Annotated in this window: 106 protein-coding genes, 1 tRNA gene and 1 pseudogene (2 of these 108 cut by a window edge); 48 read left to right on the top strand and 60 right to left on the bottom strand. The window is 64.1% G+C overall.

From position 1 onward, the window contains the following. On the bottom strand, positions 1-358 hold the 5' portion of the coding sequence (locus tag ABIB91_RS06980) for a bifunctional 2-C-methyl-D-erythritol 4-phosphate cytidylyltransferase/2-C-methyl-D-erythritol 2,4-cyclodiphosphate synthase (protein WP_354160688.1). The gene continues 824 nt to the left of window position 1, outside the view; the window shows 358 of its 1,182 coding nt (coding positions 1-358); it begins with the start codon at positions 356-358; its stop codon lies beyond the left edge, outside the window. 281 nt (positions 359-639) lie between these two features. Here ABIB91_RS06980 and dusB point away from each other — a divergent pair, with 281 nt between their 5' ends. The 3 genes from dusB to ntrC are packed head-to-tail and all read left to right on the top strand — an operon-like array spanning position 640 to position 4,265. Further along, positions 640-1,641 (top strand): tRNA dihydrouridine synthase DusB, encoded by a 1,002-nt coding sequence (dusB, locus tag ABIB91_RS06975; protein WP_354160690.1) that lies wholly within the window; start codon positions 640-642, stop codon positions 1,639-1,641. Then, positions 1,638-2,813 (top strand): two-component system sensor histidine kinase NtrB, encoded by a 1,176-nt coding sequence (locus tag ABIB91_RS06970; RefSeq protein WP_275172578.1) that lies wholly within the window; start codon positions 1,638-1,640, stop codon positions 2,811-2,813. Before dusB ends, ABIB91_RS06970 begins: the two co-directional genes overlap by 4 nt. A 9-nt stretch (positions 2,814-2,822) precedes the next feature. Further along, positions 2,823-4,265, top strand: a complete 1,443-nt coding sequence (gene ntrC, locus ABIB91_RS06965; protein WP_027566921.1) for a nitrogen regulation protein NR(I) — start codon at positions 2,823-2,825, stop codon at positions 4,263-4,265. A 167-nt stretch (positions 4,266-4,432) separates the two neighbouring features. Here the strand turns inward: ntrC and ABIB91_RS06960 are convergent, their stop codons facing one another. Next, entirely contained in the window at positions 4,433-4,579 is a 147-nt protein-coding gene (locus ABIB91_RS06960; RefSeq protein WP_219684372.1) for a hypothetical protein, read from the bottom strand. Between the two features lie 173 nt (positions 4,580-4,752). Here ABIB91_RS06960 and ABIB91_RS06955 point away from each other — a divergent pair, with 173 nt between their 5' ends. From ABIB91_RS06955 to hflX, 4 genes are all read left to right on the top strand, one after another. After that, positions 4,753-7,146: a sensor histidine kinase gene (locus ABIB91_RS06955; RefSeq protein ID WP_354160693.1), complete on the top strand. Its 2,394-nt coding sequence runs from the start codon at positions 4,753-4,755 to the stop codon at positions 7,144-7,146. Positions 7,147-7,161: 15 nt separating this feature from the next. Further along, positions 7,162-8,532: a nitrogen assimilation response regulator NtrX gene (ntrX, locus tag ABIB91_RS06950; RefSeq protein WP_007591127.1), complete on the top strand. Its 1,371-nt coding sequence runs from the start codon at positions 7,162-7,164 to the stop codon at positions 8,530-8,532. Positions 8,533-8,770: 238 nt separating this feature from the next. Next, positions 8,771-9,019 carry an RNA chaperone Hfq gene (gene hfq / locus ABIB91_RS06945; RefSeq protein WP_007591126.1) on the top strand — a complete coding sequence of 83 codons (249 nt, stop codon included), beginning with the start codon at positions 8,771-8,773 and terminating at the stop codon, positions 9,017-9,019. Between the two features lie 11 nt (positions 9,020-9,030). Then, entirely contained in the window at positions 9,031-10,413 is a 1,383-nt protein-coding gene (gene hflX, locus ABIB91_RS06940; protein ID WP_354160697.1) for a GTPase HflX, read from the top strand. Positions 10,414-10,603: 190 nt separating this feature from the next. Here hflX and mazG read toward each other — a convergent pair whose 3' ends face one another. Continuing rightward, entirely contained in the window at positions 10,604-11,464 is an 861-nt protein-coding gene (gene mazG / locus ABIB91_RS06935) for a nucleoside triphosphate pyrophosphohydrolase (protein WP_354160698.1), read from the bottom strand. Positions 11,465-11,603: 139 nt separating this feature from the next. Between mazG and queC the strand changes: the two genes are divergently transcribed. Then, complete coding sequence (gene queC / locus ABIB91_RS06930) at positions 11,604-12,317, top strand: 7-cyano-7-deazaguanine synthase QueC (RefSeq protein WP_354160699.1); 714 nt, start codon at positions 11,604-11,606, stop codon at positions 12,315-12,317. A gap of 158 nt (positions 12,318-12,475) precedes the next feature. Here the strand turns inward: queC and ABIB91_RS06925 are convergent, their stop codons facing one another. Genes ABIB91_RS06925 through nthA form a run of 3 tightly spaced genes read right to left on the bottom strand, consistent with a single transcriptional unit; the run spans position 12,476 to position 14,138 of the window. Continuing rightward, entirely contained in the window at positions 12,476-12,856 is a 381-nt protein-coding gene (locus tag ABIB91_RS06925; protein ID WP_354160701.1) for a nitrile hydratase accessory protein, read from the bottom strand. Continuing rightward, positions 12,856-13,515: a nitrile hydratase subunit beta gene (gene nthB / locus ABIB91_RS06920; RefSeq protein WP_007591120.1), complete on the bottom strand. Its 660-nt coding sequence runs from the start codon at positions 13,513-13,515 to the stop codon at positions 12,856-12,858. Before nthB ends, ABIB91_RS06925 begins: the two co-directional genes overlap by 1 nt. Then, positions 13,512-14,138 (bottom strand): nitrile hydratase subunit alpha, encoded by a 627-nt coding sequence (nthA, locus tag ABIB91_RS06915; protein WP_007591118.1) that lies wholly within the window; start codon positions 14,136-14,138, stop codon positions 13,512-13,514. Before nthA ends, nthB begins: the two co-directional genes overlap by 4 nt. A 62-nt stretch (positions 14,139-14,200) precedes the next feature. Between nthA and ABIB91_RS06910 the strand changes: the two genes are divergently transcribed. The 8 genes from ABIB91_RS06910 to ABIB91_RS06875 all read left to right on the top strand — a co-directional run bounded on the left by ABIB91_RS06910 (position 14,201) and on the right by ABIB91_RS06875 (position 24,172). Beyond that, positions 14,201-14,959 (top strand): PA4824 family protein, encoded by a 759-nt coding sequence (locus ABIB91_RS06910; RefSeq protein ID WP_354160704.1) that lies wholly within the window; start codon positions 14,201-14,203, stop codon positions 14,957-14,959. Positions 14,960-14,992: 33 nt separating this feature from the next. Further along, positions 14,993-15,799: an enoyl-CoA hydratase/isomerase family protein gene (locus ABIB91_RS06905; protein ID WP_354160706.1), complete on the top strand. Its 807-nt coding sequence runs from the start codon at positions 14,993-14,995 to the stop codon at positions 15,797-15,799. Between the two features lie 112 nt (positions 15,800-15,911). Continuing rightward, positions 15,912-17,384, top strand: a complete 1,473-nt coding sequence (locus ABIB91_RS06900) for a DASS family sodium-coupled anion symporter (protein WP_354160708.1) — start codon at positions 15,912-15,914, stop codon at positions 17,382-17,384. 230 nt (positions 17,385-17,614) lie between these two features. Next, complete coding sequence (locus ABIB91_RS06895; protein WP_354160710.1) at positions 17,615-18,796, top strand: methionine ABC transporter ATP-binding protein; 1,182 nt, start codon at positions 17,615-17,617, stop codon at positions 18,794-18,796. Continuing rightward, on the top strand, positions 18,786-19,451 hold the full coding sequence (locus tag ABIB91_RS06890; protein WP_219684292.1) for a methionine ABC transporter permease: 666 nt from the start codon (positions 18,786-18,788) through the stop codon (positions 19,449-19,451). Before ABIB91_RS06895 ends, ABIB91_RS06890 begins: the two co-directional genes overlap by 11 nt. Before the next feature lie 208 nt (positions 19,452-19,659). After that, positions 19,660-21,954 carry a TonB-dependent siderophore receptor gene (locus ABIB91_RS06885; protein ID WP_502916951.1) on the top strand — a complete coding sequence of 765 codons (2,295 nt, stop codon included), beginning with the start codon at positions 19,660-19,662 and terminating at the stop codon, positions 21,952-21,954. Positions 21,955-21,973: 19 nt separating this feature from the next. Further along, a complete protein-coding gene (fsrB, locus tag ABIB91_RS06880) occupies positions 21,974-23,263 on the top strand; it encodes a siderophore utilization protein FsrB (RefSeq protein WP_354160712.1) in 1,290 nt (429 codons plus the stop codon). 81 nt (positions 23,264-23,344) lie between these two features. Continuing rightward, on the top strand, positions 23,345-24,172 hold the full coding sequence (locus tag ABIB91_RS06875) for a hypothetical protein (RefSeq protein ID WP_354160714.1): 828 nt from the start codon (positions 23,345-23,347) through the stop codon (positions 24,170-24,172). A gap of 139 nt (positions 24,173-24,311) precedes the next feature. Here ABIB91_RS06875 and ABIB91_RS06870 read toward each other — a convergent pair whose 3' ends face one another. Then, positions 24,312-25,508, bottom strand: coding sequence for a M24 family metallopeptidase (locus ABIB91_RS06870; protein ID WP_354160716.1), 1,197 nt, complete (start codon positions 25,506-25,508; stop codon positions 24,312-24,314). 227 nt (positions 25,509-25,735) lie between these two features. Further along, positions 25,736-26,443, bottom strand: a complete 708-nt coding sequence (locus ABIB91_RS06865) for a CerR family C-terminal domain-containing protein (RefSeq protein WP_354160718.1) — start codon at positions 26,441-26,443, stop codon at positions 25,736-25,738. 112 nt (positions 26,444-26,555) lie between these two features. Here ABIB91_RS06865 and ABIB91_RS06860 point away from each other — a divergent pair, with 112 nt between their 5' ends. From ABIB91_RS06860 to ABIB91_RS06830, 7 genes and pseudogenes are all read left to right on the top strand, one after another. Beyond that, on the top strand, positions 26,556-27,692 hold the full coding sequence (locus ABIB91_RS06860; RefSeq protein ID WP_354160720.1) for an HlyD family secretion protein: 1,137 nt from the start codon (positions 26,556-26,558) through the stop codon (positions 27,690-27,692). Beyond that, positions 27,689-29,275, top strand: coding sequence for a DHA2 family efflux MFS transporter permease subunit (locus ABIB91_RS06855; protein ID WP_354160722.1), 1,587 nt, complete (start codon positions 27,689-27,691; stop codon positions 29,273-29,275). The genes ABIB91_RS06860 and ABIB91_RS06855 overlap by 4 nt, the downstream gene beginning before the upstream one ends. Before the next feature lie 551 nt (positions 29,276-29,826). Then, on the top strand, positions 29,827-30,846 hold the full coding sequence (locus tag ABIB91_RS06850; protein WP_354160724.1) for a TRAP transporter substrate-binding protein: 1,020 nt from the start codon (positions 29,827-29,829) through the stop codon (positions 30,844-30,846). Positions 30,847-30,861: 15 nt separating this feature from the next. Next, the gene (locus ABIB91_RS06845) at positions 30,862-32,751 is read left to right on the top strand and encodes a TRAP transporter large permease (protein ID WP_354160726.1); all 1,890 of its coding nucleotides are present in this window, start codon (positions 30,862-30,864) and stop codon (positions 32,749-32,751) included. 23 nt (positions 32,752-32,774) lie between these two features. Further along, positions 32,775-34,424, top strand: a complete 1,650-nt coding sequence (locus ABIB91_RS06840) for an acyl-CoA synthetase (RefSeq protein WP_354160727.1) — start codon at positions 32,775-32,777, stop codon at positions 34,422-34,424. A gap of 165 nt (positions 34,425-34,589) precedes the next feature. Beyond that, positions 34,590-35,282: a TetR/AcrR family transcriptional regulator gene (locus ABIB91_RS06835; protein WP_007591097.1), complete on the top strand. Its 693-nt coding sequence runs from the start codon at positions 34,590-34,592 to the stop codon at positions 35,280-35,282. 316 nt (positions 35,283-35,598) lie between these two features. Further along, positions 35,599-37,079: pseudogene (locus ABIB91_RS06830) on the top strand (NCS1 family nucleobase:cation symporter-1). A gap of 121 nt (positions 37,080-37,200) precedes the next feature. On the opposite strand, the gene ABIB91_RS06825 reads toward ABIB91_RS06830, so the two are convergent. Beyond that, entirely contained in the window at positions 37,201-37,737 is a 537-nt protein-coding gene (locus tag ABIB91_RS06825) for a hypothetical protein (protein ID WP_354160730.1), read from the bottom strand. Between the two features lie 169 nt (positions 37,738-37,906). Here ABIB91_RS06825 and ABIB91_RS06820 point away from each other — a divergent pair, with 169 nt between their 5' ends. Continuing rightward, complete coding sequence (locus ABIB91_RS06820) at positions 37,907-38,812, top strand: AraC family transcriptional regulator (RefSeq protein ID WP_354128237.1); 906 nt, start codon at positions 37,907-37,909, stop codon at positions 38,810-38,812. 194 nt (positions 38,813-39,006) lie between these two features. Here ABIB91_RS06820 and ABIB91_RS06815 read toward each other — a convergent pair whose 3' ends face one another. The 9 genes from ABIB91_RS06815 to ABIB91_RS06775 all read right to left on the bottom strand — a co-directional run bounded on the left by ABIB91_RS06815 (position 39,007) and on the right by ABIB91_RS06775 (position 48,785). After that, entirely contained in the window at positions 39,007-39,984 is a 978-nt protein-coding gene (locus ABIB91_RS06815) for a TRAP transporter substrate-binding protein (protein WP_354160732.1), read from the bottom strand. 35 nt (positions 39,985-40,019) lie between these two features. Beyond that, on the bottom strand, positions 40,020-41,333 hold the full coding sequence (locus ABIB91_RS06810; RefSeq protein WP_354160733.1) for a TRAP transporter large permease: 1,314 nt from the start codon (positions 41,331-41,333) through the stop codon (positions 40,020-40,022). A gap of 2 nt (positions 41,334-41,335) precedes the next feature. After that, positions 41,336-41,929, bottom strand: coding sequence for a TRAP transporter small permease (locus tag ABIB91_RS06805; protein WP_007591089.1), 594 nt, complete (start codon positions 41,927-41,929; stop codon positions 41,336-41,338). A gap of 166 nt (positions 41,930-42,095) precedes the next feature. Continuing rightward, the gene (locus ABIB91_RS06800; protein WP_354160735.1) at positions 42,096-42,893 is read right to left on the bottom strand and encodes an MBL fold metallo-hydrolase; all 798 of its coding nucleotides are present in this window, start codon (positions 42,891-42,893) and stop codon (positions 42,096-42,098) included. A gap of 13 nt (positions 42,894-42,906) precedes the next feature. After that, entirely contained in the window at positions 42,907-43,683 is a 777-nt protein-coding gene (locus tag ABIB91_RS06795) for a TatD family hydrolase (RefSeq protein ID WP_354160737.1), read from the bottom strand. A 12-nt stretch (positions 43,684-43,695) separates the two neighbouring features. After that, positions 43,696-45,681: a methionine--tRNA ligase gene (gene metG / locus ABIB91_RS06790; RefSeq protein ID WP_354160739.1), complete on the bottom strand. Its 1,986-nt coding sequence runs from the start codon at positions 45,679-45,681 to the stop codon at positions 43,696-43,698. Between the two features lie 109 nt (positions 45,682-45,790). Next, positions 45,791-46,837 (bottom strand): DNA polymerase III subunit delta', encoded by a 1,047-nt coding sequence (locus ABIB91_RS06785; protein ID WP_354160741.1) that lies wholly within the window; start codon positions 46,835-46,837, stop codon positions 45,791-45,793. Then, positions 46,834-47,520 carry a dTMP kinase gene (tmk, locus tag ABIB91_RS06780; protein WP_354160743.1) on the bottom strand — a complete coding sequence of 229 codons (687 nt, stop codon included), beginning with the start codon at positions 47,518-47,520 and terminating at the stop codon, positions 46,834-46,836. The genes ABIB91_RS06785 and tmk overlap by 4 nt, the downstream gene beginning before the upstream one ends. Before the next feature lie 2 nt (positions 47,521-47,522). Continuing rightward, positions 47,523-48,785 carry a D-alanyl-D-alanine carboxypeptidase family protein gene (locus ABIB91_RS06775; RefSeq protein WP_354160745.1) on the bottom strand — a complete coding sequence of 421 codons (1,263 nt, stop codon included), beginning with the start codon at positions 48,783-48,785 and terminating at the stop codon, positions 47,523-47,525. A 151-nt stretch (positions 48,786-48,936) separates the two neighbouring features. On the opposite strand from ABIB91_RS06775, the gene ABIB91_RS06770 reads away from it, so the two are divergent. After that, a complete protein-coding gene (locus ABIB91_RS06770; protein WP_354160747.1) occupies positions 48,937-49,890 on the top strand; it encodes an alpha/beta fold hydrolase in 954 nt (317 codons plus the stop codon). Here the strand turns inward: ABIB91_RS06770 and ABIB91_RS06765 are convergent. The 3 genes from ABIB91_RS06765 to ABIB91_RS06755 all read right to left on the bottom strand — a co-directional run bounded on the left by ABIB91_RS06765 (position 49,887) and on the right by ABIB91_RS06755 (position 52,163). Then, positions 49,887-50,822: a septal ring lytic transglycosylase RlpA family protein gene (locus tag ABIB91_RS06765; RefSeq protein WP_354160749.1), complete on the bottom strand. Its 936-nt coding sequence runs from the start codon at positions 50,820-50,822 to the stop codon at positions 49,887-49,889. The two genes, ABIB91_RS06770 and ABIB91_RS06765, sit on opposite strands and share 4 nt — an antisense overlap. A gap of 667 nt (positions 50,823-51,489) precedes the next feature. After that, positions 51,490-51,804 carry a hypothetical protein gene (locus ABIB91_RS06760; RefSeq protein WP_219684317.1) on the bottom strand — a complete coding sequence of 105 codons (315 nt, stop codon included), beginning with the start codon at positions 51,802-51,804 and terminating at the stop codon, positions 51,490-51,492. A 41-nt stretch (positions 51,805-51,845) separates the two neighbouring features. Next, positions 51,846-52,163 carry a DUF1476 domain-containing protein gene (locus ABIB91_RS06755; protein WP_354160751.1) on the bottom strand — a complete coding sequence of 106 codons (318 nt, stop codon included), beginning with the start codon at positions 52,161-52,163 and terminating at the stop codon, positions 51,846-51,848. Between the two features lie 251 nt (positions 52,164-52,414). On the opposite strand from ABIB91_RS06755, the gene ABIB91_RS06750 reads away from it, so the two are divergent. After that, positions 52,415-52,639 carry a hypothetical protein gene (locus ABIB91_RS06750; protein ID WP_007591061.1) on the top strand — a complete coding sequence of 75 codons (225 nt, stop codon included), beginning with the start codon at positions 52,415-52,417 and terminating at the stop codon, positions 52,637-52,639. Between the two features lie 49 nt (positions 52,640-52,688). Here ABIB91_RS06750 and ABIB91_RS06745 read toward each other — a convergent pair whose 3' ends face one another. The 4 genes from ABIB91_RS06745 to ABIB91_RS06730 all read right to left on the bottom strand — a co-directional run bounded on the left by ABIB91_RS06745 (position 52,689) and on the right by ABIB91_RS06730 (position 56,220). Continuing rightward, positions 52,689-52,880: a hypothetical protein gene (locus tag ABIB91_RS06745; RefSeq protein ID WP_007591059.1), complete on the bottom strand. Its 192-nt coding sequence runs from the start codon at positions 52,878-52,880 to the stop codon at positions 52,689-52,691. A gap of 138 nt (positions 52,881-53,018) precedes the next feature. Continuing rightward, positions 53,019-53,705 (bottom strand): endonuclease/exonuclease/phosphatase family protein, encoded by a 687-nt coding sequence (locus ABIB91_RS06740; RefSeq protein ID WP_354160754.1) that lies wholly within the window; start codon positions 53,703-53,705, stop codon positions 53,019-53,021. Continuing rightward, positions 53,705-55,738, bottom strand: coding sequence for a VTT domain-containing protein (locus ABIB91_RS06735; protein ID WP_354160756.1), 2,034 nt, complete (start codon positions 55,736-55,738; stop codon positions 53,705-53,707). Before ABIB91_RS06735 ends, ABIB91_RS06740 begins: the two co-directional genes overlap by 1 nt. Before the next feature lie 185 nt (positions 55,739-55,923). After that, positions 55,924-56,220: a hypothetical protein gene (locus ABIB91_RS06730; protein WP_354160758.1), complete on the bottom strand. Its 297-nt coding sequence runs from the start codon at positions 56,218-56,220 to the stop codon at positions 55,924-55,926. Between the two features lie 172 nt (positions 56,221-56,392). Here ABIB91_RS06730 and ABIB91_RS06725 point away from each other — a divergent pair, with 172 nt between their 5' ends. Further along, positions 56,393-56,599, top strand: a complete 207-nt coding sequence (locus ABIB91_RS06725) for a hypothetical protein (RefSeq protein WP_007591053.1) — start codon at positions 56,393-56,395, stop codon at positions 56,597-56,599. Positions 56,600-56,640: 41 nt separating this feature from the next. On the opposite strand, the gene ABIB91_RS06720 is transcribed toward ABIB91_RS06725, so the two are convergent. The 17 genes from ABIB91_RS06720 to pncA all read right to left on the bottom strand — a co-directional run bounded on the left by ABIB91_RS06720 (position 56,641) and on the right by pncA (position 75,137). Beyond that, positions 56,641-57,396, bottom strand: a complete 756-nt coding sequence (locus ABIB91_RS06720; RefSeq protein WP_354160760.1) for a DUF7168 domain-containing protein — start codon at positions 57,394-57,396, stop codon at positions 56,641-56,643. A 142-nt stretch (positions 57,397-57,538) separates the two neighbouring features. After that, entirely contained in the window at positions 57,539-58,303 is a 765-nt protein-coding gene (locus ABIB91_RS06715; protein WP_354160762.1) for a DUF5131 family protein, read from the bottom strand. Between the two features lie 10 nt (positions 58,304-58,313). Continuing rightward, positions 58,314-59,471: a three-Cys-motif partner protein TcmP gene (locus ABIB91_RS06710; protein WP_354160764.1), complete on the bottom strand. Its 1,158-nt coding sequence runs from the start codon at positions 59,469-59,471 to the stop codon at positions 58,314-58,316. A 162-nt stretch (positions 59,472-59,633) separates the two neighbouring features. Beyond that, a tRNA-Ser gene (locus ABIB91_RS06705) sits at positions 59,634-59,723 on the bottom strand. A 271-nt stretch (positions 59,724-59,994) separates the two neighbouring features. After that, a complete protein-coding gene (locus ABIB91_RS06700; protein WP_354160959.1) occupies positions 59,995-60,318 on the bottom strand; it encodes a hypothetical protein in 324 nt (107 codons plus the stop codon). Positions 60,319-60,548: 230 nt separating this feature from the next. Next, a complete protein-coding gene (ilvD, locus tag ABIB91_RS06695; RefSeq protein WP_354160766.1) occupies positions 60,549-62,399 on the bottom strand; it encodes a dihydroxy-acid dehydratase in 1,851 nt (616 codons plus the stop codon). A gap of 281 nt (positions 62,400-62,680) precedes the next feature. Beyond that, the gene (locus ABIB91_RS06690) at positions 62,681-63,541 is read right to left on the bottom strand and encodes an ABC transporter permease (RefSeq protein WP_354160768.1); all 861 of its coding nucleotides are present in this window, start codon (positions 63,539-63,541) and stop codon (positions 62,681-62,683) included. Positions 63,542-63,554: 13 nt separating this feature from the next. Continuing rightward, entirely contained in the window at positions 63,555-64,484 is a 930-nt protein-coding gene (locus ABIB91_RS06685) for an ABC transporter permease (protein ID WP_354160770.1), read from the bottom strand. Beyond that, the gene (locus tag ABIB91_RS06680; protein WP_354160772.1) at positions 64,484-65,476 is read right to left on the bottom strand and encodes an ABC transporter ATP-binding protein; all 993 of its coding nucleotides are present in this window, start codon (positions 65,474-65,476) and stop codon (positions 64,484-64,486) included. Before ABIB91_RS06680 ends, ABIB91_RS06685 begins: the two co-directional genes overlap by 1 nt. Next, positions 65,473-66,456, bottom strand: coding sequence for an ABC transporter ATP-binding protein (locus ABIB91_RS06675; protein ID WP_354160774.1), 984 nt, complete (start codon positions 66,454-66,456; stop codon positions 65,473-65,475). Before ABIB91_RS06675 ends, ABIB91_RS06680 begins: the two co-directional genes overlap by 4 nt. A 3-nt stretch (positions 66,457-66,459) precedes the next feature. Next, entirely contained in the window at positions 66,460-68,097 is a 1,638-nt protein-coding gene (locus ABIB91_RS06670) for an ABC transporter substrate-binding protein (protein WP_007590955.1), read from the bottom strand. A 30-nt stretch (positions 68,098-68,127) separates the two neighbouring features. Next, positions 68,128-68,943, bottom strand: coding sequence for a sugar phosphate isomerase/epimerase family protein (locus tag ABIB91_RS06665; RefSeq protein WP_007590953.1), 816 nt, complete (start codon positions 68,941-68,943; stop codon positions 68,128-68,130). Between the two features lie 456 nt (positions 68,944-69,399). Continuing rightward, entirely contained in the window at positions 69,400-70,668 is a 1,269-nt protein-coding gene (locus ABIB91_RS06660; RefSeq protein WP_354160777.1) for a DUF1236 domain-containing protein, read from the bottom strand. Between the two features lie 109 nt (positions 70,669-70,777). Further along, entirely contained in the window at positions 70,778-71,164 is a 387-nt protein-coding gene (locus tag ABIB91_RS06655; RefSeq protein ID WP_007590950.1) for a GrlR family regulatory protein, read from the bottom strand. Between the two features lie 14 nt (positions 71,165-71,178). Continuing rightward, the gene (locus tag ABIB91_RS06650) at positions 71,179-73,212 is read right to left on the bottom strand and encodes an NAD(+) synthase (protein WP_354160779.1); all 2,034 of its coding nucleotides are present in this window, start codon (positions 73,210-73,212) and stop codon (positions 71,179-71,181) included. Between the two features lie 154 nt (positions 73,213-73,366). Then, positions 73,367-74,482 (bottom strand): alpha/beta fold hydrolase, encoded by a 1,116-nt coding sequence (locus ABIB91_RS06645; RefSeq protein WP_354160781.1) that lies wholly within the window; start codon positions 74,480-74,482, stop codon positions 73,367-73,369. 16 nt (positions 74,483-74,498) lie between these two features. After that, positions 74,499-75,137, bottom strand: a complete 639-nt coding sequence (gene pncA / locus ABIB91_RS06640) for a bifunctional nicotinamidase/pyrazinamidase (RefSeq protein WP_219684337.1) — start codon at positions 75,135-75,137, stop codon at positions 74,499-74,501. A 257-nt stretch (positions 75,138-75,394) separates the two neighbouring features. Between pncA and glk the strand changes: the two genes are divergently transcribed. The 3 genes from glk to ABIB91_RS06625 all read left to right on the top strand — a co-directional run bounded on the left by glk (position 75,395) and on the right by ABIB91_RS06625 (position 77,012). Next, on the top strand, positions 75,395-76,366 hold the full coding sequence (gene glk, locus ABIB91_RS06635; protein WP_354160783.1) for a glucokinase: 972 nt from the start codon (positions 75,395-75,397) through the stop codon (positions 76,364-76,366). A 143-nt stretch (positions 76,367-76,509) separates the two neighbouring features. Continuing rightward, on the top strand, positions 76,510-76,713 hold the full coding sequence (locus ABIB91_RS06630; protein WP_063996317.1) for a hypothetical protein: 204 nt from the start codon (positions 76,510-76,512) through the stop codon (positions 76,711-76,713). A 143-nt stretch (positions 76,714-76,856) separates the two neighbouring features. Continuing rightward, positions 76,857-77,012, top strand: a complete 156-nt coding sequence (locus ABIB91_RS06625; RefSeq protein ID WP_007590942.1) for a hypothetical protein — start codon at positions 76,857-76,859, stop codon at positions 77,010-77,012. Positions 77,013-77,074: 62 nt separating this feature from the next. Here the strand turns inward: ABIB91_RS06625 and ABIB91_RS06620 are convergent, their stop codons facing one another. Then, positions 77,075-77,452 carry a response regulator gene (locus ABIB91_RS06620; protein WP_007590941.1) on the bottom strand — a complete coding sequence of 126 codons (378 nt, stop codon included), beginning with the start codon at positions 77,450-77,452 and terminating at the stop codon, positions 77,075-77,077. Positions 77,453-77,563: 111 nt separating this feature from the next. Next, on the bottom strand, positions 77,564-78,349 hold the full coding sequence (locus ABIB91_RS06615; protein ID WP_354160786.1) for a Spy/CpxP family protein refolding chaperone: 786 nt from the start codon (positions 78,347-78,349) through the stop codon (positions 77,564-77,566). Between the two features lie 477 nt (positions 78,350-78,826). Here ABIB91_RS06615 and ABIB91_RS06610 point away from each other — a divergent pair, with 477 nt between their 5' ends. The 6 genes from ABIB91_RS06610 to ABIB91_RS06585 all read left to right on the top strand — a co-directional run bounded on the left by ABIB91_RS06610 (position 78,827) and on the right by ABIB91_RS06585 (position 84,978). Then, positions 78,827-80,167: an ABC transporter substrate-binding protein gene (locus ABIB91_RS06610; RefSeq protein WP_007590930.1), complete on the top strand. Its 1,341-nt coding sequence runs from the start codon at positions 78,827-78,829 to the stop codon at positions 80,165-80,167. Between the two features lie 147 nt (positions 80,168-80,314). Next, positions 80,315-81,253: a carbohydrate ABC transporter permease gene (locus tag ABIB91_RS06605; protein ID WP_007590928.1), complete on the top strand. Its 939-nt coding sequence runs from the start codon at positions 80,315-80,317 to the stop codon at positions 81,251-81,253. Further along, positions 81,253-82,164, top strand: coding sequence for a carbohydrate ABC transporter permease (locus ABIB91_RS06600; RefSeq protein ID WP_219684342.1), 912 nt, complete (start codon positions 81,253-81,255; stop codon positions 82,162-82,164). Before ABIB91_RS06605 ends, ABIB91_RS06600 begins: the two co-directional genes overlap by 1 nt. A 6-nt stretch (positions 82,165-82,170) precedes the next feature. Then, the gene (locus ABIB91_RS06595) at positions 82,171-83,271 is read left to right on the top strand and encodes an ABC transporter ATP-binding protein (RefSeq protein WP_354160789.1); all 1,101 of its coding nucleotides are present in this window, start codon (positions 82,171-82,173) and stop codon (positions 83,269-83,271) included. A 33-nt stretch (positions 83,272-83,304) separates the two neighbouring features. Then, on the top strand, positions 83,305-84,294 hold the full coding sequence (locus tag ABIB91_RS06590) for a hydroxyacid dehydrogenase (protein ID WP_354160791.1): 990 nt from the start codon (positions 83,305-83,307) through the stop codon (positions 84,292-84,294). A gap of 186 nt (positions 84,295-84,480) precedes the next feature. Continuing rightward, positions 84,481-84,978, top strand: coding sequence for a hypothetical protein (locus ABIB91_RS06585; protein ID WP_027566977.1), 498 nt, complete (start codon positions 84,481-84,483; stop codon positions 84,976-84,978). A gap of 33 nt (positions 84,979-85,011) precedes the next feature. Here ABIB91_RS06585 and ABIB91_RS06580 read toward each other — a convergent pair whose 3' ends face one another. Beyond that, on the bottom strand, positions 85,012-85,509 hold the full coding sequence (locus ABIB91_RS06580) for a DUF1993 domain-containing protein (protein WP_354160961.1): 498 nt from the start codon (positions 85,507-85,509) through the stop codon (positions 85,012-85,014). Positions 85,510-85,647: 138 nt separating this feature from the next. Here ABIB91_RS06580 and ABIB91_RS06575 point away from each other — a divergent pair, with 138 nt between their 5' ends. The 3 genes from ABIB91_RS06575 (at position 85,648) to ABIB91_RS06565 (ending at position 88,034) form a co-directional block, all read left to right on the top strand. Beyond that, positions 85,648-86,430 (top strand): transporter substrate-binding domain-containing protein, encoded by a 783-nt coding sequence (locus ABIB91_RS06575; RefSeq protein WP_354160793.1) that lies wholly within the window; start codon positions 85,648-85,650, stop codon positions 86,428-86,430. 172 nt (positions 86,431-86,602) lie between these two features. Continuing rightward, positions 86,603-87,505, top strand: a complete 903-nt coding sequence (locus ABIB91_RS06570; protein WP_354160795.1) for a DUF2147 domain-containing protein — start codon at positions 86,603-86,605, stop codon at positions 87,503-87,505. 178 nt (positions 87,506-87,683) lie between these two features. Next, complete coding sequence (locus ABIB91_RS06565) at positions 87,684-88,034, top strand: hypothetical protein (RefSeq protein WP_007590916.1); 351 nt, start codon at positions 87,684-87,686, stop codon at positions 88,032-88,034. A 137-nt stretch (positions 88,035-88,171) separates the two neighbouring features. On the opposite strand, the gene ABIB91_RS06560 is transcribed toward ABIB91_RS06565, so the two are convergent. Both ABIB91_RS06560 and ABIB91_RS06555 read right to left on the bottom strand, forming a co-directional pair. After that, a complete protein-coding gene (locus ABIB91_RS06560) occupies positions 88,172-88,576 on the bottom strand; it encodes a (R)-mandelonitrile lyase (RefSeq protein WP_007590914.1) in 405 nt (134 codons plus the stop codon). Between the two features lie 25 nt (positions 88,577-88,601). Next, the gene (locus tag ABIB91_RS06555; protein ID WP_007590912.1) at positions 88,602-89,300 is read right to left on the bottom strand and encodes a ribonuclease activity regulator RraA; all 699 of its coding nucleotides are present in this window, start codon (positions 89,298-89,300) and stop codon (positions 88,602-88,604) included. Positions 89,301-89,547: 247 nt separating this feature from the next. On the opposite strand from ABIB91_RS06555, the gene pxpB reads away from it, so the two are divergent. The 3 genes from pxpB to ABIB91_RS06540 are packed head-to-tail and all read left to right on the top strand — an operon-like array spanning position 89,548 to position 92,116. Beyond that, positions 89,548-90,279, top strand: a complete 732-nt coding sequence (pxpB, locus tag ABIB91_RS06550) for a 5-oxoprolinase subunit PxpB (protein ID WP_354160798.1) — start codon at positions 89,548-89,550, stop codon at positions 90,277-90,279. Continuing rightward, positions 90,276-91,313: a 5-oxoprolinase subunit C family protein gene (locus ABIB91_RS06545; RefSeq protein WP_354160800.1), complete on the top strand. Its 1,038-nt coding sequence runs from the start codon at positions 90,276-90,278 to the stop codon at positions 91,311-91,313. The genes pxpB and ABIB91_RS06545 overlap by 4 nt, the downstream gene beginning before the upstream one ends. A 32-nt stretch (positions 91,314-91,345) precedes the next feature. After that, positions 91,346-92,116 carry a LamB/YcsF family protein gene (locus ABIB91_RS06540; protein ID WP_354160802.1) on the top strand — a complete coding sequence of 257 codons (771 nt, stop codon included), beginning with the start codon at positions 91,346-91,348 and terminating at the stop codon, positions 92,114-92,116. A 106-nt stretch (positions 92,117-92,222) separates the two neighbouring features. Here ABIB91_RS06540 and ABIB91_RS06535 read toward each other — a convergent pair whose 3' ends face one another. The 5 genes from ABIB91_RS06535 to ABIB91_RS06515 all read right to left on the bottom strand — a co-directional run bounded on the left by ABIB91_RS06535 (position 92,223) and on the right by ABIB91_RS06515 (position 98,043). Continuing rightward, on the bottom strand, positions 92,223-92,375 hold the full coding sequence (locus ABIB91_RS06535; RefSeq protein WP_007590908.1) for a hypothetical protein: 153 nt from the start codon (positions 92,373-92,375) through the stop codon (positions 92,223-92,225). A 200-nt stretch (positions 92,376-92,575) separates the two neighbouring features. After that, positions 92,576-94,183, bottom strand: a complete 1,608-nt coding sequence (locus ABIB91_RS06530; RefSeq protein ID WP_354160804.1) for a sulfite reductase subunit alpha — start codon at positions 94,181-94,183, stop codon at positions 92,576-92,578. Beyond that, positions 94,180-95,961: a NirA family protein gene (locus ABIB91_RS06525; RefSeq protein WP_354160806.1), complete on the bottom strand. Its 1,782-nt coding sequence runs from the start codon at positions 95,959-95,961 to the stop codon at positions 94,180-94,182. The genes ABIB91_RS06530 and ABIB91_RS06525 overlap by 4 nt, the downstream gene beginning before the upstream one ends. Positions 95,962-96,292: 331 nt before the next feature. Then, positions 96,293-97,456, bottom strand: a complete 1,164-nt coding sequence (locus tag ABIB91_RS06520; protein WP_354160808.1) for a CmpA/NrtA family ABC transporter substrate-binding protein — start codon at positions 97,454-97,456, stop codon at positions 96,293-96,295. Continuing rightward, on the bottom strand, positions 97,453-98,043 hold the full coding sequence (locus tag ABIB91_RS06515) for an ANTAR domain-containing response regulator (protein WP_007590901.1): 591 nt from the start codon (positions 98,041-98,043) through the stop codon (positions 97,453-97,455). Before ABIB91_RS06515 ends, ABIB91_RS06520 begins: the two co-directional genes overlap by 4 nt. Before the next feature lie 111 nt (positions 98,044-98,154). Here ABIB91_RS06515 and rimO point away from each other — a divergent pair, with 111 nt between their 5' ends. Further along, a complete protein-coding gene (gene rimO / locus ABIB91_RS06510; protein ID WP_354160810.1) occupies positions 98,155-99,480 on the top strand; it encodes a 30S ribosomal protein S12 methylthiotransferase RimO in 1,326 nt (441 codons plus the stop codon). A 77-nt stretch (positions 99,481-99,557) separates the two neighbouring features. Here rimO and ABIB91_RS06505 read toward each other — a convergent pair whose 3' ends face one another. The 3 genes from ABIB91_RS06505 to ABIB91_RS06495 form a co-directional block, all read right to left on the bottom strand. After that, a complete protein-coding gene (locus ABIB91_RS06505; RefSeq protein WP_354160812.1) occupies positions 99,558-100,001 on the bottom strand; it encodes a carboxymuconolactone decarboxylase family protein in 444 nt (147 codons plus the stop codon). Further along, complete coding sequence (locus ABIB91_RS06500; RefSeq protein WP_354160814.1) at positions 99,934-100,365, bottom strand: MerR family transcriptional regulator; 432 nt, start codon at positions 100,363-100,365, stop codon at positions 99,934-99,936. The genes ABIB91_RS06505 and ABIB91_RS06500 overlap by 68 nt, the downstream gene beginning before the upstream one ends. A gap of 125 nt (positions 100,366-100,490) precedes the next feature. Next, a complete protein-coding gene (locus ABIB91_RS06495; RefSeq protein ID WP_354160815.1) occupies positions 100,491-101,438 on the bottom strand; it encodes a hypothetical protein in 948 nt (315 codons plus the stop codon). A 403-nt stretch (positions 101,439-101,841) separates the two neighbouring features. On the opposite strand from ABIB91_RS06495, the gene ABIB91_RS06490 reads away from it, so the two are divergent. Then, positions 101,842-103,038 (top strand): acetylornithine transaminase, encoded by a 1,197-nt coding sequence (locus ABIB91_RS06490; protein WP_354160817.1) that lies wholly within the window; start codon positions 101,842-101,844, stop codon positions 103,036-103,038. Between the two features lie 97 nt (positions 103,039-103,135). Here the strand turns inward: ABIB91_RS06490 and ABIB91_RS06485 are convergent, their stop codons facing one another. From ABIB91_RS06485 to pcsA, 3 genes are all read right to left on the bottom strand, one after another. Further along, positions 103,136-104,110, bottom strand: coding sequence for a quinone oxidoreductase family protein (locus tag ABIB91_RS06485; protein ID WP_007590887.1), 975 nt, complete (start codon positions 104,108-104,110; stop codon positions 103,136-103,138). 75 nt (positions 104,111-104,185) lie between these two features. Then, the gene (locus ABIB91_RS06480) at positions 104,186-104,920 is read right to left on the bottom strand and encodes a TerC family protein (RefSeq protein ID WP_219684363.1); all 735 of its coding nucleotides are present in this window, start codon (positions 104,918-104,920) and stop codon (positions 104,186-104,188) included. After that, the gene (gene pcsA / locus ABIB91_RS06475) at positions 104,917-105,684 is read right to left on the bottom strand and encodes a phosphatidylcholine synthase (protein ID WP_007590883.1); all 768 of its coding nucleotides are present in this window, start codon (positions 105,682-105,684) and stop codon (positions 104,917-104,919) included. Before pcsA ends, ABIB91_RS06480 begins: the two co-directional genes overlap by 4 nt. An 87-nt stretch (positions 105,685-105,771) precedes the next feature. Between pcsA and ABIB91_RS06470 the strand changes: the two genes are divergently transcribed. Further along, positions 105,772-106,956, top strand: coding sequence for a UbiH/UbiF family hydroxylase (locus ABIB91_RS06470; RefSeq protein ID WP_354160820.1), 1,185 nt, complete (start codon positions 105,772-105,774; stop codon positions 106,954-106,956). A gap of 7 nt (positions 106,957-106,963) precedes the next feature. On the opposite strand, the gene ABIB91_RS06465 is transcribed toward ABIB91_RS06470, so the two are convergent. Beyond that, positions 106,964-107,917: an AEC family transporter gene (locus tag ABIB91_RS06465; protein WP_354160822.1), complete on the bottom strand. Its 954-nt coding sequence runs from the start codon at positions 107,915-107,917 to the stop codon at positions 106,964-106,966. 106 nt (positions 107,918-108,023) lie between these two features. Between ABIB91_RS06465 and hspQ the strand changes: the two genes are divergently transcribed. Further along, positions 108,024-108,356, top strand: coding sequence for a heat shock protein HspQ (gene hspQ, locus ABIB91_RS06460; protein WP_007590865.1), 333 nt, complete (start codon positions 108,024-108,026; stop codon positions 108,354-108,356). A gap of 77 nt (positions 108,357-108,433) precedes the next feature. Here the strand turns inward: hspQ and ABIB91_RS06455 are convergent, their stop codons facing one another. Beyond that, a complete protein-coding gene (locus ABIB91_RS06455) occupies positions 108,434-109,237 on the bottom strand; it encodes an invasion associated locus B family protein (RefSeq protein ID WP_354160824.1) in 804 nt (267 codons plus the stop codon). Between the two features lie 259 nt (positions 109,238-109,496). Between ABIB91_RS06455 and ABIB91_RS06450 the strand changes: the two genes are divergently transcribed. Both ABIB91_RS06450 and ABIB91_RS06445 read left to right on the top strand, forming a co-directional pair. After that, positions 109,497-111,365 (top strand): extracellular solute-binding protein, encoded by a 1,869-nt coding sequence (locus ABIB91_RS06450; RefSeq protein ID WP_354160963.1) that lies wholly within the window; start codon positions 109,497-109,499, stop codon positions 111,363-111,365. Between the two features lie 4 nt (positions 111,366-111,369). Beyond that, on the top strand, positions 111,370-112,511 hold the 5' portion of the coding sequence (locus ABIB91_RS06445) for an AMP-binding protein (protein WP_354160826.1). The gene runs 361 nt beyond the window's last position; 1,142 of the gene's 1,503 nt are visible here — the first part of the coding sequence; its start codon is at positions 111,370-111,372; its stop codon lies off the right edge, out of view.

The following is a 112,511-nucleotide window of genomic DNA, read 5'->3' as shown; positions in this document are numbered from 1 at the left end:
GGGTGATCACGCCTTCCGAAACGAAGGGGCGGGCGGCGTCGTGGATCAGGACGATGTCGGGCTTGTGCCTGGCGAGCGCTTCGAGCCCGGCGAGCACCGAGGCTTGCCGGGTCGCGCCGCCATTGACCGGCGCCTCGTGGCTGAGCCCTGCGACCGCTGCCGTGAACATGGCGCTGTCGTCGGGGTTCACGACCGGCTGAACCGCAAACACGTCCGCATGACGGCTGAAGGCCTCCATGGCGCGATAGATCACCGGTACGCCGCCGATCTCGCGATATTGCTTGGGGCCACCGGCGCCTGCGCGCAGGCCGCGTCCGGCCGCGACGAGAACGACCGCGGTGCGCTGTGATTTCGCCATAGGACTCAAATACTCATTTGATGATGAAGAGAGTCGGGGGTGGGGTGATTGCCGCATGCCTCTAGCACGGCAGGCCCGCAAAAAAAGGGGGTTTCCCCGGATTGTGGGAAACAGCATTTTGCTGCACTGCACTTGAAAGATCGGCAGAACTGTCTAAACTGTAGGCATGACGCTTGACTGCACAAGAATTGTGCGCAAGATAGGTCATGGCAGGCGCGATGAGGCGCTGCCAACGCAACGAGACCCCTGTGACCGGCTCGGCAGTATCTGGCTTTAAGCCATTGAAGATAGGCGATATTGATGTCGCCACCCCGGTCTTCCTGGCGCCGATGTCGGGGGTGACTGACTCGCCCGTCCGCCGGCTAGCCGCGGAGCTCGGCGCCGGTCTCGTCGTCTCCGAAATGACGGCCAGCGACGAACTCGCCAATGGCCATCATATGTCCCGGTTGCGCTGCGAAGCCACCGGGATCGGTCCGCACGTGGTCCAGCTTGCCGGTTGCGAGACGCATTGGATGGCGGAGGGCGCCCGCATCGCTGAAGCCGAAGGCGCCGACATCATCGACATCAACATGGGCTGTCCGGCCCGTCACGTCACCGGCGGCCAGTCCGGTTCCGCCTTGATGCGCGACCTCGACCACGCCGTGAGCCTGATCGAAGCGACGATCACGGCGGTGAAGGTGCCGGTGACGTTGAAGATGCGGCTCGGCTGGGACGACCGCACCCGCAACGCACCGGAACTGGCGCGGCGCGCACAGGCATCAGGCGTCAAGCTCGTCACCGTGCACGGCCGCACCCGCTGCCAGTTCTACAAGGGCGAGGCCGATTGGGATGCGATCCGTGCCGTGCGCGACGCCATCTCCATTCCGCTCGTCGTCAATGGCGATATCACGACTTACGAGAAGGCGCTCGCGGCGTTAGAGGCCTCCGGCGCCGATGCCGTGATGATCGGCCGCGGTGCGCAGGGACAGCCCTGGCTGCCCGGTGAGATCGGCCGGCGCCTGAAGGGCGGGGCGGCGGAAGCCACGCCGTCGCTCGAGACGCAGCTGCATTATGTCCGCACGCTCTATGAAGGCGTCTGCGCGCTCTACGGCCTGCGCGTCGGTCTGCGGCACGCACGAAAACATCTCGGCTGGGCCCTCGACGTCGCGGCCGATGTGAGCCGTGCGCCGGCCGAGAAGCTGAAATCCTGGCGCCAGAAAATCCTCACCTCGGAGGATCCGCGCCTTGTCCATCGGTCACTGCAAGATGCCTTCGACGACTTCGCATGGAGCGCCGCTGCATGAGCTCAGCCGCTGAACATCGTCGGCCGTTTCCGTCCGACAGCGATGCCATCCTGGACGCACTGCCCAATCCGATGCTGATGATCGGGCCGGACGGCAAGATCGTCGCCGCCAACATCGCAACCGAAGCCTTCTTCGATATCTCGACGCAGTTCTTGAAGCGGCAATCGCTGAAAGAGCTGGTGCCGTTCGGCAGCCCCTTGCTGGCGCTGATCGACCAGGTGCGTTCGTCGAACGCACCGGTCAACGAATACAAGGTCGATCTGGGTACGCCGCGCATGGGCGGAGACCGCCAGGTCGATCTGCACGTCGCCCCGGTCACGGAACGACCCGGCCATATCGTGGTGATGCTCCAGGAGCGCTCCATCGCCGACAAGATGGACCGCCAGCTCACGCATCGCAGCGCCGCGCGCTCGGTGATCGCGCTCGCCGCGATGCTGGCGCATGAAATCAAGAACCCGCTCTCCGGCATCCGCGGCGCCGCGCAGCTCCTGGAGCAGCAGGCCTCCTCGGAAGACCGCATGCTGACGCGGCTGATCTGCGACGAGGCCGACCGCATCGTGACTCTGGTCGACCGCATGGAGGTGTTCGGCGACGAGCGCCCCGTGGTGCGCGGCCCCGTCAACATTCATTCGGTGCTCGATCACGTCAAACGGCTGGCGCAGTCCGGCTTTGCCCGCAACATCCGCTTCGTCGAGGACTACGATCCCTCGCTGCCGCCGGTGCTGGCGAACCAGGACCAGCTCATCCAGGTGTTCCTCAACCTCGTGAAGAACGCCGCCGAAGCGCTGATCGACGTTCCCGACGGCGAAATCCAGCTCACCACCGCGTTTCGTCCCGGCGTGCGCCTGTCAGTCCCCGGTCAAAAATCCCGTGTATCCCTGCCGCTCGAATTCTGCGTGAAGGACAACGGACCAGGCGTGCCGGACGATCTCCTGCCAAATCTGTTCGATCCCTTCGTCACCACCAAGCAGACCGGCTCGGGTCTGGGCCTCGCGCTGGTCGCAAAGATCATCGGGGACCACGGGGGCATCATCGAATGCGAATCTCAGCCGCGGAAGACCACCTTCCGCGTGCTGATGCCGATGTATTCCACATCGGTGAAACATGCCGATCAAAGCAGTCGCGACGGCTCTGCCGGGAAGTCGTCGTCTGCGTCACAGGGGGCAAAATGAGGATTAACGATGCCCGCAGGTAGTATTCTCGTTGCTGATGACGACACCGCCATCCGCACCGTTCTCAATCAGGCACTATCCCGCGCCGGCTACGAAGTGCGGCTGACCGGCAATGCCGCGACGCTGTGGCGCTGGGTCAGCCAGGGGGAGGGCGATCTCGTCATCACCGACGTGGTGATGCCCGACGAGAACGCGTTCGACCTGCTGCCGCGGATCAAGAAGATGCGGCCGAATTTGCCGGTCATCGTCATGAGCGCGCAAAATACCTTCATGACGGCGATCCGGGCCTCCGAGCGCGGCGCCTATGAATATCTGCCGAAGCCCTTCGACCTGAAGGAGCTGATCGCCATCGTCGGCCGCGCGCTGGCCGAGCCGAAGGAACGGGTCTCGACGCCGAACGAAGACGCCGAGATGGAGGCGATCCCGCTGGTCGGCCGCTCGCCGGCGATGCAGGAAATCTATCGCGTGCTGGCGCGGTTGATGCAGACCGACCTCACGGTGATGATCACGGGCGAGTCCGGTACCGGCAAGGAACTGGTGGCGCGCGCGCTGCACGACTACGGCAAACGCCGCAACGGCCCGTTCGTCGCGGTCAACATGGCGGCAATCCCGCGCGACCTGATCGAGTCCGAACTGTTCGGCCACGAGCGCGGCGCCTTCACCGGCGCCAACACCCGCGCCTCCGGCCGCTTCGAGCAGGCCGAGGGCGGCACGCTGTTCCTGGACGAGATCGGCGACATGCCGATGGAGGCGCAGACCCGCCTGCTGCGCGTGCTTCAGCAGGGCGAATACACCACGGTCGGCGGCCGCACCCCGATCAAGACCGACGTGCGCATCGTCGCGGCCTCCAACAAGGATCTGCGCGTCCTGATCCAGCAGGGCCTGTTCCGCGAAGATCTGTTCTTCCGCCTCAACGTCGTGCCGCTGCGGCTGCCGCCGTTGCGCGAACGCATCGAGGATCTGCCCGATCTCATCCGTCATTTCTTCGCGCTGGCCGAGAAGGACGGACTGCCGCCGAAGAAGCTCGACGCGCTGGCGCTGGAGCGGATGAAGCAGCACCGCTGGCCGGGCAACGTACGCGAGCTCGAGAACCTCGCCCGTCGCCTTGCGGCGCTCTATCCGCAGGACGTGATCACGGGCTCCGTCATCGACGGCGAGCTGGCGCCACCTACGGTCAGCCCGGGTGCCGCAGTCCAGCATGGCGTCGACAATCTCGGCGGCGCCGTGGAAGCGTATCTCTCCTCGCACTTCCAGGGCTTCCCGAACGGCGTGCCGCCGCCGGGCCTGTATCACCGCATCTTGAAAGAGATCGAGGTGCCGCTGCTCACGGCCGCGCTCGCGGCGACCCGCGGCAACCAGATCCGCGCCGCCGATCTGCTCGGCCTCAACCGCAACACGCTGCGGAAGAAGATTCGGGATCTCGATATCCAGGTGTATCGGAGCGGGGGCTAGCCTTTCCGCAACGGACGGTGGCTCAGCTCCCCCTACCAAGCGGAGCTGAGCCTGTCCGGATCGCGCTGGCCGTTGTGGCTGACGCGGTGAGCAGAAGTCCTGATCGGACTGAAATGTTCCGCCGGAACATTCAAATGGTCATTCAGCCGCGGGACGCGGCCTCACACCTATCTGACAAATCGGCCTGATACCTGTATCGCGCTGGCCACGTTCGCATTGGGCTCCTGCACCCCGACACCATTGACCAGCAGGTCGGCTGCCACGATCAGCAGCAGCACGGCCGACACCATCATTGCGAGAAAGAACCTGTGCATCCCCGTCAAGCCGCTGGGGCCGGGATGCGTTCCCGCCCTCCGGCATGTCGCTGTGGATGCGCGGGTCAGTCGCGGCGTGGGCGCCGCGGAATTGTCGCAATTCGGCAACAATGTGGTACGAATACATCAGTATCCGCCCGCCGCGGACCCCGTTTTCAGCACCCATTGCCGGAATGACCAGCGCAGACACCTCGGCCGCATCCTTTGACACGGCCCCAGCGGAAGAGCCCCGGCGTTGGTCGGCGCGACGCTGGCTGGCGCCGTTCGCCGTGGCGTTGGCCCTGCTGTCGGCCTGCCTGACGTTCCTGGTCCTGACCGGCCTCACGTCGATCGAACCGACCCCTGCGGTTGTCCGCTCGTTCTATCTGATCAATGCGGCCACGATCCTGCTGCTGGTCGGCATCATCATCCGCGAACTCTGGCAGCTGATCCTGGCGCGACGGCGGGGTAGGGCGGCGGCGCGCCTCCATGTCCAGATCGTCAGCCTGTTCTCGATCGTGGCGGTGCTGCCGGCGGTGCTGGTCGCCGTCGTCGCCAACGTCACCATCGAGCGCGGCCTCGACCGCCTGTTCTCCGGCCCGACCAAGGAGGTGATCCAGAATTCGCTGACGATCGCGCGCGCCTACATGCAGGACCACGCGCAGCTGATCCGGGGCGACATTCTCGGCATGGCCAACGACATCGCCCACGCCCGGCCGCTCTACGACCAGGATCGCCGCTCGTTTCGCGAATTGCTGACGTCCAGCGCCGCCTCGCGCAACCTGCCGGGCGCGATGATCATCGACAAGAACACCAACATTCTCGAATCCGCCGACACCGGCATGCGGCTGGCCTATTCGCCGCCGGCACCGGACTTCCTCAGCAACGTCAACGAATCCGAGCCCGAAATCGCGGTGCTGCCCGATGCGAGCTTCGTCGCCGCGGTGGTCCGCTTGCGCGCCTTCAGCGACACCTTCCTCTACGTCGCGCGGCCGCTCGATCCGAATGTCGTCAACCAGCTCAAGCAGACCGAGGTCAGCGTCGCCGAATACGCCCAGATCGAGTCGCGCCGGCTCGGCATCCAGGTCGCGTTCGCGCTGATGTTCGCGGTGATCGCGCTGACCATCCTGATGGCCTCGGTGCTGATCGGCCTCAACTTCGCCAACTCGCTGGTCTCGCCGATCCGGCGGCTGATGAACGCGGCCCAGACGGTGTCGACGGGCGATCTCCACGTGAAAGTGCCGGTGCACCAGTCGGAAGGCGACCTCGCCCAGCTGGGTGAGACCTTCAACAAGATGACGGAGGAGTTGCGCAGCCAGCGCGACGAGCTCGTCAACGCCAGCGACCTCATCGACAGCCGCCGCCGCTTCATCGAGGCGGTGCTGTCGTCCGCGAGCGCCGGCATCATCGGCGTAGATAATTCAGGCAGCGTCGGCATTCTCAACCGTTCCGCCGAAAAGCTGATCGGGCACTCCGAAGCCGAGACGCTCGGCCATCCGCTCTCCGACGTGCTGCCCGAGCTCGAAGAGATGATGAAGAGCGCGCGGGAAGGGACCCAGCGCCTGGTGCAGGGGCAGATCACGATCACGCGGGACGGGCAGGAACGCAATCTGTCGGTTCGCGTCAGCGCCGAGAAGACCAGCCAGCCGCACGACAGCTACATCATCACGCTCGACGACATCACCGAGCTGGTCTCGGCGCAACGCACCTCGGCCTGGGGCGACGTCGCGCGCCGCATCGCGCACGAGATCAAGAACCCGCTGACCCCGATCCAGCTCTCCGCCGAGCGCATTCGCCGCAAATTCGGCAAGGACATCACCGAGGGCAAGGACAAGCAGATCTTCGAACAGTGCACCGACACCATCGTGCGTCAGGTCGACGATATCCGCCGCATGGTCGACGAGTTCTCGCGCTTTGCGCGGATGCCGAAGCCGGTGATGGAGGGTGAGGATGTCGCCGACGCAGTGCGGCAGGCGGTGTTCCTGATGAAGGTCGCCCACCCCGAGATCGATATCGAGGCCGAGTTCAAGGAAGATCCGCTGCGCGCCCAGTTCGACCGGCGGCTGATCTCGCAGGCGGTCACCAACATTGTCAAGAACGCCACCGAGGCGATCGAGCAGGTCCCCCTGGAGGAGCTCGGCAAAGGCCGGATCGACGTCGTAGTCTCGCGCGAGGGCGAGGACGTTCTGATCGACGTCGTCGACAACGGTATTGGCCTGCCCAAGGTGGCGCGCTCGCGCCTGCTCGAGCCCTATGTGACGACACGCGCCAAGGGCACCGGCCTTGGGCTCGCGATCGTCGGGCGCGTGCTGGAAGACCATGGCGGGCGCATCGAACTGAAGGATGCCTCGGATTTCCGCGAGGGCCAGCGTGGCGCCTGGATGCGGATGCGTTTTGCGATCTCCGGCGCTCCCGCGAAAAGCGAGGGGGCCGAGCCGGCGGCCGCGGCAACGGCCAAGCCGGACATTGGCGAAACGGCCCCGCAATCCGTCAAGGATCCGGAAACAAAACAGGCGGCCGCCGAAACCAAAGAGCCGGCTGAAAAGACCAATGATTCAACGAAGATCGAAGCCTCAACAGGCAGCTGAGAAAACAGGCGACACATGGCAAGTGAAATTCTGATTGTCGATGATGAGGCCGATATTCGGGATCTCGTTGCGGGCATCCTCGAAGACGAGGGCTTCGTGACCCGGACCGCGCGCGACAGCGATACGGCGCTCGCCGAGATCGCCAACCGCAGGCCGCATCTGGTGTTCCTCGACATCTGGCTGCAGGGCTCTAAGCTCGACGGCTTGCAGCTCTTGGAGCAGGTCAAGAAGGACAACCCCGATCTGCCGGTCGTGATGATTTCCGGCCACGGCAACATCGAGACCGCGGTCGCCGCGATCAAGCGTGGCGCCTACGACTTCATCGAGAAGCCGTTCAAGACCGACCGGCTGATCCTGGTCGCCAACCGTGCACTTGAGAACTCGCGGCTCAAGCGCGAGGTCAAGGAGCTGAAGCAGCTCGCGCCGAGCGCAAGCTCGCTGGTCGGCCGCTCGCCCAGCATGAACCAGCTGCGCCAGACCATCGAGCGTGCGGCCAAGGCCAACAGCCGCATCCTGATCGTTGGCCCGGCCGGCGCCGGCAAGGAACTGACCGCCCGCACGTTGCACACGGCCTCGGGCCGCGCCGACGGCCCCTTCGTCGTCATCAACGCCGCTGCGATCACGCCCGAGCGGATGGAGCACGAGCTGTTCGGCATCGAGCAGTCCAACGGCGAGCACGCGCGCAAGCCCGGCGCGCTCGAAGAGGCCCACGGCGGCACGCTGTTCATCGACGAGATCGCGGACATGCCGCGCGAGACCCAGAACAAGATCTTGCGCGTGCTGGTCGAGCAGTCGTTCCAGCGCGTCGGCGGCAACGGCAAGGTGCAGGTCGACGTCCGCATCATTTCCTCCACCGCGCGCAACCTCGAAGAGGAGATCGCGGCCGGCCATTTCCGCGAGGACCTCTATCATCGGCTCTCGGTGGTGCCGATCCGCGTGCCCGCGCTGTCGGAGCGGCGTGAGGACATTCCGGAATTGATCGACTATTTCATGGAGCAGATCTCCGCGGGCAGCGGCCTTCCCAAGCGGCAGATCGGGCAGGACGCGATGGCGGTGCTGCAGTCGCATGTCTGGCCGGGCAATGTGCGCCAGCTCCGCAACAACGTTGAGAGAGTCATGATTCTGGCCGCGGGCGGGCCGGAGGTCATCATCACGGCCGACATGCTGCCGCAGGACGTCGGCTCCATGGTGCCGGCGATGCCGACCAGCAACAATGGCGAGCACATCATGGGCCTGCCGCTGCGCGAAGCGCGCGAAGTGTTCGAGCGCGACTATTTGATTGCACAGATCAGCCGTTTTTCAGGAAATATTTCTCGCACGGCCGAGTTTGTTGGCATGGAACGCTCGGCACTGCACCGGAAGTTGAAGGCGCTCGGCGTCGGCTAACGCTGCGACGTCGTTCGAATAGGCGAGGAAAATCATCGATTTCCGTAGTTTTTCGGGGCAATACTGCATGGGTTGCCGCGTGAAGCGGCTTGCCTAATAAGCCTACCTGTCCTCTAATTGAACCGCTGTCCCTCCGAGGGGGATCTCATGAGGGACGGCAACCGGACGAGGACCCCGAATCTTCAAAAGAGGGCCGCAACCGGCGCAATAAAAAGAAACTCAAAGCGAGAAAAAAACAATGGCGGCAGACCGCGCACAAAACCTGCAGGACACCTTCCTTAATCACGTTCGCAAAACCAAAACGCCACTGACGATCTTTCTGGTCAACGGAGTGAAGCTCCAGGGCATCGTGACCTGGTTCGACAATTTCTGTTTGCTGCTTCGGCGCGACGGTCACTCGCAGCTCGTCTACAAGCATGCGATCTCGACCATCATGCCGGGCGCTCCGATCCAGTTGTTCGAAGGCGGCGAGGACCAGCCGGCTTGAGAGTGATCTGATTGGAACCCCGGAATTTCGACGGGGATGTCGACCGTCCGCGGTCGGCAGGGGATAAGCAGACGGGGCGGGTGCTTGTCATCGGTCCCTATTTGCGGGTGCGCGCAGGCAATGCCGACGCGCAATCGGAAGCTCATGTCCTGCGTGACGCGGAAGCCCGGCTCGACGAAGCCGCCGGCCTCGCACGCGCGATTGATCTCGTCGTTGCCGACGCAATCATCGCGCCGATCAGCCAGATCCGCCCCGCGACCTATATCGGCAAGGGCAAGGTCGAGGAGATCGCCGCGCTCGCCAAGGGCCTCGATGTCGAGCTCGTGGTGATGGATTGCGCGCTTGCGCCGATCCAGCAGCGCAATCTCGAGAAGGAGCTGCAGGCAAAGGTGCTCGACCGCACCGGCCTCATCCTGGAAATCTTCGGCCGCCGCGCCAAGACCAAGGAAGGCTCGCTCCAGGTCGAGCTCGCGCACCTCAACTACCAACGTTCGCGCCTGGTGCGCTCATGGACCCATCTCGAACGCCAGCGCGGCGGCTTTGGATTCATGGGCGGTCCCGGCGAGACCCAGATCGAAGCCGACCGCCGCCTGATCCAGGAGCGCATCTCCAAGCTCGAGGGCGAACTGAAGAAGGTGCAGGCCACACGCCGCCTGCATCGCGCAGGCCGCCAGCGCGTCCCGTATCGCGTGGCCGCACTGGTCGGCTACACCAACGCCGGCAAGTCGACGCTGTTCAACCGCCTGACCCGCGCCGACGTGCAGGCCGCCGACATGCTGTTCGCCACGCTCGATCCGACCCTGCGCGCGCTCACCCTGCCGCATGGCGGCAAGGCGATGCTGTCGGACACCGTCGGTTTCATCTCCAATTTGCCGACGCAGCTCGTCGCCGCCTTCCGCGCCACGCTGGAGGAGGTGCTGGAAGCCGACGTCATCCTGCACGTGCGCGACATCTCGCACGACGACGCCGAGGCGCAGCAGAGCGACGTCGACGCCGTGCTGCGCCAGCTCGGCATCAATCCCGATGATTCAGGCCGCATCATCGAGGTCTGGAACAAGATCGACCGTTATGGTCCCGAACAGCGCGAAGAACTTTTGAACATCGCCGCGCGCAGGCCGGAGGATCATCCGGCGATGCTGGTGTCCGCTGTGTCGGGCGAGGGGGTCGACGCACTGCTCGCCGCAATCGAGGAGCGCTTGGCGGCCAAGCGCATCACGCTCGATCTCTCGATCGATGCCTCCGACGGCGCCGGCATCAGCTGGCTGCATCGGAATTCCGAGGTGCTGGCGAAAGAGCTGCACGACGGCCGCTTCGACATGACGGTACGGGTGGACGAGACCAAGCGGGATATCGTGGTGAACAGGTTCGACGCCGTGCCGCGACTGTCCGCGTAGACGCCGTCGCCCGCCAGTGAGTTGAGCTAACTGCTGCCTCAAGCAACGCTGTCGTCCCGGACAAGCGTAAGCGCAGATCCGGGACCCATAACCACAAGCGGCTGGAATTGGCACGCTGGTAGCTCCAGCGTGGTTCAACAATGTGCATTCGGGGTAATGGGTCCTGGCTTTCGCCAGGACGACGCTCGAGCTAGGAGCGGGCTTGGTTGCTTTTCTCCGCCGGCGCAGCGCTTTTCGCCTCACCTTTCGCCTCATTCCACAGCGCGTCCATCTCCGCGAGCGATGCCTGCTCCAGCGTCCGCCCCTGCGCCTCCAGCGCCCGCTCGATATAGGCAAAACGCCGCTCGAACTTCGCGTTGGTCGCGCGGAGCGCGGCTTCCGGATCTGCATCGACATGGCGGGCGAGATTGACCAGCGCGAACATCAGGTCGCCGGTCTCTTCCGCCAGGCCCTCGCTGTCGTTGCGGTCGAGTGCTGCCTCGATCTCATCGGTTTCCTCGCGGATTTTTGCCAGCACCGCGCGCGGATCGTTCCAGTCGAAGCCGACGGTGGAGGCCTTGCGCTGCAGCTCCATGGCGCGCGTCAGGGCGGGCTGGCCGGCCTTGACGCCCGAGAGCAATGATTTGTGCGGCGGCATTTGTTCCGGCGGCCGGCGCGCGGCGCGCTCGGCTTTCTCCTCGGCCTTGATGCGATCCCAGACTTCCTTGACGTGGGAGGAGGCGAGGTTGCCGTCCTTGTCGGCGAAAACGTGAGGATGGCGCCGGATCATTTTTCGCGTGATGGCCTCGACGACATCGCCAAAAGCAAAGGCGTTCTGCTCCGACGCCATCTGGGCGTGGAAGACGACCTGGAGCAGCAGGTCGCCGAGCTCCTCGCAGAGATCGTCGAGATCGCCGCGGCTGATGGCCTCGACTACCTCATAGGCTTCCTCAATCGTATAGGGCGCGATGGTCGCAAAATTCTGCTCGAGGTCCCAGGGGCAGCCGGTCACCGGCGTGCGCAGCGCCGCCATGATCTCGATCAGGCGGGAAATGTCGCGGGAAGGGGTCATTGCGGGGCAGTCTCCTGGCTCTCAAGCCTTATGCCAAAAGCGAGCCCCCGTTCCCAGCGTAGCGCGGGGGAACAGGGTGATTTCCACCGGTTGGCGGGCCGGATTGGCGAGCCGCGTGGGCAATGCTAAAGCGCGGGCCATGAGTGACGCATCTTCATCCGAAACCGCGCTGGTGCTGTTCTCCGGCGGCCAGGATTCCACCACCTGCCTCGCCTGGGCGCTGAATCGTTTTGCGCGCGTGGAGACGCTGGGGTTCGATTACGGCCAGCGCCACGCCATCGAGCTGGCCTGCCGCGACCGGCTGTTCGACGGCATCAAGGGCCTGCGCGCGGATTGGGCTTCCAGGCTCGGCGAGAGCCACACGCTGTCGATCCCGACGCTGGCGGCCGTGTCCGAGACGGCGCTGACGCGCGACGTCGCGATTGCGATGGGCGCCGACGGCCTGCCGAACACGTTCGTGCCCGGGCGCAACCTGGTGTTCTTGACATTCGCCGCGGCGCTGGCTTACCGGCGCGGCATCAGTCACATCGTCGGCGGCATGTGCGAGACCGACTATTCCGGCTATCCCGATTGCCGCGACGACACCATCCGCGCCACGCAGGCCGCGCTGTCGCTCGGCATGGCGCGCAAGTTCGAGCTGCATACGCCGCTGATGTGGATCGACAAGGCCGCGACGTGGAGGCTCGCCCATGACCTCGGCGGCGACGGGCTGGTGGACCTCATCCGCGAGCAGTCGCACACCTGCTATCTCGGCGAACGCGGCGCGCAGCATGATTGGGGCTACGGTTGCGGCGAGTGCCCGGCCTGCAGCCTGCGGGCGAAGGGGTGGCGGGAGTATGTGGCGGGACGGTGACGCCATAGACTCGGTGTCATCACCCGCGAAAGCGGGTGATCCAGTACTCCGAGACGGTCGTGATAATCGACAGGCCGCGGCGTACTGGATTCCCCGCCTTCGCGGGGAATGACAGTGTTGGTTTGGGCGAGAGCCTACCCCGGCAACGCGCAAAGCGACTACGGCGCAAAATCCTCCGCCTTCAGCTCGATCGGCTTGCCGTGCGGCGTACGATCCGCCGCGTGATCCCACGCGTCGCGGTAGCGATGCAACGTCTCCGCAGACGCAACGCCCTTGCGCGCGACGAGGCCTTCCAGCGTGGCAAGCCAATGGAGATAGTAGGTCTCGCCCGTATCGGGATCGCCTGCCGCCTGTGCGCGCTTGATTTCGGAGGCCAGGGCTGCCGCCCATTCGGGCCAGGTGAACACGCCGCGCTCGTGCAGCGTCAGCGCCATCGCAAACGCGTGCGCCTCCCAGGGTGCGCGGAACACCGGGCCGTCATCATCGCGCGGAATGCTCGGGATCGCTGCCGCCGCGGCAGCAGCAGCCGTGCTGCTCATCACGCCGGGTCCAGATACGGCTCGAACGCGTCGATCGAGACTTTCGAGGTCGGATCGCCGTCCGCGCCCCAGAGATCGCGGCCCTCGAACACCACCGTGTAAAGCCATTGCGGATTCTCGCCAAGCTCCATCGCCGCCGAGTCCGGAAACACGTGGCAGCCATGGTTCAGCTCGACGATTCCGACATGGCCACGCACATAGCGCGGCAGGCGGGTGTGGGTTGCGGGATGAATGTTCTTCGTACGAACCTTGTCGCCGATCTTGAATTTCGCCGGCGCCGGAGCAGGGCGGGCGAACTTGCCGCGCACCATGATGCGCTCGACCTGGCCGAGATCGAACTTGCCGTGCTTGAGCGCCTTGGCCGGCTGCATCGCATGGCCGGCGGCGACTTCCTCCCGGGTGAGATAGCCTTTCTCGATCAGCATCTCCTCGAGCCCGAGAAACCATTTCTTGTAATAGGAGCTCGAGAGATAGACATGCGGCGGGATCGTCTCGCGATAGAAGCGCGAGGTGTCGATGTTGAAGGCGCCGGCCGCGCCCATCGCACGCACCATGGCGAGAACACGCGACTCCCATTCCTCGTGGAACACCGGCTCGTTCGGCTCGGGCTCGACCTTGCCGAACCCGTCCATGCCGCCCATGTCGTGCACGCCGTTCATGACGGCGCCCCGGGCGCCTTGGGAAAACCGGTGCCGATCATGGAATCGCGCGTGACCAGCTCGGCGAGCTGCTCCTCGCTCCAGCCGTCTGTGCCCGCGGGGCGCATCGGCAACACAAGAAAGCGCGTTTCGGCGGTCGAATCCCACACCCGGATTTCAACGTCCTTGGCGACCTGCACGCCGAAATCGGCGAGCACGCCGCGCGGGTCCTTCACCGCGCGCGAGCGATAGGGCGCGGCCTTGTACCAGACCGGCGGCAGCCCCAGCATTTCCCAGGGGTAGCAGGAGCACAGCGTGCACACGACCATGTTGTGACGCTGCGGCGTGTTCTCGACCACGACGAGGTGGTCGCCGACGCGGCTGACATGGCCGAGCGTGCCGATCGCCTTCGAGCCGTCCTCCAGCAGTGCCGTCTTGAACGCCGGATCGCTCCAGGCCTTGGCGACGACGCGCGCGCCGTTATGGGGGCCGATCCGGGTCTCATAGGCCTGGATGATGGCATCGAGCGCGGCCGGCTCGACATAGCCTTTTTCGGTCAGGATCGTCTCGAGCGCGCGCACGCGCAGCTCGGTCTCCGACAGCTCGGAATGGTCGTGATCGTGGTGATGATGATGGTCGCTCATAGGCCGAAGATAGTCCCAGAATCCGGGCGTTGTCGAGGCGAAGACTCTGCTAACATCGCGGCATGGGCTGGGCTGCAAGAACTGGGATAACCGCCGCAATCGCGGCTCTTGGTGCATTCGCGGCGCAGGATGCGCGCGCCGCGAATGGCGCCTATGCGGTCGATGCCGCCGACATTTCCGAGGTCGGCTCCTGCAAGGTGGAGAGCTGGATGTCGACGGCTTCCAACACGGATTTCTCGGCGGTCGCCAATCCCTCCTGTGTCGTCGATCCCTTCAGGCCGGTCGAGCTGAGCCTGCAGACCATCCGGGCCCGCAGCGATGGCGACTGGAGCACGACAATTGCTCCGAAAGCCAAGACGAATTTCGTCCCGACCGGAATTGGCCGGTGGGGATTGTCGGCCTATGGCGGCGGATCGTTCGACGCGGCGACCGGCGATGCGCTATCCGCCTTTGCCGTCGTCCCCGCGACCTTCCGCCTGTCGGAGACCATGCGCATCAACGTCAATGGCGGCTGGCTCTGGGATCGCACGGTGGATCGCCACTACCTGACCTACGGCATCGGCTTCGACTGGAAATTCACCGACACCTTGCAATGGACGATCGAGGCTTACGGGCAAGCCGGCGCCTCCGAGGTCGCAAGCGCCGTGCAGCCGCGTTTCCAGACCGGTGTCCGCTACCGACCGAACGAGATATTCTCCGTCGATGTGATCTACGGCCGCAACATCACCGGCGAAAATGCCAACTGGATCACCATCGGCACCACGATCCGGTTTCCGGTCCATGGAAGCGAACCCGAACATCGGCGTACCGGGCATCTGTGAGCGCCAGGAAGACCAAGACCAGGGGAGTTTGCGTTGCCTGACTATGTCAAGATCGAGAAGGGCCTCGGGCCGGAGGGGCGGATTGCGGTGGTGCGGTTCGACCGCGGCGACGGCATCAACGCGCTGTCGCCGGAGGCGCTGCGCCAGCTCACCGCGGCCGCGCGCAGTTTTGAGGATGACGCCGCGACCTCCGTCGTGGTGCTGACAGGCAGCGCGGACGCATTCAGCGCCGGCTTCGACGTCAAGGATGCTGAAGGCCGCTCGCGCAAGGACATGGATCTCGGCACGCTGCGGCGGCATCTCAAGCTCGGACCGCGCCTGACCCACGCCTGGCAGGAGATGGAGCAGATCACGATCGCCGCCATCGAGGGCTTTTGCGTCGGCGGTGGCGTGGCGCTGGCCGTCGCGCTCGACTTTCGCGTCATGGGCCGCGATGCCCATCTGCGCGTGCCCGAGATCGGGCTCGGCATGAACATGAGCTGGCAAAGCATTCCGCGCATGCTGCATCTGATCGGCCCGGCTCGCACCAAGCAGGCGGTGATCCTGGCCGATCAGCGCATCAGCGCGGATGAGGCCTATGCGTGGGGCCTGGTCGAGCAGGTGGTCGATCCCGGCCATGCGTTCGATGCCGCGATGGAGCTTGCGCGCAAGGTGGCAGCGCAGCCGCCGCTCTCCGTTGCCATGACGAAACTCACGGTCAACCGGCTGGCGCACGCGCTGGATAATCTCGCCAGCCACATGGACGTCGACCAGTTCGCCCTGGCAAGCCTCAGCGAGGACCACAAGGAGGGCGTCCAGGCGTTCCTGACGCGCCGCAAACCGAAGTTCAGAGGGCGGTAGAAGCCGGCCAGGCATTGATTGCGCCGCGGACTATCCGTATACGCGGCGCTGGGACAAAATAGGCCCGATCAACGGGCCGGCAAACGACAATGACGATCGAGGGGGAAGGCCAATGACCACTAGCTCGCAGGCGCCTGAGGCGAAAGGGTTTCGCTGGAAGCTGGTCGCGCCGCTCGCGGTGTGGCTGGTGATCTATCTGTTTCCGGTGCCGGCAGGGCTCAACGTCAATCAGTGGCACTATTTTGCCGTCTTCGCGGCCGTCATCACCGGGCTCATCCTGGAATCGATGCCGGTGGGCGCGGTCGGCCTGATCGGGCTGACGGTTGCCGGCGTCGGCGGTTATATCGATCCCGATCCGACCAAGTCGCTGCGCTGGATGCTGGCGGGCTTTGCCGAGAGCACGGTGTGGCTGATCGTCGGCGCCTTCGTGTTCTCGATCGGCTATCGCAAAAGCCAGCTGGGCCGGCGTATTGCACTCGTGCTGGTGCAAAAGCTCGGCAGCAACACGCTCGGCCTCGGCTATGCGGTGGCGATATCGGACTTCTTGCTGGCGCCGGCGACACCGTCCAACACCGCGCGCAGCGGCGGCATCGTCTATCCCATCATCAGCAACATCCCGCGCATCTACGGCTCCGAGCCTGGACCGACCGCCGGCAAGATCGGCACCTACGTGATGTGGACCGCGTTCGCGTCGACTGCCGTCACCAGCTCATTGTTTTTCACCGCGCTCGCACCCAATGCGGCGGCGCTGGCCATCGCCAAGAAGACCGTCGGAATCGACGTCAGCTGGGCGCAATGGTTCTTGGGCTTTGCGCCGCTCGGCCTCCTCCTGATGGTGCTGGTCCCACTGCTCAGCTACGCGGTCTGCCGCCCCGAGGTGAAGAGCAGCCCGGAAATTTCCGAATGGGCATCGAAGGAGCTCGCGGAGATGGGCCCGATGTCGCGCAACGAATGGATCATGCTGACGCTGATCTTGCTCGCGATGTTCCTGTGGATCGCGGGCTCGAGCCCGGACATCCGCGTGCCGCTTCTGGGCTCGAATTTCGTCAACGCCACCACCGTCGTGTTCATCGTGATCTCGCTGATGCTGGTGACGGGCGTGATCGAGTTTGCCGACATCGTCGCGGAGAAGAGCGCCTGGGAGGTGTTCTTCTACTTCACCTCGCTGCTGACGCTGGCCTCGGGTCTCAACGAGATCGGCTTCATCAAATGGTTCGCCACCGAATATGCAAAGCCGCTCGCCGGGCTGTCGCCGTCGACCGCGATGCTCCTGCTGGTCGCGCTGTTCTTCTGGATCCACTACTTCTTCTCGAGCATCACCTCGCATGCCGCCGCCGTGCTGCCCGTGGTGCTCGCGGTCGGATCCGGCATCCCCGACCTGCCGGTCACGACGCTCGCCATGCTCTGCATGTATTCGCTCGGCCTGATGGGCGTGATCTCGCCTTACGCCACGGGGCCGGCGCCGATGTATTTCGGTAGCGGTTATATCGGCAAGGGTCAGTTCTGGGGCTTTGGGCTGATCTTCGGGATGCTCTATTTCGCAGGGCTCCTGCTGATCGTATGGCCCTGGCTGCGGGTCCACTGAGCCGGGCGCGAGGCCAATACGGCGGCAGATGAATTTTCTTCAGCGGGGAGACATTTGGAAAACTTCGTCCAACTCCCCACAAATACCTGACATTGCCAGAGAGATCCGAAAGGGCGATGGTGCCTGCTGCGGTGCAGCGCGCTCCAGCCGAGTCCTCATCGCAGTTTCACTCTCCGTCGCTTGATGCGACCGGTTCCCGGATGCCCTAGGGGCAAGCGGAACTATTGTGCATGAAGGCCGCCTCCATGAACGTCCACCTGTCGCTCGCGATCGGACAGCCGATCGAACAGCTTGATGCGATCTCAGGTCGCGCGATCTCACGTCCCGCGATTTCACTTGCCGCGACTGCGCCCGACGCGATGGTCCGCTTCGAAGGCATCTCGAAAACCTATCCGGCCTATCGCGGCAAGCCCGGCGTCAATGCCCTGCAAAACATCGACTTCGCAATCCCGCGCGGTTCGATCACCGGCGTCATCGGTCGCTCCGGCGCCGGCAAATCGAGCCTGGTCCGGCTCATCAACGGCTTGGAGAGGCCGACCACCGGCCGCGTCGTCGTCGATAACAGAGACATCTCGGCGCTCACGGGCCGCGACTTGCGACTGGCGCAGCGCTCGATCGGCATGATCTTCCAGCACTTCAACCTGCTGTCCTCACGTACCGCAGCCGCCAACATCGCGCTGCCGCTGGAGATCGCCGGCTGGGCCAAGGCCGATATCCGCGCGCGCGTGGCCGAGCTGCTCGCGCTGGTCGGCATCGCCGACAAGCACGACCGCTACCCGTCCGAACTCTCCGGCGGCCAGAAGCAGCGCGTCGGCATCGCGCGGGCCTTGGCGACGCGGCCGAGCGTGCTGCTGTCGGACGAGGCGACCTCGGCGCTCGATCCGCAGACCACGCGGGCGATCCTCGATCTGCTCGCGAACATCAACCGCGAACTGGGCGTGACCATCGTGCTGATCACCCACGAGATGTCCGTGGTGCGCCAGCTCGCGGGGGATGTCGTGGTGCTCGATTCCGGCCACGTCGTCGAGAGCGGCCAGGTCGCCGACATCTTCACTCACCCAAAGCATCCGATCACGCAATCCTTCCTGGCCGAAGTGATCGGCGACAGCCTGCCGGTGTCGCTGGCGAGCCGGATCGTTTCGGAGCCGCCTGCGGGCGGACAGGCCGTGATCCGCGTCCAGGTGCGCGGGGCAGGGGCCGGCGACACGCTGGTGGCGCGGCTGGCGCGCGAACTCGGCCTCGACGTATCGCTGCTGTCGGCCCGTATCGACGAGATCGGCGGCCAGCATGTGGGCTCGCTGACGCTTGGTATTCCTCTCGGCATGTCTGGCGGCGAGGACGCGACCACGCGCACGCTGGCCTGGCTTTCACAATATCAATTCCCCGCGGAGCGTCTCGGCTATGTCGCCTGAACTCATCAACCTGATCGTCCAGGCGACCGGCGAGAGCCTGTACATGGTCGGGCTCGCGGCGCTGATCGGCACCGCCTTCGGCCTGCCGCTCGGCGTCTTTCTCGCGACCAGCCGGAAAGGCGAGCTGTTCGCGGCGCCCGTCGTCAATCGCGTACTCGGCATCGTCGTCAACGCGACGCGGTCCACGCCTTTCATCATCCTGGTCGTCGCCATCATCCCGTTCACGCGGCTGGTGGCCGGCACCTCGATCGGATCGACGGCCGCGATCGTGCCGTTGACGATCGCATCGGCGCCGTTCATCGCTCGCCTGGTCGAGGCCGCGATCCGCGAGGTCGATGGTGGCCTGATCGAGACCGCATCCTCGTTCGGGGCCTCGCCGATGCAGATCGTGTTCAAGGTGCTGATCCCCGAAGCGCTGCCAGGTCTTCTGCTGGCGCTGACGCTCGCGGTGGTCAGCCTGCTCGGCTATTCCGCCATGGTCGGCGCCGTCGGAGGCGGGGGCCTGGGCGATCTCGGCATCCGCTACGGCTATCAGCGCTTCATGCCGGAGATGATGCTGGCCGTCGTCGTGGTGCTGATCGCGCTGGTGCAGCTCGTGCAGAGCGCCGGCGATTATCTCGCGCGCCGGGTCAATCGCCGTCTGCGACATCACTGACGCCGTTTTAGACATTTCGAACAAGCAGGTTCTTGTCGGTCTGGAAGCATTCCAAACTTCGAGACACGACTGAGCGCATTCGTCGCACGCGTTGCGCACGCGTCTGGAGAAATTCTAACGCAGTTCCTATCGCACTCCGAAATCGCCTGCGTTAGGGCGAGGCATCAAAAACGGTACCGGCGAAGCCGGCAGTGCGTGGGGCCTCGACGTGACCGACTTCCAACTTGCTTCGCGTTCTGACACGCGTCGTCGACAGATACAGATTCTCTTCCTCGGAGCGGCCAGCACATTTGCTCTCGTCATTCCCTTCGGTGCCGTGGAGGCGCAGACGCAGATCCCCGCCGTCACCGTCGAAGCTCCGGCTCAGCGCGCCCGGCCTGCGGCGGTCGCTTCATCGCGAAGGTCAGGCGCGACACGCACCGCGCGCGCCGATCGTCGCTCTCCCGCGCAGCAAGCCGCGCCAACCCAATCGGCATCCTCGAACGGCGTCACGGGCGAACGCGCCAACGGTCCGGTGCGCGGTTTCGTTGCGACGCGCAGCGGTACCGCGACCAAGACGGATACGCCGCTGATCGAAACCCCGCAGTCCGTCTCCGTCGTCACGACCGACCAGGTCAGGAATCAGGGTGCGGTCTCGATCGGCGAGGCGTTGCGCTATACCGCCGGCGTCAGCGGCGACGTCAACGGCGGCTCCGACACCCGTTTCGGCGCCCTCCAGATCCGCGGCTTCGACACCACCATGTCGGGCCTCTACGTCGACGGCTTGCGGATTCCCTCCAGCAATTACGTGCACTTCAACGGACTCGATCCCTACGGCGCAGAGCGTCTCGAAGTCCTCAAAGGCCCGTCCTCGGCGATGTATGGCGGCAGCGGCACCGGCGGCATCCTCAACTACGTGACCAAGCTGCCGACGGCGCAGCAGTTCGGCGAAGTCTCGATCTCCGGCGGCAGCTTCAACCGCTACCAGGGCCAGTTCGACGTGGGCGGCCCCGCCAACAAGGACGGCACCGTGCTGTGGCGCCTGACCGGCGTGGTGCGCGACGGCGAGACCCAGGTCGACTTCACCAAGGACAACCGCGTCTTCATCGCGCCCGCTGTCACGTTCAAGCCGAACGAGGACACCACCATCACGATCCTCGCCAACTACCAGCGCGACCGGGCAGGGTGGGGCCTTCAGTTCCTGCCGGCCTCGGGCACGGTGTGGCCGAACAACGGCCGCACCATCCCTGTCTCGTTCTTCGCGGGCGTACCGAGCTTCAACGCCTTCAACACCGAAATCGCGACCGCCGGCTACCAGCTCTCGCACAATTTCACCGACAACATCACGTTCCGGCAGAATTTGCGTTACGCCTATCAGCACAATGAGGAGAAGGTGTTTTTTGGCGGAGGCTATACCGACGAGGCCGCTGGGCGGCTCGCGCGTTTCGGCAGCTACAGCAATTCGTACATCAACTCATTCGCGGTGGACAATCAGCTGCAGGGCAAGTTCACCACGGGCTTCCTCAGTCACACCACGCTGGTCGGCATCGACTATCGCAATACTGCGTTCCGCGACACCGCCTTTGCCGTCTCGACGTCGTTGCCGGAGATCAACGTCTTCAACCCGGTGTACAGCTACGACTGGACCATGGGCGCCATGAGCGACGACACCGGCGTCAAGCAGTCGCAGGTCAGTCTCTATGCGCAGGACCAGATCAAGCTCGGCCGGCTCTCGTTCCAGCTCGGTGGCCGCCAGGATTTCGTGACGACGCAGGTCGCCAGCGGAATCTTCAATACGTCGGTCTCGAAGGATGCGTCGGCCTTCACCGGCCGTGCCGCATTGATGTACAATTTCGACAACGGCATCGCGCCCTATTTCAGCTATTCGGAATCGTTCCTGCCGGTCCTTGCGACCGGCCCGAGCGGACAGCTGCTCAATCCCGAGACCGGCGTGCAGTACGAAGTGGGCGTCAAATACCAGCCGCCCGGCTGGAACGCGCTGTTCACCTTCGCCGCCTTCGACCTGACGCGCGACAACGTCGTCACCTTTGCGCCTCCGCTCAACATTGCCGAACAGACCGGCCAGGTAAAATCGCGCGGCCTCGAGCTCGAAGGCTCGATGTCGCTCGCCGACGGCTGGAACCTGCGCGCGGCCTACGCCTATATCGATGCCACGGTCACGCAGGATCCCGTCAATGTCGGCAAGGCGCCGGTCACCGTGCCGCTCAACCGCGCCTCGCTGTGGAACGACTACACGCTTCAGACCGGGCCGCTCGCGGGCCTGCAGTTCGGTGGCGGCCTCCGCTATGTCGGCGCGACCTGGGGCGATGACGCCAACACGTTCAAGGTCGGATCCTCGACCGTGCTGGACGCGCTGCTCGCCTACACAAGGGACAATTGGCGCCTCTCGCTGAACGTCACGAACCTCGCGGACACGCGCTATGTCGCCGCCTGCTACAGCCTGTCCGGCTGCTTCTACGCGGAGGGTCGCAAGGCCATCGGCAAGCTGACGTATCGGTGGTGAGTTGGAATGAGGGGGAACGATGAGAGCGATATTCGGCAGGCTGCATCGCTGGGCGGGACTGCTGACGGCCGGATTCCTGTTCTTCTCCGGCATCACCGGCGCGATCATCTCCTGGGATCATGAGATCGACGAGGTCCTGAACAGTCATCTGTTCGACGTCAGCAGCAAGGGCCCAGCCATTCCCTCGATCGATCTCGCGAAGATGATCGAGCAGCGCGATCCCCGTGCGCGCGTCGTCTACCTGTTCATGACACCGGAGGAGGGCCGCTCGCTGTGGTTCTTTGTCATGCCGCGGATCGATCCCGCGACCGGCAAGCGCTACGCGCTCGACTACAATCAGATCTTCCTCGATCCCAACACCGGCGTCGAGCTCGGCCGCCGCTACTGGGGCGCAGTGTGGCCGGTGACGCGCGAAAACTTCGTCTCGTTCCTCTACAAGCTGCACTACACCATGCACATCCCGGAATTCTGGGGCAGCGACCGCTGGGGTATGCGCCTGCTCGGGATCATCGCGATCATCTGGACCATCGACTGCTTCGTCGGCTTCTACCTGACGCTGCCCTCGCGGCGGCGCGCCAGGGCTGCACGGGCGCCCCAGGTCACGCGCCAGCTCGAACGCGGCTTCTGGGCGCGCTGGGCGCCGGCGTGGACCATCAAGACGTCAGGCAGCGCCTACCGGATCAATTTCGACATCCATCGCGCTTTCAGCCTGTGGACCTGGGGCGTGCTGTTCGTCATCGCCTTCACGGCGTTCTCGCTGAACCTCTATTTCGAGGTGTTCTCGCCGCTGATGAAGATGGTGTCGAACTACACGCCGACGCCCTATGAGCAGCGGCCGTATCGCGATCTCGACGATCCCATCGAGCCCAAGGTGACTTTCGCCGAGATCGCGGCGCGCGCTGCGGCCGACGGCAATGGGCGAGGGTGGACCGTCCCGGTCGGCTCTATCAATTACGGGCCGGCTCATGGCGTCTATGCCGCCGCCTTTTTCCATTCCGGCGACGATCACGGCGCCGGCGGGGTCGGCCCGGCGCAGCTCTATTACGACAGCGAGGACGGCCGTCCGATCGGCGAACGGCTGCCCTGGGTCGGCACCGCCGCCGACATCTTCGTGCAGGCGCAGTTTCCGCTGCATTCGGGCCGCATCGTCGGGCTGTTCGGCCGCATCCTGATCTCGGTCATGGGCCTGGTGGTGGCGGCACTCTCGGTCACCGGAATCGTAATCTGGTGGCGCAAGCGCCGCGCCCGTGTCCGCGTGCGCGAGACGGCTGCGATGCGGCTGAACCGGCAGCTCACGCCGGCGGAGTAGGGCACCCGGCTTGCCGGATGAACCTTCCCGTCCGGCATCGGGACAAAGACAGGAGATCGCCCCCAGCCTTTCGGACATCGAATGAGATCGCTTGCCTTGCTCTGCCTGCTCGTCCTGGCGACGCCCGCTCATGCGGCGACGCCCGAGCAGCACTATCTCGACCTGCGCGATCGCTACATCGCGAAATTCTCGAAGGCTGCGGAAAACGACGAGACCACCAAGCAGCATGATGCGGCGCTCAAGGAGCCGACAGGCGTGCTGCGCGGCCTGGTGAGACCGGTCGTCATCAAAGGGCTGCCGGCGGACGGCACGTCGAACGCCGACACGCTCTTCAAGGGTGACTCAGGATTCGGCCATCTCGACGGGCTCGGCTTCGCCTCCGAAGGCGACAAGATGCAAGCGGTGGCGACCACGTCCGGCTTACTCAAGCACTGGCTTCGCGAGCACCGCGAGGACGGCATGCCGCAGGAGATTGGCGCCGCGTTCAAGTCGGACCGCTTCTACTATCAGGCGATCCAGGACTCCGCCTTCGCCAAATATGCCGAGCTGCCGATCACGAAGCCCGCGGGCGCAAGCGCGGCGGTTGCTGTACTGGGCGTGCGCGGCAATGGCGATTTGAAGGGACCGCCACATGAAATCGACGTCGTCGCGATCCAGGGCGACAAGGTCTTCTTTCTCGCCGTCAGCGACGCCGTGAAGACGGCTGAGATGCCGGCCTGCGAGAAGGTCTGGAAGCAGATGATGGCGAGGCCCATCGACAAGAAGGACCCCCGCGGCGACATCACGCACGAAGACAATGCGATGACCGCGTACACGGCGTGCTTCTCCAAGGAGGCACCAAGCCAGAGCTGGTATGCAGCGGCCGTGAAGAAGGCGCAGAGCCAGTTGGAGCTGCTGCTGGCGCGGTAGCTGCGCAGCTTCAGGACACTCCGCACCTCATCCTGAGGAGCCCGCAACGCGGGCGTCTCGAAGGATGGCCACTGGCGAGAGCAGGGCCATTCATGGTTCGAGACGCGCGTTCCGCGCTCCTCACCATGAGGGTCTCAGATCAACGTGTGCTTCCCCCCAAATTCCAACCCCGGCCGCCCTCGCCGAAAATCTCATAGCCGCTTGACGTCACCGCGACCGTATCCTCGAGCTTGATGAACCCGCGCTTCGGATGCTTCATCGTGGTCTCGATCGACACCACCATGCCTGTTTCGAGCGGCAGCCGGGCGTCGGTGTCGTCGTAGGGAACCGGACCCTTGGCGGTCAGGCGAGGGGCCTCGTGGCTGACGAGGCCCATGCCGTGGGCCAGAAACTCCGTGCAGTCGCGCTGGGTGATTTTCGCCAGCTGCCGCTCGGCCGCGACGTAGATGTCGCCGCCCATGGCGCCGGGCCGCACCGCGGCGAAGGCCGCGCGCTGGACCGCTTCGATCTCGGCCAGACAGTCCTTCAGCTCGGTATCGGGATCACCGAGCACGGCCATGCGCGCGAGGTCGCCGATATAGCCGTGATAATTACCGCCGGAATCGAGCGACAGCACGTCACCTTGCTCCCAGCGCTGCGCCGACGGCGCCCGGTTGTGGCTGTTGCCGCAGGCGAGCAGGCAGTATTCGAAGGTCAGCCCTCGATTGGCTTCGGCGATCCGCAGGGCGTCCGACAATTGCTGCTTGGTCGTGCCCGGCCCGTGCCCGGCGATCACCGCCAGCATCGAGGCGGTCACCAGTTCGGACGCCGTCTTGAGTTTTGCCAGTTCCTCCGCCGACTTGACCGCACGCAGCCGCTCCAGCACCAGCAGCGCGTCCTTGAGCTCGGCGCCGGGTAGGGCGTCGGCCAGCGCCCGGCCCGCATCCATCGGCAGGAACGCCATCTCGACGCCAATCCGCTTCAACGGCACGCCGGCGTCCTTCAAGGCGCTCACGGCCCGCGTCACCGCGTCCACCGAGCCATTGGACTCGGTCCGGACCTGCGGCACCCATGGCGGCGCCACGGCGCGCTGATGGGTCTCCAGCCGATGGCCGATATAGACGGCCTTCTCCGGCGCGCCCTTGGGATAGGCTAGGACCGGCAGATATCGGCTCACGCCCAGGGCATCCATGTAGTCGAAGAAAATCGCGCGCTCGGCCCCTAGCAAGTACTGCACATTGTGCTTGGAGGTCGCGATCAGGATGTCGAGGCCGGCCGCCTCCATCAGGCGGTCGAGCTTGGCGGCGTCGAATGGAATGGCACGCGCGGCGCTCGCGCGAGTGGCGTTCTCCTGCATGACGAAACCTCCCAATGGCGGCGCGGCTCAAGCGGCCGCGTCCGTTGTCTGCCGTTGATTGTGCGCCCGGAGCAGGGTTCCGGCTAGCCCTGGATTGGGCTGGCTGTGCCCTCAAATGAATTTTGAGTCTGCTCGCCCGTTCTAGCCGGCTTGGTGCGGATGCTGGGGCGATTGTTGACCGCAGTCTCTTCCATCCCACCGCCGGACGAGCGTTTGTCTGCCTGGGCCTACCGTTGAGGCTTGGAGGGCCGCTTGAGCCCCTTGAATACCAGCGTGGTCTGTCGGCGAACGATCCGTTTGAGCATGGCGAGCCGGTCACCCGTGATCTCGTTGTAGCCCAGGATATAGTCCAGGTGGTCGCGTGAGAAATGGAAAGTCAGCAATTGGCCGTTGATGGCCACTGCCGTCATCCGGCTTTCTTCGTCCGACGTCGACCCGCCGGACAGGCGGGCGATGACGCCGATGCAGCAATTGTGCAGGCGGGCTCCCGGGCCCTTCGCCCATTGCTCCTTGGGCATCAGCGCGGATTTCATCGGCATGATTCGGCGCTTGATGAAAAGTGCGCGCCGGGCCGCGTCGGGGGAGGCGAATAGGAAGTCGGCAAAACTCTCCAGCACCGCGCAATAGCCGTCGATTAGTTGACTGTCGCTCGCCTTGGACGCGAGCAGCCATTCGAGGTTGTCCAGCGCGGGGCCCACGGCGTTCATGGCCGAGGCCTGGATGTCGGCGATGCAAGCCGCGTAGAGGCCTTCCTTGTTAACGAAATAATACTGCAACGACGGCGCGGGCACGCCGGCCTGGGCTGCAATGTCGCGGGTCGAGACACCGTCGAAGCCGTGCTCCCCGAACAGCGCCAATGCGACCTGGATGATCCGCGTCCGCGTTTCCTCGCCGCGTGCGTAGCCGCTTTCCGTCTTCCGTCTGGCGCCTGTCATTGCCCCTCTCTCCAAGCTTCTCCCTCATAGCACGGCAGCAAAAATATTCCAGTTGACATATTTTTACCAAATGGAATAAATATTACAAGTGGAATAAATTGGAGATGAACGCATGAGCGTGGCGGTCCTGAAGAACGCCGACAGCGGGCAGCGGGGTGGCGTCGAAACCCCGGCAGCGCCGCGCAAGCGCAGCCGCTCGCGCATCCTGTTGAGCGTGCTCGCGGCCGTGGCAGTGGCCAGTGGCGGCGCTTACGGGCGTTATTGGTACATGGTCGGGCGCTATATCGAGAGCACCAACAACGCCTATCTGCGAGCCGACCAGGTCGCGATGGCGCCCCGCGTGTCCGGCCAGGTCGCCGAGATTTATGTGAAGGACAATGAGGACGTCGCGGTCGGGCAGCCGCTCCTGAAGATCGATGCGCGCCGCTACGAGATGATGGTGCGGCAGGCCGAGGCGACGGTCGATGCGCGCGAGGCCGATGTCGCCAAGAGCGAGGCCGATCTGCGCCAGCAGGACGCCGTGATCGCACAGGCGCAGGCCGACGTGACGGCGGCGCAGGCGAACTCCAATCTCGCCGACAAGGAGTTCGAGCGCGCGGCCGCGCTGGCGGTTCGGGGGTTCGCCACCCAGCAGAAGAGCGAGCAGACCGAGAGCGCGCTGACGCAGGCGCGGTCGACCGTGAGCCTCAAGCAGGCCGTTCTCGATGCCGCTCGCCAGAAGGTCGCGACGTTGAAGGCGCAACTGGCGCAGGCCAGGGCGCAACTCGACGCGGCAAAGGAGAGTCTCAGCCAGGCCGAAATCGAGCTCAAGGATACCCTGCTGCGCAGCCCGATTGCCGGCCGGGTCGGCGACCGCACCGTCCAGCTCGGCCAGTTTACGCAGCCGGGCACGCGGCTGCTCACCGTCGTTCCGACGCAGCAGATGTACCTGGTGGCCAATTTCAAGGAGACCCAAGTGCAGCGCATGCGTCCTGGCCAGCCGGCGCACATCAGCATCGATGCCTATCCGGACCTCGCGCTGACCGGGACGGTCGAGAGCTTTGCGCCCGGCACCGGCGCCCAGTTCGCGCTGCTGCCGCCCGAGAATGCCACCGGCAACTTCACCAAGATCGTGCAACGCGTGCCGGTCCGCATCCTCGTGAACGCGCCGGAACATGCCGCGCCGGCGTTCGTGCCGGGCCTGTCGATCGAGGTTTCCGTCGACACAAAGGCCGCGCCGGTGCTGCGTTCCGCCGAGGTCGCCCGATGAGCGCAGCCGGGGACAGCTGGGATCCGGGTGGCAGCGTCGCCGGAGCGAAGCCGGTCGACGACAGCGCAGCCCTGGTCGACTGGGTCGCAGTGGTCGCCGGCGCCCTCGGCGCCCTAATGGCGACCCTCGACATTTCCATCACCAACACGGCGCTGCCGCAGATACAGGGTGAGGTCGGCGCCAGCGGCACCGAAGGCACATGGATTGGCACCGGCTATCTGGTGGCCGAGGTCGTCATGATCCCGCTGACGGCGTGGCTGACACGCGTGCTCGGCCTGCGGCGCCTGCTGCTCACCACTACGATCGCCTTCGTGCTCTTCTCGATGCTGTGCGGGCTCAGCCACGGGCTGCTCGCGATGATCCTTGGCCGCGCCGGCCAGGGCTTCTTCGGCGGCGCGCTGATACCGACGGCGCAGGTCATCGTTCGCACCCGGCTGCCGCCGCGGCAGACGCCGATCGGCATGAGCATCTTCGGCGTCATTGTGCTGCTCGGCCCGGTGATCGGTCCCGTGATCGGCGGCTATCTCGCCGAAGAGATATCCTGGCGCTGGTGCTTCTTCCTCAACCTGCCCGTCGGCATCGCGCTGGTCACGCTGCTGACCCTCGGGCTTCCGGCGCAAAAGGCAGATCTTAGCCTTGTGGCGAAGGCCGATTGGCTCGGCATCATCGGCATGGCGATCGCCTTCGGCTGCCTGACTGTTGTGCTGGAGGAGGGGCAGCGCGAGCGCTGGTTCGAATCGTCCATGATCATCGATCTCAGCCTCGTGGCGCTGGCCGGCTTCATCGCTATGGCGGCTGCGCAAAAGACCAGCCCCGATCCGGTCATCAAGCTGGCCCTGCTGCGGAGCAGCGCCTTCGCCAGCGCCACCTTCATCACGCTGGTGGTTGGCGCGGCTGTGTACGGCACGACGTTCGTCGTGCCGCAGTTCCTCGCCAGCATCGCCGGCTACAATCCGCGCCAGGCCGGGGGCATCATGGCGCTGGCGGCGATCCCGGTCTTCGTGCTGATACCGGTTCTGCCACGCATCCTGGGCCGGCAGAATACCCGTCTGATGGTGGCGCTTGGCCTGGCATGCTTCGCCGCAAGCTGCTTCACCGATATCCATCTCGGCCCGGACAGCGATGGCAGCGATTTCACGCTGTCGCAGCTGATGCGCGGTGTCGGCCAGATACTGACCATGATGCCGCTCAACCAAGCTTCGATGGCGGCGATCGGGCGCGAGAACGCGGCTGACGGCGCCGGTATCTACAACATGGCCCGCAATCTCGGCGGCTCGATCGGGCTGGCGCTATGCGGCGTTTTCATCGACCAGCGCAGCGCGTTGCATTCCGTCACCATCCGTGAGGCCATCACCGCCAATTCGCTGCTGGGGCAGGCACGGCTTGCGTCGGACGGCCTCGCCCAAGGCATCGATGCAGTGACTGCGCGGCTGCGCGCCATCGCGCAGCTCTCGGGCTTGATCGAGAAGCAGGCGCAGGTGATGACCTACGATGATTGTTTCTGGCTGCTCGGCATCTGCCTGATTGCGATCATCCCGGTCGTGCTGCTGCTGCGCGCGCCGAAGGCCGGCACAGCCCTGTGAGGAGGGCATTGAGAGTCCTTGTTGCTGGCTTGCGCGGCGTCTCTGCCGCTCTGCGCAGGATTTTGGCGGCGCTGACCTCGGTAGGTTCCGGCATGAAAGGCTGCGCTGGCGAACCCGGCGCCGCACTAGCAAATGGACTGCCGGGGAAGTGCGCGGCCTGACTCGAAGCTCGCTTAAATCGACTCGATTCTGCTTGAGGGCACAACTGGCCTGACCTGCACAGCTATATGCATGATTCGCATAAGGTATATTATGGAATATCTTTATAGATAATCAGATCAGTTGTTTAGCTAGAATTCCTCGCATCGGACCTTCGTTCCTCGTCTCTTCCAGGTCGGCCGTCGCACCTCGCCCCGACTTTCGACCGCTACTGTGCATGGGGTTGTTTTCGCGTTTTTGAATCCGGCCCATGCCTCCGAAAGCCGATATTGCCGTGAGGATGTCCGGCTGCAATAAGCGAAGCTTCGTGAGATCGCAGATGACCTTCTGACCGTCCGTCCGTATAGGTTTGCATCTCAGAACAACAACAAACTTTCCGAGGAAGCAGACCCATGAGCTTTTCCCGCCGCACGCTTCTCAAGGCCTCCGCCGCGACCGCGGTCCTGGGCGGCCTCAGTGCGCCCCATGTGGCCCGCGCCCAGAGCGCCGAGTTCACCTACAAATACGCCAACAACCTGCCGGACACCCATCCGCTGAACGTGCGCGCCAAGGAGATGGCGGCGGCGATCAAGGCCGAGACCAGTGGCAAGTTCGACCTCCAGATCTTTCCGAACAACCAGCTCGGGTCCGACACCGACATGCTGAGCCAGATCCGGTCCGGCGGCGTCGAGTTCTTCACGCTGTCGGGGCTGATCTTGTCGACCCTGGTGCCGGCGGCGTCCGTCAACGGCATCGGCTTCGCGTTCCCGGACTACGGCACGGTCTGGAAGGCCATGGACGGCGATCTCGGCGCCTTTGTCCGCGGCGAGATCAAGAAGGCCGGGCTCGAGGTCATGGACAAGATCTGGGACAACGGCTTCCGCCAGACCACGTCGTCGAGCAAGCCGATCACCGGTCCGGACGATCTCAAGGGCTTCAAGATCCGCGTGCCGGTGTCGCCGTTGTGGACCTCGATGTTCAAGGCGTTCGATGCGGCGCCCGCCTCGATCAATTTCGCCGAGGTCTATTCCGCGCTGCAGACCAGGATCGTCGAGGGCCAGGAGAACCCGCTGGCGATCATCTCGACCGCCAAGCTCTACGAAGTCCAGAAATACTGCTCGCTGACCAACCACATGTGGGACGGATTCTGGTTCCTGGCCAATCGCAAGGCCTGGAGCGCGCTGCCGGAGGATATTCGCACGGTCGTCGCCAAGAACATCAATGCGGCCGCGGTCAAGGAGCGTGAGGACACCGCCAAGCTCAATGCCAATCTGCAGCAGGAGCTCGCGGGCAAGGGCCTGACCTTCAACCAGCCCGCCGTTGCGCCGTTCCGCGACAAGCTGCGGTCCGCCGGCTTCTATGCCGAGTGGAAAGGCAAATATGGCGACCAGGCCTGGGACCTGCTGGAAAAGGCCGTCGGCAAGCTGTCGTAACGCGTTGGAGCCGTCATGGCTCATGTTGAGGTCGAAGTGAGCGGAGTGGCGGGCGAGGCGACTGTTCGGTCCCCTCGCCGATCTCCCTTGCTGGCCTCGACGGAGCGCGCACTCGGCCTCCTCGTCGAAATCCCTGCGGCCATTTTGGTGGTCGCCGAGATCGCGATCCTGTTTGCCGGCGTGGTCGCGCGCTACGGCCTGCACCGGCCGCTGATCTGGTCGGACGAGCTCGCCTCGATCCTGTTCCTGTGGCTCGCCATGCTGGGCGCGGCGGTCGCGTTCCGCCGTTCCGAGCACATGCGCATGACCGCGGTCGTCGGCAGCGCCACGCCGGCCACGCGGGCCTGGCTCGATCTCGTCGCGACCTGCGCGGCGCTGGCCTTTCTGGCGCTGATCGTCTGGCCGTCCTGGGACTACGCCTACGAGGAAAGCTTCATCACCACGCCGGCGCTGCAGATCTCCAATATGTGGCGCGCCGCGGCGCTTCCGGCCGGTATCTGCCTGATGGCGGCGTTCGCGCTGTTGCGGCTGCTGCGCGCAGCCGACTACCGCATGGTGCTGACGGCCGCGGTCGCCGTTGCCATCGTCGTCAGCTTGTTCTGGCTGGCGCAGCCTTATCTGCGACCGCTCGGCAATCTCAACCTCGTCATCTTCTTCGTGGGCGTCGCCGGCTTCTGCGTCTTTGCCGGCGTTCCCATCGCGTTCGGCTTCGGGCTCGCCATCTTCGGCTATCTGGCACTGACCACGCGCACGCCGGTCATGGTGCTGGTCGGACGGATGGACGAGGGCATGAGCCACCTCATTTTGCTCTCGGTGCCGCTGTTCGTATTCCTGGGGCTCCTGATTGAAATGACCGGCATGGCACGGGCCATGGTGGCGTTCCTAGCCAGCCTGCTCGGCCATGTCCGCGGCGGACTGCATTACGTCCTGGTCGGCGCGATGTACCTGGTCTCCGGCATCTCCGGCGCCAAGGCGGCCGACATGGCCGCGGTCGCGCCCGTGCTGTTCCCGGAGATGAAACAGCGCGGCGCCAAGCCCGGCGATCTCGTCGCGCTTCTGGCGGCGACCGGCGCGCAGACCGAGACCATTCCGCCGAGCCTCGTGCTGATCACGATCGGTTCGGTCACCGGCGTCTCGATCGCCGCTTTGTTCACCGGCGGCCTCTTGCCCGGCGTGGTGCTCGCGATCACGCTGTGCATGCTGGTGTGGTGGCGCTACCGCCACGAGGACATGAGCCATGTCCGCCGCGCCACAGGCGGCGAGATCGGCAAGACCTTCGTCATCGCCCTGCCCGCGCTCGCGCTGCCCTTCGTGATCCGCTACGCCGTGGTCGAAGGCATCGCGACCGCCACCGAAGTCTCCACCATCGGCATCGTCTATGGCGCCCTGGTCGGCCTGCTCGTCTACCGCCGCTTCGACTGGCGGCGGCTGTTTCCGATGCTGGTCGAGACCGCTGCGCTGTCGGGCGCGATCCTGCTGATCATCGGCACGGCCACCGGCATGGCCTGGGGCCTGACGCAATCAGGCTTCTCGCGCTCGCTGGCGTCCGCCATGACCGGATTGCCGGGCGGCGCGGCGACCTTCATCGCCGTCTCGATCCTGGCCTTCACCATCCTCGGCAGTGTGCTGGAGGGCATCCCCGCGATCGTGCTGTTCGGGCCGCTGTTGTTTCCGATTGCGCGTGCGGTCGGCGTGCACGAGGTGCACTATGCCATGGTGATCATTCTCGCCATGGGTATCGGGCTATTCGCCCCGCCCTTCGGTGTCGGCTATTATGCCGCCTGCGCCATTGGACGCGTCGATCCGGCCGAAGGCATCAGGCCGATCTGGGGCTATCTGCTGGCGCTGCTGGTAGGATTGATCGTCGTCGCCGTCTTTCCGTGGATCTCCATCGGATTCCTGTAGGCCGGCGCATGAGGGAGGTGTCGATGAGCGAGCGGCAGAACCAGTACAATATCGGCCTCGACAAGACGCCCGCCAACTACGTGCCGCTGAGCCCGTTGAGCTTCCTCGCACGCAGCGCCGCGGTCTATCCCGATCATGTCAGCACGGTCTACGAGGGGCGCAGCTTCACCTGGCGCGAGACGCATGAGCGCTGCAAGCGCTTTGCTTCGTACCTTGCCGGCCAGGGCATCGGCGTCGGCGACACCGTCGCGGCGATGCTGCCGAACATTCCGGCGATGAACGAGGTGCATTTCGCCGTCCCCATGACGGGTGCCGTGCTCAACGCGCTGAACATTCGGCTCGATGCGCCTTCGATTGCATTTCAGCTCGACCATGGCGGCGCAAAGATCATTCTGGTCGACCCCGAGTTTTCCGGCGTCATCACCGATGCGCTGTCACAGATGAGTGGCCCAAAACCGTTCGTGATCGACGTCGACGATGCTGCCTTCAAGGGCGGCGGGCGCATCGGCGAGATCGAGTATGAGGCCGCGCTCGTGCAGGGCGATCCTGACTTCGCAGCGATCCTGCCGGGCGATGAATGGGACGCGATCGCACTGAGCTACACCTCGGGCACCACGGGAAATCCCAAGGGCGTCGTCACCCATCATCGCGGCGCCTATCTGAATGCCGTCAGCAACATCCTCGCAGGCCAACTTGGCCAGCATCCGGTCTATCTCTGGACACTGCCGATGTTCCACTGCAACGGCTGGTGTTTCCCCTGGACCATTGCGGCGGCTGCCGGCATCAATGTCTGCCTGCGCAAGGTCGAGCCGACGAAGATCTTCGAGCTGATCAAGCAGCACGGCGTCACCCACATGTGCGGCGCGCCGATCGTCTACAACACCCTGATCAACGCGCCCGATGCCCCGAAGGGCGGCGCCGCCCGCCACGTCGTCGGCCTGATCGCCGGTGCGGCGCCGCCGGTCGCGGTGCTCGAGGGCGCCGAGAGCATCGGCATCAAGCTGACGCACGTCTATGGCCTGACCGAGGTCTACGGCCCCGCCTCCGTCTGCGCCGAGCAGCCTGGCTGGGATGATCTGCCCGCCGCCGAGCGCGCCAGCCTGAAGCGACGGCAGGGCGTGCCCTACCCGCTCGAGGAAGCCGTCACCGTCATCGATCCCCAGACCATGAGGCAAGTGCCGCGCGACGGCGAGACCATCGGCGAGGTCATGTTCCGCGGCAACATCGTGATGAAAGGCTATCTCAAGAACGACAAGGCGACCAAGGAAGCCTTCGAGGGCGGCTGGTTTCACACCGGCGATCTCGGCGTGCTCGATGCGCATGGTTACGTCATCATCAAGGATCGCTCCAAGGACATCATCATCTCCGGCGGCGAGAACATTTCCTCCGTCGAGGTCGAGGACATCCTCTACAAGCATCCCGCCGTGCTGTTCGCCGCCGTGGTCGCAAAGCCCGATCCGAAATGGGGCGAAGTGCCTTGCGCCTTCGTCGAGTTGAAGGACGGCGCGAGCGCGAGCGAAGCCGACATCATCGCCTTCTGCCGCTCGCATATGAGCGGCTTCAAGACGCCGAAGGCCGTGGTGTTCGGGCCGATCCCGAAAACGTCGACGGGAAAGATCCAGAAATTCCTGCTGCGCAACGAAGCGGGATCGGCGAAGGCGATCTCGGCCTGAGCCGATTCCATGAGTCTGCCAACGCATTGAGAGGTCCCTGCCGTCCTAATTGCTTGATAAAGCTGGACAGGCAAGGCAACGTCCAGCCGGAATCGCCGACATCAATTCGGCGACCGATCCCGCTCAGCCTTCGCCGGTGAAGGCAAAGCTCCCTATCGAGGCTTTATGGCAGCCATCCCCGCCGACAAGTTGAAGCTCTTTCGCATCCGCCGCGCGCCAAAAGGTGGCCGCAAGGCAGCGCCGGGCCCGGACATCGAGGGAAAAATCCTCGATGCGGCAGAGTTCGTCTTTGGGCATTTCGGCTTTCGCGGAGCGACGACGGCACTGATCGCTAAAAAAGCATCGATCGCGAAACCCCACATTTACTATTATTTCGAAGACAAGGAGGATCTGTATCGCGCGGTGCTGGAACGTGCGATGAACATGTGGGCACGAGACATGGACAGTCTCGACATGACGTCCGATGTCGAGACCATCCTCGTGCGCTACATCAGCAGGAAGATCGATTTCTCGCGAGATCACCCGCATCTGTCGCGCATCTATGCCAACGAAATCATCAGCGGCGCTCAATTCATCGGCAGCTTCATTGAAAAAGTCTCGACCCCGTTGCTGCTCGACAAGGTCAAGACGCTCGACCAATGGACCGCCAGCGGGGCGATTCGGCCGATCAGCGCCGTCGACCTTTTCTTCTGCATCTGGGCGATGACCCAGGCCTATGCCGATTATTCCAGCCAGATGATCATCATGAAAGGTAAGCGACAGCTCGAAGAGGCCGACTACACCGCGGCCAAGGCGACGATCGTCCAGCTCGTTCTCGGCGGACTTGGTCTTTCGGGCCCTGCCGAGGCTGGCGCCTAGCCCTTTGTTCGGCCGTTCGTTTTTCGCCAGCGGCCCTGTTTCCCCCTCTCCGCCATTACGCTCACGTGCGGGACATCCTAGCCAGAACCGCACTGGATTTCCGGTTGCAGCGAGGCGTTTTGCGCCGGTAGCCGGCGCCAGATCCGAAATTCGTGTTTGTAAAAATATTTTATCGATCGTAAAATGATTTTATCGATCGTTATAAAATGGCATGTCGCTTGCTTCGACCCGATCTTCCGCAAAGTGCGAGCACCCATAGCAGGGACTGCGGCTTCCAACGCCGTTGCCCTGCGCCAGCAAATCCGAGGTAGAGGACATGTCATCCAACAGCGGCGACGTTCCCACGCTGATCATCACCGGCGCCCATCCAAAGCTTTACAATCACGACCTTGCTCCAACCGCACCTGAGGGCCGAACCTGGGGTGTCTTCAGCCTGTTTGCGATGTGGATGTCGGACGTCCATTCCGTGGGCGGCTACACATTCGCGGCGAGCCTGTTCTTTCTCGGCCTGACAGGCTGGCAGGTGCTGATCTCGATGCTGGTGGGTATCACGGCGGTCTACTTCCTGATGAACCTGATCGGACGGCCCTCGCTGCGCTACGGCATTCCGTTCCCGGTCGTGGCCCGCACTCGTTCGGGGTGATGGGCGCCAATCTCGCCGCCATGGTGCGGGGCGTCGTCGGCATTGTCTGGTACGGCGTGCAGACCTACTTCGCCTCGAAGGCGGTGCAAGTCCTGATCGTCACTCTGATGCCGTCGGCCGCCGATCTCACGCACAACAGCATCGCCGGCCTGTCGACGCTCGCATGGTTCAGCTTCCTTTTCATGTGGCTGTTCCAACTTCTCATCTTCCTCAGCGGGATGGAGCGCATCCGCCGCTTCATCGATTTCTGCGGACCCGTGGTCTACGTCGTCATGTTCGCGTTGGCGATCTGGATGTTATGGCAGGCCGGTTTCTCAAGCCTGTCTCTTCAACTCAGCCCGCCGGCCGCCACAACCGCGGCGACGATTGGCGTGATGGCGAATGCCGCGATGCTGATCGTGGCCTACTTCTCGGCGCTCCTGCTCAATTTCGGCGACTTCGCCCGGTTCGGCAAGGATGAGCGAGCCATGAAAACCGGCAATCTGCTCGGGCTTCCCGTCAATTTCCTGGTCTTCTCGATCATCACAGTGATCGTGACGGCCGGTACGCTGAAGGTGTTTGGCGAGGCGATCATGGATCCAGTGCTGATCGTGGAGAAGATCGGCAATCCGTTCGTCGTCGTTATCGGATCGATCACGTTCATCGTCGCGACGATGGGCATCAACATCGTCGCGAACTTCGTTTCGCCGGCTTACGACATCTCCAACCTGAATCCCCAGCGCATCAATTTCAGGCTGGGAGGCCTCATCACGTCGATCCTGTCGGTACTCGTCTGCCCCTGGCTGTTCGTGGCCAGCCCGTCGGCCATCACGCTGTTCGTCAGCATCTTCGGCTCTGCGCTCGGGCCCATGTTCGGCATCATGATCGCCGACTACTATCTCGTGAAAAAGGAAATCGTCGTGCTGGAGGACCTCTATACAATGTCACCAGCCGGTGAATTCCATTACGACGGCGGCTGGAACTACAAGGCGCTGATTGCACTTGCGGTGTCCGGCACTCTGTCGATCGGACTCTCGCTGGCAGGCGCCTATGGACTGATTTTCAACGTCGGCGACTGGGGTTGGCTCATCGGAGCCACTGCCGGCGGACTGATCTACCGAGCCCTCTCGAAGGAGCAAAGGCCGGTTTCCGTCATTGTCGGGGCGGGCGAATGACGTTCGAAGTTGCGGATCCATCGCCATGTGGGCGGCGGCCCCGCAATACTCTTGGCATGCGCGTTCGGTCGAACGCGCATGCTACCCAGATACGACGTCGCGATGATCGGTGGCGATATCGCTACCTGCTGCGAGCCCCTTCGCCAGTCTGGACTGGATGCAGGTCTGCAACCGCTTCCTCCAGGATGGTAGCAACCTCCAGCAGCGAGATCACCAAGCGCGGCGTGCGCCTCAGCCTGTCGTCGATCGCGGCGGCGAACAGATCGTTCCGCTTCCGGCTACCGAGCAATCGCCATCGTCCAAAGGCGATCTTGTGGACGTTCCCGGAAACATATCCGACCGAGGCCCATAATTGCTCGGATTCCAGCAGGAGCTCGCCTGCCATCCGATCCATCACTGTGACGATCGCGAGCAGATCATCGGTCACGGTCGCCAGACCGAGCGCGCGGCTGCCCGGATTGTCGTCATGTGAACTCCGCTCGATCGAGGCCCTCGATAATGGCCTGGCCTGCAATCCGGCGAGTTTGTCCACAAGCGCGGCGAACCGAGAACGGGCCGCGCGGACGATATCTTCCAGGAAAGACAGATTGGTCTGCGCCGACCCCGACACGACGTGCGGTTTGATCGTTTTAAAATACATCAATGCTCCCGGAGGCAACCAACGTGAAAGTTGAAGTGTTGCCTAGATCTAAGGTCATCCGACCCGAGGTGCTTGAACGTCCTGAGCCACGATTGATCGAAACCGGCCTGGAAGGAAATCAGGCAAGGGCCTCAAAACCGAACGCAGAGTGGGTCGGTCGTGTTCGGCCGCGCAGTGGAGACACATCATGACCGATGATGGCCTCTACGGCGACCGGCTTGCGAAGCTATTTCCAATGATCAGCGAGCCGAGCTCGGGCCTCGTCAAGTCGCTACAAAAAGGAACGTTCGCCGCGGTGCGGATGGCGTATTCCGGACCGGTCGGCGATCCGACGCTGCCCTCGCCTCCGGACGAGGCCTTCGCACTTTGCCTTCGGCTGCAGCATCAGAGAGCGGAGTCGTGGCTGGATGGCCGATATGCGCTCAAGGGCGCCTTGAAAGACGAGACGAGCATCTACGATCTGCGATGTGAAACGGTCGTTCACTTCCGCGATCCCTTTGACTTTCTCTACCTGTATCTACCGCACGGCACGCTAAATGAATTGGCGAGCCAGCTTGATCTTGGTCGCGTCGAATATGACGTTGTCGCGGGCGCGAACTTTCTGGATCCAGTCATGGCTCATCTGGGTGCTTGCCTTCTGCCGGCGCTCGAAAGACCGCATGAGGCCAACGAGCTTTTCGTGGGCCACGTCGCGATGGCGCTCAACACGCATTTTCTCAAGACCTATGCCGTCGGCCAACCTCGCAATCGCTCTCACCGCAGCGGATTGGCGCCATGGCAACTTCGGACGGCGAAGGCACTCCTTCGCGCAAATCTCGATGGCGAGATCGCGTTGGCCCGAATTGCCGCTGAGTGTGGCGTGTCAGCCGCCCACTTCGCCCGAGCATTCAGAGTCAGCACGGGAACACCGCCGCATCGATGGTTGATGAATCAGCGTATCGAGCAAAGCAAGAGCCTGCTGGCAAGCTCGCCGCTATCGCTCACGGAAATCGCCATCAAATGCGGCTTCGCGGATCAGAGCCATTTTACCAGAGCGTTCTCAGCAGCAACGGGTGCCACGCCAGGACGCTGGCGACTGGTCCGCAAAGCTTAATCCCGGATGACCATATCCAGGAACGCAGCGGCCGTGTCGCCGGTGCGAGGTTTTCGGCTCGGCTCCCCGGTGCGCTCCCACCAGCAAGGCCGTGCTGCGTTACGGCTGGTGATCTTGCCTGGTGGTCAATGGCCGCTGATACGGGAGAGGCCTTCCGCTCGCGTCACGAAAGCGAACGGAAGATATTCCTGCCCTCACATCTTCTTGTAGGCGTCAACCAAGGCCTGGCCGTCGGCTCCCGCCTTCTTGAGCCAGTCGGCGGTGAGCTGTTCGCCGATCTTCTGGAAGCCGGCCTTCAGGGCCGGGCTCGGCGGCTCGACCGTCATGCCCTTGGCCTTGAGCTGATCGATGTACCAGGTGCTCTTGTCCTGCCAAGCCTTCCAGCCGCGGGTTTCCGCGGTCGCGGCGGCCTTGAGGATGGCCTCCTGGGTGGGTTTGTCGAGCGCCTCGAACGCAGCCTTGTTGACGAAGGTGTAGTCCTTCGGGATCCAGGCTTGCACGTCATAGAAGTACTTCAGCGACTCCCATGCCTTCGCATCGTAGCCCGTGCCGCCTGACGACATGAAGGAGTTCACGACGCCGGTCGCAAGTGCCTGCGGCAGCTCGGCGGCCTGGATGGTGACGGACTGCGCGCCGACCAGCTCGCCGATGCGCGCAGTTCCAACGTTATAAGCCCGCCATTTCAGGCCCTTCATGTCTTCGATGGTCGCAAGCGGCTTGTTGACATAGACGCCCTGCGGCGCCCACGGCACGACAAACAGGAGCTTGAGCCCCTGCGCCTCCAGCTTCTTGGTAATCAGGGGCTTCGACGCCTGGTACAGCTTCATGGCATCCGGGAAGCTGGTCGCCAGAAACGGCACGACGTCGACCCCGAATACCGGATCCTCGTTCTCGTGGATCGACAGCAAGACTTCGCCCATCTGCGCCTGCCCGGTCATCACCGCGCGCTTGATGTCGGGCGCCTTGAACAGTGAGGCGCCCGGATGAACCGTGATCTGGAGCTTGCCGGACGTGGCGGCTTCGACGTCCTTGGCGAAAGCAACGAGATTCTCGGAGTGCGGATTGTCGGCCGGATATGCCGCCGGCAGATTCCATTTGGTCTGAGCCAAAGCGGGTGTCGCGGCCAGCACGGCGCCGGCGATCAGGGATGCGCGGAATAAACGAGACATCATCGGGCTTCTCCTCACAGTCAATTCAAACGGTACGCTCAGTCTGGGAAAGCGAGCTTGGGCAAGAACATCACGATCTGCGGATATTCCGTGATGATGAACACGGCCGCGAGCAGCAGCACGAAGAACGGGAACGCCGCCCGCGCGACGGTCAAGGTATCACGCCCGCTCATGTTCTGGAGCACGAACAGATTGAAACCGACCGGCGGCGTGATCTGCGCCATCTCGACGTGGATGATGAGATAGACGCCGAACCAGACCAGGTCGAGACCGGCCTGCTTGACCATCGGCAACACGATCACGGCGGTCAGAACGATCATCGAGATGCCGTCGATCAGGCATCCCAGGATGATGTACATGATGCTCAGATACAGCGCGAGCATGCCCGGCGTGAGCTGCTGGCCCTGGACCCAGGTGGCGAGCGCTGCGGGAATGCCCGTATAGGCCATCGCTGCGGTCGTGTAGGCAGCGCCCGCAAGGATCAGCATGATCATGCAGGTCAGGCGCGTCGCGCTCATGATGCTCTCGAGGAAGTTCTTGCGCGTGAGCGTGCGGCTCCACCACGCCAGCAGCAGCGCGCCCGAAACGCCCCAGGCGGCGCATTCGGTCGCCGTCGCAAAGCCGAGCACGAGCGAGAGGAAGACCGCCAGGATCAGAAGCAGACATGGGGCGAGCTTGGCGGATTCTTGCAGCTTCTGGCGGAACGGCATCGGGGGATCGCGCGGCGGAATCTTCTTCGGATTCAGCAGCGACCAGATGATGATGTAGCCGGAATAGAGCACCATCACGAGCACGCCGGGCAGAAAGCCGCCGAGGAAGACCTGAAGCACGGAGACATTCGCCGTGACCGCATAGACCACCATCGGGATCGACGGCGGGATCAGCAGGCCGAGCGTGCCGGAGCCAGCGAGCGAGCCGAGACTGAGGCCCTTGTCGTAACCGCGCTTGTCCAGTTCGGGCAGCGCGATCTTGCCGATGGTTGCACAGGTCGCCGCCGATGAGCCCGACACCGCCGCGAAGATGCCGCAGCCGATCACGTTGACATGGGTCAGACGCCCCGGCAGCCACTGCACCCAGGGCGACAGGCCTCGAAACATCTCCTCGGATAATTTAGTGCGGAAGAGGATCTCGCCCATCCAGATGAACAGCGGCAGCGCGGCGAGCGTCCATGACGAGCTTGCGCTCCATGTCGTGGTCGCAAGCACCGAGCCGAGCGGCAGGCTCGTGGTCAGCGCCATCGCTACGAAGCCTACGAGCCCGAGCGAGACCGCGATCCAGATCCCGCTTCCCAGCAGCACGATCATGACGCCGAGCAGAATAAACGACAGTTCGATCATGCCGAGATTGGCCATCGTCAACCTCCGCCGCCCTGCGAGATCCGTTCGATGAATTCGTCCGGGGTCTCGTCCGGCGAGCCCTTCTCGTAGCTCGGCCGGTTGCCGCTGACGACACTGACCATTTCATCAATGAGCGCGATCGACAGGATCACGAGTCCGCCGGAAAACCCGAGCTGCGGAATCCAGAGCGGAAGCGCGACGACGCCCTGCGCCACGTCGTTGAAGCGCCAGGAATCGTAGGTCATCTGCACGGCATGCCGGGTGAAATAGAGGATGAAAGCAGCGGCAATGCCGAGGGCCACGACCTCCGCAACCTGTTTGGAGCGCCCATGCAAACGCTCCAGCAGCAGGCCGACCCGGATCATCTCGCCGCGCTTGAAGGTGTGAGCGAGGCCGAGGAATGCCATCGCGGCCATGCACCAGGAGGCGAAATCATCGCCGGCGGGAATGTTGACCGCAAACTGGCGCCCGATCGACATGATCATCATGATTGCAAAGATCGCAACCATGAAGGCGCCGGCGGCGTAGCCCGCACCGAGATAAAGGAGATCCAGCGCGCGTCGCACCGGTCCCCGGCTCGTGACATCGTCCCCTGCCAACGCGATCCCCATCCTCACACGAGGCGATTCAGACGGTCCCGGCGATCGCACGTCGCGCGCCGGTCCTGCATGAATATCGCCCCTGCCCAGCGCCCTGTCTTTCAGACGTTAGATCAACATGATGGGGCCAGCGCAAGCAAGGAGTATGCCGGCTCTCGCCGGAATTTCCACCGCAGGTTCAGCGGGTCTCGAGCCGCAGCCCGTCATACGCGGGCACCACTCCCGCCGGCAGCGACTGCCGGATCACCTCATAATCGACGTCGGCCGTCATGTTGGTGATGACGGCGCGCTTCGGCTTGAAGCGCTCGATCCAGGACAACGCGTCGTTGATGCTGAAATGGCTGACATGGCTGGTGTAGCGCAGGCCATCGACGATCCAGAGATCCAGATTTTCCAGGGCGCCCCAGCTCTCGCGCGGGATGTCGTTGAGGTCGGGTGTGTAGGCGGCATCGCCGATGCGATAGCCCAGCGCAGGAATGTTGCCATGCTGCACCAGGAAGGCGGTCATCGTCACCGGGCCGCCCTTCCCCTGGATGGTCTGGCTTTCACCAGCCTCGATCGACTGCGCCGTCAGGATCGGCGGGTAATCGCTGCCCGCCGGCGAGACGAAGCAATAGGAGAACCGCGACATGATGTCGTTCGCAGTCGTCTGGTTGAGATACGTCGGAATCCGCCGGCGCATGTGCATCACCACCGAACGCAGATCGTCCATGCCATGGGTCTGATCGGCGTGCTCGTGGGTCAGGAACACTGCATCGATGTGGTCGACATTGGTCGAGAGCAATTGCTCGCGCAGGTCCGGCGAGGTGTCGATCACGATACGCGTGGTGCCCTCGCCCGACGTCTGCTCGACCAGCAGCGAACAGCGGCGGCGGCGGTTCTTGGTGTTGTTGGGATCGCAGGCACCCCAGCCGAGTGCCGGGCGCGGTACACCGGCGGAAGAGCCGCAGCCCAGGATCGTCAGCGTCAGCGTCATGCGGCCCCCAGTTCTAAACTTTCACCCTGGAGAACAGGCGAAAGAAGTTATCGCTTGTCTGGCGCGAGATCTCGTCAAACGACACGCCACGTGTTTCGGCCAGCACTTTTGCGACTTCGACCACATAGGCCGGTTCGTTGCGCTTGCCCCGGAACTTGCCCGGCGCAAGGTAGGGCGAGTCCGTTTCAACCAGAATACGGTCGGACGGCAGTTCGGCCGCAAGCGCGCGCAAGGCTTCGGACTTCTTGAAGGTCAGGATGCCCGTGAAGCCGATATAGAGCCCGAGCGAGACCGCCTTCAGCGCCAGTTCGCGCCCGCCGGTGTAACAATGCAACACGGCGCGAAACGATCCCTTTGCCGTCTCCTCTTCCAGGATCCGGCCGCAATCCTGGTCCGCCTCGCGGGTGTGGATCACCAACGGCAGGCCGGTGGCGCGGGCGGCGGCGATGTGGGCACGAAAGCCCCTCGCCTGCGCCTCCGGCGAGCCGTTGTCGTAGAAATAATCGAGCCCGGCTTCGCCGAGCGCGACGACCTTGGGGTGCTGCGTCAGTGCGATCAGCTCGTCCGGCGCGATGCCGTCTTCCTCATCCGCGTTATGCGGATGGGTGCCGACCGAGCAATAGACGTCGTCATAGCGCTCGGCGATGGCCAAAAGCTGGTTCAATTTTTTCACCCGCGTCGAGATCGTAACCATGCGGCCGATGCCGGCCGCTCGCGCGCGCGACACGATCCCGTCGAGATCTTCCGCAAAGTCCGGAAAATCCAGGTGGCAGTGGCTGTCGACCAGCATGGTGTGAGCGCCTTACGCCGCGGGCTCGATGTAGCGCGGGAAGGCCGGCGTCGGCGCGGGCAGCGTCGTACCGGGCGCGATGCGCGTTGCACCGCCGAGCGCGGCGAAGTTGCGCTCCCCTTCGGGGATACCAAGGCTGTTCAGCAGCAATCCCGAGGCCGTCGGCATCGCCGGCTGGGCCAGGATTGCGATCTGGCGCACGACTTCGGCGGTGACATAGAGCACCGTCCTCTGCCTGACAGGATCGGTCTTGGCGAGCGCCCACGGCGCTTCGCCCGCGAAATAGCGGTTGGCTTCGGCGACCACGGCCCACACAGCATTGAGCCAGTGATGGATTTGCTGCGTCGCCATCGCTTCGCGAGACGCCGCGAGCATGCCGTCAGCTTGTGACAGGATCGCCTTGTCGTTGTCGCTGAGTTCGCCGGGCTCCGGCAGCACGCCGCCGAGCTGCTTGGCGATCATCGACAGCGAGCGCTGCGCGAGGTTGCCGAGATCGTTGGCGAGATCCGCATTGATGCGCGCGACGATGGCCTCGTGATTGTAGTTGCCGTCCTGGCCGAACGGCACCTCACGCAGAAAGAAATAGCGCATCTGGTCGACGCCGTACTGGTCGGCGAGGTTGAAGGGATCGACCACGTTGCCGACGGACTTCGACATCTTCTCGCCCCTGCTGAACAGGAAGCCGTGGGCATAGACCCGCTTCGGAAGCGGGATCCCGGCCGACAGCAGGAAAGCCGGCCAGTACACCGCATGGAAGCGGATGATGTCCTTGCCGATGATGTGCACGTCGGCAGGCCAATAACGCCAGTTCTTGTCGCTCTCGTCGGGGAAACCGACGCCAGTGATGTAGTTGGTGAGCGCGTCGACCCAGACATACATCACGTGCTCTTCGTCGCCGGGCACCTTGACGCCCCAGTCGAACGTCGTGCGCGAGATCGACAGATCGCGCAGGCCGCCCTTGACGAAGCTCACCACCTCGTTCTTGCGGGAGTCGGGGCCGATGAAATTGGGCTGCGTCTCGTACAGCTTGAGCAGCCTGTCCTGATAGGCCGACAGGCGGAAGAAGTAGCTCTTCTCCTCGACCCATTCGACCGGCGTGCCCTGCGGCCCGAGCCGCACGCCGTCGTCGTTCAGGCGCGTCTCGTCCTCCGCGTAATAGGCTTCATCGCGCACGGAATACCAGCCGGCATAGATGTCGGCATAGATATCCCCGTTCGCTTCCATGCGCCGCCATATCTCCTGACTGGAGCGGTGATGCTGCTCCTCGGTGGTGCGGATGAAGCGGTCGAACGAGACGTTCAGGCGCTCGTCCATTTGCTTGAAACGGCCGGCATTGCGGGCCGCGAGCTCCGAGACGGACATTTTTTCGCTGGCCGCGGTCTGAACCATCTTCTGGCCGTGCTCGTCGGTGCCGGTGAGGAAGAACACATCCTTGCCGTCGAGTCGCGCGAACCGCGCCAACGTATCGGTCGCGATCGCCTCGTAGGCGTGGCCGATATGCGGGCTGCCATTGGGATAGGCGATCGCGGTCGTGATGTAGAAGACGTTGTCGCGCGCGGGGACGGCCACGGGCGTGGTGGCCTGCGGGGCTGCGACGGACTTCGGTGCGCGCGGGGCTTTGGCCTTCGATACATCGGCCTTCACAGCCTTCGCCGGCATGGCGACAGGAGCTGGTGTGGATGTCACGGCGGGCGCAGCCACCCTTGCGTTCTTGACCGCTTTCTTCGCCGAAGCCTTGGCTGGCTTTTTGGTCGCTGTCTTCACCGTCTTCTTGGCAACGACCTGCTTCTTCGCTGCCTTCTTTGCCGTCTTCGCGGCGCTCTTCTTCCCGGTTTTCTTGGCGGCCGTCTTTTTGGTTTTCGTAGCTTTCTTGACCTTCTTGGCAGCTTTGCGCGCGCGCGCCTTCACAGCCTTCTTCGCGGCTCTCTTGTCGGCCTTCTTCGCAGCCTTCCTCTTGCTGCTCTTGCCCTTAGCGGTTTTCTTAGCTCGCGCTGCCACGACGAATTCCTTTACCGGCTTCTCGAAATCTGGAAACCAACCTGCGTTAGTTTATTGTCTTGAGCATGATCCCATCGGAAAACCGCTGCACACTTTCCCGGATCATGCTCTAGCGCGTTGCGTCCGCCAGCCAGCCGAACACCGAGAAAACCAAGGGCTTTCGCTCCAGATTGTAGGTTTCGGTGTCACGCGCGGCGCGGACGATCTTTTCCCATACCTCAGCTAGGCGCGCAAGGCGCGGCAGATTCTGGTTGGCATTGGCCTCGTCGGCGTGCAGGCGTTCCGCGATCCAGCGATCGATGCCATCGATGAAGGCGGCAAGCGCAACGCGGTCACTGGTGCCGAGCGATTCGCCGAGCGTGTGCAATTCGCGCGGATCGACCTGCGGCAGTCGCGCCAGCAGCGCGGCCGTGCGCTGCTGGAGCTTCAGGGCGTCACCGCCGAGCAGCGTCAGCGCCCGCGCGACGCTGCCCTCGGACGCCTCCGCCGCCTCGCGCAACGCCGGATCATTCGGGTCGAGATCGGCAGCTGTTGCGGCTGCAGCAATCACGTCGTCGGTTGCGAGCGCGCGCAGGCGCAGCTTGCGGCAGCGCGACTGGATTGTGGCGAGCACACGCGCCGGCGCGTGGCTCACCAGCAGGAACAGCGATTGCTGCGGCGGCTCCTCGAGAATTTTCAGCAGCGCGTTGGCGGCATTCGGATTGAGCTCGTCGACGGTGTCGACGATGCAGACACGCCAGCCTTCGGCCGCTGCGGTCGAGCCGAAGAATCCGATCGTCTCGCGCGTCTCGTCCACGGTGATCACGGTGCGCATCACGCCGCGATCATTGGCGGTGCGCTCCAGCGTCAGCAGGCCACCATGCGAGCTTGCCGCAACCTGCCGCGCCACGGCGTCGTCAGGATTGATGGCGATGTCTTCGGCGCGTTGCACGGAGGGCGCCAGCGGCTGGCCGTGAGCGAGCACGAAGCGCGCCATCCGATATGCCAGCGTCGCCTTGCCGATGCCTTGCGGCCCGCCAATCAGCCAGGCATGCGGGATGCGCCCGCTGCGATAGGCGGCGAGCAGCGCGGCCTCGGCCTCGCGATGGCCGAACAGAACGCTCGTCTCGCGCGGATGAGACATGGCAGTTTCGCGCTCGGTCTGACGCGGGCTCATATGGACACCACCGATGCCGGCGTCGGAAGCAGGCGATCGCGCAGCGCGGTCCAGACGCGCCCGGCAACCGTGTCGGGGTCAGAATTGGCGTCGATCAGCACGCAGCGCGCAGGATCGTCCGCTGCGATCTTGCGATAGGCCTCGCGCAGGCCCTGATGGAAACCGAGCTTCTCGGCCTCGAACCTGTCTGGCGTGCCGCTGCCGCGGCGAGCGGCCGCGCGCTGCAAGCCGATCTCGACCGGCAGGTCCAGAATGATGGTGAGGTCCGGTTTGAGATCGCCGATCGTGACCCGCTGCATCGCGTTGATCAGCGCCGCCGGCACCTGGCCGAGGCTGCCCTGATAGGCCCGCGTCGAATCGGCGAAGCGGTCGCAGAGCACCCAGGTGCCCTGGTTGAGCGCAGGCTGGATCACGGTGCGGACATGGTCGTCGCGGGCCGCCGCGAACAGCAGCGTCTCGGCCTCGGGTCCGAGCAGCTTGCCCATGCCTGACAGCACCAGATGCCGCATGATCTCGGCGCCCGGCGAGCCGCCCGGCTCGCGCGTGACAAGGATGCGCATCCTGGCCGCCTTGAGACGGTCGGCGAGCTTCTTGATCTGGGTCGACTTGCCCGTGCCCTCGCCGCCTTCAAAGGTGACGAAACGCCCGCGTCCGGACGGCCACTTGACCGCGCTTTCAGTCATGATCAGAGCTTCTCGGCGCCCGCACGGAACATGCCGATCACGAGCTCGCTGGCGCCGTCGATTGCACGCCGTACGGTCGAGCCGGTGCCGATCGCGTCAGCGGCATAGACCGGCGTCTCCACCGCGATGTTGCCGCTGCGCCAGACCCTGACCAGCCCGACCTTCTGCCCCGCCTCGACCGGCGCGCGCACGGGACCGCTATAGACGACGCGCGCAATCAGCTTGTCGGTGCCGTTCTTGTGCACCATCACCTTCACGGGCGTCTTGGCGACCAGTTTCACCGAGCGGCTCTCGCCGCCGAACACCTTGGCGTAGCCGACGGGCTGATCGGCCGCGATCAGGGTGCGGGTCTCGAAATTGCGAAAACCCCATTCCAGCATCTTCTTGGCTTCGGTGGCGCGATCTTCGGGGTCTTCCAGCCCGTTGACGACGACGATCAGCCGCGTGCCGTTCTGCACCGCCGAGCCGACCATGCCGTAGCCACCTTCCTTGGTGTAACCGGTCTTCAGACCGTCGGCGCCTTCCATGGAATTGAGCAGCGGATTGCGGTTGGGCTGGCGGATCTTGTTCCAGGTGTATTCCTTCTCGCCGAACAGTTTGTAGAATTCGGGGAAGTCGAGAATGATGTGCCGGGCGAGGACGCCGAGCTCGCGCACCGTCATCTTGTTGGCGGGGTCCGGCAGGCCGTTGGAATTGCCGAAGGTCGATTTCGTCAGGCCAAGCTCACGGGCGCGCTTGGTCATGAAGTCGGCGGCGAAAATCCGTTCGTTGCCCGCCATGGCTTCGGCCAGCGCAATGCAGGCGTCGTTGCCGCTCTGGATGATCGCCCCGTGCAGGAGATCGTCGACCGTGACCTTGCTATTGATCGCGGCGAACATGGTCGAGCCGCCGGAGGGTGCGCCGCCCCTGCGCCAGGCGTTCTCGCTAATCCGGTATTCGTCGGTCAGCTTGATGTCGCCCTTCTTGATGGCGTTGAAGACGACCTCCGCGGTCATCAGCTTCATCATGCTGGAGGGCGCGCGCAGTTCGTCGGCGTTCTTCTCGAACAGCACGCTGCCGCTGGAGGCCTCGATCAGGATCGCAGTCGGGGCGTCGCCGTCGAAGCCGGAATCATCTGTTTTCTTGGCGCCCTGGACGCTCTGGTTGGCCGCGTAGAGCGCCCCGCCCCAGCCGATGGTCGCGACCACCGCCGTCGCGATCAACCCACGCGCCAGCGCTCCGGCGGTGAACCGGGTGCGCCCAAACGAGGAAAGACGAAATTCCATGGCCAAGCCCTGAGAGCGGCGTTCTAACAGTTGGGACCGGTGCGAACAACACGGGGTGGCCGCTTGTCCCGAGATTGCACGATTCTCGTCCCGCCCCTATCGTGGCACCTCAGATTTTCTGACCAAACCCCTGAAACAAGGCGGAAAAGCGATGTCCTCCACCCGCGTGATCAAGGCCAACGGCATCGATCTGTTCATCCGTGAAGCCGGTCAGGGTCCGCTGGTGGTGCTGTGCCACGGCTGGCCGGAACTCTCCTATTCCTGGCGCCACCAGATCCCGGCGCTGGCGCAGGCCGGATTTCGCGTCGTCGCTCCCGACATGCGCGGCTATGGCCAGAGCTCAGCGCCGCCGGACGCGACGGCCTATTCGATCTTCGACACGGTCGGCGATATCGTCGGCCTCGTGCAGGCGCTTGGCGAGACCAAGGCCATGGTGGTCGGCCACGACTGGGGGGCACCGGTGGCCTGGCACGCGGCGCTGTTCCGGCCCGACATCTTCACGGCGGTCGCCGGCCTGAGCGTGCCGCCGCCGTTCCGCGGCCGCGGCAAGCCGCTTGACCTCCTGCGCCAGGGCGGCATCACCAATTTCTATTGGCAGTATTTCGAGGCGCCCGGCGTTGCCGAAGCCGAGTTCGAGCGTGACGTCGCGCGCACCATGCGCATCGTGCTCGGCGGGCGCGGCCTTGCCGATCCCTCCGCAGCCATGTTCGTGCAGGAGGGCAAGGGATTCCTCGGCCACGGCAACCCGGAGGAGCCTCTGCCGGCGTGGCTCAGCGAGACTGACCTTGCCTATTTCACCGAAACCTTCCGCAAGTCCGGTTTTCGTGGCGGGTTGAACTGGTATCGCAACCTCGACCGCAATTGGGAGCTGACGGCGCCCTGGCAGGATGCGCAGATCCACCAGCCCTCGCTCTTCATCGCCGGTTCGAAAGACGCCGTCATCACCGGCCTGATCGGAGCCAAGCGCGTCAACGAGCTCGAGCGCGTGCTGCCCAATCTGAAGCGAAAGCTGATCATCGAGGGCGCCGGCCATTGGGTCCAGCAGGAGCGGCCCGACGAGGTGAATGCGGCGCTGGTGGGGTTCTTGAAGGAAAGCGCGGCCTAGTAGAGGCCGCGGCCGCTCAGGATGCCGCGGGCCTCGGCAGCGCCGTCGGAGGCGTAGGCGCCGGACGGAGCGCTCTCGGTCGCGTAGCGGCCGTCCCCGTCATAGGACACGGCGCGCGCGTTCTGGAGCGCCCGGCCCCGGTTGCGGCTCGAGGCCGACATTTCCGAGGTCGCATTGAGTGAAGCCATGTCGGCGGAGGTGTTGCCGAGATTGTAGGGCCGTCCCTCCGGCGTCGGAACTTCGCCGCGCATGGCACCGCGGTTCGACGATGGCAGCTCCGGCACGAACGGCCTCGCCGAGGCGACACGGATCATCGAGGGCGACGGCGCCGGGGTTCCGGTGCGCAAGGTCGCCATCAGCTGGCGGTCGTCGGAGCCTTCCAGCGGCGCCCGGCCGACATATTCGACGCGGACCTTGGCGATGCCATTGCCTTTGAATTCAAGCAGTTCGGCGGCCTTGTTCGAGACGTCGATGAGCCGGTTGCCGTGATAGGGCCCGCGGTCATTGACGCGGACGATCAGCGACTTGCCGTTCGAGACGTTGGTCACCCGCGCATAGGACGGCATCGGCAGGGTCGGATGCGCCGCGGTCAGCGACCCCATGTCGAACACTTCGCCATTGGCGGTCAGGCGGCCGTGGAAATCGTCGCCGTACCAGGACGCCATTCCCTCGGCGCGGTAGTTGACGTCCTCTTCGGGCACATAGGTCCGGCCACCCACCACATAGGGCTTGCCGACGCGGTAGGCGCCGCCGCCCTTCGGGACAGGATCACCCAAAGCCACGACCCGGGGGCTCGAGGACACGCCGTATTTCGGATCGACCCGGCTGGCGAATTTGTTGGAGGATGCGCAATTGGCGAGCGCAAGGCAGGTCGCGACCGCCGCAACAGCGCGCGCGGCCCGCAAAACCGAATCTGACCGTCGGATCCCCATTCGCCCCAAATACCACTTTGCCGGAGGCGTACCTAACCCGCTTTGACTACGGGCAGCGCTGTCCGGTCCTTTGCTCCGAGGCGGCCCACCACCGCGTCGGAAGTGGTAACGATAACGCAACCCGAACACGGCGGAAATGGGGAGCCCACAGCGATCCCGCCGGGATGGTAAACGGGGCGTTTGCTTTCGCCCCGTTGAACTACGGGGCGCGGGCGCCCTGCTCTGTGCCCGGCATGGACATTCTGTTGCGCCAAATCCTCACTCCACCCCCATTGTCGCGCCGCTCACTGGAATTCTTTTGACTGTGCAAGGCCGCCCGCGTTTTCTCGCGTGCAGGGCGGAATGGAATGAGACGATGATCGAGACGGTTTCGGCACTGATGGGTTTGGTAAGCGCGGGGATCTTCCTGGCCCATGCGTTTGAAGGTTACCGCACGAGGGCCTGAGGCACTCGCGCGGACGGCAAGCATCACCCTTTCAAGACGGCGCGTTCGGACATTTTTAGTCGATCCGATCGAGCATCGCAGACGAGAGCGGCAGGTGTCCCATGCGCAACCATGACCTCGTATCCGATGGCTTCCTGGCATTGACCGCCGGCGGTTTGGTCTTGCTGTGCTCCAGCCTCGTGGCATTGGCCTTCGCCTGAGCACCCAGCACGAAAAATACGCTTACCGCAGTCCAAGCAGCGAACGCCGATAGAGGCTGTCGCGGGCTTCGCTCAAGCAGACGAAGCTGCCGGTAAAACCCTGGCCGTACCGCTTCTGGCTTTTGCCGTAGTAGACACCTTTGCTGAAATCGAGCCAGACGACCCGGTCGTGCGGGCAATGACGCTGCGCCTGCGCCTCGTAGCGAAATGGCGTCAGCGGTGTGGCCGATACCTCAGCGCCGCCGCAGCCGACCAGGATTGCAGCAGCGAGCGCGATCGCGCCGGGCCATTTGCCGAAGCTGCTGCTAGATACTCCGCAAGATAGTCCGCAAGCCACCACCCGCCTCCCGATCCTGGCCGTCGACGGCCGCCTTGCTTTTACTTGTCCGCTTCGAGTTGCTGCAACGCCTGGTGCAAGCATTCCTGAAGCTTGGCTGCGACCTGTTCGCGCGATACGCCCCTGGCGGCAAGATCGGCCGAGACTTTGCCCACGACGTCGTCCATCGACTGGTTCTCCAGATGGTCCGTCACCAACGCCGTCGCGTAGCTGGCCGCGGCATCGCCGCTGAGGCCGAGCTGAGTGGCGGCCCAGAGCCCGAGCAGCTTGTTGGACCGGGCCGTGGCCTTGAACATGAGTTCCTCGTCGTGGACGAATTGGGCCTCGAAGCCCTGCTCGCGCTTGTCGAACGTGGTCATGGTCAGCTCCATTTCGGTTTTCGCTGATCGGGGTCGGACTGGCTGGAAGCGAACGTCTCCGTGGTTCAAATCTGGATCGTTGGAAGCTTCCGGCGGAAGCCAAACGCCGTCAAGCCCGCTGGGCGTGCCCAGACCGGGGGTGTGCAGGTCACCCACCAGCTCTACGCCAGCCAACCCGGCTAGGCAGAGATGTTTACCATTGATTAAGCAGACTCAGCGCCCCATGGCCCGGAGACATCGAGAGCTGACGCATGAACAAAGAACTGCGGGAGTTTCGACGGCTTGAACGGGTCTGCCTTGAGCAGGCAGCCCTCTCCACCATGGACCTGGCGCGAAGCGGGTTGCTCAAGGTCGCCGACGATTGTCGCGTCGCAGCCGAAGCGATCGAGGCGCAATCGCCTCGCAGATCTTTCGCAACCGCCGTTCAGGCGCTCAAGCAGGCGTTGAGCGTGACGCGCGTCCCTCACCGGCACTGAGGCCGGCGCTCGCGGGCAAAGACATTTTCGACGGGGCGACCGCGTGCGCTCAGCCCTTGGCTTCCGTCTGTTCACGTGCCAACCGTTCGGCCCTCAGCCGCTCCTTGTTGGCATAAAACGCCTTCTGCGCCGCTTCATGATCGCGCATGGCTTTTTCGGCTTCGATACGGCGTGTCGCATCGCGCGCCTGCCGCTGTTCGGGGGTCAAGGGCTTGCGCCGGTAGGAAATGTCTTCCGTCATGGCCAGATAACGCAGGGGTCGGGAAAGGGTTCCCCTTGGTCCCGCCGGGCGGCAGCGTGGGCCGACTGCATAAATGTGCGAAAACAACCCCATGCACAGTAGCCAAGTCCTTCTGCAGAAAGAACTTTTTTATCGCGCTTAAGACGCGTTTGACCCGCCGGCGATCTCGATGTCTGCAATAACGGGCAAATGGTCTGAGTAAGCCCGCGCCCCTTGGTCGGTCCAAACCTTCCCGATCGGGCTGTCGGAGGTCGCATAGATCCGGTCAAGCCGCAGCAGGGGCAAATGCGACGGGAAAGTTCGCAGCCGCGTACGGTTCGGGCAGGCCTGCGCGAGCACGCGCCGCACCGATTTGATCCAGAACCAATCGTTGAAATCCCCGAGGACGACGGTCCTTCCGGGCTTCATCAGGCTCACCAGCGCGTGAGCCTGCGCATGGCGCTCGTGGATGCTCAAGCCGAGATGCGTGGCCACCACGCGGACATCGCCGACCGGCGTCAGCAGTCCCGCCGCGATCGCCCGGCGCGGCTCGCGCTCACGATACGACACGTCGACGATCTCGGGCGGGCCGGAGAATGGGAAGCGGCTCAGGAGCGTCTGGCCGTATTCGCCATCCGCCGTGACGATCGACTTGGCGTGAACACGGTGATCGCCGACGACACTCGCCAGCTTCGCAAACGGATCGTCAGATCGCGATCGCGAATCCACCTCCTGAAGCGCGACGACATCGGGAGCCCATTTGCGAATGATGGAACAGATCCCCTCGAGATCGAATTTCGGATTGAGATTGAAGGTGCCATGCACATTCCACGTCATGAAGCGCATCAGCGCCTCCCGGCGAGCCACGTCGCGACGAATTGCGCGCCTGCGCAGATCGCGAGCCAGCCCAGGAACGCCAGTGCGAGCAGCAATATGTTGGTCCAGGACGCATTCCTGGCGAGATCAGCGATCTGAGCCCCCAAAACTGCCATGGCGAGAATGCCGGGCGTCATTCCGAGCAGCGTTCCGACCAGGAAGTCACGCAGAGGCAGCGTGCTGGCGCCAGCCACGACATTCACCACCGAGAACGGTGCGATCGGAATCATCCGGATGACGACGACGGCCAGAATGCCCTTGCCGACAACACGCTCCTGGATGCGCGCGGTACGTCGTCCGAGCAAACGCTGGAGGCGCTCGCGGCCGAGTGCCCGCCCGATCGCAAACAGGACAAAGGCGCTGAGCACGACGCCCGTCATGGCGGTGACGAAGCCGAGCCATGGTCCGAGTGCGGCTGCAGTTGCCGCGATGAGCACGAGAACCGGAAACACGACCAACCCGCCGACGACGAAAGCCGCTATCGCGAATGGCGGCCCCCAGACGGACTGCGAATAGGCAGACAGAAGCGTCGACATCCGACCCGCGTCGGCGAAATCGCTCAACGACGTGTACGACCAGGCCATCGCCAGTCCAAAAAGCGCCACGGCTATCGAGACGATCCCGATGATTGTCTTCGTGCTCCACATGCGCGATGCCGCGCGCTCCAGATGTAGAGGCCGCTCGGGGTCCGCCACGGGCTGAACCATCGTCGCCAGAGCGCTGGTCAGCACCGAAGATTCCACGTCCCGCAGCGCCTTCGTCGCACTTTCTCTTGAGACGTCGTCCAGGAGCGCAAAAAGACGATCGTCGTTTTGCGCGACGGTCTGTTCATCGAGACCGCAGAAATGGGCGATCAGGCGACGGCGGACCGAGCCGATGAAATTCCGATGCTCGTCTGAGGCGGCTTCAAAGATCAGGTCACATTCGCTGTCGGCGCCCATCGATCGATTGTTTAGATTGGCCGAACCGATCCTCAAGATCCGATCGTCGACGATCATGAGCTTGCTGTGCACCATCACGGCCGCTTCCGTATCCCCGTTCCCCGACACCGGGTAGACGAAGCGGATGCGATCGGCGACGCCGGCCGAACTGAAGCAGTCGATGAAGGCGCCGCGGCCGTTCTGCATGGCCTGGGATTCCAGCCACGAGGAATGCAGTTTCGGAGTGACGACCAGAATCCGAAGCGAAGGCACGCGCTGCATCTGCTCCACCAATTCGCGCGCGATCTTGGTGGCGCTGGTGAACTGGTTCTCGATGTACACGAAGTTCGTCGCGGACCGGATCGCTGCGATCAACGAGCGTTCGACCTCCCGGAGCGTCGAACCTGTCGGACAAACCACCTCGGTCCTGGCAATGCCCACCGGCATATGCTCAGCCTCGACCGGAACATTCGCCGGCCAGCGCAAGCTTTTCAGCGGGCGCCGGTCGTCAATCTGTTGGCCTGCCGCGCGCCAGCGTTCCTCCGCGAGGTCGAACAGCCACGCCGCCGCATCCCCGTCGACCAGGCATTGAACATCATGAAACGGCAGGTATGGCTTGCCCTGGGGATCACAGCGCGACGCGTGATCGGCGCGATGGTCACTCGTGTCCCAGCGCCTGATCGTCAGATCGAGCCCGCCGACGAACGCCAGCGAACCGTCGACACAGACGATCTTCTGGTGTTGGGCCGACCCAAATGGAAGTGTGGAATCAAGATAAAACCGGACGCGGCCATCGGTCTCGGCGGTGAATTTCGCCGCGGAATTCCATTCCCTCTCGGAAGCGTAGAACGAGACAAAGTCCCAGATGAGAATGTTGATGCGCAAGGTGGGACGTCGCTGGACCAGCGCGCGCAGGAACGGGCCGAGCTGTTCCGGCAAGCCGTCGTCCGCTCGCCCGGACTCGCCGACCAGCATGGTCTCACTATGGATATCCCAACCGACGATATAAACGAGGTCCTGCGCCTGCAGCAGGGCCTCCCGCAGGGCCGCGAAATAAGCGGCAGCATCGTTGAGAACCGCCACACGCCGCGCCTCGCACCGCCGCCAGACGGTGTCGCCGGGGATCAGGGTCGATGAGCTCTGAAGCAGGGAGGCCTCGCAATTTGCGTTCGCGTTGAAACGCGCTGAACGCGGAAGGGGTTCCCCAACCAGAACCAGGCTGACCGTTCGGCGTGTGCGGATTCCGGCGCCACAGTCTCCCCTCGCCGCTACTTGGTTCGGACAGTCTTTGCACCTGCGCCTTTCAAGGCGTCCGCAATCTTCTCGGGCGCATCGCCGTGAAAGTCCACGGAGACCTCGATTGGACCTTCCAGCTTCTGGTGCCCCTCCGGCGCAGGCGCGGCCTTGGCGTCAGGACCGGCGGTGCGTGTCCCCGACGTGTTCGCGCCACCGGCGGCCTGGACGAAGACGTCGCTTCGCGGCACGCCGCATTCCTGCACGACATGCTCAACCGCAAGCTCGGCGCCGCGGCGCGTGTCGAATTCTCCGATGATCGTACTTTCCAAGGGCGCCCTCCGTGGCTGGACCAGAGTGCGAACAACAGGCCAGCGAGGGCCAGGTTCCTGAACGCGCGGGCGTCCCTGGCGGCGTTTTGGGACGCGCGAACAAGAACCAATCCAAGAACCAATCCAAGAACCAATCCAAGAACCAATCATTGCGCGGGACGTTGAGTCCGCGATGTCAGACGCTTTTGATTATTTCCGAGCGCATGCGGTCCGAGCCCTTTGCAAGGCCCGGGCGATGCCGCGCGGACGAATGAAACATCTCCAAACCGTCGTGGCCCGGATCTACCACCTGCTGACCAAAGAGGCTGCCTACGGGCCGAACCTGCAGCATATGGACGACTTCCGCGCAGCCCAGAAGCTCGAGAAGTCCATCGACTGAACTGCAATGATGGTGAGGCTGCACGCCCTCCCCCGACGCGTTCAGCTCCCTTTAGGAGCGGTCCTTGACTGCGACCCGCCAAGGGACTTGCCAAGCCCGGGATTGATGGCGAGCGACGCACCGGCGGCGCCGCCGGCTTCATAGGCTGTCATCGATACCATCCGGCTGGTGCTGCGCTGGGTCCGCATCTTCAGGTCGAGCTTGTCGAACTCCGCATCGACCACCGAGGTCTTGAGAACCACCAGCCCGCGGCCGGTGCTTTCGTTGACCTGATCGCGACCGGCCTTGATCGCTACCAGCTTGTCCGCGATTGAGGCCACCATCCCGAGCGCGAAGGAGGCATTGGCGAGATGCCGCTGCTGGTGCCGGAACCTGCTGTAGTCGAGCGAAGTCTTGAAGCGTCCAAGTTCGGCGCGCACAGCGCCGTCGATCAATTCAGCCAGATAATGCGCGACCTCGATATCGGCGCCGAGGCCAAAGAACACATAACTGTTCTCGCCGGCCGCGTTCTTCTCGCGCCAGACCCGACAATCGCAGAAAAGAGCGATCGCGCCGATGCAGTCGTCCAGCGGAATTCGCTTCTTGCGATGGGTCTCGTAGACCCTCCGCTCGCACGGCGACGCGCGCAGTTCGACATCGGAGAGCGACAGATCATGGCGATCGAGCAGCTCGGCGACCTTGGCGGCCGCAGACAGCGCCTCGTCCTCAGTGCAGCCATTGGCAATGGTCTTGGAACGCAACGCCTGAATGCGGAGCTTCAGCTTGTCGAGCGCGGGCGGAGTGGAGGTCTGGTTCACTGATTACCTGATTGGGAAAGTCCGACCCATGGACGGCCGCCGGGTAGACTGGCGGAAACATCATCCGTAATCTGCGCTGAAGCCGTTCGACATTTTTCACCGCTCACCAGCACTACTGACCATTTGGCGTGAAAACTTAGCTTTAAGCCAAAATCACGGATGCCTTCGTAGTTGGAAGTTGATCCCACGTTCGCCCGTCCAACACCCGGCCGGTTTGCTTCTTTTGCACTCCACCCCACTGCTTAAAGTGAAAGGCAACGCCCGCATCTACGCATTGATCCCGAATCGATCGTACCCAATCAGGGTCCATCGGGCGCGCGGCAGGACCGCTTTCGCCGCCCGCAATAGCCCAGTCGATGCCCTCAAGATCCAAGTTCTCAAGTGGGCCAAGCAACGGTTCGAGGCTCAAGAACTTGATGAATGCCGGTGTCGAACGCAGATGGTCAATTCGATCGGTATATTCGTCGTTTTCGACGCTTACGCCCATCCAGACGTTATTCGGCCAGGGCAGCTGGTTCGCAATGCTAGCGAGCCGTCCTGCTCGTTTGGTCAAAATTTGAAATGTGTGGTGTCGAGCACGTTGCATCACATCAAAAACCTTGCCGATGAATTCCAGCGGCACGTTCTCGTGGAACAAGTCCGACATTGAATTGACGAAGATAACTTTGGGTGTCTTCCACTTCAGCGGTATGTTCAAGGCAGCTTCGTCTAGAACGATCTTGCCGTTCCATTTGGCGCGTCCACCTGATACGCGCGTTGTGCCCGCGTACTTTGGTTGCCCCATGGCCTCCAATCGCCTAGCAAGTCGCATCGCATAGCAATTGGTGCAACCCGGCGACAGGATTGTGCACCCTGCCACCGGATTCCACGTTGCTTCTGTCCATTCGATTGGTGAGTTGGTGGCCATTGCGACATCCCTAGTTGAACGTAACCTTTACGCGGTCCGCGAAGGTGACGGAGCCCGCCCGTTTGGGTCGCTGCGCTGCTGGTGGATCAGCCGTGATCACTCCTGACGCTTCAAGTTGTCTAAGAGCCTCTTTGTAGTTCTTGTCCGTGTACGGGGTATCAACGGAATGATCTTCGTAAATCTGGCGCATCGTTAGCGTCTCGCCTGCAAACACCTTGGGCAAATCCGCTAGTAGCTTGTCGAACGGTTGCAATAGCGAGAACAACAGAGGAGTGGAAGCGTCTGCCGGGGAGTATGTGAATGAAGCAACGCCCTGATCATCAGTCGAGCTTTCGCTTGCCATGATCCCTTTCATGATCTCGTAGCCTTTAAAGTGCTTCGATACGAAGATCAAACTATGCGAGGTTCGCGCACCACGCTTGAAACGAAACGGCAGCACGAATTTTCCACCCATGCCTTTGATAGCCTGTGATAGCTCTTCAAGGATTAGCGTCTCACGCTCGTCAGGCGATTTTCCTTCGATCTTCTTGCGCAGATCATCTGCACGTTCGACACCGAACAGAGCGTCCATGTGTTTCTTGACCAAGTCGTTCGAAAGACCAGCATTGATGCGTCCATAGTTGAAGAAAAAGACGCAATCGCATCCCCAATCTTTAATGACGCCATTTACGATTTTGAGCGACAGCCCCTTATAGCCAAACGGATCAACGAACGTGAAGGAAGGTACCAATCGAGTTTCGGAAAGTTCCTTTTCGGCGTCGGCACCAATCTCGCCACAATTCACGGTCGGCTTGTATTTGAGCTTCTCTATGCCGGGCAGCGCGTCGATTTCTCCTTGCAACGTCGCTGTATGGTTTCCATCCGCGTCGTTGAAGATAGTCACCAACATGTCGCACATGTTCTTATCTTCGATAGCGTGCTCCAACACGAGGAGCGGCGTTGACGCAGCGCCGTCCTTATAGCGTCCGGGTCCAGCATAAAGATCGATGTAGGCAATCTTGCCTCCATGCAGTTTTGCACTCGGTATGATCACGTTGGCCCAGGCGTAAAAGTATTTCTGAATAATCCTCGCTTTAGTTTCCGATTGATCCGATCTTTCGTCAAAAAATTTTGCACCTGCCAATGGAGTCGTTCCTTGCACAACCTCGGGTGGATTCGTTGCCAGCATGCACGTTACTCCGCAGATTCGACACGCACCATATTGTTCTCTATTTGTTCCGTCCAGGTAATTAGCCCTTGGCTCCCCCAAGCGCAAGCTACGGTATTGGTTAGTAGCTTTTGGTGAGCCAAAACCGCCAAAGTCTGATTTTATTTGAGTTTTTGGCTTGACTGGCGGAAGGGGTGGGATTCGAACCCACGGTACCCTTGCGGGCACGCCGGTTTTCAAGACCGGTGCCTTAAACCACTCGGCCACCCTTCCAAACCCGGAATTGCTGTCGCTTAACGTAGTCGGCGGGGCGTGGCAACGCGAAGTTGGTGCCCTGCCCCAAACACCCAACCTGTCAGGCGGCGTCAGTCTGTTCCCTTAGTATGCGCTTCTCAGCAATCCCGGACACTGGCGGCATCTCCCAAGACGTCTCTGGTTGAGGTCCGGTTTGGAGTCGCCTCCCTTTCCGGACCTGGTTTGCCGGCTGCAAAGAAAAACGGCGCCCTCTGAGGAGCGCCGTTGAATTCTTCGTCTCCGCGTTGGCTCAGTACCCGCAGGACGCGCAGCCCATCTGCACTGGCGCGTAATAAGAATAACCCGGCTGGACCATCTCGACGCGCTGGCGCGTGGCGTATTGGGGCGGGATGCGCTCGTACTGGACGCTCGGCGGCGCCACCATCACAGTCTGCGGCACCATCACGGTGCGGTACTGCGCCGGCGCGCGGTGCGCCACGACGGCGCCGGGCGACACCATCACGGTCTCGTCGACGGTGCGGTATTGCGGCTGCACGTATTGCTGCTGGTAACAGGTCGTGCACGGCGGGGGTGTGTAGCAATTGTAACAGCCGGCGGAAGCCGCGCCGGTCATGGAAATCGCAGCGACGACGGTCGAGAAAACGACAGCGAGAGTGCGAGACATTAGTGTGGTGCCCCAATTGCCCGAAATGGATTTGCGAAGGTCGCATCAGTATACGCGGCAAAACCTTGCGTTGCCGAAGTTCGTCGGGGCATCCTTAATGCAAACGGCCGGCTTTCGCCGGCCGTTCAGAACTTGTTGACCATGCGTGCTGCTTGCGGTCACGCTCGCACGAGACGCTCCTACTTCGGACGACGCTTCACCTCGCGCACCGCGCCGCGCGCGGCGCTGGTGGTGAGCGCGGCGTAGGCCTGAAGCGCGGTCGAGACGTTGCGCTTGCGGCCGATCGCCTGCCAGGCGGCATCGCCCTTCGCCTCTTCCGCGGCGCGGCGGCTGGCGAGCTCCTCGTCGGAGACCTCCAGCGTGATGCTGCGGTTCGGGATGTCGATGGCGATGCGATCGCCGGTCCTGACCAGACCGATGTTGCCGCCTTCGGCCGCTTCCGGCGACAGATGGCCGATCGACAGGCCCGACGAGCCGCCCGAGAAGCGTCCGTCGGTGACGAGCGCGCAGGCTTTGCCGAGCCCCATCGATTTCAGATAGCTGGTCGGATACAGCATCTCCTGCATGCCGGGGCCGCCGCGCGGGCCTTCATAGATGATGACCACGACTTCGCCGGCAACGACCTTGCCGCCCAGAATGCCTTCCACCGCCGCATCCTGGCTCTCGAACACGCGGGCGGGGCCGGAGAATTTCAGGATCGAGGCGTCGACGCCGGCGGTCTTCACGATGCAGCCGTCCTGCGCGAGGTTGCCGTAGAGCACCGCAAGACCGCCGTCCTTGCTGAAGGCGTGCTCGAGGTTGCGGACGACGCCCTTCTCGCGGTCGGTATCGAGCTCGTCGTAGCGACGCTCCTGGCTGAAGGCGATTTGGGTCGGGATGCCGCCTGGCGAAGCCCGGAAGAAGGTGCGGACGGACTCGCTCTTCGAGCGCTTGATGTCCCAGCGCTCCAGCGCATCGCTCATGGTCGGCGCGTGCACGGTCGAGACCGAGGTGTCGATCAGACCGGCGCGGTCGAGCTCGCCCAGGATGCCCATGATGCCGCCGGCACGATGCACGTCCTCGACATGCACGTCGGCGACCGACGGTGCGACCTTGCACAGCACGGGCACGCGCCGCGAGAGACGGTCGATGTCCTGCATGGTGAACGCGACCTCGCCTTCATGGGCCGCGGCGAGCAGATGCAGCACCGTGTTGGTCGAGCCGCCCATCGCGATGTCGAGCGTCATCGCGTTCTCGAACGCCTTGAAGTTCGCGACATTGCGCGGCAGCACCGAGGCGTCGTCCTGCTCGTAGTGGCGGCGCACGATGTCGACGATGGTGTGGCCGGCCTCGACGAACAGGCGCTTGCGATCGGCATGGGTCGCGACCACCGTGCCGTTGCCGGGGAGCGCAAGGCCGAGGGCTTCCGTGAGGCAGTTCATCGAATTGGCGGTGAACATGCCCGAGCACGAGCCGCAGGTCGGGCATGCCGAGCGCTCGATCACCTTGACGTCCTCGTCGCTGACCTTGGAGTCGGCGGCTGCGACCATGGCATCGATCAGGTCGACCGCCTTGGTCTTGCCCTGCAGCGTCACCTTGCCGGCCTCCATCGGTCCGCCCGAGACGAACACCGCGGGGATGTTGAGCCGCAGCGCCGCCATCAGCATGCCGGGCGTGATCTTGTCGCAATTGGAGATGCAGACCATGCCGTCGGCGCAATGGGCGTTGACCATGTACTCGACGCTGTCGGCGATCAGTTCGCGCGACGGCAGGCTGTAGAGCATGCCGTCATGGCCCATCGCGATGCCGTCGTCGACCGCGATGGTGTTGAACTCTTTCGCCACGCCGCCGGCCTGCTCGATCTCGCGGGCGACGAGCTGGCCGAGGTCCTTGAGATGGACGTGGCCGGGCACGAACTGGGTGAAGGAATTGACCACCGCGATGATCGGCTTGCCGAAATCGCCGTCCTTCATGCCGGTCGCGCGCCAGAGGCCGCGGGCGCCCGCCATGTTGCGGCCGTGGGTGGTGGTGCGGGAGCGATAGGCTGGCACGGCGGTTTCCGTCCTCGGGTTTGGCTGGCCGGGCGGGGCAAATTTTCGAAGCCGCCTCAGGCCTTTCCGGCCGGATAGCGCACGGGGGGAACGCGCGCAACGGGAACTTGGGCCGGACAGGGCTCCCCTGCTCCCGGCGCGGGCTCTCTCACCTGCCCCGGACGCAGCGCAGCGTCTCTTCGACGGTGCGCTGCAGAGCCGGGGCCCATCTGGCAGCGCGTGCTATGGCTTCCTGGGTCCCGGCTCGCGCCTCGCGCGTCCGGGACACGAGAGCTGAAGTCCTATTGCAGCTCGGGATCGAGCCGGTCTCGCAGCCAATCGCCGATCACCGAGACCGCCAGCGTGGTCACCACGATGGTGGTGGCCGGCGCCAGCATGATCCAGGGTGCCCGGGTCAGGTACTCGCGGCCGTAGCCGACCATGTTGCCGAGGCTGGTCATCGGCGGCTGCACGCCGAGGCCGAGAAACGACAGGCCCGACTCCATCAGGATCACCTCGGGAAAGACCAGCGTGGTCGACACGATCAGGGTCGAGGCGATGTTGGGCAGGATATGCCGGAGGTAAATCCGCGCCGGCGTCGCGCCGAGCTGCCGGACCGCCGCCGCATAGCCTTGGGCATTGGCGGAAATGGCAAGGCCGCGCGCGATCCGGGCGTAGCGCTCCCAGCCGAAAAATCCCATCAAGCCGATCAGGAGCGGCAGCGAATTGCCGAAGAAGGCCAGCACCGCGAGCGCCATGATCAGGAAGGGCATGCTGGCCTGGAAGTCGGACAACATCAGCACCAGCTGCTCGACGGGCCCGCGGAAATGCGCGGCGAGGAAACCAAGCGTGGTGCCGACGATGGCCGAGATCGCCGTGGCGCCAAACGCGATCAGGAGCGAGATGCGGATCGAGACGAGCAGCCGCGACAGCACGTCGCGGCCGAGCTCGTCGGTACCGAGCCAGTGCGCGACATTGCCGGGGCTAGCGAGACGATTGCGCAGGTCGAGCTGGGTATAGCCGTAGGGGGCGATCTTCTCGGCGTAGGCCGCGATCACCAGCATCGCTACGATCCAGCCGATCGCGATGGCGACCGAGACCGGGATCGCCGGGAGGCTGATGCGGCGGCGGGCCGACGTGTCCTTCAGCGTGGCGTCGGTCATGCATGCGCTCCCTTCATGCGTGCGCCCCCTTGGCGCGCAGCCGCGGGTCGAGGAAGCCGTAGAGGAAGTCGACGATCAGGTTCGAGGTGACCATGGTCATCGCCACCAGCAACAGGATGCACTGCACGACGGCGAGGTCGCGGTTGGCGACGGCGACGACGAGCAGGCGCCCTACTCCCGGCCACGAAAACACGCTCTCGACCACGACCGCGCCCGCGATCAGCGTGCCCACCATGAAGCCCAGTATGGTGACGGTCGGGATCGCCGCGTTCGGCAGCGCATGCGACGTCACGACTTTTCGCCACGGCACGCCCTTCGCCGAGGCGGTGCGGATATAGGGCTGGCCCAGCACCTCCAGCATGGCGCTGCGGGTGAATCGCGTCAGCACCGCGGCGCCGCCAAGGCTGAGTGTCACGATCGGCAGGACGGCGTGACGCCAGCTGTCCTGCCCGCCCGAGGGCAGCCAGCCGAGCTGCACGGCAAAAACCAGCACGAGCAGCAGCGCCAGCACGAAGCTCGGCACGGTGAAGCCGGCGACCGCCGTCATCATCACCGCGCGGTCGATTCCCGAGCCACGGTGCAGCGGCGCGTAGATTCCGGCGGGAATGCCGAGCGCGACCTTGAATGCGAAGGCCGGCAGCGTCAGCGCCAGGGTTGCCGGAATCCGCTCCAGCACAAGCTCGATCGCAGGCCGGCCGTCACGCATGGAACGGCCGAGCTCGCCTTTGGCGATCGCGCCAAAATAGTCGAGATACTGAAACCAGATGGGATCATCGAGCCCCCACGCCTTGCGGAAGGCGGCGAGGACTTCCGGCGGCGCTTCCGGTCCCAAAATCATCAAAGCGGGATCGCCCGAGAGACGCAGCACCACGAAGGCGAAGGTGACGACGAGCACGATCGTCAACGCTGCGCGTCCGATCCGAATGGCGAAATAGCGTCCCATCAGGCCGCGTCCCGCGTCTCGACTTGCGGCCCGGTCACGAGATGACAGGCGACCTGCCTGTTGCCGCCGACGTTGGACAGCGCTGGTACCTCGCTTGCACAACGCGTGATCGTGCGCGGGCAGCGCGGATGGAAGGCGCAGCCTTGAGGACGGGCCGCCGGGTTCGGCGGATCGCCTGCCAGCACAATGCGGCCTGCGCTGCGGCGGCCCGGCGCGGGCGATGCCGAGACCAGTGCTTGCGTGTACGGGTGCTCCGGCCGCGCGAATAGATCATCGGCGCTGCCGATCTCGACGATGCGGCCGAGATACATCACGGCCACCACATTGCTGATCTGCCGGACGACCCGCAAATCGTGGCTGATGAAGAGCAAGGTCAGCGCAAGCTGCGCCTGGAGATCGGCGAGCAGATTCACCACCTGCGCCTGGATCGAGACGTCGAGCGCGCTGACCGGCTCGTCACAGACCAGGAAATCCGGCTTTGTCGCCAGCGCCCGCGCCAGCACGATGCGCTGGCGCTGTCCGCCGGAGAGCGCACCCGGATAGCGCGCACCATGTGCGGGTGTCAGTTCGACCGCGCGCAGCAATTCGCGGACCCGCTCCTCGCGCTCGAGGGGCGTCCCGAGACCGTGAATGTCCAGAGGCTCACGGATTTGGGCGGCGACCGGCAACCGCCGGTCCAGCGCCCCCAGCGGATCCTGGAAGATCATCTGCATGTGCGCGCGTTGCGCACGCCATGCGGTCGTTCCGGGCGTTGCCATCGGCTTGTCGTCGAACCGCACCTCGCCGTGATCCGGCGGCTCGAGGCCGAGCACGATGCGGCCGGTGGTCGACTTTCCCGAGCCGGACTCGCCGACGAGGCCCAGCGTCTCGCCCCTGGGAATCGTCAGCGACACGCCATCGACTGCATGAATGGCGGCACTTCGGCCGAACATCCCGGAGCGCATGCTATAACTGCGCGAAATCGAGGACACTTCGACGAGCGGACGGCTCATTCGGCGGCGATCCCGAGCAGTGCGCGACGCGAAGCCTCGGCGCGGATGCAGGCCACGGCGCGATCCTCCGCGATCGGCGCGAGGCTTGGAGCCACAATGCCGCACGGCGCTTCTGCCAGCGCACAACGCGGCGCGAAGGCACAGCCATCAGGCATGCTCGCGGGATCGGGCACCGTTCCGGGAATGGCGGTCAGGCGGCGCCTCGGTCCGTCGAGCGGCGGCAGCGCACCGATCAGGCCCTGCGCATAGGGATGGACGGGATCGGCGAAGAGCTGGTTCGCCGGCGCCTCCTCGACAATGCGGCCCGCATACATCACGGCCACGCGGTCGCAGTTTTCCGCGACCACGCCGAGATCGTGGCTGATCAGGACCATCGCCATGCCCATCTCGCGGCGGATAGTCGAGAGCAGTTCTAAAATCTGCGCCTGAATCGTGGCGTCGAGCGCCGTAGTCGGCTCATCCGCGATCAGCAGGTCTGGATTTCCGGCGAGCGCCATCGCGATCATGATGCGCTGGACCTGGCCGCCGGAAAATTCGTGCGGATAGGCTTCGAGCCTGCGCGTCGCGTCGGGAATGCCGACCAGATCGAGCAGCCGCCGCGCTTCCGCTTTCACCGCGCCACCCGAGATATCGCGATGCAGCGCCAAGGACTCGCAGAGCTGCTTGCGGATGGTCAGCACGGGATTGAGTGCGCTCGCGGGATCCTGGAAGATCATGGCGACGCGCCCGCCCCTGATACGGTCGAGCTCGGCGGGGGGCGCACCGAGGATCTCGCGACTGTCGAGACGAACGGAGCCCGAGACGCGGGCATTCCGCGGCAACAGGCCGAGGGCCGCAAGCCACGTCACCGACTTGCCCGATCCGGACTCGCCGACGAGGCCAAGCGCCTCGCCCTTGTGCAAGGCGAGATCGACACCGCGCAGGACTGGCACGCCGTGGAAGGCGACGCTGAGGTCCTTGATGCTGATCAGCGGCGCCACCGATCAGGCCTCGAAATTGCCGGCGCGGAAATCCATCGCGAAGGCGGGCGACGCCTTCCACTTGATCGACTTCGGCTTGGCCGTGAAGGTCGCGTTCTGGTGCAGCACCGTATAGGCCGGGTCTTCGCGCTCGGCGATCTCCAGCATGCGGCGGAACGCCTTCTTGCGGGCGGCACGATCGATCGAGGTTTCCAGGAACTCCGAGAGCGTGTTCAGCTCGGCATTTGTCCACTCGCCGATCTGCTGCTGCTGGCCGTTGGGGCCGTGCTGGGCAACCAGCGACGATACGGGATCGTTGAAGGCGGCCGAGTTCGACCAGTCGCGGACCGCGCGCGTCGGCGCACGTTCCATGATCTGCGACCAGTTCTCCTTGGTTTCGATCTGGACGTTGAGACCGACCGACTTCCACATCTCGACCAGCACTTGCGCGGTCGCGACCTGGTTGGTGTAGTAATTGTTGAGCAGGCGATACGGAATAGGGTCGCCCTTGTAGTTGGCCTGCTTCAGCAGCTCCTGCGCCAGCTTGGGATCGTAGGCCGGCACGTTCCAATCGGCATTGAACATGTCGCCGTAGAACTCCCACTGCAGGCCCTTCGGGACGCGGGTGCGACCGGCCCACAGGCTGTCGACGATCGCCTGGCGGTCGATCGCATGGGTGAAGGCGCGCCTTACAAGCGGATTGGCGAGCTGGGCGTGGTTCTTGTCGAATACGGTCAGACGATGATTGAGGATGGTGCCGCCCTGCACTTCGAAGGTCGCGTTCTTCTCGATGCCCGCGATCTGGTCCGGCGGGATGTCGCAGGCGAACTGGTACTCGCCCGACAGCAGCCCGTTGATGCGGCTCGCGACCTCCGGGACCTCGAGGAAGCGAATGCGCTTGAGCGGTGGACGGCCGCCCCAATATTCGTCGTGGGCTTCCAGCGTCAGCGACACGTCGGGCTTGAGTTCGACAACCTTGTAGGGCCCGGTGGTAACAGGCTTGCGCGCCCAGTCGAGATAGCTCGCGGATTCAGCCCAGGCGCGGCGGTTCGCGATATCTGAGCCGTAGCGCGACAGCCGACCCTCGATCGTGACGTCGGGCGTCGCGTTGTAGAAGCGCACGGTGTATTTATCGACGGCATCGACACGGACGAGATCCGGCCAGATCCGGCGTGCAACCGCCGGAACGTCCGGCGGCAGTTCCTTGCCCGGCCGCGGCGTCGGAATTTTCTCAAAGGCCTGGATGGTGCTGCGGCTCTTGGCCTCGGTCTCACCGAACATGCGCTCGCGGCTGAACGTGAAGACGACGTCCTCCGCCGTCAGCTCGTCGCCATTGTGGAATTTGACGCCCTGGCGCAGCTTCACCTCGACAGTCTGGTCGTCGATACGGCGCCACTCGGTGGCAAGCCCCGGCACGGCCTCAAGGCTGCCGCGCCAGTTCTTGGAGATCAGTCCTTCCCAGATCGAGGAGAAGAACACCCGCTCGCCGACATTGGACTGCTCGCGCAGCACGTCGAGCACGTTCGAATTCGTCACCTTCTGCACCGCGATGGTGACCGAGGGACGGTTGTCGGCCTGCCCGATCGCAAAGCGCGGCAGCAGCAGCGTGCCTGCGGCAATGCTGCCGGACTTCAGGATGGTACGGCGCGTGAGCTTGCTCATGATGATAACCCCTGCCGGTTTTTTTGTCGGCTATTCGGCGAGACCGAGCGCGGCCAGATGGGCTGCGCCAGCGCGGACGTCGTCGTGGTTGCGAAGTTCGAGGATCAGTCGGGGGTTTGAGGTCAGCCGGCCCAGCGCGCGGAACACGGCGATCCACGGGATGTTGCCCTCGCCCGGCGCCCAATGCCGGTCAGCAAAGCCGTCGGTATCCTGGAGATGCACATGCGCCAGCATGTCGCCGGCGGTCTCGACATAGTAGTCGACCGGCGGCGCGCCGGTGGAGATGTGCGCGTAGTTGGCGTGGCCGGTGTCGAGGGAGACGCGCACCTTGCTGCTTTCGAGCGCCTTGGCGAGACGCACGCGATCGCGCGGATCCTTGTCCTCGATGTTCTCGATGACGATCTCGCAGCCGATGGTTTCGGCGCGCACGATCACCTCGGCGAGTGTCGCCTTGACGCGTTCGACGAGATTGCCGCGATTATCTGGATAGAGGTCGAGGTTGTTGTGGTCCCAGGTCGTGAATGGCGAATGGATCACCATCTGCGTCGCGCCGAGAAACTCGGCGGCTTCGAGGCCCTGAAGCAGGCGTTTCGTCACGACTTGGCGGATCATCGGGTCGTGGCTACCGATCGCGAAGCCCCAGAACGGTCCGTGGATGCCGAGCCGGCCGGTGTGACCTGAGAGCATCTGCTTGATTTCGCTAGCAGCACTTCGCCAGTCGCCGTCGAGCAAGTCCGCGCGAAAAAAATCCTGAATTTCGAGATCGCGCTGCCGTTCGAGAAGCCAGTCGCGATGCGCAGGGATCGATTTGATGGACAATGCGGCGCCCAGTACCGGCTTCGACATGGCTTGCTCCTCGGCCGTCAACAATGACGGGAGCAGCGCTAGACCAGTTCAATGACAGGCCGGTGAAATGCAGGTTCCGCAGCGCTGAGGAGATGTGGACATCCCCGCGATCGCGTGCATCGAATTCAGGCAGCGGCGAGTGCAGACGCATGCATCTGCGCTCGGATCAAGCGCGATGAAATCCGTAGTGATCCGGAATGGAATCCTATTCTGATGTCGCGTACATCGCGGGACATCGATCGGCGGCCTTCCAAGGGCATCACCCTCTGATCGCGCAACATGGGGTTGGGGGACCACATGGGGCGGGGGGATCAAAGGCTGGGGCAAGGTTACGAGGTCCGGACTCCTAGGCACTCCGGACCTCGGGACTTTCTAGATTGAACGTGATTTCGCGCCGCCGGCTTGATCAGCCGTGCGGCGCGAAGTCGTTTTGGCGTCGTTATGCCGACACGGGCGCTAGCGCGTCTGGGGCTCGATCGTCACCGTGCAGTCGCCCTGCCCTTGCGTCGCGACCACGATGTTGCCCGCGGGAGCGCCGAGGGCGATCGGCGCGGACGAGCCGCCGCCGGGCATCTGGACAGTCACGCTCAGGGAATCGGTTCGCGCGGTCGAGCCTACGGTCGAGGGCTCTGCCTGGGCCACATTGCCCGAGGCGTCACGCCGCATGATCTGGCAGTTCACATTGCTGCCCCCGGCCGCGCTCCCTCCTGCCGCAGCCATGCCCGATGAGGTGCCGCCGCTCATTTGCGCACGTGCTCGCGACGGATCGCGGGGCACCTGGCTCACGATGCGATGCGTCCGCGGCTCCACAATGACGACGTCATCGCCGGTCGCAAAATATTCGTAGTCGCGATATTCGGGCTCGATCGAGACGATCTCGGGCGGAAGCCTGTGAAGGCGCACGCGCGAGGGAATGGTCTCGCCGACCCGGATCGAAATGTTCAGATTGCGCTCCGGCTCCGCCAGGCGTGCACGGCTCACCGTTTCAGAAATCCGCACCTGCTTCTCGGAGGTCACCTGCGCCTGCTGATTGGCTTGCGTGTTGGTCTGCGTGGTCTGGTTGGCTTGGTTGGTCTGCGTGCCCGAACTGGCAGGTGCGCTCTGCGCATTGTTGGTCGGGGCCGTCCGGTTCGTGTCGGTCGCGGTGGCCGGCCGGTTGTTCTGCTGCGCCGGCGGCTGCTGCTCGGCCGCGTTGCGCGGCGGCTGGGTCTGGTTGCGCTCGTTCTGGTTGGCTGCGGCACCCGTGCGCTCGTTCTGCTGGCTAGACGTGCCTGACTTGGACCTCTCGGACTCCGCCGTTGATTTCTGCGGCGCGGATTTGTCCTGCTTCGTCTCAGCACTGCTCTTGCTGTCGCGTCCCGGCTTCGGGCTCTCCGCCTCACGGTTGCGATCGCGGGAGGGCTCGCGGGATTCTTGCGCCTGATCCTTCGATTTCGGCTGGTTGCGCTCGGCAGAACTGGCCGGCGGGCGCTTATCGTCACTCGCGTCCTGCTTGGCCGCGCCGCCCTTCTCCTCGCGGCCCGCGCTCTGCAATCGTTCTTGGGCGCCCTGCGCCCGCTCTTGAACATGCTCCTGGGCGCCGCCGCGTTGCGGTGCGGCGCCTTTCGCCGGCTCCTCGGTCCGTTTCGGCTCGTCCCTTCGCTCACCGGGCGCCTGGGCGTAGGCGAAGCCGGAAGCAAGCATCAGTCCGATAGCTGCGGTCGATAACATCAAGTGCTTGCGCATGGTCCCTCTCCTCGGAAATTCGCAACAACAGACGCGAACGTTCTGTGGGTGCGAAGGTTCCTGATCAGGAACGAGGGCTGATCACGCGGTCTCACATCTCAGGCGGGTCTCACATCGGGTCCTTCAGCGTGAGCCGCGCCGTGAATGTCACGCTGGTCTTGCCAACCAGCGCCATGCCTTCGACCTCGGCGCCGTCGGCGGAGTAGTCGCCCGAAAAGCCGCAGGTCACTTCCCTGCCGCCGAACGCGAGTGGCTTGCCGACGGCCTCGGTGTGCTGATTGACGGTCATGTCGCCGCGCCATTTCCCGTTCCGGAAGGTGTAGCTGCCGGTGTAATAGAAATAGCTGTCACCGCCCATGATGCGGCCATCGCAGAGCACGACGACGCCTTTGGCCTGGCCGCGCTTGCCGTCGCGCATCTCAATCTCAAAGATGTAGAGGCCGTTGAGGACCTTCTGTGGGTTGGCGCCCTGCTCGGGCTCATCGCCGGCCGACATCGCTCATCTCCCGTTCAAACCGGCACATTCCGTTCGAGATCTTCAAGCCACGCCGCCGCGCTCGAATCCGACGGCGCGCGCCAGTCACCGCGCGGCGACAATGAGCCGCCGGCCGAAACCTTGGGGCCGTTCGGCATCGCCGAGCGCTTGAACTGGCTGAAAGCGAAGAAGCGGCGCAGAAACACCTCCAGCCAGCGGCGTATCTCGGGAAGGTCATAGGCCTTGCGCTTATCGGTCGGGAATGCCGGCGGCCATTCGCCCTGAGCAACGTCTTTCCAGGCCTGCAGCGCCATGAACGCGATCTTGGATGGCCGCATGCCGAACCGCAGCGTGTAGAACAGGTTGAAATCCTGGAGCTCGTAGGGACCGACGGAAGCTTCCGTGCTCTGCGGCTTCTCGCCCGGCTCGGCCGGAACCAGCTCCGGCGAGATTTCCGCCGACAGGATCGATCCAAGCGTTTGGTTGACGTCGTCGTTGAACTGCTTGGAAGCAATCACCCAGCGGATCAGATGCTGGATCAGCGTCTTCGGCACTCCGGCATTGACGTTATAGTGCGCCATCTGGTCGCCGACGCCGTAGGTGCACCAGCCCAGCGCGAGCTCGGAGAGATCGCCGGTGCCAATCACGATGCCGCCGTGATGATTGGCGAGCCGGAACAGATAGTCCGTGCGCAGGCCCGCCTGCACATTCTCGAAGGTGACGTCGTAGACCTTCTCGCCCTTGCCGAAGGGATGGCCGATGTCCTTCAGCATTTGCGTCGCCGTGGTGCGAATGTCGAGCTCCTGCCAACTCGTCTGCAACGCCTTCATCAGCGCCAGCGCATTGGTCTTGCTCTCGCTGCCGGTGGCAAAGCCCGGCATGGTGTAGGCGAGAATGTTTTCGCGCGGCAGGCCAAGCAAATCGACCGCCTTGGCGGCGACGATCAAAGCGTGGGTGGAATCGAGCCCGCCCGAGACGCCGATGACGACGCGCTTGGTGCCTGTCGCGCGCATACGCTGGACCAGGCCCGCGACCTGAATGTTGTAGGCCTCATAGCAGTCCTGCTCGAGCAGGCTCTCGTCGCTCGGCACGAACGGAAAGCGCTCGACTTTGCGCAGGAAGCCGATATCGGCGGCCGGCGGCTTCAGGGCAAAAGTCACTTTCCGGAAGAAACCCTCGCGCTGCCGGCGGTTGTCGTCGAAGGTTCCCATCAGCGCGCGCTCCTGCCTGAGCAGGTCGAGATCGACGTCGGCCAACGTGATCTGGCCGCCCTGGCGGAACCGCTCCCCCTCGGCCAGCAGCACGCCGTTCTCGTAGATCGAGGTCTGGCCATCCCAGGCCAGATCCGTGGTCGATTCCCCGGCCCCGGCGGCGGAATAGACGTAGGCCGCGAGGCAGCGCGCCGAAGTCGATTGGCACAAGAGCGCGCGCGAGCGGGCGCGACCGATCGTGATCGGGCTGCCCGAGAGATTGATCAGCACGCTCGCGCCCGCGAGTGCGAGCTCGGAGGCCGGCGTCACCGGGATCCACATGTCCTCGCAGATCTCGACGCCGATGGTCAGGCCCGGAACGTCCTCGGCCGCGAACAGGAGGTCGACACCGAACGGAGCATGCAGCCCGCCAAAGGCGACCATCTCTCCGACCATACCGGCGCCGGAGGCGAAATGCCGTCCCTCGTAGAATTCGCGATAGGTCGGCAGGTAGCTCTTGGGCACGACGCCCAGGACCTTGCCGCGATGGATGACGACCGCGCAATTGTAGATGCGATTGCCAAAGCGCAGCGGCGCGCCGACGATCAGGATGGTCATCAGGGCCGAGGAGGCCTCGACGATGGACACGAGCCCGCGCTCGACCGCATCAAGCAGCGGATCCTGCTTCACAAGATCTTCGATCGCATAGCCGGACAGGCACAGCTCGGGAAACACGGCAACCGCCACCGACTGTTCGTGGCAGTCCTTCGCCGCCGCCAGAACCGCAGCCGCGTTGGCCGTGGGATCGGCCACATGAGAGGTGGTGACGCAGGCCGCCACGCGCGCAAATCCGTGGGCATAGATCGAGTGGAAACTCATCGAGCACAGTCCCTTTGTCTCGTCGCGACCGGCCTCCGCCAGCTCTGGACTCCATTTAACCCATCGACATCGCCCCGTGCAGGCCATTCAACGGCATGCATAACGGATTTGCAGCTTCGCTGCCCGGCGCCCGGCCCTTCCCTTGGGGGCAGTCTCAGGCTCTGCGCACCAGCATGCCGGGCAGATCGTCGCGCAGCCACTCCGCGATCCGGGGCCAGGCATGGGCGTGGGTCCGCGCGCCCATGAACAAGCCGAGATGGTTGCTGGGCTCGGAGACCGCCGCAACGAAGGCCGGCGGTGTGCCGAGCAGACCGGCGGTGGCAAGCGCCTGCGCAGCCGGCACGACGTCGTCATCGAGCCCGGCCAGCAGGAAGGCCGGCGCCTTGACGTCCTTCAGATCAATCACGCGGCCGAGTGCCGTGAATTGGCCGCGCGCGATCCGGTTCTCCCGGAAGATCCAGTTGACGATCTCGAGATAATAGGTGCCGGGCAGATTGAGAGGCTCGGCATTCCAGCGCTCGAAGCGTGCCAGCAGCGCCGCACCCTCCTCGCCGGAGAGGTCGCTCTGCAGCGCCGTCGCGATGTCGTCGCGGCTCGGCGCCTTCGACCAGACCCGCAGCATCTCCTCGCCGCTGACATTGCCGCCGCCGCGGGCGACGAGCTGGTCATAGACCATCTCCGGCGCGTTGCGGGCGAGCTGCGACAGCCTGGACTCGATCGAGAGGTCGACGGGCGCGCCTGCCAGCACCAGCCGCCGCACCTTGGCGGGAAAGCGCGCCGCATAGAGCAGCGACAGCCAGCCACCCTGGCACAGGCCGACGAGATCGACCGGGGCGCCGATCTCGTCGACGGCGACGTTGAGATCGCCGAGATAGCTGTCGATCGAGAGATAGCGCATGTCGGGTGCGGCCGAGCGCCAGTCGGTGAGATAGACCCGGTCGATGCCGCCATTTTGCAGGGACTGCACCACGCTGTGGCCGGGCGCGAAGTCGGCGATCAGGGCCCGGTGCAGCGCATAGGGCGCGCAGACCAGTGCCGGGAGGCCGGAGCCCGTTCGCGTGCAATCGCGCAGGCGCATGGTCGCAAGCTCCAGCGCGACGGAGTTGGGCGTGGTCCACGGCAGACTGCTGTCGGCCTGCTCCGGCGGACCGCGGTCGAGCCATCCGAAGCAGGCGTCCATGGCAAGCCGAGCTGCTGCGAACGGCCACAGCAGCGGGTCATCCGGGACCGGGCCCGGTGCGCGCTGCTGTTTGCCGGTCTTCTCCGCCATGGCTATCTCACGGTCCTCACAGGAAGGCCTCGAAGCTGACGAGCGAAATACCGCGCTCCCGAAAACTCTGATGGGTCGCGGCCACCGAGCCGTCGAGATCGATGCCGCGGCAGGCGTCCTCGATGACTGCGACCTCGAACCCCGCCTTGCGGGCATCCTCCGCCGAGAAGCGGACGCAGAAGTCGAACGCGAGGCCGGCGACGAAGACGGTGTTCAACTCGCGTTCGCGCAAATATCCGAGCAGGCCGGTCGGCGTTTTCCTGTCGTTCTCGAACAGCGCCGAATAGGAATCGATGCCGCGCCGAAACCCCTTCCGCACCACGAGATTTGCGCGAGTGGCGTCGAGATCGCGATGAAATTCAGCGCCGGCCGTGCCCTGCACGCAATGGCTCGGCCAGAGCACCTGGACGCCGTAGTCAAGCGCAATGGTCTCGAACGGCTGTTTGCCCGTATGGTTCGGGGCAAAGGAGACATGATCGCGGGGATGCCAGTCCTGGGTCAGCACCACATTGGCGAATTTTTGGGCGATCCGATTGATGGCGGGGACAACCTTCTCGCCGCCGGGCACGGCGAGCGCCCCGCCCGTGCAAAAATCGTTCTGCACGTCGATGACCAGGAGCACGTCGCGGTCGGAAATCTTCATCGCAAGGTCCATTCCAGGCCATCCCGCGCGACCGGCGCCGAAGGCCGCGCCGCCAGTGTCGATCTTCCCGCGCTGCTTCGCAACCACCGAGGGGGTGAGGCGATCTGCGCGAATGCGCCCCCTTCGGTCCCGGGATGCAACGGTTTGGACTGATGCGTGTTGACTAGATCCACCCGGGGACGGATTCTGACAGCCGTTCGCGTCTTGCGATCGGATAGAGCGGAGGAAGCGGTTCCCGCAGCCGGAAAGGCTGCGGCAGCCATACGCACATGACCATCGGCAAGACAGGACAGATTCTTCTCGCCGATATCGGCGGCACCAATGCGCGCTTCGCGCTCAGTCAGGGCGACCAGACCGGACCGATCGACTACGTCAAAGTGGCAGACTTCCCGACCGTCCGGGAGGCCATTGCCGATGTTCTCGCGCGTCGCTGCCACGGCCTGCCGCCCCCAAGGGCCGTGCTGGCCGTGGCGGGGCCGGTGACCAACAACCGCTGCGTGATGACCAACAGCCCCTGGGTCATCGACGGCAACGAGCTTCAGCCGGCCCTCGGCTTCGACAGCGTCCATGTTCTCAACGATTTCGAGGTGGTGGCCTGGTCCCTGCCCGCCCTGCAGCCCGCCGACCTGATCCCGCTCGGCGGACAAGATGGCCTTCCCGGAGAGCCGTTGCTGGTGGTTGGCCCCGGAACCGGCTTTGGCGTTTCCTGCCTGGTCGAGCGCCATGGCGCACGACTGGCGGTCGTCACCGAGGCCGGCCACGCGACCCTGCCGGCGGAGGACGAGCGCGAGGAACGCGTCATCGCCTGCATGCGCCGACGCCTCGGCCATGTCTCCATCGAGCGTGGCGCGTTGTCCGGTTCCGGCCTGCAAAGCCTCTACGAGGCGCTGGCCGAGATTGACGGCGCTCAGGTGCCGCATCGCGATGCTGCCGCCATCACGAAGGCCGCCCTGGAAGGCAGTTGCGAGCTCAGCCGCAAAACGCTGGAGATGTTTTGCGCCATTCTCGGCTCGGTCGCGGGCAATCTCGCGGTGACTTTCGGCGCACGCGGCGGCGTCTATATCGCCGGCGGAATCGTGCCGCGCTTTCCCGACTTCCTTGCAGCCTCCGCATTCCGGGCGCGCTTCGAAGCCAAGGGACGCTTCCAGGATTATCTGCGCAACATCCCGACCAGGCTGGTCACCAAACCCGATGCGAGTTTCGTCGGACTGAAGATGTTCGCGGAGCACAACCAGCCTTAAGCGGCGCGCGCCTCCGTCCGCGGGTTCCAGTAATTCACAGCTGATTAACGAGCACGCGCGCGCGACGCGGGATCGTGCTTGCGCGCACGTCCCGGATAAGAAACAATCCTGGCTTGTGTGTGGCGTAGTTGCTGGGGCGTGACATGCGTAAGCAGGATCTGGGTTTCGACTATCACCGCTATCACCGCCTGCTGCTCGAGGCGGACGACGAGGGCAAGCGGCTGGCCCTGATCGAGCTCTTGATCGAGGAAAAGGCGCGTGACCGCCTCGCCGCCCAGCGCGCTTCGGACCGCGCCGCCATGACGGCCCACACCATCGCTACCGTGCTAAAGAACGGGCGCCAGTGAAACGAGTGATTGCGCTCCAGTGCCCGAAAATGCAGGATCGATTGCGATTTCGTTAACGATCCCTCGAAAGCTCGCGTCAAACTTTTTGCTCTAGGAGTTCCCTTACCTGATCCAATTCAGGGGCAACAAAGGGGGGAATGAACATGAGCATGATTTCGATCGCCGCGATGCCGGCCACCATCGAAACCCGTTTGGCCGATTCTTCATTCAAGACCATCTTGCTGTTTTGCTGCACGGGCCTAGTCGCCTCGTTCGGCCTGATGGCGCGCGGCATCGATCTCGGCGCCGGCCTGATGTGAGACCGCAACGAATTCCGTTGCGAAATGGCCGCCCCTGACGGGCGGCCATTTTTGTTTTGGTCTCAGTGCGGCGTCTTAGCTGCCGCTTCCGGAAACATCGAATCGATCATCGCCCTGAGCTGATCGATCGAAATCGGCTTGCGCAGGATCGGCCGCCGTCGGAGCAAGGACGGCAGCAGCTCCGGACCGTAGCCCGTGGCGAACAAAAACGGCTTGCCGCGACGCTCGATCAGGTCGGCGACCGGATCGACGTAGACGCCCTTGAGATTGATGTCGAGGATCGCAAGATCGTACTGCGCGGTCATGGCGAAAGCACTGGCGTCCCGCACATTGTCCGCTTCCGCGGCGACGTGGTGGCCGAGTTCCTCCACCATGTCCGCCATCATCATCCGGATCAACGTCTCGTCTTCGACCAGGAAAACGGAGAGTCCGTCCGCCATATCAACCCCGCAATCAGCTTCCAAAGCTAATCATAACCGAATCGCGAAGAGGATTCACGAATTCGTGGCGGGGGCCGTTAATTCGGACACGCCCGATCCGATTCAACTTGATCAATCCAGTCCTCGTTCGTGGCTGAGCCGCACCATCTCCTGTACGAAGACCTGCTTCTGCTTGTCATCGAGGCTCGAATAGAGGGGTTCGGCGGCGTCGGCGACATTGCGCTGGTCGGCAGCGCGGTCGATGAGGAATTGGGCCTCGTTGCGCATCTGCTCGACGATGTCGTCGGGAGGATCCCGCTTGGCGCGCGCAACCCGCAGGTTGAGCCGCTCGGCACCGTTATGCCCGAGGTAGTGCATGGCGCTCGAGAATCCGTACCAGTGCTTCTCCTGCTCGGGCGTGAGGTTCAGTTCGGTCTTGATCCGCTCGATATAGGAGTCGCTGTTGGTGACGATCTGGTCGGCGGTCAATTGCGGCGCGCCGGTCTGGGTCAGGACCGTGACATCCTGCGGCGCGTTCTTCGCCTCCTTGCTCGCCTTGGCGCCCTTGCCCGCCTTGGCGCTCTTGGCATCCTTGTCCTTGCCGGCGCCCTGCTTGGCGTCCTTGGCCGCATCCTTGCTTGCGTCCTTGCTCGCATCCTTGGCTGCAGGCGCCTGATTGCCATTATTGCCAACGCCGAGCACGCCGGTGAAAACGCCGACCACACCGCCGATCGCGCCGCCAAGCACGCCGCCGACCGGACCTGCCGCCTTGTTCCCGGCCGCCGCTCCTTCCTGAACCCCTTTGACCAGACCTTGAGCGTTTGCCACCGCGGCTGCGCCTAGCAGCAACACGAAAACGGATCCCAGCGCGAACCATCGTCGCAGGTTAAGCCGCGCGGACGGCGCCGGGTTGATCATTCTGGTCTCCATCTCGATCTGATTAGGCTGTTGGGGGTGAGAACCACTCGCCAGTTGCAACTCTATCGTTTTCACCGCTTCGAGGTCTAGCCACCGACAATTGCTATCCACGCCCGAAAAGTGTTTGGCCCGAGGCGCTTATGCAGGCTTATTCGAAACTGCGGTGTAATTGCGCATGCATCGGCCGGGCAGGTCGGCGCAAAGTGTGCGTCGCAAAATGACCGATCGTGGTTCATGGCCTGCGCAGGACATCGAGGGCACTGCCACCTTCCCGGACACAACGTTAGTTCTAGGCGCAAGTCGTTCGGTTTTCTCGACAGACGCAATCAATCATGATCTGATCGCGCTACCAATTTGCCTTCGAAGCCGACGGCATCAATAAGAAACGTCGAACAAGAAACTTTCAAAAAGAAAGCAGAACTCGGAAGAGTTCAGAGGAAACGCCAGAACAATAAAACACCCAAGCGAGGAAACGAGATGTCACGCAAGACACTGACGCGACGTCAATTTGTGGCTGCCACTGCAATGTCCTCCACGGCGCTGATCGCGGCGCCCTATGTCCGAGGCGCTTACGCTGCCGGCAAACTTTCGATCGGCTTCTGGGACCACTGGGTGCCCGGCGCCAACGATGCCTCGACCGCTCTCGTCAAGGAATGGGGCGAGAAGGAGAAGGTCGAGGTTTCGATCGACTACATCACCAGCAACAACAAGAAGATCGAGCTGACCGCAGCGGCCGAAGCCCAGGCCAAGTCCGGTCACGATATTCTCCAGATGCCGAGCTGGTGGCCGCACGCTTATTCCGAGAATCTCGAGCCGCTCAACGACGTCATGGAGCCGCTCATCAAGCAGAACGGTGAGGTGAACGACACCGTCAAATATCTCGGGCGGTCGGGCGGCAAATGGCTCGCAGTGCCCGCGACGCCGGGAAGCCAGATCAAAGGCCCCTGCTCCCGCATAGATCTGATGAAGAAACACGCCGGCATCGACGTGCAGGAGATGTATCCGGTCGGCGCTCCGCCGAAGGCGGACAACTGGACCATGGAGACGTTCCTGAAGGCGGCCGAGGCCTGCCACAAGGCCGGCTTCCCCTTCGGCATCGGTCTCGGCGAGACCACCGACAGCGTCGACACTGCCGGCGCGATCTTCCAGTCCTTCGGCGCCGAGCTCGTCAACGCCAAGGGCGATATCACCGTCAAGACCGACGCGGTGCGGCAGGCGCTCGAATTCTACAAAAAGCTGATCGCCGTCCTGCCCACCGACGCGCCGTCCTGGGACGATGCCTCCAACAACAAATGGCTGATCTCGGGCCGCGGCGCGATGATCCTGAATCCGCCGAGCGCCTGGGCGGTCGCCAAGCGCGACGCACCGCAAGTCGCCGAACAGTGCTGGACGCACGGCTTCCCGTCCGGTCCGAAGGGCCGTTTTGCGCCCTTCCTGCCATACTTCTGGGGCGTCTGGGCCTTTGGCAAGAACAAGGAAGCGGCCAAGAGCTTGCTCGTTCACCTGTCCTCGCCAGCGGCGATCGAGAAGTTCGTCGCGGCGAGCGGCGGGTATGATCTCCCGGCCTACGCGAACATGACGAAGTTCAAGACCTGGGCCGAGGAAGGGCCGCCGAAGGGCACGCTCTTCCACTATCCGGATCCCTACAAGCAGCAGACGATGTCGATCGCCGCGTCTCCGGCGCCGCCGAAGATCGCCCAGCAGATCTACTTCCAGGCGACGCTGACCAAGATGGCGCTGCGCTTTGCACAAGGAGAGAAGTTGGAAACCGCGCTCGCCTGGGCCGAAGGCGAGTGCGAAGGCTTCATGCGGACCTGAGCCGGGTATGTGCCATGGCGGTTCACGCTTCGCGCGTGGGCCGCCGAGGCACCCCTCGCTCGATCCGCTTGCCGAATGAAGCCGACGGCTGCGCCGGCTTCGCCGTTCCAGATGTCCTGCTAGGTGTCCTGCAAAGAGGCTAAATTCATGGCCGATGTCGTCGTTGAGCAAGGCCGTCCCGCTCGAGCTGCGAGCCCGCGCAAACGGGCGAGCCTGCGCAACGCAATGGGACGGAAATCGACCGTCGCGTTCTTCCTGACGCTGCCGCTGATCCTCCTGATCGCCCTGCTCGTGCTTTATCCCGCCTTCTACTCGGTCTACCTGGCGACGCTGAACAAGGCGATGACAAAATTCGTCGGCCTCAGCAACTTCACCTTCCTGTTCAAGCGCGAAACGTTCTGGATGGTGGTGAGACAGTCCTGCATTTTTGCGATTACCGCCGTGGTCTTCAAGGCGCTGATCGGCTTCATCGTCGCGCATTTCGTCCACAACATTCCCGGCAAGAAGCAACGTAAATGGCGCGGCATGCTGCTGGTGCCCTGGGTGATCCCGCCGGCGATGAGCACGCTGGCATGGCTGTGGCTGTTCGATCCCTCCTATAGCGCCTTCAACTATACGCTCTCGTTCTTCGGCATCGGTCCCATCCCGTGGCTCGGTGATACCTTCTGGGCGCGTTTCTCCGTCATCCTCGTCAACGTCTGGTACGGCGCGCCGTTCTTCCTGATCATGTACCTGGCCGCGTTGAAATCCGTACCCGACCAGCTCTACGAAGCCGCGGCGATCGACGGCGCCAATTGGTGGCAGAAGATCTGGCACATCACCTTGCCGATGATGCGCAACATCATCGCCATCACCACGCTGTTCTCGCTGATCGTCACTTTCGCCAATTTCGACATCGTGCGCATCCTCACCTCCGGCGGTCCGCTCGACCGGACGCACCTGTTCGCCACCTGGGCGTTCCAGGTCGGCATCCAGAGCAGCGACATTCCGCTCGGCGCTTGCGTCTCGCTGTTCATGGTGCCGATCCTCGCCGTCGCAGCGGTCTTCATCCTGCGCGATGTCAACAAACGTGGGAACGAAGCCTGATGAGCACGCTCGCAATCGACAAGGCCGGACCGACACGCAAGGTCAAGCTTCGAAGCATGAGCCGCGACCGCACCTGGGCGCTGCGCTGGTCCTACTTTTTCCTGGTGCTGTTTGCGATCTTCTTCCTGATCCCGCCGATCTACATGCTGATCACCTCGCTCAAGAGCAGCGCGGAGATCTCGGCCGCCACCAATCCGTGGTGGGTATTTCATCCGACCCTCTCGAATTATGTCGAGCTACTGACCTCGAACCAGTTCCTGCGATTCTTCTGGAATTCGTCGATGATCTCGATCGTGGTCGTGATCGTGACGATGTTGATCAGCATTCCGGCGGCGTTTGCATTGGCGCGGATGAAGTTCTGGGGCTCGGCGACGCTCGCGACCGGCGTGTTCCTGACCTATCTCATTCCGGACAGCCTTCTGTTCATTCCGCTGTTCAAGGTGCTCGCGACCGTCCAGGAGTTCACCGGCATCCCCCTGCTCAACCGGTGGTACGTGCTGGTGTTCATCTATCCGACGCTGACCGTGCCGTTCTGCACCTGGATCATGATCGGTTATTTCGCCTCCATCCCGAAGGAGCTGGACGAGGCGGCTCTGATCGACGGCGCCTCCTGGCTGCAGACCCTGACGCGGATTTTCATCCCCGTTGCCCTGCCCGGCCTGATCGCAGCGACCATCTTCGCCTTCACCGTGTCCTGGGCGCAGTTCCTCTATCCGCTGGTGTTCACGACATCCATCGACCAGCTCGTGCTGCCGGTCGGCATCACCACCACGCTGATCAAGGGCGACGTCTTCAACTGGGGTCAGATCATGACCGGCGCGCTGCTTGGCGCTGCCCCGCCGCTGGTCATCTACGCCTTCCTGATGGACTATTACATTGCCGGCCTGACCGCCGGCGCGACAAAGGGTTGATGTCTTATGGCTGAGGTTGCGCTGCGGAAGGTGGTCAAGCGTTACGACGACGTCGAGGCGGTGCGCGGCATCGATCTCGACATCTCCGATCATGAGTTCATCGTGCTCGTCGGCCCCTCCGGCTGCGGCAAGTCGACGACGTTGCGGATGATCGCAGGGCTCGAGGACATCACCGACGGCGACATCATGATCGGCGGGGACGTCGTCAACGACGTGCCGCCGAAGGACCGCGACATCGCAATGGTGTTTCAGAACTATGCGCTCTATCCGCATATGACGGTCGCGGAGAACATGTCGTTCGGGCTGCGGCTCAAGCACTATCCCAAGGCCGAGATCAAGGCGCGGGTGACGGAAGCCGCCCGCCTCCTCGACATCACCGACCTGATCGACCGCAAGCCGAAGCAGCTCTCCGGTGGCCAGCGCCAGCGCGTTGCGATGGGGCGGGCCATCGTGCGCAACCCAAAAGTCTTCCTGTTCGACGAGCCGCTGTCCAATCTCGACGCCAAGCTGCGCGTGCAGATGCGGATCGAGATCAAGAAGGTGCACCAGAAGGTCCGAACCACGACGGTCTACGTCACCCACGACCAGGTCGAGGCGATGACGCTGGCGGATCGCGTGGTGGTGATGAACAAGGGGCGGATCGAGCAGATCGGCACCCCGAACGAGCTCTACCACAAGCCGGCCACGCGCTTCGTCGCGGGCTTCATCGGCTCGCCGGCGATGAACTTCATTCCGTGCCGGCTCGAGGACGTCGGCGGCAAGCTCAACATCCGCCTGACGGACCGCATCTCATTCCCGTTGCCGCCGGCCCGCGCCGCCCGTTACAGCGCGCTGCCCCGAGCTGAAAACCTGTTGCTCGGCATCCGTCCCGAACATCTCACGGAATCGCATGCGCATCTGGAGTCGGGTGTCGAGACCTTCGACACCGTGCTTGATGTCACCGAGCCGATGGGAATGGAGACGCTGGTCTATTTCGGACTGGAAGGCACGCCCGTCTGCGGCCGTGTCGATCCCAATGCGGGCGCCAAGGACGGGGCACCCATGCGTTTGGCGATGGACCTCAACAATATGCACCTGCTAAACGAGGCGACCGGCGTCGTCTTGTGACGGCCGGCCAAGAAACTCGCGCAGGTAGGGACGATGTCGACTAACAAGAAGAAAATCTTTGTCACGCAAACTTTGTCGCAAGGGGCCCGCGCCCTCCTCACCCAGCGCGATGACATCGAGCTCATCGAGTTTCCGAACCTGATCTCCGCCAGGGATTTCGAGGCCTTGCTGAAGAGCCACGCGCCGGTTCATGGCGTGGCGCTCGGCGCCACCGCTTTCGGCGAGACCGAGCTCGAAGCCTCGAAGGACATGAAGGTGGTGACCCGGATCGGCGTCGGTTACGACGCCGTCGACGTCCCCGCCCTCTCCCGCCGCAAGGTGCCGCTGATGGTCGCGGGCAGCGCGAACTCGCCCTCGGTCGCCGAGCAGGCGCTGTTCATGATGCTGACACTGGCAAAACGCGCGCAGGAGATGCATTCCTGCGTCAAGGACGGCAAATGGGCCGACCGCCTCGGCATGCTGCCGTTCGATCTCTACGGCAAGACCGTCCTCATCATCGGCTTCGGCCGCATCGGCACCCGCACCGCCAAGCGCTGCCTGGCGATGGACATGAATGTGCAGGTCTACGATCCCTACAAGGCCGCCGCCGAAATCAAGGCGGCCGGTTGCGAGCCCGTCGCCGATCTCGACGCCGCGCTGCCGCACGCCGATTTCGTCACCATCCACTGCCCGAAGACGCCGGAGACCGTCGGCCTGTTCGATGCTGACAGGATCGGCCGGATGAAGCCGAAATCCTATCTGATCAACACCGCGCGCGGTGGCATCGTGAAGGAGACGGCGCTGTACGACGCACTGGTCTCGGGCAAGCTCGCCGGTGCCGGCATCGACGTGTTCGAGGTCGAGCCGCCGCCGGTCAGCAACGCGCTGTTCGCGCTGCCCAACGTCATCATGGCCCCGCATGTCGCCGGCGTCACGGTCGAGGCGGTGAGCCGGATGAGCGAGCAGACCGCGCGCAACATCCTGAGTGTGCTGGACGGCGATCCCATCCGGCAGAACATCATCAATCAGGATGTGCTGGGCTGAGCTATCTCCAGGGCGGGCGGTTCTTCTGGACGGACGATCAACCCGCCCGCCTTCGGAACGCCAGAATGAGTCCCATTTTGGTGCAGATCGAGCCCTCACTCAGCCTTAATCAAACCCGCGTAATAGGTCCGGCCGCGGCGGCAGTGGGACAGACTTGCCGGCCGCGTCGAGCTGGAGGATGGACCCTTGTCAGAGATCGACCCGACCGACCACGCGTTGGCGACCATTGCCAGCATCCTGGAGCACCCTGAACCCGTCCTCGTCGTGCGCGAGACCGAGACCGTGCGCGAGACCGAGACTGTCACCGTGACCGAAATGGTGGTTGCCGGTGAGCATGGGGTCGCCGACGAGCACCCTGTGGTCGATGAGCATCCGGTTGTCGAGGAGCAGCCGCTGGTGCCGGAGCACACCGATGCCGACGGCTACAGCAAGGTCGGCCCCGGGCCGATGGTGGCGATCCGTCTGAAATGGACGGTCCATCGCGGCGACGACGGCCAGTTCTACGTCCACGAGACCATCGGCGAGCAGTCCGTGCCCGTGGTCAGCGGCCCGATGACCGGCGAAGCCGCGGTGCATTTCGTCGACGCGCACGAGGACGAGGCCCATCGGCGCTTCGAAGAGCTGCGCAGCGAGATCGCCGGCCGCAGCTCGCTCGCCGATTACGAGCGCAAGGGCGAAGCCTAGCGCGCTTCCGAGCGAACTGGATACGGGTTCGGCTTATCGCCGTCCGAGATAATCCTTCTTCACGAGCTCGACGCCTGCGTGCCGCAACAGGTCGTAGGCCGTCGTGACGTGAAAGAAGAACTGCGGCACGCTGAAGGTCAGCAGCAGCGTCCGCCCGGTGAAGGGCAACTCGGTCCCGTTCTTCAGCCTGAAGAAGACATTCCGGTCCGCCGCAGCGTCGATCTCCGCGCGCGGCAGGCTTTCGATGAACTCGATGGACGTCGCAATGCGGGCCTGGAGCCCGGCCATGTCGTGCTCCAGCACCGGCAGCATCACCGGCTCGCAGTCGGCCAGCAAGGCCGCGGCGACCGTGGCATGGCGGCAGGCTTCGCCGATCTGTTGCGCCAGATCGTACATGTCGGGCGCAATGCGCATACCGAGCAGGACGGCCGGGTTGAACTTCCGGGCTTCGGCATAGGCAACGCCCTTGTCCAGCAGCGCGGACAGGTTGCGCAGATACGGCACGAAGACGCCGACCGAGGCGTCATGCATCGAGATCGTCACTTCAAAATTCCCTTCACTTCCGCCTCGCCAGCGACGGGCATCTGGTCTAAATCCGAGCCTCAAGACAGGCTTCGAGAGCTGCACAATGACAGCTTGGGCATGGGTGGAAAAGAGATGATCGTTCGAATGACCATTCGAATTTTGGCGACTTTGGCCGTGGTCCTGCTGGCAAACCTTTCGGCCCACGCACAGCAGGCGGCGTCGTCCCGCCTCGACGAGATCGTCAAGCGCGGCACTTTGCGCGTCGGCATGACCGGCGACTACAAGCCCTTCACCTATCTCGACAAGACCACGCAGCAGTTCAACGGCTTCGATGTCGACATGGCGGAGGCGCTCGGCAAGGCGCTCGGCGTCAAGGTTGAATTCGTGCCGACGGCCTGGCCGAAGCTGATGAAGGATTTCGAGGCCGATCAGTTCGACATCGCCATGGGCGGCGTCTCGGTCACGCTCGACCGCCAGAAAAAGGGCTTGTTCTCCACGCCGATCATGCGCGAGGGCAAGACGCCGATCGCGCGCTGTGCCGACGTCGGCAAATACCAGAGCATCACAGACATCGACAAGAAGGGCACCCGCGTGATCGTCAATCCCGGCGGCACCAACGAGCGCTTCGCCCGTGCCAACATCAAGGACGCCGACATCACCGTCTTCCCGGACAATACCGTGATCTTCGACGAGATCGCCAAGGGCAATGCCGATCTGATGATGACGGACGCCTCCGAGACGCGCTACCAGCAGAAGCAGCATCAAGGCGTGCTCTGCGCGGTGCATCCCGAAACGCCGTTCGACTTCTCCGAGAAGGCCTATTGGCTCCAGCGGGACATGGCGCTGAAGGCGTTCGTCGACCAATGGCTGCACATTTCCATGCAGGACGGCAGCTACAAGAAGATCTACGCCGCCTGGTTCGATTAGGGCCGCGTCCTCCTGTCGCTTGCCCCGGCCAAACTTTGGGCCGGCTCCGGTGTTATTGAACCCACAACCACCGGAGCACGACTCATACCGTGACAGTGATCTAGATCACTTTTTGCGATCGAACCGGGGCGTAAGCGTCGGTGCGGGGACCACCTGTTTCAGGAGATGCGAAATGAGGAAGCTGTTGGCCACGGCCGCATTCCTTCTGGCGAGCACCGCTGCGCAGGCGCAGTACACCTTCGACTATGGCGGGCGTACCATCCGCATCGATCCCGACCGCGGCACGGTGCAAATCCCCGGCGTCTACGACAACACCGGCCAGGGCAAGGCGAAGAAGGCCAAGACCGATGCCAAGGGGACTCCGAAAGCGGACCCGCAGGCACCGCAACAAGCCAAGGTTGACCCGCAGCCACCGGCTAATCCAGCACCGGTCACGGCGCCTCCGGCGGCCGAGCAGACCCCTGTCCAAGCTCCGGTCCAAGCTCCCGTGGCCGTCGCGCCTCCGGCCCCGCCGGCACCTCCGGCCACCACGGCTAACAATGCTCGGGCCGAAGACGCGCTTGTGCCGCCGCCTCAGCCAGCCCCGAGTGCTGCCCCGACGGTGGCGGCAGTCCCGCCCGCACCGCCTCCGCCGCCCGCCCCGACGGTCGCAGCCGCGCCTCCGGCGCCGTCTCCGCCTCCCATCCCGGCGCCTGCGCCTGCCCCCGTTCAGTCGGCTGCCGTCGCGCCGCCGGCTCCCGCAACAGCGCCCACGCGCGACCTCAATTCGCCGCTCGGCGTCTGGCTCACCGAGGAGAAGGAAGGCAAGGTCCGGATCGAGCAATGCGGCAGCAATCTCTGCGGCTACTCGGTCGATTCGAAATCGAACCAGAATGGCGAGCAGGTTCTGATCAACATGAAGCCCGGCAAGGATCAGAACAAGGACCAGAAATGGTCCGGCCGCATCCTCGATCCGAACTCCGGCTCGACCTACGATTCAACCATCGCGCTGAAGGGCACCGATCGCCTGCGCGTGCAGGGCTGCGCCTTCGGCGGCATGTTCTGCGGCGGCCAGACCTGGACGCGGGTGAACTGACTTCCGGCGACACTCTGACGGAGACAAGGGGTCCGCAACGCGGGCCCCTTTGCTTTTGGCGCCTAATCGATTGCGACGTGCGCGACATCACAGAGCCCGTCGCGCGCGTGACAGCCCTCACATCGTGGGTTCCGCGTCCATGTCACGATCCCCGCATGATCAACCCCAGGGGCGTGTCATGAACGGATTTCGCAAGGCTCTCTTCGCCACAATCATTGTCATCGCATTGCCGGCCGCGCAGGCGAGCGCCAGCACTTTCGACGGCGCATGGAATGTCCGCATCTCGTCGTCGAGCGAGACCTGCGGTAACGGCTCGACCGTCGCAATCGGCATCAACAACGGTCAGATCGCCTCGAGCAGCGCCATGGTGACGGCGTCAGGCCGCGTCGCAGATGCCGGCAGCATCAACGTCACCTTGAGCACCGGAATCAAACGCGCCGTCGGCTTCGGCCGGCTCAGCGGCACCTCTGGCTCCGGTACCTGGCGCGGCAGCATGTGCACGGGCACGTGGACGGCGGAGCGGATGTAGGGTGCTGTGTCCCGGACGCGGCGCAGCGCGCAACGCTGCTCCGCAGAGCCGGGACCCAGCATTCTTCGTGGGTCCCAAATCTCTGGGTCCCGGATCGACGCCGCATCGCCTTGTAGCGATGCGTCTTGTCCGGGAGGCTAGCCGACCGCCGCCCCATACTCCGCGTCGGTCACCGGCTCCAACCAGGTCGAGAACACGCCGTCGAGCGCTTCCTGCATGGCGATGTGGGTCATGCCGTTCGTCGGCGACCCGCCGTGCCAGTGCAGCTCGCCCGGTGGAATCCAGACGGTGTCGCCGGGACGGATCTCCCTGATCGGCCCGCCCTTGGACTGGACCCGGCCGACTCCCGAAATCACATAGAGCGTCTGCCCGAGCGGATGGTGGTGCCAGTTGGTGCGCGCGCCCGGTTCGAACGAGACGCGCGAGCAGTTCAGCCGCGCCGGGGCGGGCGCCATGATCACGGGGTCCTGCCACACGGTGCCGGTGAAGTGTTCCCCGGGCGCACGGCGTGTCGGCCGCGTGCCTGCTACAGTGATGTCCATTGGATTTACCTCGTTTCCTTACCGATTACTTCTTGCTTGCGGCGTAGCGCGCCTTGGTCTCGGCGTTCATGGGATAGAGGCCCGGGAGCACCGCGCCATTGTTCACCTCGTTGACGATCCAGGCTTCCATCCGCTCCTGCTCGACGCCCTCGTTGAGCACGTGTTCGAGCATCGCCTGCGGGATCAGCACGCAGCCGTCCTGGTCGGCGACCACGATGTCGTTCGGGAACACCGCAACGCCGCCGCAGCCGATCGGCTCGCCCCAGCCGACGAAGGTCAGGCCGGCAACCGACGGCGGCGCGGCATAGCCGTCGCACCAGACCGGCAGATTAGTGCCGAGCACGCCCTCGACGTCACGCACGACACCGTCGGTGACGAGTGCGGTGACGCCGCGCTTCATCATGCGCGCGCACAGGATGTCGCCAAAGATGCCGGCGTCGGTGATGCCCATGGCATCGACCACGGCGATGCAGCCCTCCGGCATCGCCTCGATCGCGGTGCGGGTCGAGATCGGCGACGACCAGGATTCCGGCGTCGCCAGATCCTCGCGCGCCGGCACGAAGCGCAGCGTGAAGGCCGGTCCCACCAGGCGCGGCAGACCCGGGCGCAGCGGACGCGCGCCGCGCATCCAGATGTTGCGCAGGCCCTTCTTCAGCAGGACCGTGGTGATGGTGGCAGTGGTGATGCCGGCGAGGGTCTTGCGGGCTTCGGGGGACAGCGACATGGAAACAGACGAGCTCCGGATGGGCGGGAAAGAACGCGCGCATCTTGCGGGGTGCGGGCCTTGCGTCAAGGGCCAACAAGCTACCAATCATGCAGGGCCGCAGCGCTGTTATGCGTCGCGATAACAAGGCTTTATCGCCTCCCCCTGCATTAATTTATTGGACTTGCGGGCGCATTTACGCGAAGCAGGAACAAGCGGAGCTCAAGGCCGAGCCCGCGTATCTCCAGAAGCCCGATTTCGACAGCCCATGTCCGCGACGCTTCCCCCGCCCCGCCTGCTGCCCAGTGGCGACAGCGCCGTCACGGTCGAGTTCAGCCGTACCATCGACGACGACGCGAACCAGCGCGTGCTGGCGCTCGACAAGGCGCTCGCAGCAAGCCCGATCGATGGCATCACCGAGTCCGTGCCGACCTATCGCTCGCTGCTGGTGCATTACGATCCCGGCAAGATCGGCTTCGACGCCCTTGGCGAAAAGCTGCTCGCGCTCGCCAGCCAGCCGCTGCCACCGGCCACTAAGGCGCGCCGCTGGCGCATTCCGGTCGCCTATGGCGGCGAGCACGGCATCGACCTCGAGGACGTCGCGAAGGCGCTGAATACCACACCCGACGACATCGTCGCGCGCCACGTCGCCGGCGACTACAAGGTTGCCATGATCGGCTTTACGCCGGGCTGGTCCTATCTCAGCGGGCTCGACAAATCCCTGCAGATGTCGCGGCGGCAGAATCCGCGGCTGCTGACGCCTGCCGGCACGATCTCGATCGGCGGCATCCAGGCTGGAATCCAGTGCCTGGCAGCGCCAAGCGGCTGGCACCTGCTCGGCCGCACGCCTGTGCGGACCTATCAGCTCCACCGCAATCCGACCTTTCTCACCGAACCCGGCGATCGCGTGACGTTTTTCGCCATCGACCACAAGACGTTCGAGGAACAGGACCGCGCCGCCGAGGCCGGCGAGATCATTGCCGAGCAGGTGATCGCATGAGCCGGCTCGTGATCGCCAGCATCGGGCCCGCAAGCTCGATCCAGGACGGCGGACGCCATGGCGCGCAACGCTATGGTCTGACGGTCAGCGGAGCGATGGACCGCCTCTCGCTCGCGGCAGCGAACACGCTTGTCGGCAACGAACCGTTTGCAGCCGCTGTCGAGGTCGGCCCGTTCGGCGCCTCGTTCACCGCGCGCGACGGTGCCGTGCGCGTCGCGATTTCAGGCGCGCCCCGCAACACGGACATCGCCGGCAGTCCGGTCGCCATGGACACATCGGTGACGCTGAAGGACGGCGAGACGCTGACGCTGGGTTTTGCTCGCGGCGGTGCGTTCACTTATCTGGCGATCGAAGGCGGGATCAAGGGCGAGCCGGTGTTCGGCAGTCTCGCGGTCAACGCCCGTGCCGGTCTCGGCAGCCCCTACCCGCGCCCGTTGCAGGCCGGCGACGAATTCACCGTCGATGCCGCAAGCGGTGCACCGGAACTGCGTATCGAATTGCCGAAGCCATCGAGCGGTCCGATCCGCGTACTGCTCGGACCGCAGGACGACGAATTCGACGACGCCAACAAGGCGCTGTTCCTCGACAGCGAGTGGAAGATCTCGGCGACGTCAGATCGCATGGGCTACCGGCTGGAAGGTCCCGCGATCAAGCATCTGCACGGCCACAACATCGTCTCCGACGGCACGGTCAACGGCAGCATCCAGGTGCCCGGCAACGGCGCACCGATCGCGCTGATGATGGATCGCGGCACCTCCGGCGGTTACCCGAAGATCGCGACCGTGATCACGGCCGATGTCGGCCGTCTCGCGCAGACCTCGGCAGGAACGGCGTTCCGCTTCAAGGCGGTCAGCATGGCCGAGGCGCAGGACGAGGCAAGGAAGTTTGCGCAATTGATCCGCAACCTGTCCGATCGCCTGCGCTCCGCCGACACCATCGCGCTCAACATCGAAGCGCTCAGCGACGCCAACGTCGCGGGCTATGCTGTCAGTGCCGTCGACGCCGGGACCTGGCAGGTTGCGGCCGAGCCGTAAACGACAACACGACCAGAGATGGAGAGCAGCCAATGAAGACGATCGATCTCAATTGCGATCTCGGCGAAGGTTTTGGCGCGTGGGAGATGGGCAACGATGCCGCGATGATCGAACTGGCGAGCTCGGTCAACGTCGCCTGCGGCTTCCACGCCGGCGATCCCGATATCATGCGCCGGACGGTCGAGCTGGCGAAAGCGCGCGGCGTCTCGGTCGGCGCGCATCCTGGATATCGCGACCTGCATGGCTTCGGCCGCCATCCGATCGCGGGCCTGAAGGCCTCCGAGATCGAGAACCTCGTCGCCTACCAGATTGGCGCGTTGCAGGCGATCGCGACCGCCGCCGGCCACAAGGTCACGCATGTGAAGGCGCATGGCGCGCTCTCCAACGTCGCCTGCGAGGACGAAATGACGGCGAAGGCGATCGCCGCCGGCATCAAGGCGGTCGACCCGAGCCTGATTTTCGTCGTGCTCGCCAATTCGAAGCTGGTGAAGGCCGGCGAAGCCGCCAATCTGCCGATGGTGCATGAGGTGTTCGCCGACCGCGCCTATGAGGACGACGGCAATCTCGTCTCGCGCAAGAAGGAGGGCGCGGTGCTGCATGACGCCAAGGCGATCGCCGACCGCGTGGTGCGCATGGTGCAGGACGGTGCGGTGGTTTCGGTCACGGGCAAGGTCATCAAGATGCGAACCGACACGGTGTGCATCCACGGGGATACGCCCGGCGCGGTCGAGATCGCGCGCGGTCTGCGGCAGGCTTTGAAGGACGCAGGGATCGAGGTCGCGCCGTTCAGGCGCGGGGCGTGAGGTTGGTCCGTAGGGTGGGTTAGCGAAGCGTAACCCACCATGGCTCAGCGCATGCGGAACGAAGTTGGTGGGTTACGCCTTCGGCTAACCCACCCTACGCGGGTCATCAGAACGGGTGCACCGAGAGCGTGCCGAACACGATGGCGGCGATGACCGCGAAGGCGCTGTACATCGCGGCATGATGCACACTCGCCCCGGTCCGCCGCGAGAGCGAGCGCGCGTAGAAGTGCAGCCTGGCTTCCGCCGATAGTTCGCGCATGGTCGATCTCCAACGCCCCATTTGGGGGATTATGAGGGATCAACCGGGGTGGCGGGCAAGAGACCCGCGCAAATAGCGATACAGGTTCTCTGAAAGCCTCGCATCGCAGGAGCAAATTCTTCCTACGCGCAGGTTCCGAGAATCTTATTCGTTCAAATCCGAGCCAGTTGGAACTGACTCGGATGACGGTGAGATGACAGCTAGTAGACGTCAGCCTGGAACCGGCCCGTCTTCTTGAGTTCGGCGACAAAACTGACGGCTTCGTCGGTCGATCGCGCCCCGAACTGGGCGACGATATCGACCAGCGCGCGCTCGACGTCCTTGGCCATGCGCTTGGCATCGCCGCAGATGTAGAGATGCGCCCCCTCGGCAAGCCACGTCCACAGCTCGCGGCCGACCTCGCGCATGCGGTCCTGCACGTAGAACTTCTTCTCGCCGTCGCGCGACCACGCCAGCGACATGCGCGTGAGCAGGCCCGAGGTCTTCATCGCGTTGAGCTCCTCCTGGTAGAAGAAGTCGCAATCGCTGCGCTGATGGCCGAAGAACAGCCAGTTCTTGCCGGGCGCGCCGGTCGCCTTGCGGTCGAACAGGAAGGCGCGGAACGGCGCAATGCCGGTGCCGGGGCCGACCATGATGATCGGCGTCTTCGGATCCTGCGGCAGACCGAAATTGTGCGCCTTCTGCACATAGACCTTGAGCTTCTCGCCTTCGGCGATGCGCTCGCCGAGGAAGGTCGAGGCGACGCCGATGCGCTTGCGCTTGCCGATCACGTAGCGCACGGAATCGACCGTCAGCGACAACTTTCCAGGCGTCGCATTGTGCGACGACGAGATCGAATAGAGCCGCGGCTGCAGCGGCTCCAGCGCCTCGACGAAGGCTTCAGGATGCGGCCGCGTGCCCGAGAACTTCTGCAGCGCCGCCATGACGTCGAGCGTGGCGGCATCGCCATCGGGATCCTCGCCCTGCGCCAGTGCCCGCGCCCTCTCGCGCTGCGCGCCGCCAGTGATGAAGGAGAGCAGTTCGAACAGCGTGTCGGGCGCCGGCGACAGCGAGACGTCGTCGATCAGCACCTCGCGCAGCGTCTTGCCATTGACCTTGGTGGTGTGGGACGCGCCGAGCAACGCGATGACCTGGTCGACGAGACCGAGCTCGTTGCGCGCGAACACGCCAAAACTGTCACCGACGACATAGTCGAGCTTGCTCTCGGAGAGATCGAACTCGACGTGATAGGTTTCCTTCTCGGACTTTCCCTTGTTGAGAAGACGGCGCGACAGGAAGGTCGCCGCAACAGGGTTGTCGCGCGAGCGGCCGGGCTCGGCGATCGTCACGGTCACGGCGGGGGCCGCCACAGCGTCTTGCTTGTCGCCGGCCTTTGCCGCCGGCGCCTTGTCCAGCTCTTCATGCAGTGACTTCAGCATCCGCGCGGTTTCCTTGCCGCCGGGGACGCAAAGGTTGAGCCGCGCTTCACTGCGGCTCGCGATCGCCTCCGAATAGTCGTGGCAATTGTAGCCGCACTGCCCGCAATCCTGCTGCGCCATCGCCGCCATCATCTTGCGCCGCACGGGACGGCCTTCGGCGAGTTTCATCCGATCGGCGATCGGCATGGTCTGGTCGTGCCACGGCGCTTCACCGTCATCACCATCACCGCCTTGCATGACAGCAGCGCCCTGCTCGGCCGACAGCGGCGTGGCCGCGTCAGGCGACAGCAGCCCGGCAAAGAAGCCGTTCAGCCAGGAGCGTTGCGCGTCGGAGAACGGGGCACTCGTGGGAATGATGTCTAGTTTGGGTGGAGGGCTGATCTGGTTCATGAAGACACCTCGGCATCGGCAAGCTTGCGCAGCGTCTCGCCGTCGTGGCGGCGCGCAAAGGACAGGAACGTCTCGTCGGGAGACGAGCGATGGGCGATATAGGCCTTGAGCAACCCTTCGACCGTCTTCGGCGCGTCTTCGGCCTTGAGGTCGTGGTAGACCTCCTGCCCGACGTCGGCGTCAGGACCGAACCCGCCGCCGGTGAAGAGATGATAGCCCTCGACAGTGTCCTCGTCGTTCACCGGCACGCGCGCCCCGATCAGGCCGATGTCGCTGATGTAGTGCTGGGCACAGGAATGGTGGCAGCCGGTGACGTGGATGTTGACTGGCTTGTCCATCTCGACGCGCGGCTCGCACCAGTCGCCGATCTCGGCAGCGTGGCGTTTGGTGTTGGAGGCGGCAAAGCGGCAACCGGCGTTGCCAGTGCAGGCGATCAGGCCGGCGCGGATATGCGAGGCCTCGACCGCAAGCCCAATCTGCTTGATCGCCGCGATGGCGAGTTCGACATTCTCGTCGCGCACCCCTGATATCAGCAGGTTTTGCCAGACGGTCAGACGGATCTCGCCGTCGCCGAGGTCCCGCGCCACCTTGGCGAGGCCCCGCATCTGATCGCAGCTGATCTTGCCGAGCGTCAGCGACACGCCGATCCAGTTCAAGCCGTTCTGCTTCTGCTTGTGCACGCCGATATGCGCCATGCGGTCCGCGGCCGGTCGCGGCGCAAACGCCTCTTCCGGCACGCGCGTGAATGGCGTCTTCAGCCGCTCTTCGACGAGCTTGAGGAAACCGTCATGGCCCATGGCGTCGAGCACGTATTTCAACCGCGCCTTGTTGCGGTTGGTGCGGTCGCCATGCTCGATGAAGACGCGCACGATGGCGTCGGCAACGGCGGTCGCGTTTTCAGGCTTCACGACGATGCCGGAATATTTGGCAAAGTCCTTGTGGCCGGTGATGCCGCCGAGGCCGAGGCGGAACCAGGTCCCGGGCTCGACGCCGAAGCCGTCCTTCACCTCGACCGCCGTGAAAGCGATGTCGTTGGTCTCCTCGAGCACGGCGATCCTGCCGGCACCGTCGAAGGCGACGTTGAACTTGCGCGGCAAGCCATACAACGAGCGATCGTTCAGGATGTGGTAGTGCCACTCGCGCGCATAAGGCCGTGTGTCGATCAGCTCCTGCGGATCGATGCCCGCCGTCGGCGTTCCCGTCACGTTGCGGATGTTGTCGGCGCCGGAGCCGCGCGAGCACAGGCCGAGGTCCTGAATGCCCTCGATCAGCTTCACGGCGTTCTTCGGCGGGATCTCGCGAAGCTGCAGATTGGCGCGCGTCGTGACGTGGCTGTAGGGACCGCACGTTTCATCGGCGAGATCGGCAAGGCCGGTCAGCTGCCAATGCTTCATGATGCCGTTCGGAATGCGCAGACGGCACATGTAGGAGTCCTGCGTCGGCGCGACGTAGAAGATGCCGTAATAGCGCCAGCGGAAATTGTCCGCCGGGCTCGGCGGCGTATTGTCGAGCGCCTGCTGGCGGAGACGCGGATACGCATCGAAGGGATGCTCGTCGCGCTTGACCTTCTCCTGGTCGGCGAGCTTCTTGCCCGCGGCGATGACCTTGTCCTGCGCCTTGATGTGCACGGCATCGGGACCGGTCGGCTCGGTGTTCGCCTTGCCGGCGCCGCCGCCGAGACCGCGACCGACGCGACTGATCTGCAGACCGGTCGTGAAGCCTTCGAGATAGCGTTTCTGGTCGTCGGTAAAGTCGACTGAGACGGTGTCGAGTTTCATGGTCAGTAACGAAGCTCCTGCGGCCACCTGGGTGGTATCGACGGAAAGTGCACGACCCGCGAGGAGCTCGGCTGGCTCGAGAGCCGGCTGTGCACCCAACGGTCCGATCAGCTTCGTTGCTGGGGACTGGCGCAGCAGGCATCTGTGACAGGCTGGCCGCACTGCAACATTCAAGTTGCGTGCCAGCTTCGACGAAATGAAAATGTGTGTCGTATCAGGTAATTAAGAGCGCCTTGGGGAACTCTTGGCTCTGGAACTCTTATGAAATTCGAGCAGTCGGCCTAAAATTTAGACTCGGATCTCCAGCGCTCAAAAACGATGCAGGCCCGAATCACACCTTCCAGCGACCCACCTCGAAGGCTTCGAGATGCCCCCGAATATTGGCGGGATCGAAGGCGGGGCCGGCGAATGCGCCGAATGCCGCGGGGGCTTGGGCGGGCGGCCGGCGACCGAGGGCGCCGTCGTAGAGGTCGGGCCTGAACACGGCCATGGCCGTCTTGACGCCGTCGGCCGTCAGCGTCGTCTGCCCCCAGCGAACCATCTGCGCATAAAGCCAGGCGGCCTGGACCGGATCGGGGCGCCCTGCTTCCTCGCGTCCCACCAGGAGGTAGCTGCCGCTCTCGCGAAAGGTGCCATCCGGCGAAATCTTGAGGCGCCCCGTGAGGGTGCGCTGAATGACTTCGGCATCGACACCGATCCGCTCCGGCTGCGCCAGGATCCGGGCCGCTTCGGTCCGGTTTTCCGGATGCTCGATGAACTCCGCGGCTTTCACCGCCGCGCGCACCAGGCTGGCGACCACGTCCGGATTCTTGTCGGCCCAGACCTGGCGGAGCGCCAGCACCTTCTCCGCCGCATGGGCCAGGATGTCGGAGACGAAATGCAGGATGTGGCCGATCCCGAGATCGACCGCGATCGAATTCCAGGGCGCGCCGACGCAGAACGCATCGACGTGCCCATTTGCGAGACTGTCGACCATATAGGGCGGCGGAAGCACCACCAGCCGCACGTCCTCGTCGGGATCGACGCCGGCCGCCGCCATCCAGAACCGCAATTGATAATTGTGGGTCGAGAACGGGAAGGTCATGCCGAAGGTCAACGGATCGGCCCCCGCTTTGCGCCGCTTGGCGACCACGCGCGCCAATGCTTTTGCCGTGGCGAGCGGATCGAAGCGGTCGCCGTCGATCTCCTCCATCAGCCCGGCATGAAGCGCCGGCGAGACTGTGATCGCGTTACCGTTGATGCCGAGATTGAAGGGCGCCGCAATCGGCACCTTGACATGCCCGAGACCGAGCGAGGACGCGATCGCGACGGGCGCGAGCAGGTGCGCGGCGTCGAACAAGCCGATGTTGAGCTTGTCGCGGACGTTGGACCAGGAGACCTCGCGGACCAGTTCGACCTCGAGCCCTTCGGCCGCGGCAAATCCCTTGTCGACGGCAACGATCAGCGCTGCGGCATCGACCAGCGGAATGAACCCGATGCGGAGGGGAGTGGTCATTTCAGCATCTCCGACGCGGTGATGATCGACTGGGCGATCTCGCCGATTTTCTTCTTCTCGCGCATCGCGGTGGAGCGCAGCAGCACATAGGCCTCGTCCTCGGTCAGGCCCTTCACCTTCATCAGGATGCCCTTGGCCTTCTCGATGACCTTGCGATCCTCGAGCTGCGACTTGGTACGCTCCAGTTCCTCCTGGAGTTTTGCGAAGGCATTGAAGCGCGACACGCAGAGGTCGAGGATCGGCTTGATGCGCTCCTTCCTCAGCCCGTCGACGATATAGGCGGAGACCCCCGCCTCGACCGAGGCCTGGATCGAGGATGAATCGCTCTGGTCGACGAACATCGCGATCGGCCGCTTCACGGCGCGGCTGACCTGGAACATCGCTTCCAGCACGTCGCGACTGGGGTTTTCCAGATCGATCAGGATGATATCAGGATCGACCGCATAAATACGGGCGAGCAGGCTCTGCATCTCGCGGATATGGACGATCTGCGTGAATCCGGCCTCCCGCAACCCTTCTTCGAGGATCGCAGCCCGGATCGGGCTTTCATCGACGATCACGATTTTGGGCGACTGTTCGGCGCTCATTGCTCACTCACCACCAGTGATTCATCCATAGCATGCCCGCCGGCCATGCAAAGGGTTGTAATTATGGGCAATTGGGACTAGCTCAACCCTGTCAATCAGGCAGATTTGGATATGGATCAGACGGCTGCGCCGAAGGTCAGCTTCGTGTCGCTCGGGTGCCCCAAGGCTTTGGTGGATTCCGAGCGCATCATCACGCGCCTGCGCGCCGAGGGCTATGAGCTCGCCCGCAAGCATGACGGGGCCGACATCGTCATCGTCAACACCTGCGGCTTCCTCGACAGCGCCAAGCAGGAATCGCTCTCGGCGATCGGCGAGGCCATGGCCGAGAACGGCAAGGTGATCGTGACCGGTTGCATGGGCGCGGAACCCGAGCAGATCGAGCAGGCCTATCCCGGCGTGCTCTCCATCACCGGCCCGCAGCAATATGAGAGCGTGCTGGACGCCGTGCATCGCGCGCTGCCGCCCGCCCACAATCCGCATCTCGATCTGGTGCCGCCGCAGGGCATCAAGCTGACGCCGCGGCACTACGCCTATTTGAAAATCTCCGAGGGCTGCAACAACCGCTGCACCTTCTGCATCATTCCGAAGCTGCGCGGCGACCTGGTCTCGCGTCCGGCCAACGACGTGCTGCGCGAGGCCGAGCGCCTGGTCGACGCCGGCGTCAAGGAGCTGCTGGTGATCTCGCAGGACACCTCGGCCTACGGCGCCGATCTGAAATACGCCGAGAGCCCGTGGAAGGATCGCCAGGTCCGCGCCAAATTTATCGACCTCGCGCGCGAGCTCGGCGAATTAGGGGCCTGGGTCCGCTTGCAATATGTCTACCCCTACCCGCATGTCGACGAGGTCATCGCGCTGATGAACGAGGGCAAGGTGCTGCCCTATCTCGACATCCCGTTCCAGCACGCAAGCCCCGAGGTGCTGAAGGCGATGAAGCGCCCGGCGGCGCAGGACAAGACGCTGGCGCGGATCAAGCGTTGGCGCGAGCAATGTCCCGATCTCGCGTTGCGCTCGACCTTCATCGTCGGTTTCCCCGGCGAAACCGACGCGGACTTTGCCTATCTGCTCGACTGGCTGGACGAAGCCGAGATCGATCGGCTCGGCTGCTTCAAATACGAGCCGGTCGCCGGCGCGACCGCGAACGCGATCGAGAACCCCGTGCCGGAAGAGATCAAGCAGGAGCGCTACAACGCGTTGATGGCGCGACAGCAGAAGATTTCTGCGCGCCGGCTGAAGCGCAAGGTCGGCACGCGCCAGCAGGTCATCATCGACGAGGTCGGCCCGACCGTCTCAAAGGGCCGATCCAAGGCCGACGCGCCGGAGATCGACGGCGCCGTCTACCTGTCGAGCCGCCGGCCCTTGCGCGTCGGCGAGATCGTCACCGCCAAGATCGAGCGCGCCGACCAATACGACCTGCACGGCAGCGTCGCGGGATTCTGATCTTCCGCTGTCGCGGTCAGTGCAGCGACGAACTCTCCGCTCCCTCTCCCGCAAGCGGGAGAGGGAGCGGGCCGTCGCTAAGCTACGGCAACATCACGCCCGCCGTCCGCTTCTCCCGACGCCTGCTGTTCGTCACGTGCGGCGAACACTTCCTTGGCTGCGAACAGCCCGTTCAGCGCCGCCGGGAAGCCCGCATAGACGGCCATCTGCATGATGACCTCCACGATCTCGTCGCGAGACAGCCCGACGTTCAGACCCGCCTCGAGATGCACCTTGAGCTGAGGCGCGGCATTTCCGAGGGCCGTCAGCGCGGCGATCGTCGCGATCTCGCGATCGCGCAGGCCGAGGCCCGGGCGGCAGTAAATGTCGCCGAACGGAAACTCGATCACGTATCGTGCGAAATCCGGAGCAATGTCGGCGAGTGAGGCGACGACCGCTTCACCAGCTCTGCCGTCAATGCGTAACAGGGCCCGCTGGCCGCGATCGAAGCGGCTTTCGTCTTGTGTTGAGGCGTGCGTCATTTTCCTTCATCCTCTGTTCATCGCTGGCATAGCCGGCGATCTTCGTATCAAGGACGAGCAGGCATTCCTGGAGTTCGGCAATCTGCGTGCGCACCTGTTCCCGGTGGACTTCAAGGATCTGCCGCCGGCTTGTGCCGGTAGCGTCGCCTTCGTCGCGAAGCGCCGCGTAACGCAACATGTCCCGGATCGGCATTCCCGTGGTCTTGAGCCGACCGAGGAATTCGATCCATGTGAGGATCGATGCGTCAAAGTCACGCTGGCCGGAGCGATCCCGGTCGGCGTATGGCAGCAGCCCGATGCGCTCGTAGTAGCGCAGCGTGTGCGTCGACAGGCCGGTTCGTTTTGCGAGGTCGCCGATCTTCATGTGTGCCCGTTCTCGTACTGACGCGCCTACAGATACCCCTTCGAGCGCGCTCTAAGTCAAGGGGGATCGGAGGTGCAAAGATTTCGGCGCGCCGGCGGGGCGGCAGCGTCGCGGCAATCCGGGCTTCAAGATCCCGCCAGCCATTTCGGCACCCAGCGCTCCGGCCGCGGCGCGCGGGCAAGATCGGCTTGCGCCTCGGACAGCTTCGCAGGCTCGCCGTCGATGCTCGGGCGCACATCGTATTCGAAGTTGGGCATGACGCGGCCGTCGGCATAAAGCCCGAAGTTCATCGCGTACCACAGCCCGAGCTCAGGCTGCGCGCGGCGCATCTCCTCGCGCAGATCGCGCAGCAGGGATTCGATCGCGGTGGCTTCCTCGAACGGCTGCGGCCCGCCCGTCAGCACACGCGCCTGGTATTGCCTGCCGACGATCGCGATCTCGAAGCTCGTCCTATCCCAGGGCTTCTTGCCCTTCGGTAGATGCGCGGCGAGGCGCCAGCCGAGTTCGGCCATCAAGCGATGATTGGCCCAGTAGTCTTCGCGATCCCGGCTCCATTTTTCCATGAAACCGCGAAAGTCGGGCAGCTCCGACGGATCGTCATCGGGCGCCGCCATCTCCCCGCTCAGCCGTCCGGTGAGCCATTGCGCAAGTTCGACCGTCTGGCATTCGACTTCGTCGTGCGGCTTCAGATCGCTCCAGGCCTTGTCGAATTGTTGCGACGTCAGTTTTGCGAGCAGGCCATCGAGGCTCGGTGCCAGCAGCTCGTAATCGCCCTCGGACCCAAGCCCCACGATCGGCGGATTGTCACGGTCGAGACCCGCGCCATACCAGCCGCCAACAGCCGAGCCATCCGGCAACCGCATGAACAGCGAAAACCTGTCGCGCAAGGGACTGCCGTCGACAATCGGAGCGTGATCGGAGAATTGGCCTTGCAAGGAGAAGCAGCCGACGCTGCCCCAGGGGCGCCCCTCCAACCAGCCGGCGAAGTCCAGCAACAGCGACGGCGCCTCGATGCCCGGCGGGAACGCGCCGCGAATGCTGTCGAGGTCGATCGGATAAGGCGTGTCAGACAAGGCTTTAAACTATCTGGTTGGTCCCGCCCCTCTTGGTCAGAACCGTCATGCGTTCGGTTCGAGCCAATTCGCGTACGTCGATCACAAACGCGCTAGAGACGTAATGGTTGCTAGGCGCGCATCTCTCTCCTGCCCCATGCACGCTGCGCGAGTGGTCTGTAAAGCGCCCGCTTGACAAGCCCCGCCATTCACATGTATTGCCGCGTCCCATGATCAACGCTCGGACCCATCAGCGCACCGAAATGCTCCGCCGTCGCTTCCGCGACGATGAGAGGGTGCGCCATGTCCGACGACGCCGCTGAAGCACTGACTTCAGCTTAAGTCTTCGAGAAGGCCGCACCCGCAAGGTGCGGCCTTTTTGCTGTTCGCGCGCCCTTTCCCCCCGCCTCCAGAGGAGTTCGACATGACCAACGTCACCCATCCGTATGACGCGTTGATGGACATCACCGCTCGGCCCAAGGCCGTGTTCGTCCGCGGCGCCGGCTCCTACCTCTGGGACGACAACCGCAAGCGCTATCTCGATTTCGTGCAGGGCTGGGCCGTCAACTGCCTCGGCCACTCCCCGCCCGCGATCGCCGACGCGCTTGCCGCGCAGGCCAAGCGGCTGCTGACGCCAAGCCCGGCCTTCTACAACGAGCCCAGCCTGAAGCTCGCGCAGGCACTGGTCGCAAACAGCGCGTTCGACCAGGTGTTCTTTGCCAATTCCGGTGCGGAAGCCAACGAGGGCGCGATCAAGCTCGCGCGCAAATATGGCAGCATCCACAGAGGTGGCGCATTCGAGATCATCAGCTTCGAAGGCGGCTTTCACGGCCGCACGCTGGCGACGATGTCGGCCTCAGGCAAGAAGGCCTTTGAGCCGCTGTTCGAGCCGAAGGTCGCCGGCTTCAAGAAGGCGAAGCTCAACGACATCGCGTCGGTCGAAAAGCTGATCAACGACAACACCGTCGCTGTGATGCTCGAGCCTATCCAGGGTGAATCAGGCGTGTGGCCGGCGACCGATCAGTTCTTGCAGGAGTTGCGCGCGCTCACCGACGCACACGGCCTCCTCCTGATCTTCGACGAAATCCAGACCGGCATGGGCCGGACCGGCAAGCTCTTCCACTACGAGCACACCGGCATCGCGCCCGACATCATGACGCTCGGCAAGGGCATCGGCGGCGGCGTGCCGCTCGCGGCGCTGCTCGCGACCGACCGCGCCGCCTGCTTCGAGCACGGCGACCAGGGTGGCACGTTCAACGGCAACCCGATCATGTGCGCGGTGGGGCTCGCGGTGCTCGACGAGGTCAACAAGCCGGAGTTCCTGAAGACGGCGACCGAAACCGGGCTGCTGCTCGAAAGCGAATTGCAGAAGGTCTCGGCGCGGCATGGGCTCGGCGAAGTGCGTGGCCGCGGCCTCCTGCGCGCGCTCGACCTCAAGCTGCCGATCGCGCCCGGCATAGTCGCGCAGGCGTTCGAGGCCGGCGTGCTGCTGAACGCGCCGCAGGTCGACACGTTGCGCTTCATGCCGGCGCTGAACGTCACGCGGGCCGAGATCGCCGAGATGATCGATTGTCTGGACGGGATTTTGACCAGGGCAGGCGCGGCACGGCGCGTGGCGTGACGCGTTCGTCGTTGCGAGGAGCGAAGCGACGAAGCAATCCAGACTGCCTCAATGGAAAGATTCTGGATTGCTTCGCTTCGCTCGCAATGACGGCGAGCTACGGCTTCAAGATCGACGCGCCGGTGGTCTTGCGGCTTTCGAGATCGATATGCGCCTTGGCGGCGTCCTTGAGCGCGTAGGCATGGTTGATCGGCACGTGCAGCTTGCCGTTGATGACGGCGGCGAACAGCGTGTCGGCGCCTTCCAGCAATTCCTTGCGCGTGCCGATATAGTCGTTGAGCTTGGGCCGGGTCGCAAACAGCGAGCCGTGAGTGTTGAGCTCGGCGATCGAGAATGGCGGCACCGGGCCTGAGGCATTGCCGAAGGAGACGAACATCCCGCGCGGCTTCAGGCAGGACAGCGAGCCCGGGAACGTCGCCTTGCCGACACCGTCATAAACCACGTCGCAGCCCTCGTTGCGGCTGATCTGTTTGACGCGCGCGACGAAGTCTTCCTCGTTGTAGAGGATGACATGGTCGCAGCCATTGGCCTCGGCAAGCGCAGCCTTCTCGCGCGAGCCGACGGTACCGATAACGTGGGCGCCCATTGCCCTCGCCCATTGGCAGGCGAGCAGGCCGATGCCGCCCGCCGCGGCATGGATCAGCACGCGATGATGCGGCTCGACCTTGAAGGTCTTGTGCAGGAGATACCAGACCGTCAACCCCTTCAGCATCAGCACGGCGCCCTGCTCGTGGGTGATGTGGTCGGGCAGCTTGACCAGCCGCTCCCAGGGGATGTTGCGCTCCCCGGTATAGGCGCCGAGATTGTGGTAGTAGGCGACGCGGTCGCCCGGATGGAAATTCGTCACGCCCGGCCCGACTGCGAGAACCTCGCCCGAGGCCTCGTTGCCGGCGATGAAGGGCAGCCCCGGCGCCTTGTAGAGGCCGGTGCGGTAATAGACGTCGATGAAGTTCAGGCCGACGGCATGCTGGCGGATGCGCACCTCGCCGGGGCCCGGCGCCGGAACATCGACGCTCTCATAGACCAGGGCTTCGGGGCCTCCGACCTTGTGCACACGGACGGCTTTGGTCATCACCTGACCTCCTCTTCTGGCGGGCCAGCGAAAGACATCGCGCCCGCCTTGTCAACTCGACGCCGGCTGGAATGCCTAGACCGACGGCTTGGCCGTTTTCCTGCGGTTGCGTTTCGCCAGCACGTTGAAGAACTCGACCGCCGCCGAGAACGCAATCGCGAAATAGATGTAGCCGCGCGGGATGTGGAATTGGAATCCGTCCGCAACCAGCGCGACGCCGATCAGCACCAGGAAGGCCAGCGCCAGCATTTTCGTGGTCGGGTGCTCCGCGACGAATCGCGACACCGGCCCCGACGAAATGTACATGATCAGGCAGGCTATCACGACGGCCGCGATCATGATCTCGAGGTCCTGCGCCATGCCGATCGCGGTGATGATCGAGTCCAGCGAGAACACCATGTCGATGATCACGATCTGGACGATGACCCAGAAGAAAGCGTTACGAGGGGACTTTTCGTCGCCCTCGCCGTCATCGGCTTCGACCTCGCCATGAATCTCGTGCGTCGCCTTCGCGATCAGGAACAGGCCGCCGCCGATCAGGATGAGGTCGCGCCAGGAGAAGCCGTAACCCGAAAACGAAAACACCGGCGCGGTCAGGCCGATCAGCCAGACCAGGAGGCTGAGCAGGATGATGCGGAAGATCAGCGCCAGCGCCAGCCCGATCTGGCGGGCGCGGTGCGCCTGCTTCTCGGGAATGCGCGAGACGATCACCGACAGGAAGATGACGTTGTCGATGCCGAGTACGATCTCGAGCGCGGTCAAGGTGAGGAGCGCGGCCCAGGCTTCGGGGCTGGTCAACAGGTGCATCATGCGAAGGATCTTGTCAGCCGTATCAATGCGTCGCTAAAGCTGATCCAGAGCGCGATCGCGCAGAGCGCGACAGTCACGCCGGTGCCGACGCGAAAGTCCATCTGCAGCGTGTAGAAGGAGAGCAGAGCCCAGATCGCGATCAGCGACATCGTCAGCCAACGCAGCCGCACGACGCGCACGGGATGCAGCACGTGGAACGGCACGAAGGTCAGCACCACCAGGGCCGCGACCAGCAGCGTCGAGAGCAGCGGCGACCAGTGCAGCAGGAACAGATAGAACGCCGCCGCATTCCACAGCGCCGGAAAACCGCGGAAATGATTGTCCTCCGCCTTCATGCGCAGATCGGCGAAATATAATGCGCTGGTGACGATGATGGCGACGCCGAGCAAGGGTGCTGCGACCGGCAGCAGCAAGCCGCTGGCCACGATCGCATAGGCCGGCACGAAGACGTAGGTGACGAAATCGACCACGAGATCGAGCACGTCGCCCGACCAGTTCGGCTGCACGTCCTTGACGTTGAGCCGGCGCGCAATCGGCCCGTCGATCGCGTCGATGATGAGGGCGACGCCCAGCCATTGAAACATTGCCGCCCAGTGCTCGCGCACGGCCTCAAGCATCGCCAGCAGCGCGATCGCCGCACCGAACGCGGTGAAGATGTGCACCGAGAAGGCGGCGGCGCGGATCGCGGGCCTGGGCTTCAGGGAATCCTCTTGGCTGTCCATGGCTTCTGCTATCAGAATGACACCGGTTTGCACATAAGCCATTGCGGCGCCCGGTCGCACAATTCGTCATAAAATCAGGGAAATATCAGTGGGCTTGAATTTGCCGCGGGGCGTGTCAAATGTCGTTCCATGACAGATGCATCGACACTCTTTGACGCGGCCGTAATCGGCGGCGGACCGGCGGGACTTGGCGCGGCCATCGCATTGGCGCAGGCAGGCGCACGGACCGCACTGGTGGCGCGTCGCGTGCCCTATGCCGACAATCGCACCACGGCGCTACTCGGTGCCTCCGTCGATCTGCTGGAGAGCCTCGACGTCTGGCCGCGCTGCAAGGACAAGGCGGCCGCGCTTGAAATCATGCGGCTCGTCGACGACACCGGCCGGCTGTTTCGCAGCCCCGAGGTCCGGTTCTCCTGCCACGAAATCGGCCTCGATGCCTTCGGTTACAATATCGACAACCGCTCGCTGATGCTGGCGCTGGAGGCGCGCGCGGCCGAACTGCCCGATGTCGTCCGTTTCGACGACGAGGCCGAAACTGTCGTCATCGAAGCCGATGACGTCGCGATCCGCACCGCGGCTGCGCAATTTCTCTCGGCCCGCCTCGTGGTCGGCGCCGACGGCCGGCATTCGCTGTGCCGCCAAGCCTCCGGCATCGCGGTGACGCGGCGCGAGCTGACCCAGACGGCGCTGACCTTCAATGTCGGCCACGCGCGGCCCCATCGCAACGTCTCGACCGAGTTCCACACCCCGCATGGCCCTTGCGTGTTCGTGCCTCTGCCCGGCGATCGCTCCAGCGTCGTCTGGGTCTCGGCGCCTGCGGACGCAGAGCGACTTCGCGGCCTGAGCGACGAGGAATTGTCCGCCGCGATCGAGAAGCAGTCCCATTCGATCCTCGGACGCATGACGGTGGAGCCGGGCCGCCATTTGTTCCCGCTGGCGATCGAACGTCCAAAATCCTTTGGTCGCGACCGCATCGCGCTGGTCGGCGAAGCCGCCCATGTGGTTCCCCCGATCGGCGCCCAGGGCCTCAATCTCGGCCTTCGCGATGCCGCCGACATTGCGAGGCTCGCAGGCGAGGCCATCGCATCGGGCCAGGATCCCGGCGCGCCCGACGTGCTCAAGCGTTACGACCGGGCCCGGCGCCCGGACATCCTGAGCCGGACCTTTGCGATCGACATCGCCAACCGCTCACTGCTCAACGATTTCCTGCCGCTCCAGCCGGTCCGCGCGGTCGGCATGCACCTGCTCGGCGCGATCGGCCCGCTCCGGCGTTTTGCGATGCGCGAGGGGCTGACGCCGACTTGGCGGAAGTAACCGCCGCTCAAGGAAACGCCAGCCGCCCGGTCTGGATCGCCCACATCACGCTGGTCAGCGTGACAACGGATGCAAACGTCCCGAGGAGCACTGCGACGGAGGCGGATTCGATCCAGGCGTCGTTCTGCCGGGCGATGACGAACACGTTCAAAGCCGGCGGCAGCGAGGCCATCAGCACGGCGGTCGCGGCCCAGGGCTGCGCGAACGGGCCGAACGCCAGCATCAGGCCGAAAGCTGCGAGCGGGTGGATCAGGAGCTTGATCGCGATCACGCCCGGCACCTCCCACGGGACCCGATCGAACGGACGGAGCGCCACGGTCACGCCGAGCACGAACAGCGCGGTCGGGGCGGCTGCGTTCTGGAGGAAGGTGATGGTGCGATCGAGCGCGACCGGCATCTCGATATGCAGCGATGCGAAGGCCGCGCCAAAACAGGCCGACATGATCAACGGGTTCAGCACGATCTGCTTCAGCACGACGCCGAAGGCATGCACGATCGAGGGATGATCGCGGTCCGAGAGCTCAATCAGCAGCGGCACGATCGTGAACAGAAAGATGCTGTCGCAGCAGAAGATCAGCGCAGTCGGCGCCGAGGCCTTCGGCCCGAGCACGGCGAGCGCCAGGCCCGGTCCCATGTAGCCGATATTACCGTAGCCGCCCGAGAGCCCGGCAAGCGTCGCCTCGCGCAGTGTCAGCCGGCCGAGAACCTTGCCGATCACCAGCGCGAGTGTGAACGCCGCAACCGTCGACAGCGTGGTCGCGACCAGGAACGGCGGGTTGTTCAATTCCGAAAACGGCGTCTTCGACATGATCGCAAACAGCAGTGCCGGCAGCGACACATAGAGCAGGAAGAAGTTCATCCAGGCGAGGCCCGATTCCGGCAGCGATTTGACCTTGCCACAGGCGAATCCAACGAAGATCAAGCCGAAATAAGGTAGAGCCAGATTGAGGATATCGACCATTGATGAAGTGTTTTCTGAAGATTGGGGGGTTATCTGCCCCGCAACCGCGGGTTAATTCCAGATCAGGGCACTAGCATCGGCCACAATCCTGGTCTATCGACGGGGAATGATTAAAGCGCGGACCGCCAAATTCCAGATCGGACAGGTCGTGCGCCACCGGATCTTCTCGTTCCGGGGCGTGATCTTCGACATCGATCCGGAATTCAACAACACCGAGGAGTGGTGGCTGTCGATCCCCGAGGAGGTGCGGCCCCACAAGGACCAGCCGTTCTATCACCTGCTCGCGGAGAACTCGGAGTCGGAATACGTCGCCTATGTCTCCGAACAGAATCTCGTGCCGGACGATTCCGGCGAGCCGGTCCGGCATTCCCAGGTCGCCGAGATCTTCGTCAAGGACAAGACCGGCGGTTACCGCCCGCGGAATCCATCGCTGAACTGAGTTTCGCCGCCACCAACTGGCCAGCAAAAAAGGCGCTCGAACCGAGCGCCTTTTTCATGTGCGGGATTGATCGCTGATTACTTCTGTCCGGCCGGAGCGGCGCCAGGCGCTTGCTGCTGCTTCTTCTGCAGCTCTTCAGCCTTCTTCTGGAGCTCTTCCTGCAGCTTCCTCTGAGTTTCCTCGAACACCTTCGGATCGGTCGGCGGACCGTCATAGGCCTTCTGGAATTCGCCGGCGAGCGGCAGCGGCAGCGTCAGCGGCGCGCCGTTGGCATTGATCGCCTGAACAACGAGGTTCTGGCCCTTCTTCATGTTGTTGATGAACTCGGGCGTGGCTTCGTAGTCGGACATGCAGCCGTTCTGGAAGCAGATCACATACGGGCTCTGCAACGGCGGATTGTTGTCCACGATGATGCGGGTGCCGTGCACCAGCTGCATGCCGAGCGGCAGCGTCACGCGCAGGATCTTCTTCGGCTCGCCTTCGGGCTCGATGATGACGGCTGCGATGACCGGCTGGCCCGACTCGATACGGCCGTCCTTGCCGGTGAAGCAGACCTGCTTGGCGTTGGCGTCCTGGCCCTTGAGGCAGAACTTGGTCCAGGGGGCATAGATCAGCTGGATCTGCTGATCGGCCGGCTGGGCCGCGCCCTGCTGCGCCGGAGTGCCTTGGGCGGGTGCCGGTTGGGCGGGCGCCTGAGCGGCCGGCGCCGGCGCTTTTGGGGCAGCCTTCGGAGCGGCCTTCGGAGCCGCCTTGGGCGCGGGCGCGCCCGGAGCCGGCGCCTGAGCCTCGGCGGCAAACGGGACGGCCAACGCCGTCGCCGTCAACAAGGCGAGAAGTCGCCCGCGCGGCCGGACGGACGCGGCCAAGTAACGGAAATTCATTGCGGAAAACCCTTTCTAAACGGGAAGTGCCCGAACCGCTTCGACGCACCGAACCTGGCCGCCTTGGGCGCGGCTCTCTCCCCGTCAAATGAGGCGGATAAGTGACGGCTCGGCGCTCGTGCGCGATTGCGTGCCTTCTTAACGTGGCCGACGAAAAGATCAATGCCGACAAGCGTCTTTGGCCGCGCGCCAGCGTGCGCCCCCGGGAAAATCCCTGTGATAGGATTCAGGCCCGCGGTCCTCGAATCAACGTGTGCAGATGTTCATGTTCCAGCGCCTTCTCGAGGGCCGCCCTGAGGGTCTTTGCGTCGGCCTCTGCACCCTGGCTTTCGCCTTGGGGTTCTCGTTCGCCTTGGGGCTCCCGGCAAGCGGCGCGGGGGCCGAGGAGGCCCACGCCATCGCGATGCACGGCAAGCCGGCGATGCCTGCCGATTTCACCCACATGCCTTACGTCAATCCTGATGCCCCCAAAGGCGGCCGGCTGACCTGGGGCGTTCTTGGCACCTTCGACAGCCTCAATCCCTTCATCGTCAAGGGACTGGCCGTGCAGCAGATGCGGAACTACGTGATCGAGAGCCTGCTCGCGCGCGGCAATGACGAGCCGTTCACGCTCTACGGCCTGCTCGCCAGATCGGTCGAGACCGATGACGAGCGGAGCTTTGTCACGTTCCACATCGATCCCCGCGCCCGCTTCTCCGACGGCAAGCCGGTCCGCGCCGAGGACGTGCTGTTCTCCTGGCAGCTGCTGCGCGACCACGGCCGCCCCAACCACCGGCAATATTACGGCAAGGTCGCAAGCGCCGAGGCGCCGGATCCCCTCACCGTCCGCTTCGACCTTGCGGGGGCCAATGACCGCGAACTGCCGCTGATCCTCGGCTTGATGCCGATCCTGCCGAAACACGCGGTCGACGTCGCGGCTTTCGAGGAGACGACGCTGACGGGTCCGGTCGGCTCCGGCCCCTATCGCGTCACCGCGGTGAGGCCCGGTGCCAGCGTGACGCTCACCCGCAATCCCGACTATTGGGGCCGTGACCTCCCCATCAATCGCGGGCTCTACAATTTCGACGAGATCAGGCTCGACTATTTTCGCGAAGCCAACGGCCAGTTCGAGGCTTTCAAGCGCGGCCTCTATGATTTCCGCATCGAGCACGAGCCGCTGCGCTGGCACGACGGCTACGACTTTCCCGCGGCAAAGAATGGCGACGTGATCCGCGACACCTTCAAGCCGGGCGTGCCGCAACCTTCCGAATTTCTGGTGTTCAACACGAGGCGTCCCATCTTCGCCGACATCCGCATCCGCCAGGCCTTGACGCTGCTGTTCGACTTCGAGCTGGTCAACCGCAATTACTTCTTCAACCTCTACTCGCGCGTCGCCGGCTATTTTGCCGGCTCGGATCTGTCAGCGTATGGCCATCCCGCCGATGCGCGCGAGCGCGAGCTGCTCAAGCCGTTCGCCGCGCAGATCCCGCCTGACATCATGGACGGCAGCTACCGCCTGCCGGTGACCGACGGTTCGGGCCGCGACCGGACCACGCTGCGCGCGGCCCTGAAGCTATTGTCGGAGTCCGGCTACGATCTCGACGGCACCGTGCTGCGCAACCGCGCGACCAAGGCGCCCTTCACCTTCGAGATCCTGGTCACGACCCGCGACCAGGAACGCGTCGCGCTTGCGTTCCAGCGCGACCTCAGGCGCGCCGGCATCGAGCCGAGCGTGCGATCGGTCGATCCCGTGCAATTCGACCAGCGCCGGCTCGCGTACGAGTTCGACATGATCCAGAACCGCTGGGACCAGTCGCTGTCGCCCGGCAACGAGCAATATTTCTATTGGGGGAGCGCTGCCGCCGATAATCCCGGCACCCGCAACTACATGGGGGCCCGGGATCCCGCCGTCGATGCGATGATCGCCGCACTGCTGGAAGCCCGTGAACATACGGCTTTCGTGTCGGCGGTGCGGGCGCTCGATCGCGCTTTGATCTCCGGTTTCTACACAATCCCCCTGTTTAACGTATCCGAGCAATGGATCGCGCGCTGGAATCGGATAGAACCGCCAGAGGCCACCTCGCTGTCCGGCTATTTGCCGGAGACCTGGTGGTCGAAGGGGCAGCCGCAAGCTCGTCAAGCAAAGTGACGCCGTGAACCAGCCAGCCGTATCGCCGACGCTCGACACGCTGTTTCAGCGCACGCTGATGCGGCAGCCGCACGCGACTGCCCTGCTCGACCCGCTGAACAAGTTCCGCGTGACCGGGCACCAGCCGCGGCGGATGAGCTATGCCGAGGCAGACACGGCCATCGAGGCGCTGTCCGCCTATTTCGTCGAATCGGGCCTGCCGGCCAATTCCGTCATCGCCATCCAGCTGCCGAATACGGTCGAGTTCGTGCTCACCGTTCTCGCCGCCCATCGCGCCGGCCTCGTCGTTGCCGTGCTGCCGCTGCTCTGGCGCCATGCCGAACTGACCGCCGCTCTCAACCGCACCGCGGCGCGCGCCATCGTCACCATGAGTACGGTCGACGGCGTCAGCTATGCCGATCTCGCCATGCATGCGGCCGCGGAAGCCTTCTCGATTCGCCATGTCTGCGGCTTCGGCACCAACCTGCCCGAAGGCATGGCCTCGCTCGACGACGTGCAGGCCCGTCCGCCCGGCACCTCGCGCGCCGTGATTCAGGATGGCCGCAAGGCGGCGATGATCTCCTTCGACGTTACCGCGGAAGGCTTTCGTCCGGTGCCGCGACCGCATTTCAGCCTGATCGCCGGTGGGCTCGCGATGTCGCTGGAAGCCGACGTCAGGCAGGGCGCGACCGTGATGGCGGCGTTCACGCCGATGTCGTTCGCAGGGCTCGCCTCCTCGCTCGCGGTGTGGCTGCTGTGCGGCGGTACGCTGGCGCTGCATCATCCGTTCGAGAACGACGTGCTGGAGCAGCAGATCAACGCGCACGAATGCGACGTGCTGATCGCACCGGCGCAATTTGCCCAGCGGCTCGGCGATTCCGATCTGGCGGCGCGGATGCCGACCTTGCGCAACGTCATCGGCCTGTGGCGCGCGCCCGAGCAGGTGGCGGCGAGCGAGGCATGGATCGCGCCGCACGCGCCGTTCACGGACGTCTATCTGTTCGGCGAGGCCGGATTGTTCGGCGCCCGGCGTGGCGAGGACGGCATGCCGGTACCGGTGATGCCGGGACCGCACGGCGCGCCACGCGAGCAGTCGGGTTCATCGATCGCCGGCGAGATTCTGCTGACGCCGAAGGGCACGCTCGGCCTGCGCGGCCCGATGGTGCC

This window comes from Bradyrhizobium sp. JR4.3 (genome assembly GCF_040547695.1).
GTDB classification, from domain to species: Bacteria; Pseudomonadota; Alphaproteobacteria; order Rhizobiales; family Xanthobacteraceae; genus Bradyrhizobium; species Bradyrhizobium canariense.
Note: the sequence above shows the minus strand (reverse complement) of the source record. Positions and strands in the feature narration are given on the sequence as shown.

What these genes read in the sequence shown, in the direction of transcription:
- ABIB91_RS06815 (WP_354160732.1), bottom strand. Translation starts at nt 39,984, where the DNA reads ATGATGTCTCGTTTATTCCGCGCATCCCTGATCGCCGGCGCCGTGCTG.
- ABIB91_RS06465 (WP_354160822.1), bottom strand. Translation starts at nt 107,917, where the DNA reads ATGGTCGATATCCTCAATCTGGCTCTACCTTATTTCGGCTTGATCTTC.
- nthA (WP_007591118.1), bottom strand. Translation starts at nt 14,138, where the DNA reads ATGAGCGACCATCATCATCACCACGATCACGACCATTCCGAGCTGTCG.
- ABIB91_RS06575 (WP_354160793.1), top strand. Translation starts at nt 85,648, where the DNA reads ATGACCATTCGAATTTTGGCGACTTTGGCCGTGGTCCTGCTGGCAAAC.
- ABIB91_RS06900 (WP_354160708.1), top strand. Translation starts at nt 15,912, where the DNA reads ATGACCACTAGCTCGCAGGCGCCTGAGGCGAAAGGGTTTCGCTGGAAG.
- ABIB91_RS06515 (WP_007590901.1), bottom strand. Translation starts at nt 98,043, where the DNA reads ATGAGCGCCGAACAGTCGCCCAAAATCGTGATCGTCGATGAAAGCCCG.
- ABIB91_RS06850 (WP_354160724.1), top strand. Translation starts at nt 29,827, where the DNA reads ATGAGCTTTTCCCGCCGCACGCTTCTCAAGGCCTCCGCCGCGACCGCG.
- ABIB91_RS06590 (WP_354160791.1), top strand. Translation starts at nt 83,305, where the DNA reads ATGTCGACTAACAAGAAGAAAATCTTTGTCACGCAAACTTTGTCGCAA.
- ABIB91_RS06740 (WP_354160754.1), bottom strand. Translation starts at nt 53,705, where the DNA reads ATGCGCTTCATGACGTGGAATGTGCATGGCACCTTCAATCTCAATCCG.
- pncA (WP_219684337.1), bottom strand. Translation starts at nt 75,137, where the DNA reads ATGGACCTTGCGATGAAGATTTCCGACCGCGACGTGCTCCTGGTCATC.
- ABIB91_RS06870 (WP_354160716.1), bottom strand. Translation starts at nt 25,508, where the DNA reads ATGCAGGAGAACGCCACTCGCGCGAGCGCCGCGCGTGCCATTCCATTC.
- ABIB91_RS06800 (WP_354160735.1), bottom strand. Translation starts at nt 42,893, where the DNA reads ATGACGCTGACGCTGACGATCCTGGGCTGCGGCTCTTCCGCCGGTGTA.
- ABIB91_RS06750 (WP_007591061.1), top strand. Translation starts at nt 52,415, where the DNA reads ATGAACAAAGAACTGCGGGAGTTTCGACGGCTTGAACGGGTCTGCCTT.
- ABIB91_RS06910 (WP_354160704.1), top strand. Translation starts at nt 14,201, where the DNA reads ATGGGCTGGGCTGCAAGAACTGGGATAACCGCCGCAATCGCGGCTCTT.
- ABIB91_RS06580 (WP_354160961.1), bottom strand. Translation starts at nt 85,509, where the DNA reads ATGCATGACGCCTCGGTCGGCGTCTTCGTGCCGTATCTGCGCAACCTG.
- ABIB91_RS06655 (WP_007590950.1), bottom strand. Translation starts at nt 71,164, where the DNA reads ATGTCGGCCGGCGATGAGCCCGAGCAGGGCGCCAACCCACAGAAGGTC.
- ABIB91_RS06960 (WP_219684372.1), bottom strand. Translation starts at nt 4,579, where the DNA reads ATGCACAGGTTCTTTCTCGCAATGATGGTGTCGGCCGTGCTGCTGCTG.
- ABIB91_RS06480 (WP_219684363.1), bottom strand. Translation starts at nt 104,920, where the DNA reads ATGATGCACCTGTTGACCAGCCCCGAAGCCTGGGCCGCGCTCCTCACC.
- ABIB91_RS06665 (WP_007590953.1), bottom strand. Translation starts at nt 68,943, where the DNA reads ATGTCGAAGCCGGTACTGGGCGCCGCATTGTCCATCAAATCGATCCCT.
- ABIB91_RS06500 (WP_354160814.1), bottom strand. Translation starts at nt 100,365, where the DNA reads ATGAAGATCGGCGACCTCGCAAAACGAACCGGCCTGTCGACGCACACG.
- ABIB91_RS06835 (WP_007591097.1), top strand. Translation starts at nt 34,590, where the DNA reads ATGGCAGCCATCCCCGCCGACAAGTTGAAGCTCTTTCGCATCCGCCGC.
- ABIB91_RS06725 (WP_007591053.1), top strand. Translation starts at nt 56,393, where the DNA reads ATGTCAGACGCTTTTGATTATTTCCGAGCGCATGCGGTCCGAGCCCTT.
- ABIB91_RS06805 (WP_007591089.1), bottom strand. Translation starts at nt 41,929, where the DNA reads ATGGGGATCGCGTTGGCAGGGGACGATGTCACGAGCCGGGGACCGGTG.
- ABIB91_RS06450 (WP_354160963.1), top strand. Translation starts at nt 109,497, where the DNA reads ATGTTCATGTTCCAGCGCCTTCTCGAGGGCCGCCCTGAGGGTCTTTGC.
- ABIB91_RS06620 (WP_007590941.1), bottom strand. Translation starts at nt 77,452, where the DNA reads ATGGCGGACGGACTCTCCGTTTTCCTGGTCGAAGACGAGACGTTGATC.
- ABIB91_RS06645 (WP_354160781.1), bottom strand. Translation starts at nt 74,482, where the DNA reads ATGGCGGAGAAGACCGGCAAACAGCAGCGCGCACCGGGCCCGGTCCCG.
- ABIB91_RS06560 (WP_007590914.1), bottom strand. Translation starts at nt 88,576, where the DNA reads ATGGACATCACTGTAGCAGGCACGCGGCCGACACGCCGTGCGCCCGGG.
- ABIB91_RS06755 (WP_354160751.1), bottom strand. Translation starts at nt 52,163, where the DNA reads ATGACCACGTTCGACAAGCGCGAGCAGGGCTTCGAGGCCCAATTCGTC.
- pxpB (WP_354160798.1), top strand. Translation starts at nt 89,548, where the DNA reads ATGTCCGCGACGCTTCCCCCGCCCCGCCTGCTGCCCAGTGGCGACAGC.
- ntrC (WP_027566921.1), top strand. Translation starts at nt 2,823, where the DNA reads ATGCCCGCAGGTAGTATTCTCGTTGCTGATGACGACACCGCCATCCGC.
- ABIB91_RS06745 (WP_007591059.1), bottom strand. Translation starts at nt 52,880, where the DNA reads ATGACGGAAGACATTTCCTACCGGCGCAAGCCCTTGACCCCCGAACAG.
- ABIB91_RS06955 (WP_354160693.1), top strand. Translation starts at nt 4,753, where the DNA reads ATGACCAGCGCAGACACCTCGGCCGCATCCTTTGACACGGCCCCAGCG.
- ABIB91_RS06925 (WP_354160701.1), bottom strand. Translation starts at nt 12,856, where the DNA reads ATGAGCAGCACGGCTGCTGCTGCCGCGGCGGCAGCGATCCCGAGCATT.
- ABIB91_RS06610 (WP_007590930.1), top strand. Translation starts at nt 78,827, where the DNA reads ATGTCACGCAAGACACTGACGCGACGTCAATTTGTGGCTGCCACTGCA.
- ABIB91_RS06860 (WP_354160720.1), top strand. Translation starts at nt 26,556, where the DNA reads ATGAGCGTGGCGGTCCTGAAGAACGCCGACAGCGGGCAGCGGGGTGGC.
- ABIB91_RS06545 (WP_354160800.1), top strand. Translation starts at nt 90,276, where the DNA reads ATGAGCCGGCTCGTGATCGCCAGCATCGGGCCCGCAAGCTCGATCCAG.
- mazG (WP_354160698.1), bottom strand. Translation starts at nt 11,464, where the DNA reads ATGACCCCTTCCCGCGACATTTCCCGCCTGATCGAGATCATGGCGGCG.
- ABIB91_RS06520 (WP_354160808.1), bottom strand. Translation starts at nt 97,456, where the DNA reads ATGACCACTCCCCTCCGCATCGGGTTCATTCCGCTGGTCGATGCCGCA.
- ABIB91_RS06660 (WP_354160777.1), bottom strand. Translation starts at nt 70,668, where the DNA reads ATGCGCAAGCACTTGATGTTATCGACCGCAGCTATCGGACTGATGCTT.
- tmk (WP_354160743.1), bottom strand. Translation starts at nt 47,520, where the DNA reads ATGACTGAAAGCGCGGTCAAGTGGCCGTCCGGACGCGGGCGTTTCGTC.
- nthB (WP_007591120.1), bottom strand. Translation starts at nt 13,515, where the DNA reads ATGAACGGCGTGCACGACATGGGCGGCATGGACGGGTTCGGCAAGGTC.
- ABIB91_RS06490 (WP_354160817.1), top strand. Translation starts at nt 101,842, where the DNA reads ATGACCAACGTCACCCATCCGTATGACGCGTTGATGGACATCACCGCT.
- ABIB91_RS06855 (WP_354160722.1), top strand. Translation starts at nt 27,689, where the DNA reads ATGAGCGCAGCCGGGGACAGCTGGGATCCGGGTGGCAGCGTCGCCGGA.
- ABIB91_RS06970 (WP_275172578.1), top strand. Translation starts at nt 1,638, where the DNA reads ATGAGCTCAGCCGCTGAACATCGTCGGCCGTTTCCGTCCGACAGCGAT.
- hfq (WP_007591126.1), top strand. Translation starts at nt 8,771, where the DNA reads ATGGCGGCAGACCGCGCACAAAACCTGCAGGACACCTTCCTTAATCAC.
- hspQ (WP_007590865.1), top strand. Translation starts at nt 108,024, where the DNA reads ATGATTAAAGCGCGGACCGCCAAATTCCAGATCGGACAGGTCGTGCGC.
- ABIB91_RS06570 (WP_354160795.1), top strand. Translation starts at nt 86,603, where the DNA reads ATGAGGAAGCTGTTGGCCACGGCCGCATTCCTTCTGGCGAGCACCGCT.
- ABIB91_RS06715 (WP_354160762.1), bottom strand. Translation starts at nt 58,303, where the DNA reads ATGGCCACCAACTCACCAATCGAATGGACAGAAGCAACGTGGAATCCG.
- ABIB91_RS06770 (WP_354160747.1), top strand. Translation starts at nt 48,937, where the DNA reads ATGTCCTCCACCCGCGTGATCAAGGCCAACGGCATCGATCTGTTCATC.
- ABIB91_RS06530 (WP_354160804.1), bottom strand. Translation starts at nt 94,183, where the DNA reads ATGAACCAGATCAGCCCTCCACCCAAACTAGACATCATTCCCACGAGT.
- ABIB91_RS06845 (WP_354160726.1), top strand. Translation starts at nt 30,862, where the DNA reads ATGGCTCATGTTGAGGTCGAAGTGAGCGGAGTGGCGGGCGAGGCGACT.
- ABIB91_RS06685 (WP_354160770.1), bottom strand. Translation starts at nt 64,484, where the DNA reads ATGGGACGCTATTTCGCCATTCGGATCGGACGCGCAGCGTTGACGATC.
- ABIB91_RS06890 (WP_219684292.1), top strand. Translation starts at nt 18,786, where the DNA reads ATGTCGCCTGAACTCATCAACCTGATCGTCCAGGCGACCGGCGAGAGC.
- ABIB91_RS06785 (WP_354160741.1), bottom strand. Translation starts at nt 46,837, where the DNA reads ATGAGCCCGCGTCAGACCGAGCGCGAAACTGCCATGTCTCATCCGCGC.
- ABIB91_RS06690 (WP_354160768.1), bottom strand. Translation starts at nt 63,541, where the DNA reads ATGACCGACGCCACGCTGAAGGACACGTCGGCCCGCCGCCGCATCAGC.
- ABIB91_RS06470 (WP_354160820.1), top strand. Translation starts at nt 105,772, where the DNA reads ATGACAGATGCATCGACACTCTTTGACGCGGCCGTAATCGGCGGCGGA.
- ABIB91_RS06555 (WP_007590912.1), bottom strand. Translation starts at nt 89,300, where the DNA reads ATGTCGCTGTCCCCCGAAGCCCGCAAGACCCTCGCCGGCATCACCACT.
- ABIB91_RS06615 (WP_354160786.1), bottom strand. Translation starts at nt 78,349, where the DNA reads ATGATCAACCCGGCGCCGTCCGCGCGGCTTAACCTGCGACGATGGTTC.
- ABIB91_RS06600 (WP_219684342.1), top strand. Translation starts at nt 81,253, where the DNA reads ATGAGCACGCTCGCAATCGACAAGGCCGGACCGACACGCAAGGTCAAG.
- glk (WP_354160783.1), top strand. Translation starts at nt 75,395, where the DNA reads ATGACCATCGGCAAGACAGGACAGATTCTTCTCGCCGATATCGGCGGC.
- ABIB91_RS06820 (WP_354128237.1), top strand. Translation starts at nt 37,907, where the DNA reads ATGACCGATGATGGCCTCTACGGCGACCGGCTTGCGAAGCTATTTCCA.
- ABIB91_RS06625 (WP_007590942.1), top strand. Translation starts at nt 76,857, where the DNA reads ATGAGCATGATTTCGATCGCCGCGATGCCGGCCACCATCGAAACCCGT.
- ABIB91_RS06775 (WP_354160745.1), bottom strand. Translation starts at nt 48,785, where the DNA reads ATGGAATTTCGTCTTTCCTCGTTTGGGCGCACCCGGTTCACCGCCGGA.
- ABIB91_RS06565 (WP_007590916.1), top strand. Translation starts at nt 87,684, where the DNA reads ATGAACGGATTTCGCAAGGCTCTCTTCGCCACAATCATTGTCATCGCA.
- ABIB91_RS06630 (WP_063996317.1), top strand. Translation starts at nt 76,510, where the DNA reads ATGCGTAAGCAGGATCTGGGTTTCGACTATCACCGCTATCACCGCCTG.
- ABIB91_RS06710 (WP_354160764.1), bottom strand. Translation starts at nt 59,471, where the DNA reads ATGCTGGCAACGAATCCACCCGAGGTTGTGCAAGGAACGACTCCATTG.
- ABIB91_RS06455 (WP_354160824.1), bottom strand. Translation starts at nt 109,237, where the DNA reads ATGAATTTCCGTTACTTGGCCGCGTCCGTCCGGCCGCGCGGGCGACTT.
- ABIB91_RS06595 (WP_354160789.1), top strand. Translation starts at nt 82,171, where the DNA reads ATGGCTGAGGTTGCGCTGCGGAAGGTGGTCAAGCGTTACGACGACGTC.
- ABIB91_RS06840 (WP_354160727.1), top strand. Translation starts at nt 32,775, where the DNA reads ATGAGCGAGCGGCAGAACCAGTACAATATCGGCCTCGACAAGACGCCC.
- rimO (WP_354160810.1), top strand. Translation starts at nt 98,155, where the DNA reads ATGGATCAGACGGCTGCGCCGAAGGTCAGCTTCGTGTCGCTCGGGTGC.
- ABIB91_RS06765 (WP_354160749.1), bottom strand. Translation starts at nt 50,822, where the DNA reads ATGGGGATCCGACGGTCAGATTCGGTTTTGCGGGCCGCGCGCGCTGTT.
- pcsA (WP_007590883.1), bottom strand. Translation starts at nt 105,684, where the DNA reads ATGGCTTATGTGCAAACCGGTGTCATTCTGATAGCAGAAGCCATGGAC.
- ABIB91_RS06875 (WP_354160714.1), top strand. Translation starts at nt 23,345, where the DNA reads ATGAGATCGCTTGCCTTGCTCTGCCTGCTCGTCCTGGCGACGCCCGCT.
- ABIB91_RS06485 (WP_007590887.1), bottom strand. Translation starts at nt 104,110, where the DNA reads ATGACCAAAGCCGTCCGTGTGCACAAGGTCGGAGGCCCCGAAGCCCTG.
- ABIB91_RS06505 (WP_354160812.1), bottom strand. Translation starts at nt 100,001, where the DNA reads ATGACGCACGCCTCAACACAAGACGAAAGCCGCTTCGATCGCGGCCAG.
- ntrX (WP_007591127.1), top strand. Translation starts at nt 7,162, where the DNA reads ATGGCAAGTGAAATTCTGATTGTCGATGATGAGGCCGATATTCGGGAT.
- ABIB91_RS06605 (WP_007590928.1), top strand. Translation starts at nt 80,315, where the DNA reads ATGGCCGATGTCGTCGTTGAGCAAGGCCGTCCCGCTCGAGCTGCGAGC.
- ABIB91_RS06680 (WP_354160772.1), bottom strand. Translation starts at nt 65,476, where the DNA reads ATGAGCCGTCCGCTCGTCGAAGTGTCCTCGATTTCGCGCAGTTATAGC.
- ABIB91_RS06795 (WP_354160737.1), bottom strand. Translation starts at nt 43,683, where the DNA reads ATGCTGGTCGACAGCCACTGCCACCTGGATTTTCCGGACTTTGCGGAA.
- ABIB91_RS06810 (WP_354160733.1), bottom strand. Translation starts at nt 41,333, where the DNA reads ATGGCCAATCTCGGCATGATCGAACTGTCGTTTATTCTGCTCGGCGTC.
- ABIB91_RS06535 (WP_007590908.1), bottom strand. Translation starts at nt 92,375, where the DNA reads ATGCGCGAACTATCGGCGGAAGCCAGGCTGCACTTCTACGCGCGCTCG.
- ABIB91_RS06650 (WP_354160779.1), bottom strand. Translation starts at nt 73,212, where the DNA reads ATGAGTTTCCACTCGATCTATGCCCACGGATTTGCGCGCGTGGCGGCC.
- fsrB (WP_354160712.1), top strand. Translation starts at nt 21,974, where the DNA reads ATGAGAGCGATATTCGGCAGGCTGCATCGCTGGGCGGGACTGCTGACG.
- ABIB91_RS06670 (WP_007590955.1), bottom strand. Translation starts at nt 68,097, where the DNA reads ATGAGCAAGCTCACGCGCCGTACCATCCTGAAGTCCGGCAGCATTGCC.
- ABIB91_RS06865 (WP_354160718.1), bottom strand. Translation starts at nt 26,443, where the DNA reads ATGACAGGCGCCAGACGGAAGACGGAAAGCGGCTACGCACGCGGCGAG.
- ABIB91_RS06700 (WP_354160959.1), bottom strand. Translation starts at nt 60,318, where the DNA reads ATGACCGGCGCGGCTTCCGCCGGCTGTTACAATTGCTACACACCCCCG.
- ABIB91_RS06895 (WP_354160710.1), top strand. Translation starts at nt 17,615, where the DNA reads ATGAAGGCCGCCTCCATGAACGTCCACCTGTCGCTCGCGATCGGACAG.
- ABIB91_RS06525 (WP_354160806.1), bottom strand. Translation starts at nt 95,961, where the DNA reads ATGAAACTCGACACCGTCTCAGTCGACTTTACCGACGACCAGAAACGC.
- ABIB91_RS06540 (WP_354160802.1), top strand. Translation starts at nt 91,346, where the DNA reads ATGAAGACGATCGATCTCAATTGCGATCTCGGCGAAGGTTTTGGCGCG.
- queC (WP_354160699.1), top strand. Translation starts at nt 11,604, where the DNA reads ATGAGTGACGCATCTTCATCCGAAACCGCGCTGGTGCTGTTCTCCGGC.